The organism is Pseudoruegeria aquimaris (assembly GCF_900172235.1).
Taxonomy (GTDB): domain Bacteria; phylum Pseudomonadota; class Alphaproteobacteria; order Rhodobacterales; family Rhodobacteraceae; genus Pseudoruegeria; species Pseudoruegeria aquimaris.
In genome coordinates this window covers 109,321-216,974 of the sequence record NZ_FWFQ01000003.1, presented here as the reverse complement: position 1 = coordinate 216,974, position 107,654 = coordinate 109,321, and the positions used below count along the sequence as shown (strand labels likewise).

The following is a 107,654-nucleotide window of genomic DNA, read 5'->3' as shown; positions in this document are numbered from 1 at the left end:
AACGTCCGCGTGGTCAGGACCGTCGACCGAGACCTCTACCGCGAACGCAACAAGGTCGAACGGTTCTTCAATCGTCTCAAACACTTCCGCGGCATCGCAACGCGATACTTCAAAACCGCAGCAAACTTCCTCGCCGCACTTCACCTCGCTTGCTCAAGGCTCTGGATCAGACATTATGAGTCCACGACCTAGAGCTTGCGGGCAAGACGAAAGGAAGACCCATGTTCGGAATCGAGATCATCGACGCCGCCCTCCTGCCGGCCATGTTCGTGGCGCTGCTGGCGGGGCTTCTGTCTTTCCTGTCGCCCTGCGTCCTGCCCATCGTGCCGCCCTATCTCGCCTACATGAGCGGGATGACGCTGGGCGAAATGACGAGCAGCGAGCAGGGGCGCAACAGGGCGATCCTGCCGGCGCTCTTCTTCGTGCTGGGGCTGTCCACCGTCTTCCTGATTCTCGGCTTCACCGCCTCGGCCTTCGGGGCGTTTTTCCTTCGAAATCAGGTGCTTTTCGCGCAGATCTCAGGTGTCGTCGTCATCCTGTTCGGGCTGCATTTCCTCTCGATCCTGCGCATTCCCTTCCTCGATCGCGAAGCACGGCTGGATGCGGGCGATCGCGGCGGCTCCGCTTTCGGGGCCTACGTGCTGGGGCTGGCCTTCGCCTTCGGCTGGACGCCCTGCATCGGCCCGCAGCTGGGGGCGATCCTGTCGCTGGCCGCCTCCGAGGCTTCCGTGGCGCGCGGCACCGTGCTGCTGGCCGTCTATGCCGCCGGGCTGGGCATCCCTTTCCTGCTGGTGGCGCTCTTCATCCAGCAGGCCACCGGGGTGATGAACCGGATCAAGCCCTACATGGGGGTGATCGAGAAGAGCATGGGCGTGCTTCTGATCCTCGTGGGGCTGGCGCTGGTGACGGGGGCGTTCAGCCGCTTCTCGTGGTGGCTTCTGGAGACTTTCCCCGGCCTTGCGCTGCTCGGCTGACGGGCGCGAAATTGGCTTAATTTCGCCCGCTTCGCCGCCTATGCTTGCGGCCATGAAGCAGACAGGCACAGCAGACCCCGAGGAAACCATGCAACGGCGCGTGCGCCGCCGGCGCGTGTTCTACATTCCCGGCTACGATCCCTTCCACCCGCGCCGCTACCGCGAGCTCTACCGCAGCGAAAGCCGCGCGCAGGCGGCGATTTCCGGCTACGAGATCGCCCAGACTCCCAAGAAGGGCGAAGGCCCCTACGGCTGGCACGTGGAGGCCACCATCGACGGCGCCGAGGTGCAGTCGGACGTGGAGGTGCTCTACTGGTCCGACATCGTGCGCGAGTCGATGAACATCTCCGTGGCGCAGGCCTACTGGCTGCTGATCCGCACGGCCTGGGTCTACATTTCCTCCGGTTCGCTGTGGCGGCTGATGCGGCTGCGCAAGGGCCCCCTGATCGCGGCCTTCTACCCGGTGGGGATGCTGCTTCTGCAACTGGCGATCGCGCTCTTTGCCGGCAGCCTCGCCTACGCGATCGTCGCGGTCTTCGCGCATCCGATCGTAGGCGTGATCGCGAGCTGGCCGGTGATCGCGGGCATCCTGCGCTGGTTCAAGCGCAACGACAACAGGTTCTACGCCTACTACCTGATGCATGACTACGCCTATTCCTCGGCCACGAAGGGCGCCAACCCGCCAGAGCTGGAGGCCCGCATCCGCAGTTTCGGCGACGAGGTGGCCAAGGCCCTGACCGACGACGTAGACGAGGTGCTCGTGGTGGGCCACAGCTACGGCGCCCATATCGGCGTGTCGATCCTCGCGGATCTGCTGCGCGAGGGGCGGGTGCCGGCCAACGGGCCCACGCTCTCCCTGCTGACGCTCGGCCACGTGATCCCCATGGTCTCCTTCCTGCCCGAAGCCAAGCGCCTGCGCGCCGATCTGCGGTTCCTGTCGGAACGCGACGACATCACATGGGTGGATGTCACCGCGCCCGGCGACGGCTGCGCCTTCGCGCTCTGCGATCCGGTGGCGGTGAGCGGCGTGGCCACGGAGAAACAGCGCTGGCCGCTGGTGTTCTCGGCGGCCTTCACCCAATCTCTGAAACCGGAAACCTGGAAGGCCAAGCGCTGGCATTTCTTCCAGCTGCATTTCCAGTATCTCTGCGCTTTCGATGCGCCGAAGGATTACGACTACTTCCAGATCACCGCCGGCCCGCTCACGCTGGGAGACCGATACGCGGGGCGCGCCTCGTCGAAATCGCTGAAAAGGGCGCCGCAATCGCCCCATACCTCCATGGCGGCCTGAGCCGTGGCGCCCCAGCCGCCCATGCCCCCGAAGCCGCCGGTGCGGGCCGAGAAGGTCTCGCTCCTGCGCTACATGCGGCTGTTTCGGCGCGACATCCTCTCGGCCCAGCCGGAAAAGCTCTACCGGGCGTGGATGGCGGAGTTCAAAACCCCCTTCTTCCGCTCCTATCTGGCCAACGATCCGGCGCTGGTGGAACTGGTCCTGAAGGAGCGGCCAGACGATTTCCCGAAATCCGGGCGCATCAGCGAGGGGCTGCGCCCGCTGCTGGGCGAATCCGTCTTTCTCACCAACGGCGAGGCGTGGAAGCGCCAGCGCCGCATCATCGATCCCGCCTTCGAGGGCGGGCGGCTGCGCGATACCTTCCCGGCCATGAAGGCCGCCGGCGAGGCGGCTGTGGCGCGGCTCGCGGGGCAGGGCGGTTTCGTCGAGTTCGAGGAGGAGGCCAGCCACGCGGCGGCCGACGTGATCTTCCGCACGCTGTTCTCGATCCCGATCACGCACGACGTGGCGGCGCGCGTGTTCTCGGAGTTCCGGGCCTACCAGCGCACGCAGCCGATCCTAAATTTGGGCGCCTTCCTGCCGCTGCCGCGCTGGATGCCCCGGCTGCACCGGCGGCGCACGAAAGAGACCGCCCGCAGCATCCGCGCCCTCATCACCGGGCTCACGCAGGCCCGCATGGCCGAGATCGAGGCCGGCACAGCGCCCGACGATCTGGCCACCAAGATCATGACGACGGAGGATCCGCTGCACGGCGGCCGTTTCACGACGGAAGAGATGGTGGACCAGGTGGCCATCTTCTTCCTCGCGGGCCATGAAACCAGCGCCTCGGCGCTTGGCTGGGCGCTCTACCTGCTGGCCACCCACCCCGAGGCTCAGGCGCGCGCGGCGGCGGAAGCAGGGGCGGCCTTCGCGGCGGGAGAGGATTTCTCGGTGGTGAGCCGGCTGAAATTCACCCGCGACGTGTTCCGGGAGGCGCTCCGGCTCTATCCGCCGGTGCCGATGATGGTGCGCGAGACGACCTGCCCGGAGACCTTCCGCAAGCGGCCGGTGAAACCCGGTGCGCAGGTGGTGATCTCCCCCTGGCACCTGCACCGCCACCAGCGGCTGTGGGAGGCGCCGGATGCGTTCGATCCGGATCGCTACGCCGGCGAGAACGGCCGCACCTGCCTGCGCTCGGCCTTCATCCCGTTTTCCGCCGGGCCGCGCGTCTGCACGGGGGCGGGCTTTGCCATGGTGGAGGGGCCGCTCCTGCTGGCGCAGCTGCTCAGGGCCTACCGTTTCGAGGCGGATCCGGCCCGCGTGCCGCGCCCCGTGGCGCATCTGACGGTGCGCGCGGAGGACGGGATCTGGCTGAAGGCAGTGCCCCGCTAGGAGGCCTGGCGCATTTCGAGTTGCTGCTGGAGGTGGCGCAGCACGTAGAGCCGGATCGAGGAGGCCAGCCCGCTGTCCACGTCGCGGCTTTCGTCGATCTCGACCGCCAGCGCGTTGATGGGCATGTTCCGTTCGGCGGCGATCATCCGGAAGGCCTCCCAGAATTCATCTTCCAGCGAGACGCTGGTTCGGTGGCCTTTCAGGGTCAGCGAATGTTTCTGGGGGCGCGTATTCATGCCGTCTCAACTCCTGCAACTTCCATTCGGCGCGACGGGGAGGGCGGCCCTGGATGCCCCGCGCGGCGCCTTTGCCTGAACCCACAGGCTTCCGCGGTGACGAGGAACACGCCGCGAAAGCCTGCACCGTTTACTCAACACGAGGCCCGTGCTGCGCCCGGCATGCCGGGCCGTCGCCAGACCTCCACGCGCATCGACTTAGAACGCAGGAGGTTCAAGAACAGTGAAAAAGTGCCGCCGGCCGCGATCATGCGCCCTCGGGCGTGTCTTTTGCGTCGGTGCGGTGCTGGTCGAGGGCGGTTTCGGCGCGCTGCTTCTCCGCTTTCAGTGCGGCTTTCTGCGCCTTGGTGAGGCCGTGGCGCAAGGCGTTGGCATCCGCCGCCTTGCGCTTTTCGTCCCGCGCGCGGGCCTTGCGCGCGCGGTTCAGGTTGATGATGTCGGCGGGTTTTCCGCCCATCAGTCCTTGGGGCCGATCATCTGCTCGGGCCGGACGACGGCGTCAAACGTGGCCTCGTCCACGAAGCCGAGGCGCACGGCCTCTTCCTTCAGGGTGGTGCCGTTCTTGTGCGCCGTCTTGGCCACGGTGGTGGCGTTGTCGTAGCCGATGGTGGGGGCCAGCGCGGTGACGAGCATCAGGCTTTCCTTCATCAGCTTCTCGATGCGCGCCTCGTTGGCCTTGATGCCCTTCAGCATGCGCTCGGTGAAGCTGTCGGCCACGTCGCCCAGAAGCTGCATGGATTGCAGCAGGTTGTAGCTCATCATCGGGTTGTAGACGTTCAGCTCGAAATGGCCCTGCGAGCCGGCGAACTTGATCGCGGCGTCGTTGCCCATCACATGGGCGGCGACCTGCGTCATGGCTTCGGCCTGCGTCGGGTTCACCTTGCCGGGCATGATCGAGGAGCCGGGCTCGTTTTCCGGCAGGATCAGCTCGCCGAGGCCCGAACGGGGGCCGGAGCCGAGGAAGCGGATGTCGTTGGCGATCTTGTACATCGCACCGGCGACCGTGGCGAGCGCGCCGGACATGAAGACCATCGCGTCATGGGCGGCGAGCGCTTCGAACTTGTTGGGCGCGGTGACGAAGGGCAGGCCGGTGATCTCGGCCATGTTGGCGGCCACGGCCTCGCCCCAGCCCTTGCGGGTGTTCAGGCCGGTGCCCACGGCGGTGCCGCCCTGCGCCAGCTCGTAGATGCCCGGCAGCGCCAGCTCGATGCGCTTGATGCCGTTGCGGATCTGCATGGCGTAGCCCGAGAACTCCTGCCCCAGCGTGAGCGGGGTGGCGTCCTGCGTGTGGGTGCGGCCGATCTTGATGATGTCCTTGAACTCCTCGGCCTTCGCCTCCAGCCCTTCGGCCAGCTTGGTGAGGCCCGGCAGCAGCACGTCGCGCGTCATCATGGCGGCGGCGATGTGCATGGCGGTGGGGAAGGTGTCGTTGGAGGACTGCCCCATGTTGCAGTGATCGTTGGGGTGCACCGGATCCTTGGAGCCGATCACGCCGCCGAGGATCTCGATCGCGCGGTTGGCGATGACCTCGTTGGCGTTCATGTTGGACTGCGTGCCCGAACCCGTCTGCCAGACGACAAGGGGGAAGTTGTCGTCGAACTTGCCGGCCACCACTTCGCTGGCGGCCTGGATGATGGCGTCGGCCAGCCTGGGATCGAGCGCGCCGCTCTCCTTGTTGGCCATGGCGCAGGCCTGCTTGATCACGCCGAGCGCGCGCACGATGGCGACGGGCTGCTTCTCCCAGCCGATGGGGAAATTCATGATCGAGCGCTGCGTCTGCGCGCCCCAGTATTTGTCAGAAGGAACTTCCAGCGGGCCAAAGCTGTCGGTTTCGGTGCGGGTTTGAGCCATCGTGACCTCCTGTAATCCGAGTCAGCCGTTTCATAGCGAAACCGGGGCGAAGTGCAATGCTGTATACCATGGGATACCGCTAACAGGCGGCGAAAACGCGCAGGCCGGCGGCCGCCGGCGGCGATTGACCGGAGCGGGTGCTTCGGAGGAACATGTGCCTGCGCCACTGGCGGCGGGGCAACAAAAGGGGGGCAGGGAAATGAGCCGACCGGCGGAGGCGATGCGCGATGCGCTGCGGTTCACGATCTGCGTGTTCGGCACCTATGCGATCGCGGAACTCCTGGATCTGCCGCTGGCCTACATGACGCCTGTGTTCCTTGCCGCGCTTCTGCAACTGCCGCAGCCGCTGCCGCTGCGGTTCAGCCTGCTGCTTCTGGGCTTCTCCTTCGTTGCCTTCTTCGGGGGCGCCTACCTGTTCATCGCGTTGCAGGGCGATCCGGCGCTCTCGCTGGCGGTGCAGGCCGGCTGCCTCGGGGTTGCCTTCTGGTACGGGGCGCGGGGCGGCAACGGGTTGTTCGTGCTCGTGGCGCTGATCGCGCTGCTCCTGATGCCGCTCCTCGTGCAGGCCAGCGGTGCGGGCGGGGCCCGGCTGGCGCTGGTGGTGATCGCGCATCTGGCCGCCGCGCTGCTCATCGGCGCGGTGGCATGGCGCCTTCTGCCCACGGCCCGCAAGCCGAAGCCCATGCCCGCGCCCCGGCTTCCGGCGCATCGGCTGGGCCGGGTCGTGGCGCTGGTCGTGGCGGTTCTGCCCCTGCTTCTGTGGCTGCAGCAGGGCCGGGCCGACTACCCGCTGCTGGCCGTCTTCGTGGCGGTTCTGCTCCAGAAGCTCACCGCGATTTCCACCGAGGACGCGGGGCGCCGGGTGTTCTACCGCCACATCCTGCGCAAGGGCGCAGAACTGGCGGCGGCCAATGCGCTCGGCGGGCTTGCCGCGCTGCTGACCTACCGCATCCTGACGCTCGCCCCGAGCTGGACGCTGCTGCTGGCGCTGGCGGCGGCCGTCATCGCCACCTGCGCGGCGCTGATCTGGTCGGGGCGCAGCTGGGGCGCCTTTGCCGGTTCGGCCTGCACTGCCTACGTCATCCTGATCGGCGGGGCGCTGGCAGGGCTGGAAAGCAACGTGGACGCGCAATTGGCCAACCGCTTCCAGCAGCTCGGCTACGCCGTGGTCTACGTCTTCGTGGCGGTGGCCATCGTTGTGAGGATCGCCCTGGCGCTGCAGGCGTGGCGCGACTCGCGCAGCGGATCGAATGGCTGAAGGGCCGGGGGCTTGCCGGAATTCGCCACGGCTGGCCGGAGTCTGCCGATCCTGGCCTGGTTCGGCGGGCGCGTGCGGGGCTACTTGCGGAAGCTGTCGAGGCTGACGACCTCGGCGTCGCGCTGGGGGTTGCTCTCTTCTTCGAGCAGCTCCGACATCGGCGCTTCGTCAAGCTCTTCGGCGAAGGCTTCGCCGTCCTCGTCGTCACCCTCGTGGCTCTGCGTCTCGAAGCGCAGGCCGAATTCCACCGACGGATCCACGAAGGTGACGATGGCGTCATAGGGGATGTAGAGCGGTTCCGGGTGATCGCCGAAGTTCAGCGTCACCGAGAAGCCGTCTTCCCCGACTTCGAGGTTGTCGTACCAGTGCTGCATGACGACGGTCATCTCGCCGGGGTAGCGGTCCGACAGCCAGTCGGCCAGCTCCACGTCAGGGTGCAACGTGTCGAAGGTGATGAAGAAATGGTGCTGGCCGGGCAGGCCGTTCGCGGCGACGTCGCTCAGGACGGTGCGGATCAGACCGCGCATCGCCGTGTGCATCAGGTTTCCATAATCAATGGTCCGAGACATGCGGGCACCTTCAATTTCAACGGGCCCACTGTAGAAGCAGCGCGGGCGGATGAAAAGGGAGCAAGGGGGTAAAAATTTTCACCCCGCCACGGCCAGCGCCCCGGCGCCGGCCAGCGCCATGAGCGGAAGCGCCGCCAGCAGGCTCATCCGCAGGCCCGCAAGAAGCAGCGCCGCAAGGGCGGTGAGCGCCAGGGCGAGGCCGTCGAAGCTTCCGGCGGCGGGCCAGAGCAGCCGGGCGGGGCCGAATTGCAGCAGGGCCAGATCGGTGAAGTAGAGATGCAGCGCGAACCAGATCGACAGGTTCAGGATTACCCCGACGACGGCCGCGGTGATCGCCTTGAGCGCACCGGCAAGGGCGGGGCGTGCGGCGATCCACTCGATGTAGGGGGCGCCGGCGAAGATCCAGAGGAAGCAGGGCGTGAAGGTGACCCAGAGCACCATAAGCGCCGCCGCCAGTCCGAGCGCGACCCCGCCGGCGGCCGCGCCGGCCTGGTAGCCCACGAACTGGGTGACGAGGATGAGCGGGCCCGGCGTGGTTTCGGCCAGCCCCAGCCCGTCCATCATCTGCGCGGTGGTCAGCCATCCGTGGTCCACCACGACGGCCTGCGTCATGTAGGCGAGCACGGCGTAGGCGCCGCCGAAGGTGACGATGGCGAGCTTGGAGAAGAACAGGCCGATCTCGGTGAGCAGGGGCCAGCCGGCCAGCGCTGCGCAAGCGATCGGTGCGGCCCAGAGCGCTCCCCAGGTGGCGACCGTGCGCAGGGTCCGCGCGGGCGGCACGCCGGCGGGGGCCGCGTCGGCGTGCGAGGCGGCGCCTCGCGCGGAGAGGAAGCCGAAGCCCGCCGCAATCGCGATGATCGCGGGGAAAGGGGCGTTGAACAGGAAGATGGCGGCGAAGCTCAGCCCGGCCACCAGCCAATGCCCGGGGCCCTGAAGCGCCTTGCGCGCCACGTTCAGCAGAGCCTGCAGCACGATGACGACGACGGTGCACTTGATGCCGAGGAACAGCACCTCGGTGAGCGGCAACGTGCCGTAGAACCCGTAGAGCACGGAGAGCGCCAGCACGACGCAGGCGCCGGGCAGCACGAACAGCAGGCCGGCGATCAGCCCGCCGCGCAGGCCGCGCAGGCGCCAGCCGGCGTAGGTGGCCAGCTGCATCGCCTCGGGTCCTGGCAGCAGCATGCAGAAGGAGAGGGCGTTCAGGAACTGCGCCTCGTCGAGCCAGGGGCGTTCATCCACCAGTTCGCGATGCATCAGCGCGATCTGCGCCGCCGGCCCCCCGAAGGAGAGAAGGCCGATGCGGCCGAACACGCGGACCATCTCCGAAAGGCTGGGGGGTGTCATCGGGTCTCCTGCCTGCACGGTGCGGGGTGGCCAGCTTTGCCCGAGCCGTAGCGCCCGGCGCGGCGCCGATCAAGCGTCCCGATTTCCGGCGCCACGGAAAGGGCGCGGGCGGAGGGCCTTCGGGCACTTGCAGGGTGTCGGCCACATGGCGTGCATTGTGATCAGGGGGGGGAAGTGCAGGCTTCTGTTGCCAGGTGCCTGCGGACCCCGCCTGACGCGGCTAGGCGACAGGGCTTAAGATTTCGGTGTTTCGCACTGCATTAAGCAGCGAGAGCGACCGGAGCACGATTGTCGTTGGCAATTATGCTTAGCGAACCGATAACGGTAGTATCTCACCGGGACAAAGCTAACCCCTTTAGACGTTCGTCGATCCTGTTTCGACCCCATCTGCCCCCAACGAAGGATGTTTGGTGGAGTCGCCGGGTACCGCCCCCGGGTCCGATCCGCTTATTACGAGCGCGTTTATGTCCATAGTCGGCGAACCGACAGCTCATAATTAGGCGCTGTGCGGGGCGGATGCAAGCGGTCGGCGCGCGCAGGATGGGGTATTTTTTCACGGGGATCTCGCCTGCGAATCATCACGGAATCGGCGATCATGGTGAAATGGCGGAAATGTGGCGGCCGATTTCCTGACGGAGAACGATGACGGCGCGGAGCCTCCATTGTTCTCGCCCAACCGCCAATAAAACAGGCCCGCCACGAAAGCGGTGTCCAAATTTCGCCTTAATTCATATGAAATTAGCTGAGTTTGCTGTATAGATCGTTAAGGAAAAGTTGACGCTGCCGCGCCCCGTCGTCCCTACTCAGACGCAAGGTAAGGCAGATGGTGCGGCGGCTTTCGGTGTGCTCCGAGGGTCCGCGATTGGAGGTAAAGGTGGTTACGAACCCGTCCAACCCGAACAACGTGACTGACTCGGCAAATGGGATCATCGATGGGGGTGCCGTCGGCGACATCGACGTGACCCTGAACTCGACGCTGGCCTACCCGGCCACGGACGAGCAGGCCGAACTCAGCACGAGCGTGACGTTTACGGAAGTGACCGAAACGATCAACATCGCCCTGGTGATCGACACCTCCGGCTCCACCAGCAACAGTTCCGGCACGGATTTCACCGGCGACGGGAATAACGAGAACATCCTGCAGGCGGAACTCTTTGCCGCGCAGGAGTTGTTCGATGCCTACATCGCCGCAGGCTACACCGCCGACGAGGTGAACATCACGTTGATCGACTATTCGACCGATGCCTTCGAGCGGGGCACCTTCAACCTGTCGCAAGGCAGCGAATTCGCGGCGGCGTTGCAGGCCATCAACGACGACGGCCCGTCCGGCTGGACGAACTACCAGGCAGCCCTCGAAGAAGTGGACACGGCCTGGGCGGACAACGGTGTGAGCGACCAGGACACCAACATCGTGATCTTCGCCTCCGACGGCTTCCCGGTGCTGCCCGGCGGCGGTTCGCAGGATTTCGACACGCCGGCGCGGGCGCTGGAGAACGATTACGGCGCCGTCATCAAGGCGATCGGCCTCGGCGCGAACTCCTCGCTGGATGATCTCGAAACCGTCGCCACCGAGGTGAACGGGGTGCCGCTCGCGGAGCAGGTGACATCCGGCGCCGAGCTTCTCGATTTCATCGTCGAGCCGCTGGTGAACGTCGATTTCGCCGGCTTCGAGATCATCGTGGAGGGCGAGCTGTTCGAATTCGTGCCCGTTGATGACCCGAGGGTTCAAGCCACGCCTACTGGCTGGACGATCAACTGCATCATCCTCGACGGTTACAACCTGATGCCCGGCGACACGCTGGACGTGCAGGTGAACGCCCAGTTCGGCGTGGACCCCGACTTCCAGACCGTCACGAACAACCTCTCCATCGGCGTGGTGGTGTGCTTCGTGGAAGGCACCCATATCCTCACGCCCGACGGCCCGGTGCCGGTGGAAACGCTTTCGGTGGGTGATCGCGTGGTGACGCGCGATCACGGGGTGCAGAAGGTGCGTTGGATCGGCTCTTCTCCGGTTGAGCCCGAGATCATGGCGATCAAACCCGCGCTGAAGCCGATCTTCTTCGCCGCCGGAAGCCTCGGAAAGGGGCTGCCCGAGCGCGATCTGCGCGTTTCCCGCCAGCACCGTTTCCTCGTGCGCGACTGGCGTGCGGAGATGATGTTCGGCGAGCCGGACGGCGTGCTGACTCCGGCCTTCACGCTCTGCAACGACAGCACGATCCGGATGGATCACGGCAAGGAGCGCGTCGTCTACTACCATGTGGCCTTCGAGAACCACGAGGTGATCTATGCCGAAGGGGTGGAGACCGAAAGCTTCTTCCCCAACCGCAAGACGATCGAGGCGCTGCCCGAGGACATGCGCGAGGAGCTGCTGACGCTCTTCCCGCAGCTGCTGGAACAGGACGAGCCCGACAGCGTCTATACCTCGGCCCGCGATCAGCTGAAGCCGCGCGTGGGCGTGCTGCTGTCCTGAAACGGTTGAAACGATGTGCGAAGCGCCGCCTTCCGGGGCGGCGTTTTTCTTTTGCGGGCGCTTGATTTCCGCGCGCCGCTCGTGGAGCGTGGCGCAATGAAAACACTGGATCTGGATTTCGTGCGGGCGCAGTTTCCCGCCTTTGCGCAGCCCGAAATGGCCGGGCAGGCCTTCTTTGAAAACGCGGGCGGCTCCTACACCTGCCGGCAGGTGATCGACCGCCTGTTCCGCTTCTACACCAAGCGGAAGGTGCAGCCCTATGCGCCTTTCGAGGCCTCCCGCCTCGGCGGCGAGGAGATGGACGAAGCCCGCAGCCGGCTGGCCGCGCTTCTGGGGGTGGAGCCCGATGAGCTTTCCTTCGGCCCCTCGACGACGCAGAACACCTACGTTCTGGCGCAGGCCTTCGCCGAGCACCTCGCGCCGGGGGAGGCGATAATCGTCACCAACCAGGATCACGAGGCCAACAGCGGGCCGTGGCGCCGGCTGGCGGCGCGCGGCATCGAGATCCGGGAATGGCGGATGGATCCCGAGACGGGCCATCTCGATCCGGCGGATCTGGATGCGCTCTTCGACGAGAAGGCCCGGCTTCTGTGCTTTCCCCATTGCTCCAACGTGGTCGGGGAGATCAACCCGGTGGCGCGGATCTGCGCCAGGGCCCGCGATGCCGGCGTGCTGACCTGCGTGGACGGGGTGAGCTACGCGCCGCACGGTTTCCCCGATATTTCGGCCCTCGGTGCCGATATCTACCTGTTCTCCGCCTACAAGACATACGGCCCGCACCAGGGGCTGATGGTGATCCGCCGGGCTCTGGCCGAGGCGCTGCCCAACCAGGGGCATTACTTCAACGGCGGCTCCCTGTACAAACGCTTCACCCCTGCCGGCCCCGATCACGCGCAGGTGGCCGCCTGCGCCGGCATGGCCGATTACATCGACGCGCTGCACGCCCATCATTTCGGCGGCGGCGAAGGAACAGGGGCCGAGCCGGACCCTGCGCGTCGGTGCGCACAGGTCCATGACCTGATGCGCGCCAGCGAAACGGCGCTGATGCAGCCGCTGCTGGATTTCCTGTCGAGCCGGAATTCCCTGCGTTTGCTGGGGCCGAAGCGGGCCGAGGGGCGCGCGCCCACGATCGCTGTGCAGTTCGAAGGCGACGCGGTGGCGGCCTCGGAAGCCCTGGCGGCGCGGGGCGTGATGTGCGCGGCGAGCGACTTCTACGCCGTGCGCGCGCTTGAGGGGATGAATGTTGATCCAAGCCGGGGCGTGCTGCGTATGAGTTATACACATTATACCTCACGCGATGAGGTCAATAAGCTGATCGGAGCGCTCGACGAGATCCTCTGATCGGCACATAGCCGGGTAGGGGAACTCAATGAGCGAAACAGCACCTGTCATCATGTGGTTCAGGCGGGATTTCCGGCTGGCCGACAACCCCGCGCTGGCCGCTGCGCTGAAGGGCGGCGGGCCCGTGATCTGCCTCGTGATCCGCGATGCGCGCATCGATGCCCTCGGCGCGGCGCCGGCTTTCCGCTACGAGGCCGCCGTGGCGAAATTCGCCGAAACCCTCGAAGCGCTCGGCCAGAAGCTGATCCTGCGCAGTGGCCCGTCGCGGGAGGTGCTGCTCGATCTCGCGCGCGAGACGGGCGCAGGCGCGGTGCATTGGAACCGCCTTTACGACGGGCTTTCCCGCGAGATCGACGAGGACGTGAAGAGCAGCCTGAAAGCTTCTGGTATCACTGCGGAAAGCCACGGTGGGCATCTTCTGTTCGAGCCGTGGTCGGTGCAGACGGGCTCCGGCGGGTTCTACCGGGTCTACTCGCCGTTCTGGCGGGCGGTGAAGGATCTGGAGGTTGCCCCGGCGATTGCGGCACCCGCTGCGATCGCGGCGCCGGAAGCATTTCCGGCGAGCGAGGCGCTGGCGGATTGGGCGCTCGGCGCGGCGATGAACCGGGGCGCGGAAGTTCTGGCGCCGCACATGTGCGTGGGCGAAGAGGCCGCGGCGGCGCGGTTGGACGCATTCATCGCCGCGAAGGCCGACGGCTACAAGGCCCGGCGGGACTACCCGGCGGAACCCGCCACGTCCGGGCTCAGCGAAAACCTTGCCTACGGCGAGATCGCGCCGCATCGCATCTGGCGGGCCGGGCAGCGGGCGCAGGCGTCCGGAGCCAAGGGGGCGGAGCACTTTCTGAAGGAGCTCGTCTGGCGCGAGTTCGCCTATCACCTGATCTACCACACCCCGCATATCGAAACCGAAAGCTGGCGCCCGGAATGGGCGAGCTTCCCCTGGCGGGATGACAGCCCCCAGGTGCTGGCGTGGAAACAGGGGCGCACCGGCGTGCCCTTCGTCGATGCCGCCATGCGCCAGCTCTACGTGAGCGGCACCATGCACAACCGCGCGCGCATGATCGTGGCCTCATACCTCACGAAGCACATGGGCGTGCACTGGCGCGTGGGCCAGAAGTGGTTCGAAGAGTGCTTGATCGACTGGGATCCCGCCAGCAACGCGATGGGCTGGCAATGGGTCGCGGGCTCCGGGCCCGACGCCGCGCCCTATTTCCGGGTGTTCAACCCCCAGACGCAGCAGGAAAAATTCGACGCCGACGGCGCCTACGTGCGGCGCTGGCTGGCGGAGGCGTCGCGCAATCCGGGGCAGGAAGCGCTGGCCTTTTTCGAGGCCGTGCCGCGCAGCTGGGGGCTTTCGCCCGGCCAGCCCTATCCGGCGAAGCCTGTCGTCGATCTGGCGCGGGGCCGTGCGCGCGCGCTGGAAGCCTACGAACAACACAAGCAACAACAGGAAGAAAACGTTGAATAACAGCGGTGTATCTGCTCAAGTGGCAGTAGGAGCAAACGAGGGATTGATGCAGGCAGCGAAGACGGGCGAGGCGCGTGCGCCATTGCCACGCTACTTTCCGCAGATATTGGACAGGCTCAAGGCCGTTCCTGCCGGGCGGTTGGACGTGCGTCTGCCCGATGGGCGCATGTTCCGCGTCGAAGGGGAGGCGCCCGGCCCGGTGGCCGAAATCTCGCTCCACGATCCCGAGATCTTCACGCGGCTGATCCGCGAAGGCGATCTGGGCTTCTTCGAATCCTACATGGAGGGCGGCTGGAGCACGCCTGACCTGATGGCCTTCATGGACTACGTGCACCTCGCCAAGGACAGCCTCGTGCACGGGTTTTCCGGCAACGCCCTGCTGCGCGGCTACGAGCGCCTGCGCTTCTGGCTGAAATCCAACAGCAAGGCCCAGGCGCGGCGCAACATCTCCTACCACTACGACCTCGGAAACGAGTTCTACGGCCTCTGGCTGGACGACACCATGACCTACTCAAGCGCGCTCTACGAGACCGGGCAGGAGGATCTGGAGAAGGCCCAGAAGCAGAAATACGCGGCGATGGTGGATTCCATCGGTGCGCAGCCGGGCGATCACCTTCTGGAGATCGGCTGCGGCTGGGGCGGTTTCGCCGAATACGCGGCGGCGGAGCGCGGGATGCGCGTGACGGGGCTCACGATCTCGCGCGAGCAGTACGATTTCGCCGTCGCCCGGATGGAGCGGCTGGGGCTTTCGGACCGGGTGACGATCAAGCTGCAGGACTACCGCGACGAAACCGGCACCTATGACGGCATCGCCTCCATCGAGATGTTCGAGGCCGTGGGCGAGCGCTACTGGCCGGTCTATTTCGAGTGTGTCCGCGAGCGGCTCAAGCCGGGGGCGCAGGCCACTCTGCAGGTCATCACCGTGCCCGACGAGAACTTCAAGAAGTATCGCAAGAAGGTTGATTTCATACAGAAATACATCTTCCCTGGTGGGATGCTTCCGAGCCCGTCCGTGCTGCGCCGAGAGGTGGAGCGGGCGGGGATGAAGGTGCGCGGCTCCATCGAGTTCGGCGAAAGCTACTCGCTCACGATGCGCCGCTGGCACGAAAGCTTCAATGCCCAATGGGACAAGATCCGCGCGCTTGGCTTCGACACACGTTTCAGGCGTATGTGGAACCTCTACCTCACCTCTTGCGCTGCAACCTTTCATAGCGGAAACTGCGACGTGACCCAGATCACGATCACGAGGCCGAGCTAGACACCCATGCCCACCGCCGCCAAACTCGTCGCGAGCATCGCCTTCGCCCTGCTTGCCTATTTCACGAGCGAGTTGGTCAAGCCCCTGCTGGACGAGGGCACCCCCACCAAGTGGTTCAGCGAGGGCAACACGCTGATCGGGCTGATCTGCGGCTGGAAGATCATGGGGCCGCGCGGCGGTGAAGGCACGCGCGCGGCGATCGGCGTGGGGCTGACGACATCGGCGGCGATGACGGCCGTGGCGATCTTCCTGCACGCCAGCATCGAGATGGTGAAGCTTTCGATGCGCAAGTCCTACGACGGGCCGGTCGAGGCCGTGGCGGCGGTTTTTGAAATTTCATTTGAACACGCGCTGTTGATCGCCAATCCGACGATCCTCGGCACCTTGGCGATAGGCGGTATTTTCTGTGGTTTCATCAGTAACTGGGCCGGGCGAAACTGGCGGTAGCGCTTCCACCGGGAGCCTGTTTTTCTACGGCACGCTGAGGTTCATCCCTCTTCTGGAGCTGGTCCTGGGCCGCAAGTTGCCCGAGGGCCAGCTCGTCGAGACCCGGCTGCCGGACCACCGCGCCTACGCGGTCTCGGGCGAGATCTTCCCGATGATCGTCCAATCGCCCGGCGGGGCGGCCGAGGGGCTGCTGTGCCGGGGGGTGGACGCCGCCGACATTGAGCGGCTGCGCTTCTACGAGGGCGGGTTCGATTTCGACCTGCGCCCCTGCCGGTTGGAGAACGGCGAGGAGGCCTTGGTGTTCTTCCCGGACTCCGCGCAATGGGTTCCGGGCGCGCCCTGGGATCTGGAGGCCTGGGCGCAGGCCCACGGCGAGGTGACGCTGCTGGCGGCGCGCGAGGTGATGGGATACTACGGCCGCTTCACCCCGCAGGAGGTGGCGCGGCGCTTCCCGATGATCCGAAACCGCGCCTGGAGCCGCATCCTTGCGCGTGGCAAGGCGCCGGTGAAGATCGGCAGCGGCAAGGGTTTGGATGACGTTGAAATCCTTTCCAGTGAAAGGGTTTACAGCTCGTTCTTCGCGTTGGATGAGATCGCCCTCCGGTTTCGCAAGTTTTCCGGCGCGCAGAGCAGGCCGATCACGCGCGAGGTCTTCGTGGGCACGGATGCCATCATCGTGCTGCCATACGATCCGAAGCGGGACCGGGTGCTGGTGGTGGAGCAGATCCGCATGGGTCCCTTCGTGCGCGGGGCCGAAGTGCTGTGGATGCTGGAGCCGGTGGCCGGGCTGATCGACCTCGGCGAAAGCCCGGAAGCGGCGGCGCGGCGCGAGACGCTGGAGGAAACCGGGATCGCCCTGGGCCAACTGCATCTCGTCTCGCGCGCCTATCCCTCGCCCGGGGCGACGACGGAATTCTACCATACCTACGTCGGCCTCGCCGATCTTCCCGATGATGCCGGCGGCGTGGCCGGGCTGGCCAGCGAAGAAGAGGATATCCGGTCGCATATCCTCGGCTTTGACGCGCTGATGGAGGTGGTGGAAAGCGGCGAGGCGCAGACCGGCCCGCTCGTGATGGCCGCGCTCTGGCTCGCACGGAACCGTGACGCCCTGCGCGCGGGCGCTTGAAGTCCTTCTGGTGGGGGCCTACACAGGGTGAAACCGGAATTTCGACCTGGGCCAGAAAACATGCGTGTGTGCAAAGACCTGCCGGATCTCATCGGCAATACCCCCCTCATTCGGCTCAAAGCGGCCAGCGAAGCCACCGGCTGCGAGATCCTCGGCAAGGCCGAGTTCCTCAACCCGGGCCAGTCGGTGAAGGATCGTCCGGCGCTCAAGATCATCCAGGACGCGGTTGCGCGCGGGGCGCTGCGCCCCGGCGGTACCATCGTGGAAGGCACCGCGGGCAACACCGGCATCGGCCTTGCGCTGGTGGGGGCGGCCATGGGCTTCAAGACGGTGATCGTGATCCCCGAGACCCAGTCCGAGGAAAAGAAGGACATGCTGCGGCTGGCCGGCGCGGAGCTGGTGCAGGTGCCGGCGGTGCCCTACCGCAACCCCAACAACTACGTGCGCTACTCCGAGCGGCTGGCGGCGGAACTGGCCAAGACGGAGCCCAACGGCGCGGTCTGGGCCAACCAGTTCGACAACGTGGCCAACCGTCAGGCGCATTACGAAACCACCGCGCCCGAGATCTGGGAGCAGACCCAGGGCAAGGTGGACGGCTTCATCTGCGCCGTCGGCTCCGGTGGCACGCTGGCCGGCGTGGCTGCGGGGCTGCGGGAGCGTTCGAAGGACGTGAAGATCGGCCTTGCCGATCCCGACGGCGCGGCGCTCTACAGTTTCTACACCACCGGCGAACTGAAGAGCGAAGGCGGCTCCATCACGGAAGGAATCGGGCAGGGGCGGATCACGGCCAACCTCGAAGGGCTCACCGTGGACCACGCCTACAACATCCCCGATTCCGAGGCGCTGCCGATCGTCTTCGATCTGCTCCAGCACGAGGGCCTCTGCCTCGGCGGCTCCTCCGGCATCAACGTGGCCGGCGCGATCCGGCTCGCCAGGGAGCTGGGGCCGGGCCACACCATCGTGACGATCCTCTGCGACTACGGCACCCGGTATCAATCCAAGCTGTTCAACCCCGATTTCCTGCGCTCCAAGGGCCTGCCCGTGCCGGGCTGGCTTGATGCAGGGCCGCGCTCGATTCCGGGCGTCTTCGTGGATTGATGCGCATCCGCCTCCAGGCGCTCTGCCTTGCCCTGCTGGTGGCGCTCGCCGCGCCGCTCGGGGCGCAGCAGGAAGCGCGCGACCCCACGCTTGAGCCGGCGGGCGATGGCGCGGTGGCCGAAGCGGGGGCCGCGGTGGCCGATACGATCGGCCTCGAAGCGATCACCGCCGAGGCCGATGCGGCCGCCGCGACGGCGGAGCGCCGCGACAGGCTCACCACCGAGGAGGGGCTGCCGGACTACGCGGCCTGGCAGGCGACCGTCGAGCGGGCGCAGGAGGCGATCGAGAACGACCGCGCCTCCGATTCCGCGATGGAAGAGCTGCGCCGCCAGATCGTGCAGTGGCGCGAGGTCTTCGAGGATGCCACGGGCGTCAATGCCGCGCGCATCCGCACGCTCCAGGCCCAGATCGATGCGCTGGGGCCGCTGCCCGAAAGCGGCGAAGAACCCGCCAACATCGCCGCCCGCCGCGCCGAGCTGAACGAACGCATGGCCGCGCTGCGCGAGCCGGTGATCGAGGCCGAAGAGGCCTTCCTGCTGGCCGACGGCATCATCCGCGAGATCGACAGCCTTCTGCGCGACAGGCAGTCCGAACGGTTCTTCGAGCGCGGGCCGAGCCCGCTGAACCCGACCAGCTGGAAGGCCGGTGTCGATGCGGTCCACCGCATGTTCGGGCCGGTCTGGACGGAGATCCAGGCGGCATGGGCGGTGGAGACGCAGGCCAACCAGATCCGCCGTCACCTGCCGGAAACGCTGTTCTTCCTGGCGATGGGCCTGTTGCTGATGGTGCGCGGCCGCAGGCTGATGGTGCGGGTGGCGCTCCGGGTGCAGGGCGAAGATCCGACGCCGGCGCGCTGGATCCTCGCCTTCCTCGTATCGCTCGGCCAGGTGCTGGTGCCGACCTTCGGCATCGGCCTCCTGGTGCAGGCGGCCTATACCACGCAGCTCGTGGGGCTGCACACCGATGCCGCGCTGTCCTCCGTGGCCAGCATGGGCTTCGCCTTCTACGTGGCCACCTGGCTCGGCGCCAACATCTTCCCCAAGCGCGGGGCGGGCGCGCGGTTCCTGATCCTGACGCCGGCGCAATGCGCGCAGGGGCGCTGGTTCGCCTCCGCGCTCGGGCTGACCTTCGGGTTCTACTCGCTGATCGTCGGCATGATCCAGTTCCAGGACATCCCGGCGGCCTCCAAGTCGGGCATCGCTTTCCCGCTGATCGTCTTCGCCGCGGTGCTTCTGCTGCGGGTGGCGCAGCTCATGGTCGTCCATGCGCGCAACGTCGGGGCCGAAGGCGAGAACATGACCGTCTTCAACAACCCGAGCTACCTCTTCGGGCGGGCCACCATGGGGCTGGCCGCGGCGGGGCCGGTGCTGGCGGCCCTGGGCTACTACAACGCGGCCGTCTCGATCATCTTCCCCACGATCGCGTCCCTGGCGCTGATCGGCTTCATCGCCCTGATCCAGCGCCTGTTCCGCGAGGCCTTCGCGCTGGCCACCGGCGACAAGGACCGCGTGCAGAACGCGCTCGGCCCGGTCATCGTCAACATCTTCATCATCCTTCTCAGCCTGCCCGTCTTCGCGCTGACCTGGGGCGCGCGCTGGTCCGACATCACGGAGCTGTGGAAGAAGTTCCAGGACGGCTACGCCTTCGGCGGGGTGAAGATCTCGCCCACCGAGCTGATCCTCTTCTTCGTCGTCTTCGCCATCGGCTACACCGTCACCCGGCTGGTGCAAAGCGCGCTGCGCACCACGGTGCTGCCGCGCACGAAGATGGACGTGGGCGGGCAGCACGCCGTGGTGTCGGCCGTGGGCTACGTCGGGCTTGCGCTGTCGGCGGTGGTGGCGGTGACGAGCGCGGGCATCGATCTCTCCGCCTTCGCTCTCGTGGCCGGTGCGCTCTCGGTGGGGATCGGCTTCGGCCTGCAGACCATCGTGTCCAACTTCGTCTCGGGCCTGATCCTGCTGGCGGAGCGGCCGATCTCGGAGGGCGACTGGATCGAGGTGAACGGCCAGATGGGCTACGTGCGCGACATCTCGGTGCGCGCCACACGGATCGAGACCTTCGACAAGACCGACGTGATCGTGCCCAACGCCGATCTCGTGTCGGGGGTCGTCACCAACTGGACTCGGGGCAATCTCACCGGCCGCCTGATCCTGCCGGTGGGCGTGGCCTACGGCAGCGATACCAAGCGGGTGGAGAAAGTCCTGCTGGAGATCGCGAACGCGCATCCGATGGTGATCGCCAACCCCGCGCCCTCGGTGCTGTTCCGCAACTTCGGGGCCGACGCACTGGAGTTCGAGATCCGCTGTTTCCTGCGCGACGTGAACTGGAAGCTCTCGGTCCAGTCCGACATGAACCACGAGATCGCGCGCCGCTTCGCGGAGGAGGGATTCGAGATTCCCTTCGCGCAGCGCGACGTCTGGCTGCGCAATCCCGAAACCCTGCCGGGCGCCGCCCGGCCCGCGGCGCCGGCCGGCGGGCAGGGCGGCGGGCAGGGCGTTTCAGCGCAGCCCTATCCGCCGACGATGCAGCCTTCCGACGTCCTGCGGGAGACGCCCGATCTGTCCAAATCCGTTGATGAGAGCGAGCCGGATGCCGGCTCAGGGGAGGAGAGCAGCTGACATGCCAGCCACGCGCGCGCTGTTTCGAGAAGACGCCTACATGAACAACGTCACCGGCCGGGTGATCGGCCATACGCCCGAGGGCGGGGTGGTGCTGGACGCCAGCGTCTTCTACCCCACCGGGGGCGGGCAGCCGGGCGACAGCGGCCGCTTGCAATGGGACGGGCGCTCTCTGGACATCGCCACCACCGTGAAGGGCGAAGAGGGGGCCATCGTGCTGGTGCCCGGCGAGCCGAGCCCGCTGCCCCCGCTCGGGGCGGAGGTGCTGCAACGGCTCGACTGGGAGCGCCGCCACCGCCACATGCGGATCCACACCGCGCTGCACCTGCTCTCCGTGGTGATTCCGCTGCCCGTGTCCGGCGGTGCCATCACTGCCGAGAAGGGGCGGCTGGATTTCGACATGCCGGAGGCACCCGAAGACAAGGAGGCCATCGCCGCAGCGCTCAACGCGCTGATCGCGCGGGATCTTCCCGTGAGCGAGACCTGGATCACCGATTCCGAACTCGCCGCGAATCCGGGCCTGGTCAAAACCATGTCGGTGATGCCGCCGATGGGGGCAGGGCAGGTGCGCCTCGTGCGGATCGGCGCCGGGGACGGGCAGGTGGACCTGCAACCCTGCGGTGGAACCCACGTTGCCTCGACGGCCGAAATCGGCCCGGTGCGGCTGGGAAAGATCGAGAAAAAAGGCCGTCAGAACCGCCGCGTGAACCTGTTTCTCGACAGCTGACCCAGACGTTGCCTTCCGGCACGGAACCCACGCAAAAAAATGGTGTTTCCCCTCTTGCATCCCGGTTCGGATTGAGGGTAAACCCCGCCCCAACGGAGAGGTGGCCGAGTGGTCGAAGGCGCACGCCTGGAAAGTGTGTAGGCGGGAAACCGTCTCCAGGGTTCGAATCCCTGTCTCTCCGCCACTTGCCTTTCTGAAATCGCTCTCCCCATACGGACGCAGCCGGATTTTTCCGTTGTATTCGAGGGTTATGCGGGAGGGGCTGTTCACCTTGCCCGGCGCGAGACAGCCGAAATTGGTCTCTCAGAGCCGATATTCTCTGCACCTGTTGACTGCGCCGATCTGGTGAATTTCTCGCAAGCCACTGATTGAGCGTGAAAAATCTGTAACGCAACCTGAACACTTCGATGCCGGTCGCGCCACGGAGAAACGACCGGGGTCGGACGTTCGCCAGCCATGCCAAAGCCAGGCATCGTTCCCTGCCCGGTTCGCCCGGTGCGCGAAGCCCTGCCGTTTCAGCCTGGTTGTGTCCCGGCGCTGCAACACACCTTGGCGAGCGGGCGTTCAGCGGGCATATATGGCTCATGTCATTGATCAAGTCGAAAAAACGGGTCGCGGACCACGGCGAGGTATTCACGCCCGAATGGCTGGTGGACGCCATGCTCGATCTCGTCAAGGATGAAGCCGAGCGTATCGACTCGCGCGTCCTGGAGCCCGCCTGCGGGAGCGGAAACTTCCTTGTCCGGGTGCTGCAGCGCAAGCTTGCGACCGTCGAGCTGAAGTTCGGCAAGTCAGAATTTGAGCGCCGGCACTATGCCCTGCTGGGGCTGATGTGCTGCTACGGGATCGAGCTTCTGGCCGACAACATCGCCGAGTGCCAGACGAACATGCTGGGCGTCTTCGCCGACTATCTGGGCCTTGACGAGGCAGCTGACCTTCATCGCGCCGCCGCTTACGTCCTGTCTCAGAATCTCGTTCATGGGGATGCCCTGACGATGAAAACCCAGGCCGGCCAGCCCATCAACTTCGCCGAGTGGGGCTATCTGGGCCGGGGCAAGTTTCAGCGGCGCGATTTCCGGCTGGATGTTCTGACCGGCGCGTCCTCGTTCAGCGCCGAGGACTCGCTCTTCGCGCATCTGGGCAAGCACGAGCTTTTCACCCCGCTCAAGACCTGGCCGCCGATGACCGTGCGCGACCTCGCCGCCCAGCTTGGCACCGAACCAAAGGAGGTGGCATGAGCCTTCAGGCCTCGTTCGCCCTGCGGGGGCGAAACCCGGATGTGCTGACCTGCATCGCCAACCTCTCCAACGACGAGGTGTTCACGCCGCCCGAGTTCGCGAACCGCATGCTCGACACGCTGGCCGAGGCCTGGGCGGCGGATAATGGCGGCGCCAACCTCTGGGCCGACAGCAGCGTCAGGTTTCTTGACCCCTGCACCAAGTCCGGCGTGTTCCTGCGCGAGATCACCCGCCGGCTGGTGAAGGGGTTGGAGGACGAGATCCCCGACCTGCAGCAAAGGGTGGATCACATCCTCACGAAACAGGTTTTCGGCATCGGCATCACCCGGCTGACGGCGATGCTGGCGCGGCGCAGCGTCTATTGCTCGAAACACGCGACGGGGCCGCATTCGATCGCGCGCGGCTTCGAAAGCGACGACGGCAACATCTGGTTCGAGCGCACCGAACACACATGGGTGGGCGGCAGGTGCAATTTTTGCGGGGCGAGCGAGACGACGTTAGAGCGTGGAGAAGGGCTTGAAACCCATGCCTACGCATTCATCCACACGGATGACACCAAGGCCCGAATGGCCGAGCTGTTTGGAGGCGACATGCATTTTGACGTGATCATTGGAAACCCGCCATATCAGCTTGACGATGGCGGTCATGGGACAAGCGCGGCCCCCATCTACCAAAAGTTCGTCGAGCAGGCGAAAAGGCTGGCCCCCCGCTATTTGACGATGGTCATTCCGTCACGCTGGTTTGCGGGCGGCAAGGGGCTTGATGATTTCCGCGAGGCCATGCTCTCTGACAAGAGCCTGCGCTCCATCGACGATTTCCTCAGCGCGGCGGATGTGTTTCCCGGCGTCGGGCTCAAGGGAGGGGTCTGCTACTTCTTGTGGGATCGCGACCATCCGGGCCTGTGCCGTGTCTCGACCCATTTCAAGGACTGGCCCGTGTCCACCGCGGTCCGCCCGTTGCGCGAGGAAGGCACAGACATCTTCATCCGTTTCAACGAAGGGGTGTCCATCCTGCGCAAGGTCATCGCGCGCGAAACCGGACAGGATAGGGTGCTGGCCCTGCCCGAAGAGCGGCGGTTCGTTCGCTTGGTGAGTTCACGCAAACCCTTCGGGCTGGAAACAAAATTCAAGGGCCGGGCGGCAAGAAGAACCGACCGTGACCTCTTGGTGTATCAGAACGGCGGGACAGGTTTCGTTACGCGCGAGGAAATAGGCGCGGGGCTTGAACTGATTGACAAGTGGAAACTTTTTGTTGGTTGAGCCGCGCCCGGAACCGGAAACCGCGACACCTATCCGCATCGGATCATCAGCACGCCCTTTGTTGCAGGTCCGGGGACGATCTCATCCGAGACCTATTTGTGCATCGGCCCGTTCGATACCCGCGAAGAAGCCGAAAGCGCGCTGTCCTACCTCAATTGTCGGCTGACGCGCTTCCTGATCCTGCTACACAAGCCTTCGCAGGACGCTACCCGCAAGGTTTACACCTTCGTTCCTGCGCAAACATGGGACAGGCTCTGGACCGACGCCGATCTGTATGAGCGCTACGGCTTGACGAAGGACGAAATCGCCTTCGTCGAAAAGATCGTTCGACCCATGGGCGGGGACGATGAATAAACGCACCATCGACGAAATCCTCACGCCAAAACCCCAAGCCCGCCCGCGCATCTATGCCTACAGCATCGATGACGCGGCCCATGCGGGCTTGTTGAAGATCGGGCAGACGACGCGCGATGTGCGCGCCCGGGTGGCCGAGCAGTTGCGCACCGCCGCCATCAACAACTACCGCATCGAATTGGATGAGCCGGCCGAGCGCGAGGATGGCACCACCTTCACCGACCACGAGGTGCGCGCGGCGCTGGAGCGCAAGGGGTTCGAGCGGGTGCAGGGCGAATGGGTGCGCTGCACGCTGGCCGATCTGCGCACCGTCCTGACAGAGCTGCGCACCGGCCAGCGGCTTTCGGGCACGCATCACCAGACCTTCCCGATGCGCCGCGAGCAGGCCGAGGCAGTGCGGCTGACGCACGAATACTACCTCTCCCGCTGGGCCGAGGACATGCACGCCGTTCCGCGCTTTCTGTGGAACGCCAAGATGCGCTTCGGCAAGACCTTTGCCACCTATCAGCTGGCGAAGCGGATGGGCGCCAAGCGCGTGCTCGTCGTCACCTTCAAGCCCGCCGTGGCCGACGCCTGGCAGAGCGATCTGGAAAACCATGCCGATTTCCACGGCTGGCAGTTCCTGTCGCGCGCCACCGGCGGCGATCCGACCCAGATCGACCCGAAGAAGCCGGTGGTCTATTTCGGATCGTTTCAGGATCTGCTGGGCAAGGACAGGCTTGGGAACATCAAGCCCAGGAACGAATGGATTCACCTCGTCAACTGGGATCTCGTCGTCTTCGACGAGTATCATTTCGGCGCGTGGCGCGACACCGCGAAGGAACTGTTCGAAGGCGAGGACGAAGCCGTCATCAAGAAGGAAGAGAAGCTCGAATATGCCAGCGAGCTGGATGTCGTGAACGAGGATCTGAACGTCCTGTCGCAGCCGGAAACCGAATTCCTGCCGATCACGACCAAGGCCTACCTGTATCTGTCGGGCACGCCCTTTCGGGCATTGGCCACCGGCGAGTTCATCGAAGAGCAGATCTTCAACTGGACCTATACCGACGAACAGCGGGCCAAGGCCGAGTTCGCGCGCGACCATCCCGGCGAGTGGAACCCCTACGCGGCTTTGCCCGAGATGCGGCTTCTGACCTACCAGATGCCCGACGAACTGCTCGCGGTTGCCAGCGCCGGAGAGTTCGACGAGTTCGATCTCAACGAGTTCTTCGCGGCAACCGGCCGGGGAGCGCGCGCCCAGTTCAAGCACAAGGACGAGGTGCAGAAGTGGCTGGATATCATCCGCGGCCAGTATCTGCCCAAGGCAACCGAAGCGCTGAAAACCGGAACCAAGCCGCCGTTCCCCTATTCTGACGTTCGGTTGCTCCCCTATCTGCAGCACTCGTTCTGGTTTCTGCCGAACGTGGCGTCGTGCCACGCGATGGCAAACCTGTTGGCCGAGCGGCAAAACACCTTCTGGCACGCTTACAAGGTGATTGTCGCGGCGGGCGCGGAAGCCGGGATCGGACTCGAGGCGTTGCAACCGGTGCGCAAGGCAATCGGCAGCGGGTTCGATACCAAGACGATCACGCTGTCATGCGGAAAGCTTACGACCGGCGTGACAGTGCCGCAGTGGTCGTCCATCCTGATGCTGCGCAACCTGAAGTCGCCCGAGACCTACTTCCAGGCGGCGTTCCGTGTTCAGTCGCCGTGGTCGATCAAGAACCCGAACGGCGACGACCCCAACCAGGAGGAGATCCTGAAGCCGGTCTGCTTCGTGTTCGATTTTGCCCCGACCCGAGCGCTGCGGCAGGTTTCTGAATACGGCATTGGTCTTTCGCCAAACGAAGGCAATCCGGAACATGCCGTGAGGGATCTGGTGGCTTTCCTTCCGGTGCTCGCCTACGACGGCGCCAACATGACCCAAGTGGATGCCGGCGGCATTCTCGATATCGCCATGGCCGGCACATCAGCAACGTTGCTCGCCCGCAAGTGGGAAAGCGCGCTGCTCGTCAATGTCGACAACGACACGCTTCGGCGGATCATGGACAACCCCGAAGCGATGGCCGCAGTCCAGCGGATCGAAGGCTGGCGTGCGCTCGGCGACAACGTCATCGAGACGATCATCAACAAGAGCGAGAAGGTCAAAGAGCTGAAGAAAAAGGCGAGAGATGGCGATCTGACGGAGCACGAGAAGAAGGAGCTTTCCGACGAGGAGAAGGAGTACAAGTCCAAGCGGAAGCAAATTCAGGAAAAGCTGATCAAGTTCGCCACGCGCATTCCCGCGTTCATGTATCTGACGGATTTTCGAGAGAACACGCTTCAGGACGTCATCACGAGGCTGGAGCCTGATCTTTTCCTCGCCGTAACCGGACTCACGGTCCAGGACTTTCACCTGCTTGTGCGGCTGAGGGTCTTCAACACTGAGCAGATGAACCAGGCAGTATTCGCCTTCCGCCGCTACGAGGACGCCTCGCTGCGGTATACGGGTATCGAAAGCCATGAGGGCTTGCGGCACTATGGGCTTTACGACACCGTCGTAGCGAAGGAGTGATCAATTACATGGTCCTTGGCCGGCTCGGGAATTGATGTCGTGGATTGTTCCTTGTCCCTCCCACTCCACCGGAAACCCCTCCAGCAACCGTCCCAGCGTCACCTCCGGCCCCTGCTTCCCATCCAGGATCGCCTCGACGATGTCGGGCGCAAGCAGCGTGAGGCGCAGCACGCGGGTCATGTAGGACGGCGCGATGCCCTCGCGCTCGGCCAGTTCGGAAATAGACGCGAACTCGCCCGATTCCAGCATGCGCTTCCAGCGGAAGGCGCGGGCGAGCGCCTTGATGAGGGTGTTGTCGGTTCGGCGCTGAACCGGCGCGCCGTCGGGAAGCTGCACCTCCTTGCGACCGCCGCGCTTCACAACGCAGAACGGGACGTGGATCGTGACGAAGTCGGGGGTGGCGGTCGGTTTCATGCGACTTGTTCCCTATTGCCCGCCATCATCTCACGCGCGAGCCCGTGGAGCCCGTCCACCCGCAACCGGATGTCGAGCCCCTCGGTGCCGATATCGATATGTTCCACCAGTAGGGCCACGATGCGGGCCTGCTCGGCGGGGAAGAGTTCGTCCCACAGCGGGTCAAGCTGCTGCAGCGCGGTGCGGGCGTCGACTTCGGTGATGTCGTCGGCGTGAGCGCGTGCCGCCTTCCATGTCCCTACAACGACCTCGGGCTGGCGGAACACGGCGCGGAGTTGGTCAATGACGGCGGCTTCGATCTGACCCGCCGGAATGCGGCCGATGGGGCAAGACCCGGCGCCATGCTTCAATACCGTCTGGCTGACGTAGTAGCGGTAGAGCTTGCCGCCCTTGCGGGTGTGGCTCGGCGAGAACGCCGCGCCATCCGGCCCGAAGATTAGCCCCTTCAGCAGCGCCGGCGTCTCGGCGCGGGTGCGCGCGGCGCGCTTGCGGGCGCTTTCCTGCAAAATGGCGTGGACGCGGTCCCACGTTTCGCGGTCGATGATGGCGTCGTGCTCGCCGGGATAGCTCTGCCCCTTGTGCACCGCCTCGCCTATGTAGGCGCGGTTGTTCAGCATCCGGTACAGGTATTTCTTGTCGATCCGGTTGCCGCGCGGGGTTCGGATGCCGCGCTTCGCGACCTCGCGCGCCAGTTCCGTGCCCGAGCCGATCTCGAGGAAGCGCGCGAAGATCCAGCGGACATGCTCGCCACGCTCATCGTCGACGACCAGCTTCCGATTCTCGACGCGGTATCCGTAGGGCGGCACGCCGCCCATCCACATCCCCTTCTTCCGACTGGCGGCGACCTTGTCGCGGATGCGCTCGGCGGTGACCTCGCGCTCGAACTGGGCGAAGCTGAGCAGGATGTTCAGCGTCAGCCGGCCCATTGAGGTGGTGGTGTTGAAGGACTGCGTCACAGAGACGAAGGTCACGCCGTTGCGGTCGAACACCTCGACCAGCTTGGCGAAGTCCGCGAGCGACCGGCTGAGCCGGTCGATCTTATAGACCACGACGACGTCGACCAGCCCGTCCTCGATATCGGCGATGAGCCGATGCAGGCCGGGCCGGTCCAGCGTCCCGCCGGAGATGCCGCCGTCATCGTAGCGGTCGCGCACGAGCACCCAGCCTTCGGAGCGCTGGCTGGCGATATAGGCCTCGCAGGCCTCCCTCTGCGCATCAAGCGAGTTGAACTCCTGCTCCAGCCCTTCTTCCGAGGATTTCCGGGTGTAGACGGCGCAGCGGCGTTTGATCTTCATGTCCGTCATGCACGTCTCCGCGATTTCAACCCGAAGAACACCCAGCCATTCCAGCGCGTGCCGGTGATGGCGCGCGCGATCGCCGAGAGCGACTTGTAGGGCCGCCCCTGCCATTCGAAGCCATCGGCGGTGACGGTGACGACATGCTCGACGCCCTGCCATTCGCGGATCAGGCGCGTGCCGGCGATGGGCATGGTGTCCGCCCGAACGCGGCTCTTCTTTCGGTCGCCGCCGTCGAGTTCCTCGCCGAGCCGCTCCAGCCGCTTGACCGTCTCGGGCTTCAACCCGCCATAGGCGAGTTCCTGGATGCGATAGGCGAGCCGGCTTTCCAGGTAGCGCCGGTTGAAGGGCGGCGGCTCGCTGTCGAACAACTCGCGCCACTGGGCCTTCAGTTCCGGGGTCTTCATGGTCTTCAGCGCGGCCAGGCGCGCGGGAATGGGATCGTGTGTGTTCATGCGGTCCTCCGGTTGGTTGGACCCGCACTACCGCTCCGGTCGCGTGAGTTGTGTAGCGGAAATTCTCCTTCTCTCTCGATATGTTGCCCGTTCTCCCGCATCCGCAGCCTGACCAGCCCGGCGGCCAGCAGGCGACAGAGTTCCGCCCGGCGTTCGACCGGGGTCATTAATGGGGGCGACAGGGGATTGGGGCGTTTCATGGGATCACGGTGTGCCTTCCTGGGAGATTCCCATGAGAAAAGCCATCCGCGGCGCCGGAATGGGACGGGTGCCACGCCAAACAGAACGTAATGCGAACATTTTTGCTTGTGCTTCCGACAGCGCGCCACAATTATCTGAGGTTGAGTCGCTGTCGAGCAGCTATTGGTTGAGGTGAGTTCATGCCCCGCGCCGATTACCCGGAACGATCAGATTGTCAGGCTATCGTCACGCTTGCCCCCCACGTCTCGTCTGGGCGCGGCTCCGTGCACAATTTGAACGATCGCGACAATGATCCCAGGACAATGCGAGCGACCCCCGCGTTTTGCGGGCGAGTTCTTGCGCGTTCGCATGGTCGCTATTTCCACTTCCCGGAGACTTGAATGGTACGAACCCCGACCAAGTCCTGCCCGAATCTCTCCCGCCTGTTTGCGGAGGCAGAACCCGCGCTCCTGGCCTCGTTTCTTGAGAGCAGGGCCTTCGACAGGCTCAACTGGCTCGCGAAATACAGATTTGGTTCGGAGGACACGGACGGTCCCTCGACCGCCAGCGAAATGCTGAACCGCGAGAATATGGAGCGGTTACGGCCGCTGGACGATGAGGCTGCGCGCGTCGTGACGATCGCCAGCGACCGGGGAGATTTCGTGCTCGAAGGACTTGCCGAGTCGAAGCTTGAACCGGAACGCGCCAGGAGACTCCTGAACCAGCGGGACGCCCTGGCGCGAAGTCTCTGGGCCTATACGAATGAACTGGCGCTGTTCGAAGCGGCCGAAAACAGTCTGCATTTGCGGCTCTACCGGCGCTACGACAAGCATTACCAGACCTTCATGGCTGAGCCTTCGCTCGACGGGGCTCCGGAACCGGATGACGCGCGGCTTCAAGGTCTGCTGGACGAGATCAAGGAAGCCCTCGATCGGGGCGACGGCTACAATATCGAAAAGTATGAGCTTCCCGAAGAGGGCGACGAGCCCGCGGCCGAGATGTTTCTGCTCTATCATCCCGATCGCCCGGCCAGCGTTAGGGAAATCGACGAGGAAGGCAACCGTTCGAAGCTCTATTTCCGGCCGCCCGGCGAGGCGATGATCGTCTACACGCCGTCGACTGGGCGCGTCCATGTGCGCGCGGGAAACAGGAAGCTGCGCCACCTTATTGCCGAACGCTTCATCGAAACGGCGCTGTCCCAGAACTACTCCAACCAGCCCGTCGATTTTCAGGCCTACGACATCTCCCGGTTCCGCAACGGCTTCGAACTCGATCTGCCGGAAATGGACGATGCGGTCGTTCTCCGCGCTCGGGTCATTCGCGCCGATATCAGCATCGGCAATCTCGCAAATCGCTTGTCGCTTTCCACGACGATTGACCAGGACATTTCCGAGATCATCGAAACGCAGCCGGGGTTGTCGCGGATATTCGGTCGGGCGGTGGCGATACGCTTCATCGAGATCGCGGTCCGGTATCGCCGCCCGGGGAGAACAGAGTCTCAGACGCTCGATTTCACGCTTACGGACCGGAACACGACCAGTCTGCTCAGCGTCGACGATCCTTTTGAAAGGGTTCTTGGGCACCGTCTGCTGCGCCATTGGGGCATCCTGCGCGAAGGTCGCGCGCCGACACCTGCCGAGACAATGGCCGCAATTCCGGCCTTGCTGGCTCTGTGGGACATGGGCTTCGACAGGGTCAGCGGCGCGTGGCTCCTCGACCGCAATGTCGATGCGACGCTTCTGACCGAACTCGGCTTTCTCGTTCCGGCTGGATGGGAAGGCGATGACCTGATCGACGACGAGGACGAAGTCGGTCCGGCCACCGCCGAGGTCGTCGCGACCCCTGGAAAGGTGGACCTCAAGGTGAGCGAAGGACAGGCGGCTCCGGGCGGCAACCCCGAACGTTACAGAATCTACCGGGTGCGTGACGGTTGGGTCGCAGAACACCTCCGCGCGCGGCTCGTGGAGGTGCTCGATACCCCGGCCGCCGAGGAACTGTCGCGCCACCTTTGGTATCTCGGAACTTTGGCGACCGACGGCGGTGAAGCGCCGGTATATCTCGCGCGCTCGCTGGACCAGGAAAAGGTTCGCTCGGCGGTCGATACCCAGCTTCGTAGCCGGAGCCATCTCGGCATCGGGTTGGTTCTGCAGGCCGGCAACGCGCCCGGTCCGTGCATTGGGGCTAATGTACTCACACCACTGGCCGAACACATCGATGGCCACGCCACCGAGATCAATCTGATCGCCGACAAGCTGCGGGCAGTCTTGCGCCGTGATCGCGTTCTGGCCCAAGGCGGGCAATCCGTTCGGCTGGAAACGACTGGCGAGAACTCGGGAACGCTATTTGTTCCTGGCAAGGGTTCGATCGACATCATTGGAAATCATCGACTGCTGGTCATCCAACGTCTTGTTGATGCGCACAACAACGGACCGGCGCCAATCAAGACAGAAGATCTGGTCAAAGGCATCGAAGGCCAATCCCTCTCGAATATCTTTGGCGCGCCTTTGTGGAACAAGCTCAAGGCCGGCTTTGTTCGGAGCGTTGGCAAGGGGAAGTGGGAGATCGCTCTCTGACGGCCAACTCCGATCCGGCTCCTGTTCGGGGTTCTGACAAACTCCGATTCTGACGTTCATGAGGAGTGCTCACTCAGCAAGAGGAGCATTTCCATGCCGACTCCCCACTTTCAGCGCGGACACGCGCACCCGACCGGCCAGGCGCGCCGCGCGGCCGGCAATCCCGATCACTCCCACACTGAATGGCGCTGCACGCGCTGCGACAAGCTGCTCGGCATCCGCCGGGGCGGCCAGCTGCACCTGCGCTTTGCCCGGGGCCACGAATATTTCGTGAGCCTGCCCGCCGTCGCCACCTGCCGTGGCTGTGGCACGCTGAACAAGGCGCCGTCGCCCGCGCTCTGACGCGGGCGCCCCCTCTCATCCCCGCAATCGAAGAGACGCGCGACGTCCTGACCTGGCCACGAGAAGGCGCCCGACGCCTGGCCGAAAGGCAGACGTCCGATGTCCTTCGAATGGCACGAGATCCACGACAGCCTCGTGATGACGACCAATACCCTGAGTTTCCAGAAATCTTTCGAGACCCTGCGGCACCGCGATCCCGCGCTCGGGCGCTTTACCGACCCGGCGGCGCTTCTCGACATGCTGCACGCGCGCGCGGGCTGCGCCGAGCGGAAAAACCGCATCCTCTGGGCCCTGGTGGCCGCGGCGCAAGGCGATGACCTCACTTCCGACGGCGCGGTGACGCTCGCGCTGCTTGCGCTCTGGCCGGGGCTCGACGCGGTGCGTCGGCGGCTCTCGTGGCGCAAGTCCGGTCGCCCCGACGAGGTATCCTCCGAAGTCCTCGCGCGCGCCACCGAGACCCTGCGTGGACTCGATCTCGATCGGGTCAGCCGGATCGCGGCGACGGTCTTGCGCAATGTCGAGCGCGACGCCCTGCGCGCGCATTGCCGCGAGGCCGCCCGGGCGCTGGTCGCCGCCAACGTCGAGGCGGAGGAATTGGCCGCGTCGACTCCAGGTGCCGCAGCCATCTTCCTGCGCCGAGATCTCGGACGGCTCGTCGGTCGCGACGCCGATCTCGTCCTGCGGGTAGCGGTCGAGGGTTTCACCCAGCGCGAGGTGGCCGGAACGCTTGGTCTGTCCGAGGCCGCCGCGCGCAAGCGCTATCAGCGGGCCACGCGGCGGCTGCGGGAGGCATTCGATGAATTTGTCTGAGCGCATGTCCCGTTTGGCGGGTCCGGATGGCTTTTCCCTCTCGAACGGTCCGCGACGGTCGCGGGCCCAATCGAGGAACGACCCGATGAAGGATCGCCATCGCCCACCTGCCGGAGAACTCATCCGCATCCCGGGGCTCTACCGCCGCTGGGAACTGCCCGAGGTGCTCCGCGGGCACCGCACCTATCGCATCGAGAAGGCAGGCGCACACGAGGACGGAACGCCGCTTGTCGCGCTCTACACCGATGCCCCGGGCCCCGCCGGGACGTCTGCCGGAAGCGATGCGTAGAGGCAGGACATGGGAGTGACCGTCATGCCCCACACCGCCTTCATCACTGTTCGCGCCGCGCGCCCGCTCACGGATATCGAGTTCTGCGCCTGGGTGGGCCAGGCCGCACCCGGCGACCGGCTGGAATACCACCAGGGTTTTCTCGGGATCGACACGATGGCGGGCATGTCGACCCTGCCCGACAGGGATCGCCAGCGCCTCGCGGCGCTCGCCTCGGCCGCCTTCCGCGCCTGCGAGGCGGGGCTCGTGCATCTCGTGCAGGAGCGCCTCGGCCCCGACCGCTTCGCCTATCTCGCCATCGCCCGGCCGAAGCCGCGCGCAACGTCCGTGCCGCTCGAGCGCCTGCTCGCCGAGCCGGAGGCCGCCTGATGCACGACTTTCTCGATCACTTCGCCAATCATGGAGACCCGTTCATGCCTTTCCCTGACAATGCGCCCAAGCCCGACGATCTGCCCGGGCTCGACCCCAACGAGATCGCTCAGATGCCCGTCGATCTTCTCGCCATCCTGCAGCACGAGGTGGACGAGCGCCTGAAGCAGTCAAAGGCCGCCAAGGCCCGTCTCGATGGGGCGCTGACCATCCGCTACGCCACCCGCGCCGAGGAAGCCCGCCGCACGGCCGGCAAGGACACCGGCACCGTCAGGCTGGACGACGGCGACTTCACCGTGGTCGCCGACCTGCCCAAGCGCGTCGACTGGGACCAGGAACAGCTCGCCGCCATGGTCGAGCGCATTCGCGCCGCGGGCGACGATCCCAGCCAGTACATCGACGTCACCTACAAGGTGCCCGAGCGCAAATACGCGGCATGGCCCGAGGCGATCCGCCAGGGCTTCGAGCCGGCGCGGACCGTGAAGACCGGCGCGCTGAAGGTCGCGATCCTGCCGCGGGAGGGTGCGCAATGACCGCGATCGCCCCGATTTCCTCCGAGGCCCAGGACCTTCCCAGCCTGATCGATCGCGCCGCCAGCACGCTGGCGGGGGCCAAGACCGCCGCCGAGGTTCTCGAGGCGCGCGACATGGCGGGCCTTGCCTACGACGTGGCCAAACGCGCCGCCCGGTTGCAGCGGGCCAAGAGCGCCCATGACGATCTCGTCGCGGCCGCCCATCGCGCGCAGGCTCACGCGCTCGAGATCGAGGCACGTGCCAAGCGTCGGCTTGCCGACGAATACGATGCCGCGCAGGCCCGCGGTGACGTGGCCTCCGGTCGACCCAAAAGTGTTGAGAACGGTAACACTTTTCAGGCAACGGCATCCGATCTCGGCCTGCGCCGCGACCAGATCCACGAGGCCCGCCAGATCCGTGACGCCGAGGCAGCCGAGCCCGGCATCGTCCGACGCGTTCTGAACGAGCGCCTCGAGCAGGGCGAGGAGCCGACGCGCGCCGCTCTGCGCAAGATGGTGCTTGACGCAGCCAGGCGGGGGATGCGCCCGCAGCGCCCCGCCGGCCGCCGCAATCCCCTCCATGTTCCACCGACGCCCGAGCGCGCCGCCTGGCAGCATGTGACCGGCACGTTTCGGGCATTTGCCGAATGGGCTTCGGACGAGAACCTCGCTCTCGCCCGGCAGGGCATGCGCGAGGCGCGGGACGACCCGTTCCACCATCTCGACGCCCGGGCCATCCACCGCGGCGCTGCCGTTTTCACGAAAATCAAGGAGTGGCTCGATGCTGAATAGTCAATCGGCGGCCTTTGCCGCCGCCGTCTGGGAGGTTGCTACCCGCGTTGGCAACAACGCGCCCAGGATCGCCGACGAGATCATGGAGGCGGCCTTTCCGCTGACCTGTTCGCAGGCGCGCGAGGAAGGCGCGTTGCGCATGCTGCGCACCGGCATCGTCTCGGAGGTCAAGCGCATCCTGCGCAATCGCGACGACGGGTCGGGTCAGGCGGATTTCTCGGAGATCTGCGCGGCCTTCGCGCCCCTGGTGAAGGACCTGCGCTCGAAATCCTATTTCGTCGAAAGCGCCGCGGAATACGTCGCCATCCCGGACCTCATCGCGGACCCCGAACTGCTCGACGACGCGCGGCGCTTCATGCGGCGCAAGGGCATCGAGTGTCTGGCCGAAGCGGATCGACTGGACGCGCTCTACGCCGCCGTGACCAGCAGTGATCCCGTTGCAACGTGCAAGCCGCAGGAGGTGCCGGCATGACCCTTCCCATCATCACCGCAGATGAGCGGCTGGCCGAGATGCGTGGCGTGAAGGCCGCGATCTTCGGAGCCAGCGGCGCGGGAAAGACCACGCTGTTGCGAACCCTCAAGGCAAGCACGACGCTGTTCTTCGATCTCGAGGCCGGCGATCTCGCCATCGAGGGGCTGGCAATCGACACGATCCGCCCGCGGACATGGCGGGAATGCCGCGACTTCGCGGTGTTCATCGGCGGCCCCAACCCGGCGCTGCGGAAGGACCAGCCCTACAGCCGGGCGCACTATGACGCGGTCTGCGTGAAGTTCGGCGATCCGGCCGCGCTCGACAGGTACGACACGATCTTCGTCGACTCGATCACCGTCGCCGGTCGGGTCTGCTTCCAGTGGTGCAAGGGCCAGCCGGAGGCACATTCGGACAAGACCGGCAAGCCCGACGTGCGCGGCGCCTACGGGCTGCACGGGCGCGAGATGATCGGCTGGCTCACGCATCTCCAACATACCCGGGCGAAGAACGTGATCTTCGTCGGCATCCTCGACGAGAAGCTCGACGACTTCAATCGCAAGGTCTTCGTGCCGCAGATCGAGGGCTCCAAGACCGGGCTGGAACTGCCGGGCATCGTCGACGAGGTGCTGACGCTGACTTCGTTGCCCGACCAACAGGGCGAGCCGCGGCGGGTCTTCGTCTGCCAGACCCAGAACCCCTGGGGTTATCCGGCCAAGGACCGCTCCGGTCGTCTCGACCTGCTCGAGCCGCCGCATCTCGGCCGGCTCATCGAGAAGATCCGCCAGCCGCTGCCGATCGATGCGCGCCCGCTCGTCACCGATGCGCCGCGCATCCCGGCGCCCGCCGCGACCCCTCAATCCGATCCCACCAACTGAAAGGACCCCACGCCATGACCGGTCTCTGGAACGATTTCAATGACGCGCAATCCAACGCCAACCTCATCCCCAAGGGCACCCTCGCCAAGGTGCGGCTCACCATCCGCCCCGGCGGCTTCGACGATCCCTCGCAGGGCTGGACCGGGGGCTATGCGACCCGCGGCTCCACCGGTGCGGTGTATCTCAACGGCGAGTTCACCGTGCTCGAGGGCCCCTATGCCCGGCGCAAGATCTTCACGCTGATCGGGCTGTACAGCCCCAAGGGGCCGGACTGGGCCAACATGGGCCGCAGCCTCGTCCGCGGCATGCTGAACTCGGCGCGTGGGATTTCCGACAAGGACACCTCGCCCGAGGCGCAGGCGGCGCGCCGGATCAACGGCTTCGCCGATCTCGACGGGCTGGAGTTCGTCGCGCGCATCGACATCGGCACCGACGCGATGGGCGAGGAGAAGAACGAGATCCGCGCGGCGGTCACGCCCGACCATCGCGACTATGCGCAGGTCATGGGCACGGCGGGCCACGGCTACCAGCCGCCATCGCCGCCCGCGCCGCAGCCGGCGGCGGCACCGCAGCAGCAGACTGCTCCGGCAGTGCCGGGCCGTCCGGCCTGGGCTGAGTAGAGGGGCGTCCGATGCGGCTTCGTCCCCGCCAGAAAGTCTTCGTGGAGCGCAGCCTCGCTGCGCTCTCGAAGCACGGCAACACGCTCGGCGTCGCGCCCACGGGATGCCATGCCCCGGGCACGTTGATCCTCATGCATGACGGTTCCGTCAGGCCAGTGGAAGACATCGCGGTCGGCGATGTCCTCATGGGACCGGGCAGCACGCCTCGGCATGTTCTCGAACTGCATCGTGGCCGGGACCAGATGTTCGAGGTTCGGCCGCTGAAGGGCGATCCCTTCGTGGTCAATCTCGGTCACATCCTGACGCTCGTGCGCACGAATGAAGGGCACAACAAACGCGGGACCAACCGCGAAGGTCAGCTTGTCGATATCAGCATCGCCGATTGGCTCGCAGCGTCTGACCATTTCCGGCATCTGCACAAGCTCTTGCGCATGCCCGTGGATTTCCCCGAGAGGGAAACACCCGACCTGGACCCGTACATGCTTGGCGTGATCCTCGGCGACGGCAGCATCATCCGCAATGTGTCGATCACCACGCCGGACGTGGAAATCGTCGATGCACTCTACAAGTTCGCCGCCGGACAGAGCCTGAGGCTCAGATGCGAGCAACTGCCCGACAACGCGGCCAATACCTATTTTTTCGTCGATGACCGCGATCATCACAACGCGCTGATCGACCAACTGCGCAAGCTCGGACTTTACGGAAGGACCACCGGCGAGAAGTTTCTGCCCGACGCCTATCGCCTGGGATCGCGGGACGTTCGCCATGCGATCCTTGCGGGCCTGCTCGACACGGATGGGCACCTGGTGAACGGACGCTGTTTCGAGTTCGTCAGCAAATCTTCCCGACTGGCCCGGGACGTGGTCTTTGTCGCACGCAGCCTCGGGTTTCTCGCAACCTCTGCCGAGAAGGAGGTTCGTGGCAACATTTACACCCGTGTTCACATTTCGGGCGACCTCGACCTGATCCCGACGCGGGTGCTGCGCAAGCAGGCGCCGCCACGCAAGCAGAAGAAGAACGTCCTGCGCTGCGGGTTCACCGTGCATCCGGTCGGCGAAGGCGAATACCACGGATTCACGGTCGATGGCGATCATCGCTACCTGATGGGGGATTTCACCCTCACGCACAATTCCGGCAAGACCATCATGTTGTCCGCCGTTGCGGGTGAAATGGTCGCGGGCGGCGCAAAGGCCTGCGTTCTGGCCCATCGCGACGAGCTGACAGCCCAGAACCGGGAGAAGTTCGGCCGGGTCAATCCCAGCATCACCACCTCGGTGGTCGATGCCGCCACGAAGGACTGGTCGGGCCAGGTCACCTTCGCCATGGCGCCGACGCTGTCGCGGGCTTCCAATCTCGCCACGATGCCGAAGCTCGACCTGCTGGTGATCGACGAGGCGCATCACGCGGTGGCCGACAGCTATCGCCGTATCGTCGACCGCGTCCGCGACACCAACCCGGAGGCCCGCATCTTCGGCGTCACGGCGACGCCCAATCGCGGCGACCGGAAAGGGCTGCGCGAGGTCTTCGACAACGTGGCCGACCAGGTCCGGCTGGGTGAGCTGATCGCCTCGGGCCACCTGGTGCCGCCGCGCAGCTTCGTGATCGACGTGGGCGTGCAGGAGCAGCTGCAAAAGGTCCGCAAGACCGCCCTCGATTTTGACATGAACGAGGTCGCCGACATCATGGACCGCGCGCCGGTCACCGACGAGGTGATCCGCCACTGGCGAGAGAAAGCCGCCGGTCGCCCCACCATCGTCTTCTGCTCGACCGTTGCCCATGCGGCCCATGTTGCCGAGGCCTTTAACGCGGCGGGCATCCCGGCGGGGTTGATCCATGGCGAGCTTTCCGCCGACGAGCGCCGCAACATCCTCGCTGCCTATGCCTCGGGCGAGATCGCCGTGCTGGTCAACGTCTCGGTGCTCACTGAGGGCTTCGACCACCCGCCGACCTCCTGCGTGGTGCTGCTGCGCCCCTCATCCTGCAAATCCACCATGATCCAGATGGTCGGGCGAGGCCTGCGCACGGTCGACCCCGAGGAACATCCCGGCATCGTCAAGACCGACTGCGTGGTGCTGGATTTCGGAACGTCGAGCCTGACCCACGGCACGCTGGAGCAGGACGTCGATCTCGACGGCCGCGATCCGACACCGTGCGTCGCGCCGACGAAGACCTGCCCGGAATGCGAGGCGACGGTCCCGCTCGCAGCCCGCCAATGCCCGATCTGTGGATACGAGTTCCTGAGCGACGGGGCGCCGCCGCTCGAAAGCGTGGTCATGACCGAAATCGACCTGTTGAAGCGGTCGAGCTTCCAATGGGTCGATCTCTTCGGAGACGAGGCGGCGCTGATGGCCACGGGCTTCACGGCCTGGGGCGGCATCTTCTGGCTGGACGGGCTCTGGTATGCGGTCGGCGGCCGGCGGGGCGCGCAGCCCCGGCTTCTCGGGATAGGCGAGCGGGCGGTCTGCCTTGCGCAGGCCGATGACTGGCTGAACGCGCACGAGAGCGACGAGAGCGCCTTCAAGACCCGCGCCTGGCTGCGGCAGGCGCCCACCGAGAAGCAGCTGCAATACCTCTCGCCCGAGCAGCGGCAGGATTACGGGCTCACCCGCTACCACGCCTCGGCGCTGATCTCCTTCCGGTTCAACAAGCGCGCGATCCGACAGCTTGTCAAGGCCGCCGCCACGCCGGAACGGAGGGCGGCGTGAGCCATGTCGCGCAAGTCTCATCCCCGCCCGCAGAGGCTGCGGATCGACCGGGCTTTGATCGCCTCTGGCATCCGCGCCCGGTCCTCTGCGCCGTCTGCACATCCCGCACGCGTGGCTTCGGCTGGTTCGATCCCCACCGGCCGCGCCCAACCCGCACCCAAACCCGCCGCTGGTTCTGCTCCATGGGCTGCCAGGCGGCCTTCACCCGCAAAGCGAAGAAAGGACTGAGCATGGTCGATTTCACCGAGGAGGAAACCCAGGCGCTGCCCGCCGTGATGCGCGTACTCGCGCCCGAGATGGAGCGGATCGGCTGGGATCGGCCGCTGGGCCAGCTGACCCAGAACGACATGCATCGGCTGATCGTCACCACCGTCGAGGCGTTCCGCGCCGAGATGGCCGAGATCGCGAGCCAGTCGGAGATCCCGTTCTGATGCTGGACTTCAACAAGCGGCCCTCGATGGGCGAGCGAATCAACGCCGCCGTGGATGCCGCGCTCAAGGCCGAGAGCGCAGCGACGCCGCCGCGCGACTATCTCGGCGCGTCACGGCTCGGCCATGCCTGCGAGCGCGCGCTGCAGTTCGAGTTCGCGGGCGCGCCGAAGGATGAGGGCCAGGACTTCTCCGGCCGGTCGCTCCGGATCTTCGCGATCGGGCATGAGCTCGAGGATCTCGCCATCCGCTGGCTGCGGGCGGCGGGGCTCGATCTAGTCACCCAGAAGCGGGACGGCGGCCAGTTCGGCTTCTCCGTCGCGGGCGGGCGCATCCGCGGCCATGTCGACGGGATCATCTCCGAGGCGCCGGCGGCGCTGGGGCTGCGCACACCCTCGCTCTGGGAATGCAAGACCATGAACGCGAAGAACTGGCGCGAGACGGTGGCCAAGGGCGTGACCGTCGCCAAGCCCGTCTATGCCGCCCAGATCGCGCTCTACCAGGCCTACATGGAAGCGAGCGTGCCGGGCATCTCGGCCAATCCGGCGCTCTTCACCGCGATCAACAAGGACACCGCCGAGCTGCACCACGAGCTGGTGCCCTTCGACGCCGAGCTCGCGCAGCGCATGTCGGATCGCGCGGTGCGGATCCTGCGGGCCACCGACACGGGCGAGTTGCTGCCGCGCGTGGCCCGGAACCGCGACTTCTTCGAATGCCGCTTCTGCCCCTGGGCCGAACGTTGCTGGGGACTGCCCGGATGAGCAAGGACACCACCGACCCGCCCGAACCACCCGAGGACACCGACATGCGTGACGACAGCACGACCGACCACCCCGAGGCCAACCTCGTTCATTTCAACCCCTGGCGCGACTTCAACGACGCGGCACCGCAAATCGACCCGTTCGGAGACGAGCCGGATCCTGCGCAGATCGCTTCCTTCATGGAGGTGGTGTTTGGCTACTGCGACGGGCTGATCCCGGTGCGCAGCTTCATCGACAAGGGCCAGGGGATCGACGGGCGGCCGCACAACATCTGGATCGCGGCCGACGAGACGGCGCCCCAGAAGATGGCGACCTTCGCGAACTGGGCCGCGCGCGAAGGCGCGGCCGTCTACGTCATTCCCGGCACGGTGACCGAGACCGGCCGGGCCAAGGCTACGGACGTGGCGCAGATGCAGGCCGTGGTCGTGGATATCGACAGCGGCGACATCGCCGCCAAGCGCGCGCATCTCGAGCGCCATCTCGGCCCGCCCACCATGGTGGTGGAAAGCGGCGGCGTCACCCCGGAGGGCCGGCACAAGGCCCACGTCTGGTGGAAGCTCACCGAACCCATCGAGGGCGAAGACATTGCCCGCCTCTGCCGGTTGCGCGGCGACATCGCCGCCAAGGTCGGCGGCGACATGCATTTCCGCTCGGCGCACCAGCCGATCCGGGTAGCGGGCTCGGTCTATTACAAGAACGGCCTGAAGACGCTGGTGCGGATCGTGGAGTTGAACGCGGGTCTCGAGCGCGATCTCGACGAGTTCGCCGAGGCCGTGGCCGACATGCCACCCGCGCCGGGCGTCAACCTGACGCCGGACTTCGCGACGCCTGACAAGCCTGCCGTGGATGACGTTCTGGTCACCCCGGTGCGCGAGGGCGGCATCGACGACTGGTCGCGCTTCGAGGGCGCCTCCGCCGCCATCGGCTATTTCATCCGGCTGGTCCACGAGGGCCGCTTGTCCAAGAGCGAGGGCTGGGAGGCAATCTGCGGCTACAACGCCGCCATGCTGCGCCCCCAATGGCCGGTGGAACGGCTCAAGCGCGAATCCGAACGCCTCTGGGCGCGCCATGTCGAACGCCACGGGCCGCCGCTCATCCGGCTCGACAGCGCCGCCCCCGTGCCCGACGAGCTGCCCAGCTTCACGCTGGGGCAGCTGCTCGACGACAAGAGCCCCATGCCCGCCGACCTGATCGGCCCGCGCGTGCTGACGCCGGGCGGGCTCCTGGTGCTCGGCGGCGCGCCCAAGGTGGGCAAGAGCGATCTCCTGATCGCCTGGCTCGTGCACATGGCCGCCGGGGTGCCGTTTCTCGGCTTCACCCCGCCGCGACCGCTGCGGATCTTCTATCTGCAGGCCGAAATCCAGTACCACTACCTGCGCGAGCGCATGCAGCAGGTCGGCCTGCCGCCCGAGCTGATCGCCGCGGCGCGCGACAACCTGATCGTCACGCCAAAGCTGAAGATGCTGCTCGACGCCGAGGGCAGCGCCCGCGTGGCCGCGGCGATCCGGGCGGCGTTCCCCGACGAACCGCTCGACATCCTCTGCATCGACCCGATCCGGAACCTCTTCGACGGTGGGCCGGATGGCGGCGGCGAGAACGACAACGCCGCGATGATGTTCTTCCTCAAGGACCGGGTCGAGGTGCTGCGCGACCACGTCAATCCCGACTGCGGCGTCATCCTCGTCCACCACACCAAGAAGCTCTCGAAGCACCAGGTGAAGGAGGATCCCTTCCTCGCCCTTTCCGGCGCCAGCGCGCTCCGCGGCTTCTACACGGGCTCATCCTGCACCGGCCCGACGAGGACGCATCGGAACGGAAGCTGGAGATCGAGCTCAGGAACGGACCCGCGCTGAAGCCCAAGCTCGTCGACAAGGTCAATGGCGAGTGGGTCGAGATCAACCCGATGAACGAACGCCTGGTGCGCGCCGAGCAGGGCGCGAAGTTCGATGCCGAACGGGATCGCAAGGGCGAGGTCATCGTCGACATTCTCCACCGAGAGGCGCGCTCGGGGCGCATGTACACCATGACCCTCTTTGCCGAGGCCTTCGAGAACAAGAGCGGCCTCAGCGGCCAGACCAGCATTCGCGAGAGGCTGAACGTCCTGACCACCAAGGGGATCGTCAAGTTCGTCAAGGGGGACGCCGCAAGCGATCTCGGCCTCGCCTCGGATCGCAGCAAGTATGGCTATCTCTGCGTCGAGCACATGGAGCTGGCGACCGGCGAGGAGGCTGTGGATCCGGAGACCGGCGAGGTCACGCGGGTGCATGCCCGCGTGTTTCCGAGCCACTACAAATGCCCCCAAACCGGGGCCGTTCTGCCGGTCGAAAACCCCGCGGTCTGGGTCTATCCGGAAGGGGGTGAGGCATGAAATTCACCGCCCCGGACGCAGCCGAAATCTGGACCCCGAAATCCGAAATCTGGCCAGATTTCGCGAAATCTGAAATCTGCGCGCAATCTGGAATCTGGGTTTTCTGTTGGTTTTTCAATGGGTTGATGCGCCCATTCCAGATTTCGGGCGGGCTGATCCGAAATCTGACCCGCAATCTGGATTTCCTCAATGAAATCATAGGGTTTTGCCAGATTCCAGATTTCGGAAAAGGCACCCCTAAAGGGGTGGGTGGACTCCCCCCGTCAGGTGGGGAGGTCCACCACCCACCCCTGGGCGATTTTGTCCACCGCGATCCTGTCCATCCCTTCATCGTGCAGCCGGAAAAAAGGAGCCTCAAAATGGCCGCACCATCAACCTTTCCATCATCCACCATCCTCGCGCTCGATCTCGGCACCACGACCGGCTGGGCCTTGCGCGGCCATGACGGGCTCATCACCACCGGCACGGTCTGCTTTCGGCCCGGGCGCTTCGACGGTGGCGGCATGCGTTACCTGCGTTTCACGAACTGGCTGACCGAGATCGACCGGCTGTCCGGGCCGGTGGAGGCGATCTGGTTCGAAGAAGTCCGCCGCCACGCGGGCACCGACGCCGCGCATGTCTACGGCGGGCTCATGGCCACGTTGACCGCCTGGGCCGAACTGCGCGGCGTGCCCTACGAGGGCGTCCCTGTCGGCACGATCAAGCGTTTCGCGACCGGCAAGGGAAACGCCAACAAGGACGCCATGATCGCGGCCGCCCGGGCGCGCGGCTTTAGCCCCGCGGACGACAACGAGGCCGACGCCATCGCGATCCTCATGTGGGCGATCGAGACAAAGGGAGGGCTGGCATGAAGGCGATGAAGTTCACCCCGCCGGGCTATGGCGGTCGGCGACGCGATCCCGATGAGGTCAAGCGTGACGGCTGGCGGGAGCAAGGCCTGCTGGCGGTGTCGGTTGACGATGACCGCCTGACCTGGCCCGAGCGGGAACTGGTGCGGCAACTGGGTGAGAAGCTTTATGGCAAAAGGCAGAAGCGACATGGCTGACTGGACGATGTCACGGGTGCAGGACCGGCTGGAACTGGCGGCCGACGTCTTCGCGCAGATGCCAACCGTGAAGCCGCAGGGCTATTTCAACGCCTGGCCGGAGTATTTCCACAGCTTCGCCGATCAGGTCGGCCAGGAGCCGCGCATGCGCCGGCCGCGCCCGAGCCCGCGCCAGATCACCCAAGCCGAGGAAGCAATGCTCTGGCTGCGCTGGCTTGAGAAGGACGACGCGCGCATCGTCTGGCTGAGGGCCAACCGCAAACCGTGGAAGCCGATCTGCTGGGAGGTGGGGCTGAGCCGCCCCGCCGCCAACCGCCACTGGCAATACGGGATCGCGCTCATCACCTGGCGGCTCAACGGGCGCGTGCCGCCCGCGAAGCGATCGAAGCGCTTCGTGATCGAGAACGCCGACCGGCTGTCAAGAAAAATCGTCCTGTGAGGGAATTTTCGGAGAGACATCGGGAAGGGTTCACCGAACCCGGGCCAAGGGATACAAACCGGATATGCTCGGGAGAGGCGCGCGCGGGATGACCGCAAGCCGCTGGCCCCCGAGAGTCCACCAAGGGGACCAGCGGGGGCCAATCCGCTAACCCTTTGAATTCAATGGTTCCTTCTGGGCCGAGATCGTATGCTGGCGGGCTTGGCGCGCAATATCGCCAGCGTCAGGGCCGGTTTTTTGGGAAGCCACCCGGAATCCGGATCCATCCGAACCCCGCGCAAAATCCAATAAACACTGGCCTTCTGGCTGGATACCCCGAACGCCGCTGGACCCCGCGAGGAGTCCAGCGCGGCATCCGGAATCCACCCGGCCGGAGCCCACCACCATCACGGAACACCGCCCATGACGCTGAGCTTCGCCCCCGAGCGGATCGAGACGGGGCCGCTGGCCAGGCTCCAGCCCTACGTGAAGAACGCGAAGGTGCATGGGGACGACCAGATCGCGAAGATCGCCGCCAGCATGGCCGAGTTCGGCTGGACCGTGCCCTGCCTTGTGGGCGAGGACGGCGAACTGATCGCAGGCCACGGCCGGGTGCTGGCCGCGACGCAGCTCGGGCTGACCGAAGCGCCGGTGATCGTGCTCGGGCATCTGACCGAGGCGCAGCGCCGGGCCTATCGGATTGCGGACAACAAGCTGACAGAGCTTGCCGACTGGAACGAAGCCGTTCTTTCGGCGGAACTGCAGGATCTGCTGGCCGAGGACTTCGACCTGTCGTTGGTCGGCTTCTCGGACGGTGAGCTCGACAAGCTGCTGGCCTTCGTGCCGGCGGGGGTGGTGAAGAAGAAGAAGGCCCGGGGGCTCCGTGCCTCCGATGAACGTCCCCGAGCCGCCGCGCAACCCGGTGTCGCGCACGGGCGACCTGTGGCTCCTCGGCGATCACCGGCTGCTCTGCGGGGACAGCACGAACCATGAGGACGTCCGCCGCCTGATGAACGGCGAGCGCGCCGTGCTGTTCGCGACCGATCCGCCATACCTCGTCGATTACGCCGGTCGGCAGCGGTACCACTTTCCTGCAGGCGAAGACGGCGAACGAAGTGCTGAAGGCGCAGGAGCGGCGCATCCGGCTGCAAAAGCTGAAGGGCGAATTGATCGACCGGGCCCGAGCAGAGACGCTCGTGTTCCGGCTGGCGCGCGAGGAGCGCGACGTCTGGGTCAACTGGCCCGCGCGCGCGGTGGCGCTGATGGCGGCCGATTTGGGGGTGGAGCCTGCAGCCATGCAGAAAGTCCTGGAGAAACATGTCCGTGCCCAGCTCAAGGAACTTGCCGAGGTCAAACCCGATCTCCGGTGATGCGCACGCCTCAAGTAGCGAAGCGGTAGGCGAACGGATTGGAGATTTCGATGGCGCGGTGGAAGTGCTGCGCGCCTGGGGCGAAGGCCTCAAACCGGATCCGGACTTGACCGTGTCGGTATGGGTGGATCGGCACCGGATGCTCTCGGGCCGCGCCTCGGCCGAACCGGGGCGATATCGCACCGCCCGCAAGCCCTGCATGGGCGAGATCATGGACCGGCTGTCGCCCGGCGATCCGACGCAGCGGATCGTGTTCATGAAGGCCGCGCAGCTACGGCCTGCGCCTTGCTTGCCTGCCTCTGGATCGCTGTGATCTCAGCCCACGCGGTGACCATGCGACCAGACCGCGCGCACAACAGGCAGGTCGCCGAGCCGGTGAACGCGAACGAGATCGGCCCTCAGGCCGGGGGCCATGCGACCGCGATCATCAAGACCAGCGGCCCGCGCCGGCGTGTCGGTGACCGTGGCAATGGCCCGTGGCAGGTCCCCCCAGAGATCGGCCAGCTGGAAGGCGGCCGTCATGAGGGAAGAGGGCACGTAGTCCGATGAAAGGATGTCGAGCAGGCCTTCGCGGGCAAGCGCGTGGGCAGCCACATTGCCCGAATGCGACCCGCCGCGGATCAGGTTGGGCGCGCCCATGATCACCTTGATCCCGTGTTCATGGCAGGCGCGCGCGGCCTCGAGCGTGGTTGGAAATTCGGCCAGCCGGATCCCGCGCTCGGCCGATTGCGCGACATGTTCGGCGGTGGTGTCATCGTGGCTGGCCAGTACCGCCCCAAGTGTTGCGGCCGCCTCGACCGCCGCGCGCTCATGACGCTCGCCATGTCTTGCGCGCAGTTCCTTGAGGTATGTCACATGGGCTTCGAATTCGGCATCGGTGAAGCTGCGTTTCTTTTGCAGATAGGTGCGCAGATAGCTCAGATCGCGAAACTGCCTCTGCCCGGGCGTATGATCCATGAGCGAAATGAGCCCGACGCGGTCTTCGGGCGTGAAGGTCGCGAGTTCTTCGGCCAGTGTCTCGGATGAAACTTCGGCGCGCAGATGCACGAAATGGCTGATCCGCAAGGCACCCTGGGCGCGCAGCTCGGCGATTTCGCTGGCAAGGGCGCGGGCATAGGGCCTGTAAGAGGCCTTGCCCGAAGTCAGGGATCCGACGCGCAGGGCGTCGAAGAGCGTGGTCACGCCGACAGAGGCAAACTCGCCATCATGGGCGAGGATGGCCGCGCGATGGGGCCATTCGACGGATGGGCGCGGCTCGATATGGCGCTCGAGGTTGTCCGTATGCAGCTCGACAAGGCCGGGGATGATCAGATCGCCTTCGCAGTCGATGGCATCGGCTACGCGGCTTGGGCCATGATCGATGGCAGCAATCCGGCCATCCCTGATGACAAGGCTGCCGTGAATGATCTCCCGTTCGAGCACGAGACGGGCGTTGGTCAGCGTGATGGGTTTCATCGGTTGCTCCGGTCTGGCGCTTGCTTGTTTGTCGCGGTTGCGTCACAGAACCGTGACACAGACCTCCTAATGGTGAGGGCATGAAAGATTTTCTTCGCTATGCCATCTATTTCGCGCCGCAAGATGGCGCTCTGGCCGAGTTCGCAGCCCGTTGGCTGGGGTGGGATTCTGCAACCGGGAGGCGGATCAAACACCCCACCATCGCGGGGCTTCCCCGGCCAGTGGAGGAGCTGACCGCGACGCCCCGCAAATACGGGTTTCATGCCACGATCAAGCCGCCCTTTCGTCTGGCGCCGGGTTCCAGCCGCGCCCGGCTCGAAGCGGATCTGGCCGGGCTTGCCAACCGTCTTGCGCCGGCGCGCTGCAAGGCGTTGCGTCTGGCCCGGCTCGGCCGGTTCCTTGCGCTGGTGCCCGAGGGCGATGCGCGCGCGATCTCCGCCCTCGCGGCCGAGACGGTCGCAGCGCTCGATCATCACCGCGCGCCCCCGAGCGAGGCCGAGCTGGCGCGCCGCCGGGCCGCCGGGCTGAGCCCCGCGCAGGAGGCGATGCTCCAGCGCTGGGGTTATCCGTATGTGATGGACGAATTTCGCTTTCACATGACCCTCACCGGCCGGCTGCAGCCGGGCGAGGCCGAGGCGGTGGAGGCGGCCCTCGCACCGCTGCTGGCGCCGCTCTTGCCTGCGCCCTTCGTCATCGGCGATCTCTGCCTGTTCGGCGAAGATGATACGGGGTTCTTTCATCAGCTCGAACGCTTCTCGCTTTCGGGCTGAAGCGCGGCGACGAGCGCCTCGACAGCCGCTTCAAGCGCGCCGGAGTTGTCGATCTCGATGGCCTCGATTCCCGCCGGCAGGCCGATCTCGGCCCGTGCCAGCCGGGCGGCGATGTCCTCGGTGCTTTCGCGTCCGCGCGCAGCAAGCCTCGCGGCCAGCACCTCCGGGCGCGCGGTCACATGGATCACGCGCAGCGCCGGGAACTGCGCCCTTGCCTCTGCCAGCATCGCGCGCGAGCCGTTGAAGATCGCCTGGCGGCCTTCGCCAAGCACCTCGCGCACCTGGGCGGGGATGCCATAGCGGAGCCCGTGCGCCTGCCAGTGCAATACGAATTCCCCCGCCGCCAGCCTGCGCGCGAACTCGGCCTCACTCACGCCCTCGAAGTCTTCACCGCCCGCCGCGCTCGGCCGGGTGATGACCCGCCGCACCAGATGCAGCGCGGGCAGGCGCTGCGCGGCCGCGCGCATGAGAGTGTCCTTGCCCGCGCCCGAGGGGCCGACAATGGCGAAGAGCGCGCCGGGCATCTCACGCGGCCGCCGGGGCAAAGGCCGAGACATCGATTTCGCGGTCGGCCACACGGGCACGCGCCTCGGCGTCGTGGAAGATGCCGATGATCGCCGCGCCGCGCGCCTTGGCCTCTTCGATCAGCTTCAGCACCACCTCGCGGTTGGTCGGATCGAGGCTGGCCGTGGGCTCGTCGAGCAGGAGCGCGGGCCAGTCCCGGACGAAACCGCGCGCGATGTTGACCCGCTGCTGTTCGCCGCCCGAGAAGGTGGTGGGCGAAAGCTCCCACAGGCGCTCGGGAATATTGAGCCGGGCGAGTAATGCTTCGGCGCGCGCCAGCGCCTCGCCCCTCTCGCGGCCCAGGGCAAGGAGCGGCTCGGCCACGACCTCGCGGGTCGGCACCCGGGGCACCACGCGCAGGAACTGGCTGACATAGCCCAGCACCTCGCGCCTGAGTTTCAGGATCTCGCGCGGCTCGGCGCCGACCACATCGACCCCGCCGATGCGGATATGCCCGACCTCGGCGAGATAATTGCCATAGATCATGCGCATGAGCGTGGACTTGCCGGCGCCGGAATTGCCGATCAGCGCCACGCATTCGCCGGGCGCCACGGTGAGGCCTGCACCCTGCATCACCTCGAGCACCGCGCCGCCCTGATTGTGGAGCGTGAAGGATTTGGAAAGGTTTTCTATCTCGATCATTGGTTCAGACCTGAAGCACCGAGCTGACCAGCAGCTGGGTATATGCATGTTGCGGATCATCGAGCACCTGGTCGGTCAGCCCCGCCTCGACCACCCGGCCCGATTTCATCACCATCAGCCGGTCGGCCAGCAGCCGCACCACGGCAAGGTCGTGGGTCACGACGATCGCCGAGAGCCCCATGTCGCGCACCAGCCCGCGCAAGAGATCGAGCAGCCGCGCCTGCACGCTCACATCGAGCCCGCCGGTGGGTTCGTCCATGAACACCAGCCGCGGGCCGGTGACGAGGTTGCGGGCGATCTGGAGGCGCTGCTGCATGCCGCCCGAGAAGGCCTGCGGGCGATCATCGATGCGGGCGGGGTCGATCTCGACCCGGCCCAGCCAGTCGGTGGCGGTGGCGCGGATATTGCCATAATGGCGCGCCCCCACCGCCATCAGCCGCTCGCCGACATTGCCGCCGGCCGAGACGTTCATGCGCAGCCCGTCGCGCGGGTTCTGGTGCACGAAGGCCCAGTCGGTGCGCGCCAGCATGCGCCGTTCGGGCTCCGACATGGTGACCGTGTCGCGCGGGCCCTCGGCGCGGGTATCGAAGATCACCTCGCCCCGATCCGGCGCCAGATGGCCGGCAAGCGCCCCCAGCAGGGTTGACTTGCCCGAGCCGGATTCGCCGACCACACCGAGCACCTCGCCGGGCCACAGATCGAAGGAGATGTCGGCGCAACCGATACGCCCGCCATAGGTCTTGGTCAGGCCGCGCACGCGCAAGAGCGGGGTTTGGGCGTCATCCTTCATCATGCCACCTCCGGGCTCAGCCGGCCGCGGTGGCCCTGGGCCTGGCGGCTGGCGCAATAGTCGCTGTCGGAACAGACGAACATGCGGTTGCCCGCATCGTCGATGATGACCTCGTCGAGATAGCTGTCCTCGGCCCCGCACAGATCGCAGGGATGATCGGCCTTGCTGGCCTCGAAGGGGTGATCCTCGAAATCGAGGCTGACCACCCTGGTATATGGCGGGATCGCGTAGATGCGCTGTTCGCGCCCGGCGCCGAAGAGCTGGATCGCCGGCGAGCGGTCCAGCTTGGGGTTGTCGAATTTCGGGATCGGCGACGGGTCCATCACGTAGCGCCCCTCGACACGCACCGGGTAGGCGTAGGAGGTGGCGATATGGCCGTGGCGGCTGATGTCCTCGTAGAGCTTGACATGCATCAGCCCGTATTCCTCGAGGCTGTGCATCTTGCGGGTCTCGCTCTCGCGGGGCTCCAGAAAGCGCAAGGGCTCCGGGATCGGCACCTGAAAGACCAGGATCTGATCCTCGGTGAGCGGTGTTTCGGGGATGCGGTGGCGGGTCTGGATGACCGTGGCCTCACCCGTGTGCTCGGTGGTGGCGACGCCTGCCGTCCGCTCGAAGAACTTTCTGATCGAGACCGCGTTGGTGGTGTCATCGGCGCCCTGGTCGATCACCTTGAAGGTGTCGCCGGGGGTGAGGATCGCCGCCGAAACCTGCACGCCGCCGGTGCCCCAGCCATAGGGCATGGGCATCTCGCGGCTGGCAAAGGGCACCTGGTAGCCGGGGATCGCCAGACCCTTGAGGATCGCGCGGCGGATCATCCGCTTGGTCTGTTCGTCGAGATAGGCGAAATTGTAGTCGTTCATTCCGCGGCCTCCCTTGCAGGGTTCGCGTCCGTCACCTCGGACCGCATCTTGCGCACCAGCTCCAGCTCGGCCTGGAAATCCACGTAATGGGGCAGCTTGATGTGCTCGAGAAAGCCGGTCGCCTGAATGTTGTCGGCGTGGTAGAGGACGAATTCGGCGTCCTGCGCGGGGGCGCCGATGAAGTCCTCGCCCAGCTCCTCCCAGCGCAGCGCCCGGTCCACCAGCGCCATCGAGATCGCCTTGCGCTCGGACTGGCCGAAGACAAGGCCGTAGCCGCGGGTGAACTGGGGCGGTTCGGTCTTCGATCCCTTGAACTGGTTCACGGTTTCGCATTCGGTCAGCGTCAGCTCGCCGATCTCGATGGCAAAGCCCAGCTCGGGGATATCCATCTCCACCGCCACGGTGCCGATGCGCAGCTCGCCCACAAAAGCGTGGTTGCGCGCGTAGCCGCGCTGGGTGGAATAGGCCAGGCCCAGCGTGAAGCCCTCGTCGGCGCGTGCCAGCGCCTGCAGACGCAGCGCGCGGCCTGCCGGAATCTCGAGCGGCTCGCGGGTCAGGTCAGGCGGGGTCGTGTCCTCGGCCGGCGCTTCCTCGATCAGCCCCTCGCGGTTCAGGAAACCGGTCACATGCGGCATTTCGGCAGGCTGCGCCTTGGCCGCGCGGGGCGCTTCCGGCACTTCACCGTCGGCGGCGAGCTTGAAATCGAGGAGCCGGTGCGTGTAATCGAAGGTCGGCCCCAGAACCTGCCCGCCCGGCAGATCCTTGAAGGTGGCCGAGATGCGGCGATCACAGGCCATGGCGCCCGTGCTCACCGGCCGTGAGGCACCGAAGCGGGGCAGGGTGGTGCGATAGGCCCGGATCAGGAAGATCGCCTCGATCAGATCGCCGCGGGCCTGCTTGATCGCGAGCGCGGCCAGGTCGGGATCATAAAGCGAGCCTTCGGCCATCACGCGATCAACGGCCAGTTTCAGCTGTTCGCGGATTTGCGCGATGCTCAGCTCCGCGATATCCCTGTCGCCCCGGCGTTCTTCGGCGAGCCAGGCGTGGGCATTCTCGATGGCGCGTTCGCCGCCTTTCACCGCCACATACATCAGCAAGCCTCCGGAGCGTGAATTCGGGTCGTGCGCGGCAGCGCCGCCAGCCGGCTGCCGCAGGTGAAGATGAAATCGAGCCCAAGCGGAAACAGGGCGTTGTTGGCCCTGAAGGCCGCCACCTCGGGAAGCGAGAGGGCGGCGCGCGCCTCGATTCCGGGTCCGCTCAGCTCGACGCCTTCCGCCGCCAGCTCGTCGCATTCCACGATCAGCGTGGCCGATCGGTCCGGGTATTCCGGCGTGCCCAACGGATAGGCCGAGAGCGGCTTGAGCGCTTCCCACCGGCCGAGGGCGAACATGCATTCCGAGGCCGCCGCCAGCGGCGCGCCGGTGTGAAAGGCAAGCCAGTCGCGGATGGCTTCGGTATCGTGCCCGCCGGCAAGATGGATTGGCGTGTCGCCATCGCACAGCGTCAGGAGAACGCTCCCCGCCGCTTGCGACAGGGGTACCGGCGGCTCGGCGCCGGAGATCTCGTGGATCGTGCCCGGCCGTGCCATCGCCTCCATCACCTTGCGGAAGGCTTGGGCCGACTGGATGGGCGGGTCGGCAAAACCGCCCGAGAGAGCCTCGCTGTGCATCAATCCTCTCCCCTCGCCATGGTGAAGAATTCCACCTTCGTGGCCGCCGCCTTTGCCGCGCGGGCGGCCTGGGCCGCTCTCGCTTCTGCCTCCAGCGGTTCCAGCACATGCCGGCGCACCGCGTCGGCCGCAGGCGACTGCATCAATGCATCGACCAGTGCGGCGGCCTCGGCGTCGGCCTTGCGGCGGCCCTGGACATAGGCATGGCCCACCTCGCCGCCGCAAAGCCGGAGCGCGCAGCGGGTCACCGTCATTTCGCCCAGATTGAACGGCTGCCCGGTTGCGCCGGCACGCCCGCGCACCATCACGCTGCCAATCTCGGGCGCCCGCAGCCATGTGAATTCCGGGCGCGCCATGGCCGCGTCCAGCAAGGCGGCAACACGGCCCGCGGGCGCCTTGGCCAGAAGGCTCATCCACGCCCGGCGCGGTTCATTTTCGTTGCTGCTGTCATCCATCTCGACAACTTCATGTTGATACTATACAACTAGACACATCATAGCAGATTCACCCCTGAATGACAGAGGAGATTTGTGAAATTTGCATGACAATTCGGGCAAGACACCCATATGGCGGGCCATCGCGGATGCGCTGCGCAGCGATCTGGCCGAGGGCAAATACGCGCCCGGGGACAAACTGCCTACAGAGGCGGCACTGGCCGAGCGTTTCGGCGTCAACCGGCATACGGTCCGCCGGGGCATCGCGGCCCTGGTCGAAGAGGGGCTGATCCGCACCCGTCGCGGCTCTGGCGCCTTTGTCGCGGCAACGCCGACGGACTATCCCATCGGGACGCGGGTGCGCTTCCACGAAAACCTGATCGCGGCAGGAAGGCGCCCCGAAAAGCGCGTGCTCCAGATCGAAGAGCGATCGGCAACCACGGGCGAGGCCCGGGCATTGCGGATTGCCCCGGGCGATCCGCTATGCGCCTATCACGGCCTTTCGCTCGCCGATGGTCAGCCGATTGCCGTTTTCGAAAGCCTGTTTCCCGCCGGGCGCCTGTCCGGCATCGCCCGGGCCTTCAGCCAGACCGGCAGCGTGACCGAGGCGCTGCGCATGGTCGGCGTCTGCGACTATACCCGCGCCTCGACCCGCCTGACCGCGGTGCGGGCCACGGCGACCCAAGCGCTCCACCTCCAGTTGCCCGAAGGCGCCCCGCTTCTGAAATCGTCAGCGGTCAATGTGGATGAAACCGGCGTGCCGGTCGAGTTCGGCCGCACCTGGTTTGCCGGCGACCGGGTGACGCTGACGCTGGAAAGCGGCTAGCCTTCGTATTTCTCGAGAAACGCCTCGGCCTTGAGCGACCGGAAATCCTCGAGCGCGGCGCGCAGGCGGGCGTGGTCCCAGTCCCACCAGGCGAGCGCCATCAGGCGCTCGGCGATCTGCGGGGGCTGGCGGTCGCGCAGCTTCTTCGCCGGCGTGCCCGCGACGATCGTGTAGGGGGCCACGTCGCGCGTCACCACCGCGCCGGCGGCGACCACCGCGCCATGGCCGAGCGTCACCTCGGGCTTGACCATCGCGCCTGCGCCGATCCAGGTGTCATGGCCGATACGGGCTATGCGCGCGCGGCGACGGGCAAAGAACGCCTCGTCGCGTTCGGCGTCGTCCCAGTAGTCGTGCGAGCGGTAGAGGAAATGGTGCAGCGAGGCGGTCTCGAGCGGGTGGTCCGTCGCCCCGATCCGCGAAAAGGCGGCGATGTTGGCGAACTTTCCGATCTCGGCATTGGCGATATCGGCGTAGCGGTCGCAATAGCTGTAATCGCCGATGCGGGAATGGGCGATGCGGCTGCCCCGGCCGATCTCGACAAAGGCACCGAAGCGGCTGTCGGTGATCTCGCAATCGGGGTGGATGAAGGGCGCCTCGGCCCGGAGGCGGGCCATCACGCCCGCCCTCCGATCAACTTTCCGCGCAGCCAGCCCGAGAGCCAGTCCATCAGCATGACCATCAGCACGATGAGGACAACGTAATAGGCGACCTCTTCCCAGTCCTTCTGGGTCTGGATCGCCTGTGTCAGCATCAGCCCGATGCCGCCCCCGGTGATCGCGCCGATGATGGTGGCCGAACGGGTGTTGGATTCCAGCCAGTAGAGCACCTGCGCCAGAAGGATCGGCATCACCTGCGGGATCACGCCGAAGCGGTAGGTCTGGACCGGCTTTGCGCCGGTCGAGGCGACGCCCTCGATCTGCTTGCCGTCCAGGTTCTCGAGCGCCTCCGAGAAGAGCTTGCCAAAGGTGCCGGTATCGGTGAGCAGGATCGCCAGCGATCCGGTCAGCGGCCCGGGCCCGAAGGCGCGCGACAGGACGACCGTCCAGATCAGCGCATCGACCCCGCGCAGGAAATCGAAGACCCGGCGCGTTGCCGCCCGCACGAGCATGAGCGGCGAAAAGCGGCGGGCGGCGAGGAAGGCCAGCGGCAGCGCCAGGATGGCGGCGCCGAAGGTGCCGAGGAAGGCCATGAGCACCGTTTCGCCAATCGCCCAGGCCACATCCTTGTGCCGCCACATGGGGTTGTTCCACCAATCCGACAGGGCGCCCGCGATGTTGCCGCGTTCGGGGTCGATCCGGTCGCCGAACAGGATCTCGCCGAGTGAATGCCCGTGATAGGGGCTGTCGAGCGTGAACCAGAACAGCTCCCAGCCGGTGAAGTAGCGGAACACCTCTGTCCGCGCCCCGGTGAGGGTGACGCGCGCGCCGGGCAGGGTGACGGCGATCCGCCGGTTCGAGGCCGAGATCCACTTGGGCAGTTCCTCGGGCAGGTTGCTGTCGAGGCTGCGGCCCTGTGCCGCCACCTCGATGGTCTGGAAGCCGGGGAGGACGATCTCGGTGCGCTTGCCGGGCAAGAGGCGCACCTTGCGCCCCTCGCCCAGATCGACCGTCAGCCCCTTGTCCTCGGAGCCCGATACCCACTCGGGCCGGCGGCCTTCGGGATAGGCGCCCTTGCGCTCTCCCTCGATGGCGAAAGCGATCTCGCCCGATCGGTTGTTGCGGGTCACATGGACCTTGTGCGACCAGATGTCCGAGGCCAGCGTCACCGCATTGCCCCAGTTCGCCCGCTGCACCAGGCCCGGCAGGTCGAAGGCGAAGAAGATATAGGTGAGGTAGGCCAGGATCACGGCCGGGATCCCGAAGGAGACGAGGCGCTTGCGCCGGAACAGCCGGTCTGCTTCCGCCTTGGCCGGATCGACGGTCATGTCGGTCATTGCCCCTCTCCCTCGGTCAATCGGTTGCGCATCCGGCTCGAGAGCTGGTCGAAGAATACGATCGTGCCGAACAGCAGAACGAAGATCGCGGCCGCCTCGGCAAACCGCCCCGGCCCCCAGGACATGGCGTTGCGCAGCTCGTAGCCGATGCCGCCGGCGCCGACGAAGCCGAGGATGGCCGAGGCGCGCACATTGATCTCGAAACGCAGGAGCCCATAGCTGATGTAGTTCGGCGCGACCTGCGACAGCACGCCCAGGATCATCTGCTGCGACCAGTTTGCCCCGGTCGAGGCCAGCCCTTCGACCGGCTTCAGATCGGCATTCTCGGCCACCTCGGAAAACAGCTTGCCGAGCGCCCCGGCGGTGTGGATCGCGATGGCGATCACCGCCGGCACCGGCCCGCCCCCCATCACGAAGATCAGCATCAGCGCGATCACGATCTCGGGAAGCGCCCGCATGATGTCCGACAGGCGCCGGAACAGGGGGATCAGCCGCGGCCAGCGCGCCAGCCGTCGCGTGCTCAGAAGTGAAAGCACCAGACCGCCCAGAACGCCAAGGAGCGTGGACACCGCCGCGATGTTGACGGTCTCGACCAGCGCCGGAAAATATTTCGCGATCAGGCCGGGGAGCTCGGCGCGCCGCTGCCAGGCTTCCGCCACGACCTCGCTCATGTAGTCGTCCAGCCGGTGCAGGCCGTCCCAGAACCCCCCGGCGCTGCGCTCGTCGACGATGACGAAACCGGCAACCATCAGCACGGTGAACAACAGCAGGGTCAGACCGCCATAGAGCCGTTTGCGTCTGACCTCCGCCATGTATGACGCCTGGATGCGTCCGATCTCGCCGTGCGCGTGCATGGTCGCGATGTCCATTAAGATCACCCCCGACATGGAAGGAGCGCCGCGGCCCGGGGACCGGGCCGCGGCGGCAGGTTTCCTGCGGCTCAGCCGCCCATCTTCGCCTTGCGGGCTTCGATGATGGATTCGTATGTCTTGTGGGTCACCGGCTGGAAGCCCAGCGTGTCGCCCGCCGCCACGCCATAGGCGCAGTCCGGGTCACGCTCGTGCAGCTTGTCCATGAGTTCGGTCATCGTGGCCTTCACGTCGTCGGGCAGCGCGCGGCGCAGCACGATCGGGCCTTCCGGGATCACATTCGATTTCCAGATCTGGACCAGCTCGTTCATGTCGACGAGCCCCGCATCCACGGCCTTGCGCAGCGCGCCGGAGTTGTAGCCGTCTTCCCAGTTGCCCTGGCCGTCGGCCCAGGTCACGCCGGCGTCGATGTCGCCGTTGTAGACGGCCACGATCGTCTGCTCATGGCCGCCGGTGAAAACGACGTCGGCGAAGTACTCGCCCGGCACCATGGTGATCTCGTCATTGATCTGCGGGATCTCGATCGACGGGATGAGGTAGCCCGAGGTGGAGTTCGGATCGCCAAAGCCGAACACCTTGCCCTTCATGTCGGGGTAGATGTTCGCGATGCCGCGGTCCTTGCGGGCGAAGCCGATGGAATGATAGCCGATGGAGCCGTCCACGTTGACCTTGATCAGGACGGGTTCGACCGCCTCCGGATCCTGCAGATAGGTCGCGGCATAGGACGAAGCGCCCAGCCAGGCCATATCGATCGTGCCGCCCAGGAGCCCCTGGATAACGCCGTTGTAATCGGCCGGGGCAAAGAGCTTGACCGGCACGCCAAGCGCCTCTTCGGTATAGTCCGCAAGGCACTGGTAGGAGTTGAGCCGGTCCTGGGCGTTCTCGCCGCCGAGAATGCCGATGCGGAACTCGGTGATTTCCTCGGCAAATGCGCCCGAGGCCAGGGCTGTGGTGGCGGCAAGCGCCAGGGCAAGGGTCTTTTTCATGTTTTCCTCCGTTGGATTTGTGAAAGGGGCCTGCGCGGGCCTCGCGCAGGATGCCGGTTCAGACACAGGCTTCGGCGAGGCGAATCTCCTCGGCACCGTCCAGTGTCTCGATCTCGGTCGAGGTGGCCGCTTCGGAGAAATCCTCTCCGGCGCCGTAGATCTCGCGCGCCGTGGCCGTGGTCAGCATTTCGGGCGCGCCGTCAAAGACCACGCGGCCGTCGCGCATCCCGATCACCCGATCGCAGTAGCGCCGGGCGGTGTCGAGCGTGTGCAGGTTGCAGATCACAAGCAGGCCGTCCTCCTCGTGAATCCGCCGCAGCGAGTCCATCACGATCTGCGCATTCATCGGGTCCAGCGAGGCGATGGGTTCGTCGGCGAGGATGAGCCGGGGGTTCTGCATCAGCGCCCGCGCGATCGCCACGCGCTGCTGCTGCCCGCCCGAGAGCGCCTCGGTGCGCTTCGCCGCCTGTTCGGCGATGCCGAGCCGGTCGAGGATCTCGATGGCGCGATGGATGTCCTCTTGCGGGTAGAGGTTGAACATCGTGGCCAGCGTCGAGCGGCGGTTCAGCGTGCCGTGCAGGACGTTCGAGACGACATCCATCCGCGGCACCAGGTTGAACTGCTGGAAAATCATCGCACAGCGCGATTGCCAGGCCCGCCTGGCCGCGCCCCGCAGGGCGGTGATGTCCTCGCCTTCGAAGATGATTGCCCCCTCGGTGGCGTCGGTGAGACGGTTGATCATGCGCAGCAGCGTCGATTTTCCGGCGCCCGATCGCCCGATGATCCCGATCATTGCCGGCTTGTCGACCGCAACGGTGACCCGATCGACCGCGATCTTGTCGCCGAACCTCTTGCTCAATCCATCTATCTTCAGCATGTCGCCCCCCCGGATTTCCCGCGCTGCATATGCCCGTTGGATGACATCTGAGTGACAGTTCGGATTCCGTACTGTAAAAGATCGGAGCCAAAGGAAGGTGTGTTCCAGTGTCTGACGTCAGCACCAATGGAACAGATTAGGCTGAATTGATACGAGAGGGTTTCTGGCTCATCGTAACCACCAGGGAGTGGAGATGAGACAGAAACCCGGAACCCGCAAGAGCCGTGGCGAGCAGGTCGTCAAGGGCATCCGCCGCGCGACCCGCAAACAGTATTCGGCGGAAGAGAAGATCAGGATCGTGCTGGACGGCCTGAGGGGCGAAGACAGCATTGCCGAGCCGTGTCGGGCGCGAGGGCTTTGCCCGGAGCCTGTATTACAGTTGGTCGAAGGAGTTCCTCGAAGCGGGGAAGAAGCGCCTGGCGGGCGACACGGCGCGTGCGGCGGCATCGACTGAAGTGCGCCTTCGTTTAACTGGCAGTTACCGCCCCGGGGGTAGGGGCGTCACATTGTTGCAGCAATTCTTTACATCGCGCTGTAACCTGGCTGCAAAGAAACGGTGACCTTGGCGGCTCAACTTCTGTTGGTGATTTCAACGCAATGGGAGCAATGAGATGCGCCTCAACTTCAAGACCTTCATCCTTGGCCTCGCCATGGCCACCGCCGCGCTCGGCACGGCCGCGGCCGAGACCTGGAAGCTTGCCGTGACCGATGTGCAGGGGCTTGAAACCCTGCAAACCGAATGGGGCCCGTTCAGGGATGCCCTCGAGGCGGCCACCGGTGAAGAGTTTGAGTTTCTGCCGGTGAACTCGCGCACCGCCGCCGCCGAGGCCCTGCGCAACAAGACGGTCGATTTCGTCGTGTCTGGCCTGGCTGAATACGTCGTCATCAACAAGCTGACCGACGCCACCCCGCTGATCGGCCTTGGCCGCCCGGATTACCATTGCGCCATCGTCGTGCGTGCCGATAGCGGCATCAACGCACCGGCGGACCTCAAGGGGCAGAAAGTCGCCTTCGGCGATATCGGCTCGACCTCGAGCATGCTCTGCCCGATGCAGCTTCTGGCCGATTACGGCGTCGATCCGGTCAATGATATCGAACCGATATTCACCTCGCGCAACATTGCCCATGAATCGCTGAAACGGGGTGACGTGGCGGCCATCGGCACCAATGCCAACAGCTGGATCCACAAGGCTCGCAACAAGGACAACTCTGTGCCTTACGGTTTCTTCAAGATCATTGCGCGCTCGGGCGATCTGCCCAATGACATGATCATGGTCGGCGCTCATGTGCCCGCGGACGTGGCCGCAAAGGTGCAAGAGGGCATTCTCGCACACAAGCAGGAGGTCATCGACGCGATCCTGACCAACGAGGAAAATGAAAAGTACCGCGGGATGGATCTGGTTGCGGTTGACGATGCCGATTACGACATCGTGCGCGCGATGTATCGCAATGCCGGTTATCCGCAGTTCGACAAGTTTCTTGGCGATTGATCCCATGGCGCTTGACAGCAAGGCCGGGGCCCGCGCGGCTCCGGTCATCACCATGCCGGACCTGAAGGTCGAGGGGCTTGCCAAGGCGTTTGGCGCGGCGCCAGCGATCTTCTCGGATGTCTCCTTCACGGTTTCTCGCGGCGAAGCGGTGGCGCTCGTCGGCTCCAACGGGGCAGGCAAGTCCACGCTTCTGCGCTGCGCCCTGGGGCTGATCGCCCCCAGTGCCGGGCGGATCGAACTGCTGGGCGCAGAGCTCACCGGTCTGGGTGGGCGCGACATGCGCGCGCTGCGGGCCCAGACCGGGCTGGTGGCGCAGAAACACAACCTCGTGCCGCGCCTTTCGGTCCTGTCCAACGTCATCCATGGGCTGCTCGGTCAACAATCCGGACCGCGCTACTGGCATCAGGCGCTGGCCCCACGCGCGGCGCGCGAAAAGGCGATGGCCGCGCTTGAAAAGGTCTCGATGGCCGATTTCGCGCAGCGCCGCGCCGACCGGCTCTCGGGCGGGCAATCGCAGCGGGTGGCCATTGCCCGCGCGCTGGTCGCCAGCCCGCGCCTGTTGATCGCCGATGAGCCCACGGCGAGCCTCGATCCGGCTGCCGGGGAAGAGGTGATGGCGCTCTTTTTCTCGCTGGTTCGGCGCGAAAACGTGACCGTCATCTTCACTTCGCACAACATGACCCACGCGCTCGAATATGGCGACCGGATTCTCGGCCTCGGGCGGGGGCGATTGCAACTCGATGCGCCGGTGGCCGATCTGTGCGCTGCCGAGCTGAGGAAAATCTATGACTGATCCAGGCAACACCGCCGCCAGGGCCACGCCCGCGCGCATCGAACGCCCCTCGGCGCTCGCTTTTCTTGGCTATGGCGCCGCGCTCCTTGTCATCCTGTGGTCGTTTCGGGGGGCGGGCTGGTCGGGCGAACGGCTGATGCACGCCCCACCGGCTCTGGCAGATTTCATGACCCGAAGTTGGCCACCCGCGACCGATGCGCTGGGACGGCTCGGGCTGAAAATGATCGAAACGCTTCAGATTGCCGTTGCCGGCGCGGCGCTCGGGGTGGTACTTTCGCTGCCGATTGCGCTGCTTGCGGCGCGCGGGTTGATCGCCGGGCGGGCAGTCAACACGGCTGTGCGGGTGATGCTGGGGGTGATGCGCGCGGTGCCCGATATCGCCTGGGCGCTGGTCTTCGTGGTCGCCGTCGGGCTCGGTCCCTTTGCGGGAATGCTGGCGATCGTGGTCGACACGATCGGCTTTTGCGGGCGCTTCTTTGCCGACGATATGGAGGCCGCCGACAAGGGCCCGGCCGAGGCGCTCACCGCAACTGGCGCGCGCCGCCTCGACATCGCCGCCTCGGCCACGATCCCCGCCTCGATTCCCGCATTCATCTCGACCTCGCTCTACGCGCTCGAAAAGGCGGTGCGCTCTTCGACGATCCTCGGGCTTGTCGGGGCTGGCGGGATCGGGATCGAGCTGAAGGTGGCGTTCGACCTGTTCGATTACCCGACCGCAATGACGGTGATCGGGATGATCGCGGTGGTGGTGATCGTGGTTGAACAACTGGGCATCTACGCGCGCAAGAAAATCATCGGAGTGGAAAGATGAAGGCAGACACGGCACATGAGCATTGGGATGCCGCCTGGGCCGGGATCGGGGCGGACAGCAAATGGCTGAAACCCGAACCAGACGTCTTGCGGTGGGCGGACGGGCTTGAACCCGGCGCGCGGGTGCTTGACCTTGGCGCCGGTGTGGGCCGTCACGCGCTGGCGCTGGCGCGGGCGGGTCTTGATGTCACCGCATATGACGCCGCGGCGCAGGGGATCGAGGCGCTGCGCCGCGCGGCGGCCGATAGCGGGCTCGATCTGCACACCGGGCTGGGCAAGATGGATGCGCTGCCGTATGAGGATGGGAGCTTCGATCACGTGCTTGCATGGAACGTGATCTATCATGGCGACGAGACAGTGCTGCTCGACACCATCGCCGGGATCCGCCGGGTGCTGCGGCCGGGCGGCACGTTCCTTTTGACCATGCTGTCCAAACGCCGGCTCTGGATCGACCGCCAGAAGCTGAAGGATCCGCGCGAGATCTCGCGCAACGCCTGGGTGTTTGACGAGGACGATTCCGACAAGCGCCATCCGCACTATTATTGCGATGCGCGCGAATTGCTGGCGCTGTTTCAGGGCTTCGAAGTGCTGTGGCTCGAAGACCGTGAGCATGACAAGCCCGGTTCATGGCACTGGCATTTGATCCTGGAGCGCCAGGCATGATCACCTTTGAGGGCGCAGAGGTTTACCTGCCCGGTGAGATAGCCGAGACCAACGTGACCATCGCCGAAGGCCGGATTGCCGAAATCGGCGGGCCGGCCCAGCGCGAGGTGATCGACGCGCGCGGGATGATCCTTGCCCCGGCGCTCGTTGATGTGCATGGCGATGCCTTCGAGCGCCAGCTGATGCCGCGCCCCGGCGTGTTCTTTCCGGTCGAGGCGGCGGTGCTGGAAACCGACCGCCAGCTGGCCGCCAACGGCATCGCCACCGCCTATCATTCGGTCACGCTGGGGTTCGAGCCGGGGCTGCGCGCGGCCTCGCACGGGCGTGAGGTGATCGAGGCGCTGATCGCCCTTGCCCCGCGCCTGACTGTCGAGAACCGGGTGCAGCTGAGGTGGGAGACCTTTGCCACCGAGGCGCTGGAGGTGTTGGAGTGGGCGATGAATGGGCCGATCGGCACATCGCTGGCCTTCAACGACCATCTGTCGATGGCGATGCGCGGGTTCGATATCGGGATTCAGGATCGGCTGTTCGAGCACAACCCCGATTTTGCCGTGGCCGATCTGGATGACCCGAGGATGGCGCAGCGCTGGTCGAAACAGGTGGCGCGTTCCGGTCTCGATGCGGAGGAATACATGGCGCTGGTGCGCAAGGTCTGGGCGCGCCGCCCCCAGGTGGTGGAGACGATCCGCGAGGTGGCGGGCAGGGCGCGCGCGCTCGGCGTGCCGATGCTCAGCCATGACGACACCCGGGCCGAGACCCGCGCCTTCTACCGCGCGCTCGGGGCCACGGCGAGCGAATTTCCGATGACGCTGGAGCCCGCCAAGGATGCCCGCGCACATGGCGATACGATCATCTTCGGCGCGCCCAACGCGGTGCGCGGCGGCAGCCATATCGACTCGCTCGGGGCTGGCGACATGGTCGAGGCGGGGCTGTGCGATGTGCTGGCGTCCGATTACTACTACCCCGCCATGCTGGCCGCGGTCGAGCGGCTGGACCGTGAAAAGCGCGCTGACCGGCTGACGCTGTGGGCGCTGGTCTCGGCCGGGCCTGCGCGGGCGATGAAGCTTGATGACCGGGGCGAGATCGCGCCGGGCAAGCGCGCCGATCTGGTGCTGGTCGATTGGCCCGAAGGCCACATGCCGGCGGTGCGCGGCACCTGGGTTGCGGGGCGCGCCGCCTATCGCGCGCAGCCGCTGGAAGCCGAGACCAGAGAGAAGAGCCATATATCCAGGAGTAACAGATGCCCCCCCTCAAGATCGGTGCATGCCTGACAGCTGGCGAAATCGAGACCCATCGTGAATGGCTGTTCGATGCCGAGCGCGACATCGAGTTGCAGGATTTTGGCAGCTACAAGGCGCTGACGGCGGAGTTCGAAGACCGTATCAGCGCCGCCCGCGCCGCGCTTGAAGGCCATACCGGGCGGCGCGGCATCCATGGCCCCTACGAGGGGCTCGACATGGACAACAAGGACCCGGAGCTTCGCCCGCTCATCACCGCGCGCTATCTCAAGGCGCTGGAGGCGGCCGACCGCATCGGCGCGCGCCAGATGGTTCTGCATTCGCCCTACAGGCGCTGGTATGCGATGAACCGTCTGGCCAAGCCGGGCTATGCGGAGAACCTGCTTGAGAGGGTGCACGCGATCATGGACCCGGTGGTGCAGGCGGCCGAGGACAAGGGGATCACGCTGGTGATCGAAAATATCCTCGACGTTGACCCAAGCCACCGGCGCGCAATGGTTGACAGCTTTGGCTCGAAAGCGATTGCGCTTTCCATCGACACGGGCCATGCGCATCTGGCGCGGCGGATGTCGGGCGCGCCGCCGGTGGATTATTTCGTGCGTGACGCGGGCAACCAGCTTGAGCATGTGCATTTGCAGGATCTCGACGGCCATGCCGACCGGCACTGGGCTCCGGGCGAGGGCGAGATCCATTGGCCGGAGGTATTCCGCGCACTTGGCGAATGCGAAAGCGAGCCGCATCTGGTGCTGGAGCTGCGCAACAAGGCGGATATTCCGAAAGGCTTTGCCTATCTCTCGGAGCTTGGGCTGGCCTGCTGATCCCGTAGCTGCCGGGCGATCCAGCCCAGAAGGCTGCCCGCCGTTGCAAGCAGTGTGATCACCCGCACCAGATGGTGGGTGGCGATATAGGCCACATCGGCCCCCATCGACAGCGCCACCAGGCTCATCTCGGTCAACCCGCCCGGCGCATAGGCAAGTAGCACCTGCTCGGCGCTCTGGCCCAGAACGCGGTGCAGCCCCAGTGCAAAGCCGAGCGCCACGGCCAGCATGATCAGCGTCGCCCCGAGGCTGAGCGCAAAGGCCCTGAGCACCTCGCGCGGTGCCACGCCGAGAAAACGGCAACCGATGATCGCACCCAGGATCACCTGCGCGCAGATCACCAGCCAGGAGGGCGGGCTGCCCTCCGTCAGCCCGGTCACATGCGCGGCGGCGCTCAGGATCATCGGGCCCAGAAAGGTCGGCGCGGGCAGGCCCAGGCGCAGGCCGAGAAACCCGCCCGCCACGCCGCATGCGAGCAGAATGGCGATGTCCAGCGCCCCGGTCTCGCCCCCGTTCAGCGGCGCCACGCCGCGCACTTCCAGCCCCAGCGCCACCCGGAACCAAAGCGCCACCAGCGCGATCACCAGCACGATGCGCGCCGCATGCGCCAGAACGATCTCGCGTTCGTCGGCACCATGCTGGCGGCCGATCTCCGTCATCTCGACAATGCCCCCCGGCATGGCGGAAAACAGCGCGGTTACAGGGTCCATCCGCCCAAACCGGATGAGGAAAAGCCAGACCGCGCCGGCCGAAATCGCGACACAGGCCAGCAGGCCGAGCAGGGAAAGCGTCCAATGCCCGAAATGGGCCAGGGTGTCACCGGAAAATCCCGCGCCAAGCATCACCCCGATCACGGCAACGGTGGCGCCACGCAGCCTGTCGGGCGCGGCCAGGGGCGCGCGGCGCATCGCCGCCAGCAATGTTGCCGTCATCGCGCCCAGCATCCAGGGCAGGGGCAGGCCCGCCCAGGCGAAGAAACCGCCCCCCGCGGCGGCCAGCGCCAGCGTCAATGCCGCGCGCAGCCAGGGCGGCAGATCGCGCGGGCCGGAGGCCGCCCGTGGGCTCATGCCGGGCCCCCGGGGCCGCGCCACCCTCACCGGTATTTCTCGATGAATTCATCAATGCTCAGGGCGCGGATGTCGGGCAGCGCGGCGGCGAGCGCTTCATGGCTCCAATCCCACCACGCGATGCGCTGGAGCGCCTCGCCCTGGGCCTCGGTGAAACGGCGCTTGATCTCTTTCGCCGCGACCCCGCCAACGATGGTATAGGGGGCGACGTCTTTCGAGACCACCGCGCCAGCCCCGACCACGGCGCCGTCGCCAATGGTCACGCCCGCAAGCACCGTCACGCCATGACCGATCCAGACATCGTTGCCAATCGTCACCCAGTGATCCTTGCGCCACTGGAAGAATTCGTGGTCATCCTCACCAAGACCGAACATCTCGGCGCGGTAGGTGAAATGATGCTGCGCGGCGCGCCAGGTGGCGTGGTTGCCCGGGTTGATCCGCGCGCCCTGGGCGATCGAGCAGAACTTTCCGATGGTGGACCACACCGCCGAGCCGTCGCGCACGATGTAGGAGTAATCGCCAAAATCCACTTCGCGCAGGCTCACGTTGTCATGCACCTCCGTGTAGCGGCCCAGCGTGCAGTCGATCACGGTGGCACCGGGATGCACGTTCGGGGCTTCGGTCAGACGTTTCTCGCTCATGTCAGTTTCCTCGCCCGGGGCTATTTCGCCCCGCTCCATTCCCCGATGATCTTCTTGCGGACCTTGGCCGACAGCCAGTCGATCACATAGACCATGGCGATGATCAGGAAGATGATCGTCCAGGCCTCGTTCCACTTGTAGGCAGCGATCCGGTCCGACAGCAGAAAGCCGATGCCGCCCGCGCCGACGATGCCAAGGATCGTGCCCGAACGCACGTTGCTTTCGAAGTTGTAAAGCAGGATCGACAGGATCACCGGGTTGACCTGCGGGCCGATGGCATAGCGGATCTGCTCAAGCCGCGATCCGCCCGAGGCCTTCACCCCTTCGACGGGTTTTTCCGACGTGTTTTCCAGCGCTTCCGAGAAAAGCTTGGAGAAGGTGCCGATCTCGCTCACCGCGATGGCAAGGATGCCCGGCAGCGGCCCGAGGCCGAAAGCGCGGATGAAGATCAGCGCGAGGATCAGCGTTTCAAACGCGCGGATCAGATCATAAAATCGGCGCGCCGGATAGCGAACCCACGGCCAGGGCATGATGTTTTTCGCACCGAGCAACGACAGGGGGAAGGCCACGAGCGCCCCTAGAAGCGTGCCGAGAAAGGCCATGGAAAGGGTCTCGCCCAGCCCCTTGAGAATCTCGGCCCATTCGGCCCATGTCTGCCAGATATGGGGGGGGAACATGAAGCCCGCGATCTGACCCAACCGGCCAAGCCCGGTCCAGATCCGTGCGGGTGAGAAATCGAAGGCCCACAGGCAATAGGCAAAGAGACCGATGATCAACGTCCTCAAAGCGATGCGGCGCAGGCGCACCGGCAGGGGCGCCTCGAAGGCAAGGGGCACGCGAGCGCGGGCGGCGGCGATCTCGGCCTCGGTGATGCGGGTGGTCATGCTCTTTCTCCCATGCCGATCATCTTGTGGCGCAGCTTTTCCGAGCCGTAGTCGATCACCGCCACGGTCAGGAAGATGATGATGAACAGCGCCGACAGGTCGGTGTATTCCTGAAACGACATCGCGGTGCGAAATTCCTGCCCCAGACCGCCGGCGCCGACATAGCCGATGATCGAGGACGAGCGCACGTTGATCTCGAAACGCAAGAGCGTGTAACTGATGATGTTGGGCAAGACCTGCGGCACCGCGCCATAGCGGATCTGGTCAAACCAGGTGCCACCGGAGGCTTTCACGCCTTCAAGCGGTGCCATGTTGATGTTTTCATTGACCTCGGAATAGAGCTTGCCCAGCGCCCCGGTGGCATGAACGGCAATCGCCAGCACCCCGGCCATCGGCCCCACGGAAAAGGCGAAGACGAAGATCAGCGCCCAGACCAGTTCGGGCACGGTGCGCGCCAGTTCCAGAAGGCGGCGGGTGATGAACAGCACCCACTTGTTGGGGGTGAGGTTGCGCGAGGCGGGAAAGCTGAGGAGAAAGCCGCCAATGACCCCGATCCCGGTAGCCATGAAGGCGATGAGGACGGTCTCGACGAGCAGTTTCAGCCAGATTTTCCAGCGCCAGAACCATTCGGCGAAATCCGCGCCCAGACTCTCCCAGCGCAGCACCGGCAGGGTTTTTTCAACGTATTCGCCAAGCCGCGGCAGGCCGGCACCGATGATCCAGCGCCAAGCGCGGGTGCCGTCCGGCAAGCTCACTTGGGTGATCTTGAAAAAGTCGCCGATCCAGGCCGAGGCGAAGAACAGCATGAAGAACAGCGCGCTGCCCAACGCCCAGTTGATCCGGGCCGACCGCCGGCGCGCGGCAAAATCACGCTCGAATTGGGTAAAGGCGCTCGGGCCCACATCGGGCACGGTCTCGGTCATTTCGGCAATGGCGCTCATGATATCCCCCGAAAGCAAGCAAGGGGCGGGCAATAGCCCGCCCCGCACAATTGGTAGCGTGTCAGCCGCCGCGGCGCTGCTTTTTCAGCCAGTCGCGCATGTCGATGATCCACTGGTAACGCTCGAGATTGACGCGCGAGAAGCCAACCTGCGGGTTGGGGTTGTCGGCGGTCCAACCGCTGTAGACCTTGAAGCCTTCCGGGTCTTCGGTCGGGAAGGCTTCGATGGCGTCGGTGATCTCGGCGATCATGTCTTCGGGCAGGTTGGCGCGGAAGGTCCAGGGGCCGGAGGTGATTTCCGGGCTCTCCCAGATCTTGCAAACCACGCCGGGCTCGATCATGCCCTTGCGCTCCATACGCTGGTAAACGCCGTCTTCGTCATTGCTCTGCCAGGTCGAGGCGGTGTCGAAGGTGCCGTTAAAGACGCCCTGCACGCCCGCCTCATGCGAGCCCGAGAAGGTAACCGTGCCGAAATGCTCTTCGGGCTTGAAGCCTTCGCGGGTGACCATGTTGAAATAGGGCACGGCGTAACCGGAGGTCGAATCCGGGTCGGCAAAGGCGTGCACCTTGCCCTTGGCATCTTCGAGGCTCTTGATGCCGCTGTCGCAGCGGGTCACCACGATCGAATGGTAGCCGGTGTTACCGTCGGCCTTGATCGTGGTCAGCGTCGGCACCACGCCGCCATCGGTGGCGGTGTAGGCGGCGGCGAAGGACGACGAGCCAAAGCGGGCAATCTCGATCTGGTCGGCGGCAATCGCCTGAATCACGCCGTCGTAATTGCCAGCGGTGAAGATCTCGACATCAACGCCGAGCTTTTTGGCCAGATAGGCGCGCAGCGGCTCGTTGCGCTGAAGGCGATCTTTTTCGTTTTCGCCGGAGAGAATGCCGAACTTGACGACCTGATAATCGTCGCGCCAGCCATCGGCGAGGGCGGGCACGGCGACAAGCATCGCCAGGGCGGTGGTAGCAAACAAACGCATGTTGGGGCTCCCTTTGTTGCGCTTCTTCGGGGATCAGGCCATCACCGCGACCTTCTGGGTCGAGGTGGCGGCTTCGTTGAACTCTTGCAGGCCTTCGGTGCCGTAAATGTCGCGCACCACGTCATTGGTGAGCTGGCAGGGGCTGCCGTCAAACATCACCCGCCCGTCGCGCATGGCGACGATCCGGTCGCAATAGGCGCGCGCGGTGTCGAGCGTGTGCAGGTTCACCAGAACGGTGATGCCGTCTTCGCGGTTGATCGCGCGCAAGCCATCCATCACCAGCGTGGCGTTGGCCGGATCGAGCGAGGCGATGGGCTCGTCGGCGAGCATGATCCTTGGCTGCTGCACCAGCGCCTTGGCAATCGCCACGCGCTGCTGCTGGCCACCCGAAAGCGTGCCGGCGCGCTGCAGCGTCTGCGGCACCAGATCAAGCCGGTCGAGGGCCTGAATGGCCATCGTGCGCTCTTCGTCGGTGAAACGCATCAGCATCGAGGAGACAAAGCCGCGCTCGGCCAGCCGCCCGATGAGCACATTGGTGAGCACGTCGAGCCGGTCAACAAGGTTGAACTGCTGGAAGATCATTGCGCAGTCGCGCCGCCAGTCACGCAGCGCCTTGCCCTTGAGCTGGGTCACCACCCGGTCACCGTAGCGAATCTCGCCCTCGGTCGGGTCGATCAGCCGGTTGATCAGGCGTAGCATGGTCGATTTGCCCGCGCCGGATCGGCCGATCACGCCGACAAACTGGCCCGGGGGGATATCAAGGGAGACATTGTCAACAGCTTTGGTATTGCCAAAGTGGCGCGAGACGTTGATCAGGTTCAGGCTGTCAGGCATGGCGACTCATCCGAATGAATATGCCGCCAATGTCCCCCACTATTCGTAACAGCGCTGTGCAGCGATTATGAAAGTTTGTTGACGGATCGGACTGGCCTCAGGCGACGGCAGGTACCGGCAGGTTTTCGAGGTGACCATTGGAATAGATCCTGCTTCCCTCACACAGCGTCGTGACCACCCGGTCGCGCCCGTCGACGATCACCAGATCGGCGCGCTTGCCGGGGGCGATCTCGCCTCGGTCGTCCAGCCCAAGCGCCCGGGCGGGGTTGGCCGTTGCAAGCCGCACCGCGCCGACAAGCCCGTCGGGGTCGGTCGCGGCAAGCGCGCGGATGGCGGGCAGGATGGCCGCCGGGTGATAGTCGGCGGCCAGAATGTGCAAAAGGCCGGCCGCATGGGCCTCGCGGGCCGAGAGATTTCCCGAATAGCTCTGCCCGCGCATGGCATTGGGCGCGCCCATGGCAATCATGAGGCCCCGCGCGGCGGCCGTTCGGGCGGCTTCGATCGTGACTGGAAATTCGCTGATGACGGCCCCGATATCTGCCATCAATTCCGTCTTTTCGACCGTGTCATCGTCATGGCTGGCCATCGCCACGCCGTAGGCTTTGCACAGGCGCGAAACCTCTTGCAGGTTGCGCAGCATCTGCTCGGTCGAAATGGCATTGTCCAACCGGTTTTGAATTTCGGACCGCGCCTGCTCTTCGCACTTGCCGCCTTTCATGCGGTAGGCGATCAGTTTTTCGATGTCGCGGTATTGGCCCTGGCCCGGCGTGTGATCCATGACCGACACCAGATCCACCGCGCCGGCGTCAAGCAACCCTTCGAGCGCTCCGATCGCATCGGTATAGGTCATGTCAAACCGCGCGTGGATACGATGATCGACGCGCAGCCCCGCCATGTTGTCCTTGAGCGCCCGAATGATGGCGCTGGTATGCTCGAAGGAGCGCCGTTCACCCTCAGCAGCGGTGCGCGAAAAGGATACCCCGGCATAGGCCGTTGTGACCCCGCTTGCGGCAAGGCGTGCGTCGAGATGGCTCACCGCCACCTCCATCGGAAAATCCACCCGTGGCCGCGGCTCGAGTTCAAGCTCGATCATGTCGCCGTGCATGTCGATGAAGCCGGGCATGATGGTCATCCCCGCGCCATGCAGCCCGCCCGGCACGGGGGCTTCGGCGATCTCGGCGATCCGGCCCGCTTCCAGCCGCAACGATCCGTGTTCGATCACGCGATCGGGCAGAACGAGAGTGAAATCAGACAGCCACATCTTCGCGGTCCTCTTCTGGCGCGGCATCGGGGGTGAGGTCGATCACCCGGTCGATCAGATCCGCCACATCGCCGGGGTGGTGGAACACGCCCAGCATGGCGGCTCCGTTTTCCTTCAGCTCGGCCAACCGCGCCACAAGCGCGGCGCGTGCGCCCGCGTCAAGCGAGGCGGTCGGCTCATCCAAGAGGATCAGCTTGCGCGGCAGGATCAGCGCGCGGGCGAGGTTGACCTTCTGTTGCTCGCCGCCCGAGAAGGTCGAGGGATAGGCCTGCCACAGTTCCTCCTTCACCCCGAATGTGGACAACCAGCCGCGCGCCGTGTGCAAGGCGGCGTCGGCACTTTCACCGGCAAGGCGCAGGGGTTCGGCCACCAGCGCCTCGGCACTGACGCGCGGGCGGGCGTTCAGGAACTGGGTGACGAAGCCGATCTCGGTGCGGCGCAGATGGGCGATATCGACATCCGCCGCGCGCGCCAGATCAATCGGCCCATGGGCGGAATGGAACACCACGGCCCCGCCGCGCGGCAGGTAACTGCGGTAGATCGTGCGCAGGAGGGTCGATTTGCCGGCCCCGTTTATGCCCTTGATCAGCACGAATTCGCCGGCATCGAGCGAGAAGCTGATCGCATCGAAGGCGGCAATGTCCTGCCCAAGATGGTGCAGCGAGAATCCCTTTGAAAGGGCCTGAATATCGAGAACGCGGGTCATAGCTTGGCGTGCACCAGTTGTTGCGTATAGGGATGTTGGGGGTCTTGGAATACCTGATCGGCCAGCCCGACCTCGACCACCTCGCCCCGTCGCATCACCATCACCCGGTCGGCAAGGGTGCGGATGACGCCAAGATCGTGGGAGACGATCACCATGGTGATCTTGCGCTCCTGCTGCAGGCGTTTGAGGGTGTCGAGCAACAGCGCCTGAACTGAGACGTCTAGCCCGGTGGTGGGTTCATCGAGCAGCAAGAGCGCGGGCTCCAGCGCGATTGCCTTGGCCAGTTGCACCCGTTGCTGCATACCGCCCGAAAGTTCGATCGGCGGCGCATCCAGCCGCTCGAGCGGAAATTCCGAAGCCGAAAGCGCCTCGCGCGCCTTTTCGCGCAGCACACCAAAGCGCCGCTCCCCGGCGATCAGCAGCCGCTCGGCCACGTTGCCGGAGCTTGAGTGCTTCATGAGCAGCCCCAGATGCGGGTTCTGGTAGACGATGCCGATCCTGGTGGCGCAGAGCATGCGCCGCGCAAACCGGTCAAGCTCGAACAGATCGCCCGGCGTGTCGGGCAGATCGAGGTGGTAACTGCCGCTGTCGGGCAGTTCCTCAAGGTTCATCATCCGCAGAAGCGTGGACTTGCCCGATCCGCTCTCGCCGACGATCCCCAGCACCTCGCCGGGATAGGCGGTGGCAGAGACCTTGTGCAGGGCGCGCACCTCGCCGTAAGAGCGCGAAACATCGCGGATTTCGAGCAAGGGCTTGGTGCGCACCAGCCGGGGCGGCTCCAGTGTCATCGTGGTCATGAGAATTTTCCGTTCTTGTACCATGTTTCGCCAAAGCGCACCGGATCGCCTTCGCGGTCGCGGATGGTTTTCACGCCATATTCGCTGTCGGAAAGCTCGTATTGCGACGTGCCGTCGTCTTGCGGGATCTCGTTCATGAAAAAGCCACGCGCGCCGGAGCGGTAGCAGCTCAGATCGGCGTGGTCCTCGACCTGAAAGGGCACATCGTCAAACACCAGAGGCTCGACCCTTGTAAAGGGCGGCACCGCGAACAGCCGCTTTTCGCGCCCGGCCGACAGGATCGTCAGGTGCTCGGCCATGTGCAGCTTGGGCACGTCCCAGCGCGGGATCGGCGAAGGTGTCATCACGTGGCGGCCATTGACCAGCGAAGGGTAGGAGGCGCCCTGCATCACCCTTCCCGAGCACACGATCTGCTCGTAAAGCTGGAGCCACATCCGGCTGTAATCGGCATCGGCATGCATCTGCCGCGCGATCGACATATTGGGCTGCACCGGGCGCAGCGGCTCGGGGTTGGGCACCTGCAGCACCAGCACTTGGTTGTCGGAAAGCTTTTCCTCCGGGATGCGGTGGCGCGATTGGATCAGGCTGGCGGTGAGGGTGTCGGTGGTGGTCATCGCCCCCGAGACGCGGGCCAGAAAGCGGCGGATCGAGGCGGCGTTCACGCTGTCATCCGCCCCCTGATCGATCACCTTGACCACGCTTTTGGGGTTGATGAGCGTGAGCGACACCTGCAAGCCCCCCGTGCCCCAGCCGCGCGCCATCGGCACCTCGCGGCTGGCATAAGGCATCTGGCAGCCGGGCACGGCGACGGCCTTGACCATCTTGCGGCGCAGCTCGCGCTTGGCTGAAGCGTCAAGGAAACCATAGCTCATGGCGGCCCAGGGTTTGGCAAGATCGGAAAGACTCATTGCGCCGGCTCCCCGGATTTGGCCGCCCGTTTCGCTTTTGCATCGCGCATGGCGTCGAGCGACGACTGGAAGGTCACGTAGTGGGGCAGCTTGAAATGGATGCAGAAGCCCGAGCTTTCGACGCCCTCGGTGTGATAGAGAAAGAACTCTTCTTCGGTGGGCGCGCCCTTCTCGGCGCCGGGGCTGTTGAGATCAAGCGTCGCGGCGGCGATGCATTTGATCTCGTTCCAGCCGAAGGTGGCGGCAAAGCCGAGCGAGAGTTTTTCGCCTTTCTTGTCAACGACCTCCGCTTCGCTGACCTTCACGCGCCCGGCCGAAAAGCGGCGCCCGTCGGGGTGGGTCACCACGATCTCGGCCTCCGCCAGACGCAGCTCGTTCACCGTCGGGTGGGCCTGGCCATAGCCGCGCATCGCGGCGTACCCCAGCGCCAGCACGCCGCCCGTTTCGGCCCGCGCGAGGCTTTGCAGGGTATGGGCGCGCCTGGACGGAAACAGCAGCGGCTCGCGCGTGAGGTCGGGGATGTCGCCGCCTTTGGCCGGGTCCGGTTCGGGCAGATCCACAAGCTCGTTTTCCGCCTGCCAGGTGCTCACCGAGGGCTGGTGCGCGGGCGCCGGCGCCTGGGCGGGCGTCACCGGGTCGGGCGTAAAAGCGTCGCCCTGCAACACCTCGGTGGCCAGCACCCGGTGCGAGTAATCCAGCGTCGGCCCAAGGATCTGCCCGCCCGGAATATCCTTGAACGCCGCCGAAATCCGCCGGTGGGTGAACAGCCCGTCCTGCTCGATCACCTCGGCGGTGGCCAGCCGCGGCTGGGTGGTGCGCCAGGCGCGCAGCAGCAAGACCGCCTCCGACAGCTCACCCCCCGTCTGCGCCAATGCCAGCGCGGCGAGGTCTTCATCGTAGAGCGAGGCTTCGCCCATCACCCGGTCGATCAGATAGGGCAGGGCGGCGCGCAGCTCGGCCACCCGGGCCTTTTCGATCCGCCCCATTTCGGCGCGAAACAATCGTTCGGCCTGTTCAATCGCGCGTTCGCCGCCGCGGGTTGCCACATAGGCCATCAGAGCACCTCCACCAATGTTGAGCGGGGCAGGGCGGCGAGGCGGTCGCCGTCGAGCAGGATCAGCTCAAACCCCATCGGGTAACGGATCAGATCGGCGCGCTTGTGCCACAGCCCATCGGGCAGGCCGCTCACCCTGAGGCTCATGGAACCATCGATGCCCGGCCCCTTGAGGCGCAGCGCCTGCCCCTCGCCAAGACGCGCACGCGCGATTACCGTCGCCCCCTCGTCGGGGTAGAGATCGCTGCCAAGGCGCAGTTGGTCGAGAACCGAGAGATCCCGCATTTCTCCCAGAAACAGGTGGTCGGCCCGGTCTGCCTCGGCGATCTCGGCGCCTGTGCGCAGCACCGCGGGCATCAACAGCGGATCGGCGCAGAACACCTTGCACTCGCGGTCGATCAACGCGGCGATCAGCCCGCTCTCGCCCGGCGCGGGCAGGGTGCGGATCTGGCCCGGGCGGCTCAGCGCCCAAAGGAGCGCCTCGAAGGCGGCATTGGCCTGCGCCTCGTCTTCGGTAAAGGCGGGAATGGCGGCAATCATCAAAATGTCTCCATCTTCACGCGGGTGGCCTCGACCTTGCGCAGCGTTTCGTCATCGGCCGCAGCCTGTAACTTTGCCTCGGCGGCAATGAACGCGCGGCAAGCCTCGGGTTCGACCTCCAGCGACAAGGCCAGATCGACCAGCGCCATCGCCATCGCTGCCTCAAGATCGCGCCCGCGCCGCATCCCGTAGCCATCGATGCCACGGGCGCGGATATGGGCCTCGCTCACAAGAACCTCACCAAGGTGAAATGCCGTGCCATGCGCCGTGTCGCGCATCGGCAGCATCACCAGCCCGGTGCGGCTCTGGATCACCTCGATGTCTCCCAGCGCTCCGATGAGGCGTTCTCCGAGCGCCTTGAGCGGCGCGGGGCGGGCCCGGGCGAGGGTATCGAGAGATGAGTCGGTTTCAGTCATCCTGCGTTCCTGTCATTGTGAATTTCACCCGTCCGGCGGCCCAGATCACCCGACTGGCCGACAAGGGCAGACCCTCAGGGTCGACATCGACCGCGTGCAGCTCAATCACCGGCAGGCTCGGATGCTGCTTGAGCATTTTCGTTTCATCCGGCCTGGCGGGGCGGGCATGGATCTCGGTTTCGTGGCGGAAATAGTCTTCTACCCCGTAGGAGCGGTAGGTTTCGGTTGTTGAGCCAAGCGCCTCGCGTCGCGTGGCGAAATCGCGAAAGCGCTCGGCCGGGTGCCAGGTCCAGCCAAAGGCCACGGGCACCGCGTCGGCCAGTGTCAGGCGATGGCTTTCCACCACCATGGCGCCTTGAGGCAGATCAAGCGCGCGGCGCACGGGGGCGGGGGCCTCGACGATTTCGCTGCTCAGAAGCTGGCCCGAGACCTCGCAGCCCTGCGGCAGCAGGTTGCGGCGCAGCCGGGTGCGTTTGCCGATCGCATATGTCAGCCGAGGCGCCTCTTCGACGAAGGTGCCGCGCCCCTGCTCAATGCTGACCTTGCCCAGCATCGCCAAGGCCTCGAGGGCGCGGCGCACGGAATGGCGCCCGGCCCCGAAACGCGCGGCAAGCTGCGGCTCGGTGGGCAGCTTGTCGCCGGGGCGCAGAACGCCTTCGGCAATCTCGTGAAGAAGCGCGTCGCGAATCATGGTCCAGTCTGTCCGGGGCACACGTGTATTCATTCGGATGAATTCATCTTGCTTGGTTTTCGTTACACCCTCTTGACACAGGCAGGCAAACAAGCAAGAATTTACGTCGTAGGGCGCTCGAACAGATCACAAGACAAGGGTTGGTGCCGTGCTCCGCCCGGAGCCCGCCCAGAGCCCGCATTTGTTCAGGCCGCCTGAATTGAGCCGCGCCAGCCGAAATTTTCCCGCAGCAGGGCCAGATGCCGGTAGGAAAATTTCGGTTTGAGCGGCGGTTTCGGTTTCGTCGGACAGAGCCACTGTCGCCGCCGTCGCCCCGAGAGCAGCGTGTGATCGCCAGAGCCGGCCGGGGCGGCAAGAAGGTCGGCGCCACCTGGACCGGCGCCTATGGGCGCCGGCTGCGGGTGCCAGCCCTGGCCAGTCTGAGCATCTCCCCCTCTGTCGGCTGTTTGCAGGAGCGGGGCAGGAGGCTGATCGCGGCGGTTCCTGGGGTGGTGCTGACCATCGTGGGGGATTTCAGCGGACCATGGTTGCCCTGTCCCAATCGGCGTAGTGGGGCGAGCCTTCTTCGCGGATCTCGCCCTGGTAGCCGAATTCGATCATGTGGACCATCGTGCCCTCCGGCGCGACAAGGATCACGCCATAGGATTGCGGCAGGTCGGAGGCAGCCAGCAAGCGCTCGGCCCCGAAATTGGGCCAGCCGGCATGGTTGGTGCCGCGCGGGGCGGAAAAGGGGATGCCGCGGAAATGGCCCGAGAGCGGAATGTGGCAATGGCCGTGGAAGATGTGCGCGATCTTGCCCTTGTGGCGGGCGATGGCATCGGCGAGCCTGTCGGCATCGAGCAGCATGATCTCGTCCATCGGTCCGATGCCGGTGGGCACCGGGTTGTGGTGCAGGAACAACCAGACCGGGCCGGGCAGTTCGGCCAGCCGATCGGCCAGCCAGCGGGCGCGGTCACGGCAAAAATGCCCGGCATGGCTTTCGGGGCCCCATGTATCGAGCAGCACGGCGTGACCGAGGCTGAGGGGAACGACCTTTTGCACATGGCCGTTTTCGTCGGCGGCCTCGGGGAAGGTGCCAAGGAACGTCTCGCGGTCGTCGTGATTGCCGATGCACAGATGCACGGGCAGGGGCAGGGCTTCGATGCGCTCGGCAAGGCGGCGGTAGTCGTCCGTTTCGCCCCAGTCGGAAAGATCGCCGGTGATGAATATGGCCTCGGCGTCAGGATGGTTTGCAAGGGCATGGTCGAGCGCGGCGTTGAAGTTTTGCCACGGATCGCGCCCGCCGATGGTCTGATCGGGGGCGGTAAGATGGATGTCGGTCATTTGCAGGAGTTTCATGGAGCAGAGCCCTTTGGGGAAATCCGCGCCCACCGAGGCGGGCGCGGCAGGATTGCATGGCGGCAGCCTTACTTCGGCAGGAGCGCCTGCACTTCGTCGTTCATTTCTTCCTGAACAGCGGCCATGTCATCGTATTCGCCGGTGACGATGCCTTCGAGGTAGTCATAGATGACCTGCGTCACGGCGAGGCCGTTCTTGCCCGGGTAGGCCTGCCACTCGCGCAAGAGCGGCAGTTGGCGTACGGCGGTCGCCTTGGTCGGGTTCTGAGCGTAGAAATCCTTGAGGATGATCTCGTTGGCGGCCTTGTTCGGCGGCATGTAGCCGGTGGTGCGGGCCACTTCGGCGGCACCTTCGCCGGAGGTGATGAATTTCAGCCATTTCCAGGCCGCATCGCGCACCGCCGGATCGTCGGAGGTGGACACGAACATCGCCGCGTTGCCGCCAGCAGGAAGGCCCTTCGGCCCCGAGGCTTCGAAGCCGGGGAATTCATGGGTGGCGAAGGCGAAATCGGCCTTGGTGCGCTCAACCGTGCCCACGGCCGAGGTCGACCAGTAGAACATCGCCACATCGCCGGCGGCAAAGCTGTTGATCGCGGTCTTCACGTCGTAGTTCGGCATGTCGCAGGCGCGAAACAGCTTGTGCATGGTCTCCAGCGATTTCAGGCCTTCGGGCGTGTCGATCTGGAAATCGTTGCCGATCACGGTGGGCTTGTCCTGGCTCCACATCAGGGCTTGCAGGAACCAGTTGCCGGTGATGTTCCAGCCCCAGAACATCGGCGTTTTCACCCCGGCATCGGAAAGTTTGCCGCACATTGCCGTGACCTCGTCCCAGGTCCTGGGCAGCTGGTCTTCGGAGGTGATCCCGGCCTTGGCCAACAGGTCCATGTTGTAATAGCCCACCGGCAGCGACACCGAGAAGGGCAGGCCATAGACGGTATCATCGAAGGTGCCCAGATCGAGCATCGCCTTGTGGTAGCCGTCCTTGGCAAAATCGGCTTCGGCGGCGATGAAGCCATCAAGCGGCTTGGCAATCCCCTTTTCCACCAGGATTGCTTGCCGGTTGAGGCCCTGCATGGTCACGTCGGGCAGGGTGCCGGCGGTGGCTTCGCGCAGGATCGTGTTGGTGCCGTCTTCATAGCTCTCATATGTGGCCCGCATCTTGATCTCGATGTCGGGGTATTGAGCGTAGAACTTCGGCAGAATCTTCTCGTAGGTGACATCGAAGAGGTGGCTGTAGGGATAGCCAAACTCGACGATCACCTTGTCGCCTGCCATGGCGGCGCCCGCGACAAGCGCGAAGGCGGTTGCGGCAAATGCGGTTTTCATGTTTTGTCCTCCAGGTTGCTGATGGGCCCGGTGTCGGCAAACGGCGGGCCCGGTTGATCCCGTGGCGGGATTGCGGTGACCGGGGCGCGGCCAGTGTGGGCGCGCCCCGCTTCATTTCATGCCCGAGAGCGTGATCCCCTCGATGAAGCGGCGTTGGGCGACAAGGAACGCGGCGATCAGCGGCGTGACGATCACCAGCGCCGAGGCCATCATCGGTCCGTAGTTGTTGCCATCGATATCGCCCTTGAATTCGCGCAGGCCCAAGGGCGGGGTGAACAGATCGCGCGCGCCTGTGATGACGATGCGCGGCCAGAAGTAATCGTTCCAATGCGCCACCACCGAAAAGATCGCAAAGGCCAGAAGCGCCGGAATCGCGGTGGGCAGCATTACCTTCCAGATGATCGAAAACTCGCTCATCCCGTCCATCCGGGCCGCATCGATCAGATCGTCGGGCACGGTCATGAAGAACTGGCGCATCAGGAAGATGCCGAACACCGATATCGTCCAGGGGATGATGAGCGCGGCGTAGGTATTGGTCAGCCCCAGCTTGGCCAGCATCACGTAGAGCGGCAGCGCAATGGCATGCACGGGGATCAGAAGGCCGAACAAGACGAGGCCAAACACCGCCTCGCGCCCCCAAAAGCGCAGCTTGGCCAGCGCATAGGCCGCGGGCATCGCGACGATGACCTGGATGAAAAAGATCGAAGCGGTCACGATCACGCCATTGAGCAGGTAGCGCAGGAGCGGGGCCTTGGTGAAGGCCTGGGTGAAATTGTAGGCGATCGGGTTCACCATGCAGGCGCTCTCGGGGTTGCCGAGCTTGACGCAGTAGTGATCGACGAAAGCAGCCTGCGTGCCAAAAAATCCGCCCGTCTGCTGCATGATCTCGGCCGGGCTTTTCATCGCGAAGCTGATCATCACGTAAAAGGGCAAGAGCACGATGATGGCCCCGAGCACGAGCACGACATGCTTGAGCGTTTCGGTTGCAGAGAACCGGAAGGCGGGGGCCGCCGCGGCGGCAAGAGACGTGTCAGCCATCAGTAGTGCACCCTGCGTTCGACCAGCCAGCGTTGCGCCAGGGTCAGGATCATCACGAAACCGAGAAAGACCATGGTCAGCGCCGCTCCGAGGCCCAGCAGGTTTTGCTGGATGCCTTTCTCGTAAATGGCGAACATCATCACATAGGCCGATTTCGACGGGCCGCCGCCGGTGGGGTAGAAAGCTTCGACCGTGTCAAAGACCTGAAACGAGCGGATCAGCGTGATCGTCACGACAAACACGGTTGTCGGCCCCAGCGCGGGCCATGTCACCAGCCGGAATCGCTCCCAGCTGCTCATCGCCCCATCCATCTCGGCGGCATGGTAGAGATCGCGCGGCACCGAGGTAAGTCCCGCCAGATAGAGCACCATGTTGAAGCCGAAAGCCTGCCAGACACCGATGAAAGCGACGGTCCAGATCGCATAGCGCTTGTCATTCAGCCAGAAGGGAAAACCATCGGTGCAGCCCTGCGCATACCATGGCCAAAGCTCGAGCGGCGAGCCGCAGCCGGTGGCGAGTAGCCGGTTGACCACGCCAAGCTCGGGATGCAGCGCCAGTTCCCAGACGATCGCCATGGCAATGAGCGCGGCCATCACGGGCAGGAAATAGATCGTCTTGTAAATCTCGCCGATCCGTCCGAGCGAATTGACCATCAGGGCCGCGCCAAGGCCGAGCGCCACACTCACCGGCGCCACCACCAGCACATAGCGGAAAGTAGCCCCGAACATCTTGGCGAAACTGCGCTTGTGGAAAATGGCGGTGTAATTGTCGAGCCCGACAAAATCGGTCTGGCCGTTGCCCAGCCCATAATCGGTAAACGACAGCCCGAAGGCGACCAGGATCGGCAGGACAAGGATGGCCAGCATCAACACCAGAGCCGGGCCGATGAACCAAAGGTGCGCGTAACGGCCGGGCATCAGGCGGTTTCCCGGACGGATGCGGGGGCCGGCGCAGGGGCCGGCGCGAGGGCGCGGCGTCGGCTGCCGTCGGGGTTAAAGACCAGCACGCGGGCCGGATCGATGCCGAACGTTGCCGATGCACCAAGGACCAGATCGTGAGCTTCATCGGGCGAGACCCGGGCGATCAGTGGTTCTTCCTGCTCGCTGACGCCCAGATGCACATGCACCTCCGAGCCGAGGTTTTCGAGATGCAGCACCTGCCCCTCGACCGGCCCTCCGGGTTCGGGATGCAGATGTTCGGGGCGCAGGCCGATCTGCACCGGCCCGGTTGGCCCCGGCAGGGCAAGCCCGAGCCGATGGCCCATAACCGTGACCGCACCGCCCGCGACGATTTCGCCGGCCATGAGGTTGATCCGCGGCGAGCCGATGAAACGCGCCACATCGAGAGTGTCGGGATCGCGGTAGATGTCGTCGGGCGTGCCCAGTTGCAGGATGCGCCCCTCCTTCATCACCGCCATCCGGTCCGACATGGTCAGCGCCTCGGTCTGGTCATGGGTGACATAGATGAAGGTGGTGCCGAGGCGGCGGTGCAACTGGCTGAGTTCGGCGCGCATATGCACCCTGAGCGCCGCGTCCAGGTTCGACAAGGGCTCGTCCATCAAGAAGGCCTTGGGCGCGCGCACCATTGCCCGCCCCAGCGCCACGCGCTGACGCTGCCCGCCTGAGAGCTGTCCGGGTTTGCGCCCGAGCAGATGTTCGATCTGCAGGGTTTCTGCGGCCTCATGCACGCGCGTGGCGATCTCGCGCCGTTTGCCGCGCGACAGGAGCGGTCCAATCACGGGCAAGCGTTCGCGGGCAGAAAGGTCGCGCAGGATCAGCGGCGTCATCATGTTCTGTGCCACAGTGAGGTGCGGATAAAGCGCGTAGGACTGGAAAACCATCGCAAGGTTGCGCCGTGCCGGGGGCACTGCGGTCATGTCCTGCCCGTCGATATGCACCGAGCCTTCATCGGGCTGTTCAAGCCCGGCAAGAATGCGCAAAAGGGTGGACTTTCCGCAACCCGACGGCCCGACCAGGGTCAGAAACTCGCCCGGTCTTATGTCGATCCCGATCCGGGGCAACACCAGGGTGTCGCCAAAGCTCTTGCTGATCTGCCGAAGTTCGATGCCGGCCATGTCGCGTACCCCCCAAGGTGACATGCCCCGCAATAGCGATTCGTTGTGTCGCCGCCGTGACGCAATATTAGTGTTACTTATGGCGCCTACAGAGGGGCAGGTCGCCATGCGCCACTAACGAACCGGGCTTTGATGGATCGCTATCACCGCTCTTTTCTGGCATTTGCACAGATCGTGCGAGAGGGCAGCTTTTCCGGCGCGGCCCGGGCGATGGGTATCAGCCAGTCCGCGGTAACCCAGCATGTGCACAAACTCGAGCGGGAGATCGGCGAAAAACTCCTGCGGCGGGGGCGCGGCGGGCCGGAGCTGACGGCGGCAGGGCGTGCTTTGCATGCGCTTGCGGATCAGTTGCTGGTCCTCGACCAGCGGATCGCCGAGAAGATCGAACGCCAACGCGATCTGGCCGCCGGGCGGCTGGAAATCGTCGCCAACGCGCCTTTGCCGGCCCTGCGCCTGATCGGGGCCTTCTCGACTGCCTTCCCGGAGGTTCAGTTCGATTTCACACTCAGGGACTGGACCAGTGCCATGCGGCTCGTGCGCGAACGCCGGGTGGATATCGGGGTGATCACCAACCCCGAAGGCGCGGGTGACTGGAACACCCATGTGCTCGAACGGCCCCGCTATGTTGCCTATTTGCAGCGCGGCGATCCGCTCGCCGATGAACCCGGTCTGGCCCTTGCCCGGATCCTCGAGCGGCGGTTGCTCTTGCCCGAACCCGGTTCACTCACCCGGCGCGTGGTATGTGCCAAGCTGGCCGAGCTTGGGCTGGATGTTGCCCGAAGCATGACCGTGAGCAGCTTTCCGCTGATGAAAGAGGCCGTCCTGCATGGGGTTGGCGTCGGCATCTTTCTCGAAGACAGCACGGTTTCGAGTGAAGGTCTGATCATGCGTCCGATCACCGACCTGACCGCGCGGTTTGAAACCGCTCTGGTGGTCCCGCGTGATCGCGCGGACCTGCGGCTGATCGAAACCTTCGTGCACATGGCGCTGGACAATTGCGATCGGCAAACCTGATGGGATTGGTCCGCGCACCGGCGCCGTCAGGTGGGAAATTCGACGGAGGTTCTTGCGGGACGGACAACCGCTACCCGGCTCCCGGCAGGAAATGGAGGAGGTTCGACCCTGGGCCCGTTCTCTCCGCCACAAACCATTCGCGAACCCGAGACGAGGCCCCAGCGTGGGCCTTTTTTCCTTTTGTTTCAAAGGGGTTTAGCGGGGCCATCCGACTTTTGGAGACTGGCCTCTGGCCCGAAATCGGTCTCTGTACGCCCGGCGTCTCTTTTCACCCGCCTTCACCCAGATCGAGGCGGATCAATAATTCTTCACCTTTTCAGGGGCTTGGCGAAAACGGATTGCGCCGCAGTTGAGGTGGGTTCAGCCGCCACCGAGGCGAACAGAGACACCCGAAGGCGGTGTGGTTGTGCGGGGTGGCGCGCATGTCAGCGGCAGATCTCATCGAGAACTTCCGGAAGTCGAAGTGGGCGGAAAGTGTGAATTCGCGGCCGTGCAGCGTGTAACAGATGAGATCGCAAAAGGGGACCTTCACTCCCGCGACCTGTGGTCCGTCCTGCCCAGAGATAATGCGTACAAGGCACACCCAGAAAGGCCTTCTCGGCTTTCAATCCCAAAGAGCCGATAAAGTCGTTCCCTGTGATTCCCCGACCTCGTCCTTCTGGGATGCAAGCGGTTGAACGGGCGTGTTCCAAGATGTGACGAACAAAAGTACTCCGACCACGGTCACGCAGGTCGCACCGGCGACTTGGGCAACGCTTTCAAAGCGTTGGTGGGTGGCTGCATTCGCACCGATCCGCTGCGCAACCTTCGCGCGCCCCCAGATGGCCGCGACGCCGATCAGAGACATGGAAATCGCCATGCCCAGCGAAATCGCGGCCACCATGGCGATCGCAGGCAATACAAGGTCATTTGCAAACCCGAACAGCATTACGATCAGCGCGCCGGTACAAGGCACAATGCCCACTGCAGTAGCAAGCCATCCGTCAGATCGGCTGGACGATTTTTCGGCAATTGCGCAGGCAGCGCAGCCGCTGAGGGTATTGTCGTCATGCGGGTGCCTGTGATGCGACCCGTGTTCATGGGTCGCCGAGGCCGTTCTTCGGAGGTCATGAATTGTCCGAAGGCTTTTCCAAAGCATCCAAAGGCCAATGGCAATGATCAGCGCATAGCTGCTCAGCCGGATGAGCCTGTAATCGGATGGTGCACCGCCGGTGGTTTGCCGGATCGCAAGGTCGAGCAGGAATACAGCCGCAACGGCCGAGAACACGTGTACGATGGCGATGCGAACCCCCATCCCGACACCGCGGCGCAGGCTACCCCCTTCACCGACGAAATAGGAAATCACGACGGCCTTGCCGTGCCCCGGCCCAAGCGTGTGCAGGACCCCATAAAGAAACGCGACAAGAAGAGCGAACGCTACCGTCGCCAGCGACTTGCCCTGATCCATCGACGTCATTGATGTCGTGAAGAGATTGCTGATCCAGGCCTGGGTTCGGGCCACGATATTGCCCTGAACAGGCGCAGCGGCAGACGCTTTGATTTCCCCAGGCACCCCCCAAACCTGTGCCTCTTTCAATGAGTAGGATGCCTCGACCATCCTCTGCCCGTCGACGAGGAACAGATTGCTGACAGACGGTTCATGTTCCAGAACGCCACGCAGCCGAATTGCGTGAAACGCTTCGTCTATTTCAATGCCTTCGGGTACATCGACACGAACCATCTGGTTGGGCGGCGGTGGCGGCGTGTGAATGCAGGCCCCCACCCACGGCACCAGCAGAAAACTGAATACGCGCCCGTTATCCCCGCGCAGCGGCAGGACGTATCCATCAAGCGAAACTTCGCGCCCGAGATACTGCCCGGTTACGCCGGTCGCCTCTTCGCGCCGTTTCTCCATCACCACAAGGCGCTGGGTCAAAAGCTCATCTGCGTCATAGCCTTGGTCGCGCAGCCGCACTCGTGCCTCCTGTGCCCGCTGGCCGAGTTCGGCATCATCCACGCGGCGCGCGGCATCCAGGATCGTTCGCAGGTCATCCTTCTGCTGGTAGGACATCTCGAGGAACGGATCGTCGTAAGGCGCCGTTGACGGCGCCAGATCATCCCAGACCACATGCGGGGGCTCATCGGCCAGCGCGGTCGAAGGGTGCAGCCCCAGCGCAAGCAACAGCAAAAGCACCATATACCCGAAAAAGGTGATGACTTGTTGCGCGTCCATAGCAGGCCTTTCCATGTCACACCGCGTTCTTGAAGTTGACGCTGTTCATCATGATCAGATCAATGTTTTCCCACGGGTTGGCGGCCAGTCTCAAATCCTCGAGAGGGTTGACGACAACCATGATCAGGTCTCCGTCGGTGACGAAACTGGTGACGTCGATCATCTCCGCGGACAACCCGTCAAGGACATTTGCGTGTATTATGATGATTGGACCGGGGGGCGTCCCGCGCCCCCGCGACCGAAGCCGCGAGGACGAAAGCAAAGGTAGTCAGCTTTCGGCCACGCATGACCGGTCACTCCATGTCGAACTTGTAGATGGTGCCGTCCTTCATGATCATGCCGAAGTTCGCCTTGGCATCGCTGATCAACTGCAGATCCTCCAGAGGATTACCGTTGACGAGGATCATGTCCGCATAGGCGCCTTCCTCGATCACGCCGAGCGGCCCGAGCGGATAGGGCGTGACCTTTTCCGACATCTTCAAGAGTTCGGCATTGTCGCAGGTCGCCATTTTCAGCGTTTCATACGGCGTGAACCAACGTTCCATCTTGGCCAAGACAGCACCTTGGCGCTTCGCAAGGTCCGCGCTGAACAGCGTATCGGTGCCGAAGGCGATCTTCAGGCCCAGTTCCTTGGCGGTCTTGTAGACGAAGTCGGTGCCGTCGGTGACAAACTTGTACTTGGCTTTCTGGAACTCGTTCAGAGCCGGCGCATCTTGGTCGTCAAGGAAGGGCTGCATGCTGAGCCAGACGCCCTTGTCTTTCATCATTTGCAGGGTCTCACGAGTGGCCATGTGGCCGTGCTCGACGCTGCGCGCGCCATTCTCGATCGAATGCCGGACCGCTTCATCATTGATCGCATGGGTCGTCACATAGGTGCCCCAGGCTTCGGTGGCTTCGACAGCGGCCTGGAATTCCTCGTCGGTGAACTGGATGACGTGGATCGGGTCATAAGACGAAGTCACGCCGCCACCCGCCATCAATTTGATATGGGTGGCCCCCTGCATCAGGTTTTCCCTGACGCGTTTCAGAACTGCCGGAACGCCATCCGCGAGATAGAACATGTTGCCCTCTTCAAAAGAGTGCAACTCACCCAGGGGAGTTGGCACGTCCCGCGTAATCCGGAAATCCTGGTGGCCGGCGGTGATTGACAAGGCTGGCCCAGAAGGGAACACCCGCGGCCCGTCGATCAGCCCCTCGTTCGTTGCGCGCGCGATGTCGAACATCGGTCCGGCCACGTCGCGCACTGTTGTGAACCCGCGCGACAGCGCGTTGTTCTGGGCCTTGGCGGCCAGAAGGTTCCAGTAGCCCTCGCCCGTCAGGGCCAGTTGCGCGATCGTCGCTTCGGCAAAGACCCCATGCCAATGCGCGTCGATCAGGCCGGGGATGAGAGTGTAGCCCTCGGCATCGATCTCGAAAGCGCCTTCGGGTGCCTCAAGATCGGAACCAATGGCGGAGATCAACTGACCGGAAACCAGAACGTCAACATCCGCGAGTTCTTCGTCGCATCCGTTGAAGACCTGTGCGCCCCTGATCAGGACATTGTCGAATTTCATCTTTACGTTGGTGGTTTCAATTTCACCGACGACACCGGCCGGGACGACCTCATGATTGGCCTCATGCGCCAGAACGCTGACCGGAGTCGCGGCGAGTGTCGTGCAGAGCAGATAGGTGAGCGTTCTGTTGGTCATGATATACATCCTCATTTTCAAGCGATGAATGAATTTGGTTTTGGTCGCGCAAAACTGTTTTTGGGTGCGCAGCCTGGGTTTTCAAAATCTGCGGATCGCGGTAAGTGGACCCGCTGGGCTTTCTTGTGCTCCCGCGGCACTGAAATCTTCAGTCACATGAGGGCGTGAGCAGACCCAAGAAGTCAACAGCGAATCGCCCCGCATCAGAAGTTCAGCACCTTGTATCCGACCTGGACAGACCACTCTGCCGGTCTGTCGCCACCGAACAGAATGCCAGGCTTGATGAACACTTGACCATCGCCGCCAAATGCCTTGCCCGTCAGCATGCCCGCGGTCACCTGCAGGCTGCCGAAGGTCTCGTCCGTTTCCCAATCGTGGATGATGGCCGGGTCGAAGGTCAGGTAAAAACGCGGATTTTTTAGCTTGGGAACATAGTAGAAGTCGATCGTGGTCGTGTTCACATTCTGACCTTGATCATTTCCGCCCTCCAGTCCGAATGTCTGAACCCAGGCCGGGGCGAAAATTGCTCCGTTGCTGAGAAACCACGCGTAGAAGGCCGAGGTTTCACCGGCAAATTGCCCATAGCCGGCGGCTTCGGTTTCTGCTGTGTCCAGGAACAGTTCAAAAGTGAAAGCGGCCCCGTTTTTCTCAGTAAGGTAAAAAACGTCAATGTAGGTAACGCTGATGTCGCCCAGCGTGAATTCAACCCCTGGCTTTCCGCCGAAGATGGGGTTTGCGTTGAACGGGCTGTCCGATCCGGGGACGGTGATCCGGAACGCCCGTTTCCCACCCTCACCAAAAGGCTGCGTATAGAAGGCCTCGAACAGACCGGTGTTCAGGTCGGAATTGATCTGGTTGAACTGATACTGAAGCCCAAACTGCGTCGTGAGCAGCGTTGGATTTGTTCCGTTGTTGATCTCGCTAAGGTCTTCCTGAGCTTTGGCAGGTGGTGCAATGGTGGCTGCAAAGAGAGCTGCCATTGCAGACAATCTGCGCAGCTTCGGCGCAAGCGATGTGCCCGAGGCTCGATACAAGGATTTGATTTCGACGGTGTCCACTCGGCTGTTCCCCATCTTGCGTTGGTTCCGATCTCGTCAGCCTTTCGACACGCGCTGACACTCCGGCATGAGGCAAGCCCAAAGCTCAAATTTCAACCTGCAATAATTTCCGTACTCTGATGAGGGATCATGAGGGATGATGTGCTACCCAACGCGTCCTCGACCGTTGACAGATTTTCTGCCGATCTGGCCGGAGGTTTCTGTTCCATTGGTCTATGCTGCCAGTTCGGCCACCATACTCAAATCCGTTTCGACGACCTTGGCTGTGATAATGGTCCTATTGATGGGTTTTAATTGGACACGGCTATCCAAAGCCGGCCTTCACCCATAGCCGGGCACCGGCGGAGTTATAGCTGAAAGTTGGTGATGGCCCTGAGGGGCGGCATATCATGGCGTTGTTCACGCGCCGCAATTCTCTGCTGAGAAAAGGATATGCCACATGTCAGAGACTACCATCACCCAGCTTCCTGATCCATCCGGGTTTTCGCCTGATCCGCTGACCGAGGTGCTTCGATCCGGAGCACGGCGGTTGATCGAGGAGGCTATTGAAGCCGAACTGAATACATTGCTTGCCGCCTATGCTGACGAGAAAGCCGAGGATGGACGGGCGCGCCTGGTGCGCCATGGCCATCTGCCGGAGCGCGAGGTGATGACCGGCATCGGCCCGGTGCCTGTGAAAGTGCCGCGGGAGCGGGACCGGGGTGAAACCGGCGAGAAGATCCGGTTCGCTTCCTCGATCCTGCCACCCTATCTGCGCAAGGCGAGATCGGTCGAGGAACTGCTGCCCTGGCTCTATCTTAAGGGCATTTCCACGGGCGACTTCCAGGAGGCCCTTGCGGCGCTGCTGGGCCCGAATGCGGCAGGGCTGTCATCGACCACCATCTCGCGGTTGAAAGCGGACTGGTCGACGGATTGCGAACGCTGGCAACGTCGCGATCTCAGCGCCCGGCGGTTTGTCTATGTCTGGGCCGATGGCGTCTACTTCCAGCCGCGCGTGGCTGAGGAAAAACAATGCGTTCTGGTGCTGATCGGGGCTGATGAATGGGGCCGCAAGGAGGTTCTGGGCCTCACCGACGGCTATCGGGAGAGCACCCAAAGCTGGCGCGAGTTGCTGCTCGACCTCAAACGGCGCGGCATGGCCCATGCGCCCGATCTTGCCATCGGCGATGGCGCCCTGGGGTTCTGGGCCGCCTTACGGGAGGTGTTCGGCAGCGCGCGTGAACAACGCTGCTGGGTCCACAAAACCGGCAATGTGCTGAACGCCATGCCCAAATCCGTGCAGGCCAAGGCCAAGGGCCACCTGCATGACATCTGGCAGGCCGAGACCAAGACCGAGGCAGAAGCAGCTTTCGACTTCTTCGTCGAAACCTACGGCGTGAAATACGACAAGGCGGTTGCCAAGCTGGTCAAGGACCGCGACGTCCTGCTCGCCTTCTACGACTTCCCGGCCGAGCATTGGAAGCATATCAGAACGAGCAACCCCATCGAGAGCACCTTTGCTAACGTCCGCCACCGCACCGGCAAGACCAAGGGCTGCCTGAGCCGGAAAACCGGACTCGCCATGGCGTTCAAGTTGATGATGTCAGCGCAGGCCAGATGGCGAAAGCTCGACGGTGCCAACCGCATGCCCGAAATCGTCCAAGGGGTTGAGTTCAAGGACGGGATCAAGCAACTTCACCAAGCCGCCTGATCAGACCGTCACCAACTTTCGGGCATAGCTCGGAATCCGATCATTCAGTGCATTCATTCCCTTGCGGATTTCAGATGGCGACTACCCACAAGAGCTATTCCAACGGGATTCACGTCGAAGAGCATGCACATGGACTTCTGGTCCGGCAGTATGGCGAAGCCTATGTCGCCCGGAACTGGCGGTTGACTCCGGCCGTCGATGAATTGATCAGCACGGCGCTCGCCTGTGGTCTTGACTGGATGATCCGCTCGGATCACCCGCTTCGCAAAGCCCGTTGGCCCAACCCACGCGGCGTCGTCTATCTCGGGTTTTCCCCCTCGCCGGATCTGCAGTGGTCCGTCGCGATCGATTCCTTCCGCCCCGCGCGCGGGGACTACGGGCAAGCCGTCTTCAACGGCAAATACCTTGCGCAGTTCGAAGCGAAAGGAATTCCGTTCGTCTTCGAACGGCGCAACCGGACGTCGGGCCACCTCGTGGTTGCAAGGGAGCGCGTGCTCCCCACGTTGACCGAAGTGGCGGGGTTCGACCACGGGGTGCTTGCCTTGAACCGCGCGCCGCGGCACGCCAAGGGTTTCACGACGGAATATGTCATCCAGCACACCCTGCTTTCGGGCTGGGCGCAGACGCCATGGGCTGACCGCTACCGTGATGTTCGGGACGAGTTTCCCGTAGACGGTGGGCATACGTCACGGCGGATCGACATTCTGGCGCGGGACCGGCATTCCGGTGATACGCTCGTCATTGAATTGAAGCGCGCAGAGGCCACGCCGGATGCCGTGAGACAGGTGGCTGGGTACCTGCGCGCCCTCGGCAGGCGGGATGACTTTGCCAATGGCGCCCTGTCGGGTGTCCTTGTTGCCGAAAGGATCTCCGAATCCGCGCGCGCTCTGGCGCGAGCCGAAGGGATCGAAGCCTATGAAATTGCGTGGCCGATGCAACTGACGCGCGTCGTCTGATCCCGATGGCGACAAAGGGGACGGTGCACCGAGGCGCCTTGCCCGAGTAAGGGTGGCGCCTCTGGCCGCGCGTCACCCCTTGATGGCGAGATCCTGCATCCAGCCGAGGGTGGCGTCGGTGTCGCCGCCGGGTTTGTATTCGGCCCCCAGCGGGGCGGTGTAGCCCATGGCGGCGATCTGCGCGAAGACGTGGCGGTAGTTCACTTCGCCTTCGTCGGGGCGGCCGCGCGCGGGCACGCCGGCGAACTGGATGTGGCCGATGATCGGTTTCAGCGCCGCCAGCCGGTGGGTCAGATCGCCCTCGGTGAGCTGGACGTGGTAGCAGTCGAACATCAGCTTCAGGTTGGCGAGGCCGAGATCGTCGATCAGCGCGGCGGCCTGCGTGGCGCTGTTCAGGAAGTATCCGGGCGCGTCATAGCCGTTGAGCGGCTCGATCAGGATGGTGACGCCGTGAGGCGCGGCCTGCGCGCAGGCGTAGGCGAGGGAGTCGCGAAAGGCGGCCTCGGCGGCCGGCCCGGCGGCGAATCCGGCCATGACGTGGATGTTGGGCACGCCGAGCCCCACGGCCCAGTCCAGCGCCTCGTCGATGGCGGCGCGGGCGTCGGGCGCGCGGCCGGGCAGGGCGGAAAGCCCGTTCTCGCCGCCGGCCACGTCGCCGCGCCGCGTGTTCAGCCCCAGCATCGGCAGGCCGGTATCCGCCAGCGCCGCGGCGATGGCGCCGCGGTCCTCGTCATAGGGCCAGTGGCACTCCACCGCCGCGAAGCCGGCGGCATGGGCGGCACGGATGGCTTCGGGCAGGGGGCGATCGGCCCAGAGGAAGCCGAGGTTGGCGGAGAAACGCGTCATGGCTTGCCTCCGTCGCCCTTGCCGGCGCCCGCCTTGCCCGCGTCCTCGCCGGGCAGGGTCAATCCGGCGTTGCGGGCATAGACCTTGGCCACGGCGGCGTCATCTTCGCCGCCGAGCCCCATGCCGGCGGCGGCCAGGAACTGCTGGAGCGCGGCCGCCGTGACGGGGGCGCTGAACCGAGCGCCGCGGGCGATGTCGAGCACGATGCCAAGATCCTTGGGCCAGATGTTCACCGCCGAATGGGGAGTGTAGTCGCCCGCCACGATATGGGGAGCGCGGTTTTCCAGCATCCAGCTGGTGCCGGCACATTGCGGGATCACCTCCATGAATGTCTCCGGGCTGACCCCTTGCGTCATGCCGAAGGTCAGCGCCTCGGCCATGGTGGCGATATGCACCCCGGCCAGAAGCTGGTTCACCGCCTTCATGGCGCTGCCCGCCCCCGCCGCATCGCCCAGCTCGAAGACGGTCTGCGCCATCGCGTCCAGCGCCGGGCGGGCGGCCGCGAAGGCCTCGGGCCGCCCCGAGGCCATGACCGAAAGCTGGCCCTGCGCCGCCTTCACCGCGCCACCGGAGATCGGGGCATCGAGGTAGAGCACGCCGGTCTCGGCGCAGCGCGCCTCGATCTCGCGGGCGAAGTCAGGGGGCACGGTCGCACAGGCGATGACCACGGCGCCGGGTTTCAGCGCGGGTACGATCCCGGCCTCGCCGAAGAGCACGCTCTCGGTCTGCGCCGCGTTGAGCACCACCACCACTACGGCGTCGAGCGTTCCGGCTGCCTCGGCCAGCGCTCCGGGCTGGCCGCCCTCGGCGCGAAACCTCTCGGCCTGCGCGGGGTTGATGTCGGCGCCCCACGTGCTGTGCCCCGCCGAAAGGATCGACTGCGCGATCCCGTAGCCCATCGAGCCCAGCCCGATCACCGCGATATTCCGTGCCATGTGGCCCTCCCTCCGCTTCCGCGCCGCCGCAGAGGGGGCGCTTTCACCGATACCCTAGCGGCTTGGGAGGGAAGGGCAATCGCAACCTGCCGGCCCGGCGCGCTTTGCCATTGCCCGGGGAGCCGCGCGCTGGTAGCGGTAACGGAGCCAACCCTTGCCGCTGCGGCAGGGTGCCTTCCCCAAGCCCAATGCCAGACCCCGAGGTGACCCATGCCAGACCTGCAGAGCCCCCATGTTGCCCCCGGCCCGGAGGCCTCCGACACGCCCTGGCGCGCGACGGAGTCGCACCGCGCCTTCCTTGCCGCCGACGCGCTGCGCCAGTTCGATTTCTTCCGGGCGAGCCTCGGAGAGGGGCCCGGTTTCCACGTGCTGGCGGCCGACGGCACGCCGCTGCCCACGGGCAAGCAGGAGCTGCACACCACCACGCGTCTGACCCATGTCTATGCGCTCGGCCACCTCGCGGGCGTCGCGCATGCGGAAGAGATCGTGGACCGCGGCATGGCCTACCTGTGGTCCCACCACCGGGACGCCGATCACGGCGGCTACCTCTGGGCGTTGGAGGGCGATGCGCCCGTCGATGCGCGCAAGCTGGCCTATGGCCATGTCTTCGTGCTGTTGGCCGCCGCGAGCGCGAAGGCCGCCGGCCACCCGGAGGCCGACAGGCTGCTGGCCGACGTGGACGGCATCCTCGACGCCCATTTCTGGGAAGAGGACAACGGCCTCTTCTGCGATGAATACAACCGGGATTTCACGCCCTTCTCCAGCTACCGCGGGATGAACGCGAACATGCACGGCGTCGAGGCGCTGCTCGCGGCCTTCGAGGCGACGGGGCGCGAGAAGTTCCTTGAGCGCGCCGGGCGCATCCTCGATTTCTTCATGCGCCGGATCGCACCCGAACACGACTGGCGCCTTCCCGAGCACTACGACGCCGACTGGCGGATCGACGCAGGCTACGCGGGGGATCCGATGTTCCGCCCCGCGGGCACGACGCCGGGGCATTCCTTCGAACTCGCGCGGCTGCTGCTGCAATACTGGGATCTGGCCGGGCGGCCCGAGGATGGCAGCCCCGAGATCGCCCGCAACGTGGCCTACCGCGCGGCGCAGGATGCCTGGGATGCCGAGAGCGGCGGGCTCTACTACACGCTGAAGCCCGGTGGCGCGCCCGACATCCGCGCCCGCTACTGGTGGCCGGTGACGGAGGCGATCGGCGCCATGGCCGCGCTTCAGAAGGCCACGCCCGGGGTGACGGAGGATGAAGAGTGGTATCGCCGCCTCTGGCGTTTCGCGAGCCTCGCGTTCATCGATCATGAACGCGGCGGCTGGTTCCCGGAAGTCGCGGAAGGCGGGATTGCGCCGCAGACGCAGTTCGCTGGAAAACCCGACATCTACCATGCCGTTCAGGCCGATATGCTGCCGTTGTTGCCGGGGCTGTCTGGCGCTTACGGCGAGGTCCGCGGCCTGCTGGCGTGATCCTCGGTGCAGGCGGCTCCGGGCCTTGCGATCCGGTCGCTCAGGACGTTCTTTACTTGCGACAGGCTCGAAGCTGAAAGTCCGCCGGCCAGAGGGCAGGGCGGGTGATCGGCTCTTGTGAAGGCTGGCAATATCTCCCAAGGCCTGGCCGTGGTCATCAAACGCAAAACGGGCGCACCCCTTGGGATGCGCCCGCTTGTGACTAAAGCTGATGCTCCCGCGGGAGCAGCCGCTTATGCGAGAACGATGTTGGAGGCGCTTTCGCGGCCGTCACGTCCGGTCTCGATGTCAAAGGTGATTTTCTGGTTGTCTTCCAGAGAAGTAAGGCCGGCGCGTTCCAGTGCGGAGATGTGCACGAACACGTCCTTGCTGCCGCCCTCGGGGGCGATAAAACCAAAACCTTTAGTCGAGTTGAACCACTTTACGGTGCCATTGGCCATCGTATTTCTCCTAATTGTGCTGCCCGCGGGATGCGGCAGTGCGGCTAGTCAGTGCAAGATCGTTTCACTGAGCCAAAAGGAGCAGGAATGTCGAAAAAGATAACTTAACACGCTCTACCTAGGCACTGGACGGCGCCGTTGCAAGCCCGTTGTTCAAAAAGGATGCAAAGAAGTCGGTTTCCATGCCGCCTTCTGTGAGGGCTGCTGTTCGGGGCGGTTTTTGATCATTGCAGCGACGAAAGGCCAGATGTGTCCATCCCTGCGACAGTATCGGAGGCGATCTTGTCAAAATCCTGCGATTTGTTCGCCTCTTCGTTGATCTCTGCGGCGAGCACCGCGCTGGAGGCCGCCGTCGAAACAGCGCGCACGTCTTCTTCGCTGGCGCCGCAGCCGGCAACAGCAAGAAGGAGGGCGAAGCCGGTTGCCGTGAGCCCAAAGCGGCGATCTTGTAAGATGCGGGAAATCATGCGCGAAACCTTTCCTGATAATACTTGGAAAAATGTATTGAGGACTCCGCGCGACTCAATAACCTTTCTTCGCCGCTACGTGAACTTCCGGCGTGTCCGGTTTGCGAAGGCCACCAGCGAAAGCATCACCGGCACTTCCACCAGAACGCCCACCACCGTTGCCAGCGCGGCACCGGAGTTGAGCCCGAAAAGGCTGATCGCCACGGCCACGGCCAGTTCGAAGAAGTTCGATGTGCCGATCAGGGCACAAGGTGCAGCGATGCGATGGGGCACCTTCAGGGCGTAGGCGGCGCCGTATGCCAGCGCGAAGATCCCGTAGGACTGGATCAGGATCGGCACCGCGATCAGCACGATCACCTGCGGACGATCCAGGATCACCTGCCCCTGAAGGCCGAAGAGGATCATCACGGTGGCGATCAGTCCGAGCACGGAATAGGGCTTCACCTGCCCCTGGAAAGCGGCGATGCGTTCAGGGCTGCCCAGCCGCTTGCGCGTCCAGACGCCGGCCGCAAGCGGCAGCGCTACAAAGAGGATCACCGAGAGCACGAGCGTCTCCCAGGGTACGGTGATGTCGGTCACGCCCAGCAGGAAGGCCACGATCGGGGCGAAGGCAAAGACCATCACCACGTCGTTCACCGACACCTGCAAGAGCGTGTAGCTTTCATCGCCGCGCGTGAGCTGGGACCAGACGAAGACCATCGCCGTGCAGGGGGCCGCGCCCAGCAGGATCAGCCCGGCGATATACTGCTGCGCATCCTGCGGGGCGATCAGATCGGCGAAGATGCCTTCGAAGAAGAGCACGGCGAGCGCGGCCATGGTGAAGGGCTTGATCAGCCAGTTCACCGCCAGAGTGATGGCAAGCCCGCGCGGCTGTTTCAGGGCGTCCCGAAGGCTCGACGGATCCACCCCGACCATCATCGGGTAGACCATGGCCCAGATCAGCACCCCCACCACGAGGTTGACGCTGGCCACCTCGGCGGCGGCGATGGCGGCGACCAGCCCCGGTGCGATGGCGCCCAGCGCGATGCCCGACAGCATGGCGGCGGCGACCCAGAGCGTGAGGTAGCGTTCGAAAATACCCATTTGTGTTCTTCTTTTTAAGTGTGATTCTGGTGTCGTTCAGTCTGCGGGGCGGGCTCGGGTGCAAGCCTCGCAACACAGAGCGTGGAGGCCATGACCATGACGCTCGCCGTGGCCAGCATCAACGCAAGCCCGCCGCCCTGGTAGGTGAGGCCCGAGAGCAGCGTGCCCGCGAGCCGCCCGCCGGCGTTGGCCATGTAGTAAAATCCCACGTCCATCGTCACGCGCTCATCCCGCGTGAAGGCGAGGATCAGGTAGGAGTGCAGCGAGGAGTTGACGGCGAAGATGGCGCCGAAGGCCAGCAGGCCCGCGATCAGCGCGGCCGTCAGCCAAGGGGCGGGTCCGTCGGCGGCAAGCGCGGCGGCGGTCAGCACGGCCGGCACGGCGGCAAGCCCCCAGGCCCAGCGCCGCGCGGCGTCGATCAGCTCGGCATCCCCGCGCGCGGCGGCCTTCAGCAGCCGGGGCGCGCCGGCCTGCACCGCGCCATAGAGGATCACCCAGAGCGCCATGAAGGTGCCGATGGTGAAGAAGGCCGCGCGGTTGCCCGCCTCGCTGCCGTCCGAGAGCACCGCGTAGAAGTAGATCGGGATGCCGACGACGAACCACACGTCGCGCGCGCCGAAGAGGAAGACCCGCGCCGCCGAGAGCCAGTTCACGTTGGCCGATTTCGAGAAGACCTCCGAGAACTTCGCCCCCTTGCGCCCCTTCGGCAGGCCCGGCGGCATCGCGAAGAGCACCGCCACGAGGATCGCCGCGAGGACGGCGGCCATCGCCAGCACGGCGGCCGTGAAGCCGAGCGTGGCGAGCAGGGCGGCGCCGAGCAGGAAGCCCAGCCCCTTCACCGCGTTCTTGGAGCCCGTCAGCAGCGCGACCCAGCGAAACAGCCCGCCGCCGTCGCGCGGCGCGAGCAGTTTGACGGCGGATTTGCTCGACATCTTGGCCAGATCCTTGGCCACGCCGCTCGCGCCCTGCAAGACCGTCACGTAGGCCACCGAGGCGCCCACCGCCCAGCCCGGATCGAGCCGCGACAGCGCCAGCAGCGCCAGCACCTGGAGCCCGAGCCCGGCGTAGAGCGTGCTGGTCAGCCCGAAGCGCGCCGCGATCCAGCCCGCCGACAGGTTGGTGACCATCCCCGCCACCTCGTAGAGCACGAAGAGATAGGCCAACTGCACCGGCGAGAAGCCCAGCGTGTGGAAATGCAGCAGCACCAGCATCCGCAGGGCGCCGTCGGTGAACATGAAGGCCCAGTAGGCGGCCGTCACCGCCACGTAGGCGGCAAAGCCTTCGGGCCTCTGGGGGGCGCTGGTCACAGGCTGGCCCCCACCATCAGAGCCACGTCCACCAGCCGGTGGGCATAGCCCATCTCGTTGTCATACCAGGCGTAGATCTTCACCTGCGTGCCGTTGACGACCATGGTGGAGGGGGCGTCCACGATGCTGGAGCGGGTGTCGTTGGTGTAGTCGGCCGAAACCAGCGGGCGTTCCTCGTAGCCGAGAATCCCCTTGAGCGGGCCCTCCGCGGCGGCCTTGAACAGGGCGTTGACCTCTTCGGCACTGGTGGCGCGCTCCACCTCGAACACGCAGTCGGTGAGCGAGGCGTTGAGCAGCGGCACCCGCACGGCGTGGCCGTTCAGCCGGCCCTTCAGCTCGGGGTAGATCAGGGTGATCGCGGTGGCCGAGCCCGTGGTGGTGGGGATCAGCGAGTTGAGCGCGGAGCGGGCGCGACGCAGATCCTTGGCGGGGCGGTCCACGATGGTCTGGGTATTGGTCACGTCGTGGATCGTGGTGATGGAGCCGTGGCGGATGCCGAGGTTCTCGTGGATCACCTTCACCACCGGCGCGAGGCAGTTGGTGGTGCAACTGGCCGCCGTCACGATGCGGTGGCGCTCCGGCGCATAGGTGGCCTCGTTGACGCCGTAGACGATGTTGGCCGTGTCGCCGTCCTTCACCGGGGCGGACACCACCACCTTCTTCACGCCGGCCGCGAAATAGGGGGCGAGCCTGGCTTCCGTCTTGAAGGCGCCGGTGCAGTCGATCACCACGTCCACGCCTTCGAGCGGCAGCGCGGCGGGATCCTTCGTGCCGATGAAAGGCAGGCGGGTGCCGTCGATGGTCACGCTGTCGGCGTCATGGGCGAACGCCGCCTGCCAGCGCCCGTGCACGGTGTCGAACTCCAGCAGGTGGGCGTGCATGGCGGCATCGCCGGTGGCATCGTTGATCCAGGCGATCTTCGCGCCGCGTTCCAGCAGCGGTTTCAGCGCCAGCTTGCCGATGCGCCCGAGGCCGTTGAGTGCGTAGGTCGTCATGTCGTCATCTCCCGGTGGCTTTGACCGATGTCATCGACCGCGCGTTGCAGCGCGATCCTGTCGAGGGTGGAAAGGGGCAGGGCGGCGAAGGCCTCGATGCGGGCGCGCAGGTGCCGGTAGGCCTCCTGGAAGGCGAGGCTCTTCTCGGCATCGCTGCCTTCGGCCTTCACCGGGTCCGGCAGGCCCCAGTGGGCGCTCACCGGCTGGCCGAGCCAGGCGGGGCAGTCCTCGTTGGCGGCCTGGTTGCAGACGGTGAAGACGAAATCGAATCTCGGGGCATCGGGCCGTTGGTATTCCGCGACGGATTTGGCGCGCAGGGTGGAGACGTCGTGCCCGTTGCGGCGCAGCACGGCGAGCGCGTGGGGGTTGAGCTCCGAGCGGGGCCGCGTGCCGGCGGAATGGGCCTCGAAACGCTCCCCGGCCAGATCGCGCAGCAGCGCCTCGGCGAAGACCGAGCGGGCGGTGTTTCCGGTGCAGAGGAAGAGGACCCTGAACCTGGGCTCGCCGTCGATGGGGGCGGCGAGGGGCGCGGCGAGGGAGGCGGTGCCGGGGCCTCCTGCCGTTACCGGGGCGCAGGCCTCCGGGCGGCCGCGGCAGCAATCCAGCAGCAGGTAGTCGAAGGTCTGGCGCACGGCGTCCATGTCGAGGCTGTAGCGCAGCGAGGTGCCGATGCGCTCCTGGGTGACGAGCCCTTCCTTCATCAGGCTGGAGAGATAGGCGGAAAGCGTGGGCCCCTTCAGCCCGAGCGCCTCCGCCAGCTCACCCGCCGGCACCCTGTCGGGGTAGCGGCGCATGAGCAGCCGGAACAGCGCAAGGCGCTGCGGGTGGCCGAGGGCGGAAAGCCGGGAGGGAATCGCTGTATTCATATTTCATGAATAAATGAAATAGGCGGGTCGCCCAACCGTAAAACGGCCCTGTCATCGAAGTTTCACAAGGCAGGGGGCAACTGGCCGGGTGTTGTTGCGGCAGACGCAGCGCACGGCCCCGTTCGCGGGCGGACCAAGTGATGGGAAGGGGGAAGTGGCGGAGAGACAGGGATTCGAACCCTGGGTGGACTTGCGCCCACAACGGTTTTCGAGACCGCCCCGTTCGACCACTCCGGCACCTCTCCGCGAAGTGGTGCGCGCGGTTTAGTCCGAGCGGGCAGCCGCTGCAACCGGTTTTTTCACTTCCGGCTGCGAGGAGGCGCTGCCGGCGCGCGGCCTGTGGCCAATTGGCCCGCACTGCGCCGCGAGCGCTTTCCTATCCGGCGGGCAGGGGCTAACATCTTCCGCAGGATCATTGCAGGAGGCACCATGTCCCGTCGCCTTTCCGTCGCCCTTGCCCTGGGCCTGTCCGCCACGGCCGCGCTGGCCTTTCCCGCCACGGCCGAGCCGGTGGACGATCTGCTGGAGGCGCTTCGGCTCGAGTCGGTTCTGGAGATCATGCGCGAGGAGGGGCTCGTCTATGCCGACGAACTGGAGGCGGAGCTGTTTCCCGCCGCCGGGGGCGAGAACTGGCGTGACAGCGTTGAGCGGCTCTATGCGCTGCCGGCGATGATGGAGAGCTTCCGGGCGAGCTTCGCGGCGGAGATGCCCGAATCCTCGATCGCACCGGCGCTCGCCTATTTCGAAAGCGAAGAAGGCCAGCGCATCATCGGGCTGGAAATCTCGGCCCGCATCGCCCAGATGGACGAAAGCATCGAGGCCGCCAGCCGCGAAACGCTGGAAACCATGCAGGAGCAGGGCGACCCCCGGCTGGATCTGCTGGAGGCCTTCTCCGAGGCCAACGACCTGGTGGAAGCCAACGTCGTCGGCTCGCTCAACGCCAACTACGCTTTCTACACGGGGCTGGTGGACGGCGGCGCCTTCGCCTTCGATCTCACCGAGGATCAGATCCTCGCCGATGTCTGGCAGCAGGAGCCCGAGATCCGCTCCGACACGCGCGACTGGCTGTTTTCCTACCTTGCGCTGGCCTACCAGCCGCTGAGCGACGAGGAGGTGCAGTCCTACATCGATTTCTCCGAAACCGAGGCGGGGCAGGATCTTAACCGCGCGCTCTTCGCCGGGTTCGACACCATGCTCGTCGGGATCTCGCGGGGGCTCGGGCTGGCGGCGGCCCGGTTCATGGGCGGGCAGGACATCTGATTGCCGGTTTCACCGCCTGCGCGGCCGGTGTATGAGGGCCACCAGACAGGTGGAAGGAAGCAAGCCATTGAAATCGGTCATTCTCATCCCGGCGCGGTATGCCTCGACCCGCTACCCCGGCAAGCCGCTGGCCGAACTGCGCGGCGCGACGGGCGAAAGCAAATCCCTGATCCGGCGCAGCTGGGAATGCGCCTGCGGCGTGGCCGGGGCCGATGCCGTCTACGTCGTCACCGACGATGAGCGCATCGCGCAGGCCGCCGAAGGCTTCGGCGCGCAGGTGCTGATGACGTCCTCGGCCTGCCGCAACGGCACCGAGCGCTGTGCCGAAGCGGTGGCGCTGCTGCCCGAGACGCCGGAGATCGTCGTGAACCTGCAGGGCGATGCCCCTCTGACGCCGCCGTGGTTCGTGGAGGCGCTGATCGCCTCGATGACGGCGGACCCGGGCGCCGATTGCGCCACGCCGGTTCTGCGCTCCACCGGCGCGCATCTGCGCCGCCTGAAAGAAGATCGCAAGGCCGATCGCGTGGGCGGCACCACCGCCGTCTTCGGGCGCGACAACGCCGCGCTCTATTTCTCCAAGGAAGTGCTGCCCTTCACGCCGGGCGACTACCCGGACGAGGCGCAGACGCCGGTGTTCCACCACGTCGGGGTCTATGCCTACACGCCGGCCGCTCTGGCGGCCTACGCGGCGCTGGCGCCGGGCAAGGCCGAGGAACTCGAAGGGCTGGAGCAGCTGCGCTTCCTCGAAAACGGCATGCGGGTGCGCTGCGTCGAAGTGGACGCCCGCGGCCGCGATTTCTGGGAACTCAACAACCCCTCCGACATCGACACCATCGAGGCCATCATGGCCCGGGAAGGCATTGCATGAGCGAGACCGCCCAAACCGTCACCCTCGGCGACGTGGCCATTTCCAACACATTGCCCTTCAGTCTGATCTCCGGGCCCTGCCAGCTGGAATCGCTGGAGCACGCGCGCATGCTCGCCGGCACGCTTTCCGAGCTCTGCGCCGCGCGCGGCATCCCCTACGTGTTCAAGGCCAGCTACGACAAGGCCAACCGCTCCAGCCTCTCGGGCAAGCGCGGCCTGGGCATGGAGGCCGGGCTCGACATCCTGGCCGCCATCCGCGAGGAATTCGGCTGCCCGGTCCTGACCGACGTGCACGAGCCGGGGCAATGCGCCCGCGCCGCCCAGGCGGTGGACATCCTTCAGATCCCCGCCTTTCTCTGCCGCCAGACCGATCTTCTGCTGGCGGCCGGTGAAACAGGTGCGGTCATCAACGTGAAGAAGGGCCAGTTCCTCGCCCCGTGGGACGTGCCCAACATCGTGGACAAGATCAAGAGCACCGGCAACGGGAAGATCCTGCTCACCGAGCGCGGCGCGAGCTTCGGCTACAACATGCTGGTGAGCGACATGCGCGCCCTGCCGATCATGGCGCAGACGGGCTGCCCGGTGATCTTCGACGCCACCCATTCGGTGCAGCTGCCCGGCGGGCTGGGCTCCTCCACGGGCGGGCAGCGCGAATTCGTGCCGCCACTGGCGCGCGCGGCGGTGGCCGTCGGCGTGGGCGGCGTGTTCATCGAAACCCACGAGGAGCCAGCCCGCAGCCCGAGCGACGGCCCCAACATGGTGCCGCTGGCCGAGATGGGCGCGCTGCTGGATCAGCTCAAGGCGCTGGACGACGTGGTGAAGGCATGAGCCGGGAACGCATCGTCATCTGCATGAAGTGGGGCGCGCTCTATCCGGGCGCCTACGTGAACGTGCTGTTCAACGCGGTGCGCAAACACCTGGCGCCGCCCTTCCGTTTCGTCTGCCTGACGAACGAGCCCGAAGGGCTGGACCCGGAGATCGAGCATTTCCCGCTGCCGGACCTCGATCTTCCGCCCGAGCGCTACGGCGCCGGGGCCTGGCCCAAGCTGGGCATGTTCAAGGAAGATCTCTACGGGCTGACGGGGCGGGCGCTGTTCATCGATCTGGATTCGGTCATCGTCGGCCGGCTCGAACCCTTCTTCGAGATGGAAGGGGAATTCATCTCCATCGCGGGCGGGCCGGACTGGCGGCGGGGCAAGGTCAACGCCGCACCACGGCTGGCCTCCGGCGTCTTCGCCTTCGATCTGGGCAGCCAGCCGCAGGTGCTTGAGAACTTCCTGAAGGACAAGGAAGCCGCCTACGCGCAGTTCCAGAACGAGCAGCAGGTGATCGAGCATTACGTGCGCGGCTGGAAGACATGGCCCGAGGAATGGGTCATCAGCTTCAAGCGTCACCTGCGCCAGCCGCCGATCCTCGATCGCTTCCTTCCGCCGCGTGCGCCGGATCCGGGCACGCTCATCGTGGCCTTCCACGGCGATCCGCGCCCGATCGACGTGATCGGACGCACCTCCAAGCCCTGGGGCAGGTTTCCGCATTACGGCCGCAAGCCGATCCCGTGGGTGCGCGACTACTGGCTGGAGAACGGTTTCCGCATGTGAGGCGGGGCCCGGCGCAGGGCGTGCCCTCGCGGCATGCCCGCGCGCCTGATCGGTGCGGCGTGTCTGGAGCGCCGTGGACGCCGCCGGCTCAGAGGCTGTCGTCGTAGCCGAGGAGCGCGAAGTCGGGCTTGTAGATCTCCCGCACGATCGCCTCGGTTTGCGGGGTGTAATAGTCCTGGTAGGGCTTCTTCTCGGATTTGCTCTTGGTCTTGTTGATGTGGCGCAGGCGGAACTCGGGAAGCGCCAGCTCCTCCGCGATGGCGGAGAGATCGGCCTCAAGCCGTTCGAACCGCGCCAGCCGCTTGACGAGGAGGGTGCCGGCGCCGTCGGTCAGGTAATGGCTCTGGTTGGGCAGGCGCGCGAAGATCGTGTCCTTGCCGCGCGGCGGCTGCCGGCGGTAGTCGAGGTACTCCTCGAAGCTCAGCTGGCCCACCTTCTCGGCGATGTCCTTGATGCGGAACTGCTTCATGTATTCGTAGTGCGAAACCGCGTGATCGAAGGGGTTGCGCACGACGGAGAAGCTCAGGAAGCGCTCGAACACCTCCGGCCCCAGCTTGCGCACGAAGGTGCTGGCCGGATCGTGGTAGCGGAAATGCGCCTTGGCGGGGCTTTCGCGGAAGGGCAGGCGGCGGCTGAAGGAGCGCAGCAGCGAGCGGCCCTGCGGACGCCCGTATTTCTGGAAGGCGTCGGTCACGCTCATCCCCGCCGTCTTGGGAATGTGGACGAAGATGAAGTTGTATTGCGTCGAAATGATCATCGCCGGGGCCTTCCGTTGCGGTTCGCGCCCCTTTACCCCGAGCCGGCGGCGCGGGGCAAGCGGCTGGGCCGGGCATTGATGCGCGGCGGGCTTTGGCGTAAGCGGAAGGCAAAACGGGCGCAAGCGTGCAGGAAGGCCGGGCGATGACAACCGACAGCGATCACGTCAAACAGGCGATCACCACAAACCGCGAGGGGATCGACGCGCTCATCGCCGCGCTCGCCACGCCGGCGCTGGAGCAGGTCACCCAATCCGCCATCGACCTGATCTTCGCCATGAAGGGCCGGCTGATCGTCACGGGCCTGGGCAAATCCGGCCATATCGGCAGCAAGCTCGCCGCCACCTTCGCCTCCACCGGCACGCCGTCGTTCTTCGTGCATCCTTCCGAGGCCAGCCACGGCGATCTGGGCATGATCCAGGGCGATGACGTGATCCTGATGCTCACCTGGTCCGGCGAGACGCGGGAGCTGTCCGACATCGCCGCCTACAGCCGCCGCTTCGGCGTGCCGCTGATCCTGCTCACCGGCAACGGCGAGAGCAGCCTCGCGAAGGCCGCCGACGTGGTGCTGGCGCTGCCCCGCGCGCGGGAGGCCTGCCCCCACAACCTCGCGCCGACGACCTCGACCATGATGCAGCTGGCGATGGGCGATGCGCTGGCCATCGCGCTTCTGCAGAAGAAGGGGTTCACCGAAACCAGCTTCCACCGCTTCCACCCGGGCGGCAAGCTGGGGGCCTCGCTCACCCGCATCGCCGACATCATGGTGCCGCCGGAGGATCTGCCGCTGGTGCGGCCGGACCAGCCTGTGATCGACGTGATAGCCGCGCTGTCGGACAAGAGCTTCGGCATCGTCGGCATCGTTGACGGCGCCGGCATGCTGCAGGGGGTGGTGACGGACGGCGACATCCGCCGCTACCTCGAACGCCAGTCCGATGCGCCGATGCAGAAGGCCATGCGCGAAACCTTCGCCGATGCGATCATGACGCGCGATCCGATCACGCTGGAGCCGGGGCGGCTGTCGGCGCGCGCCCTTCACACGATGCAGGAGCGCAAGATTTCGGCCGCCTTCGTGGTGGAGGCCGGAAAGCCCGTGGGCCTCGTGACCGTGCTGCAACTGCTCAACGTCGGGGCGGCCTGAGCCTTGGGCTGGATGCTCTCGGCCTACCTCGGCTTTGCCCGCGTTTCGGGCCCGCTGTGGCGGCGGGCGATGGCCGGGCGGGTGAAGAAGGGCAAGTTGGCGGCCGATCGGGTGGACGAACGCTTCGCGCGCAACCTGCCGGCGCGCCCGCAAGGCCCGCTCCTGTGGTTCCACGCCCTGAGCGTGGGCGAAAGCCTGGCGCTGCTGCCGCTGATCGAGCGGGCGGGGCAGGCGCTGCCCGAGGCCCACTTCCTGCTCACCACCACCACCCAGACCTCCGCCGACGCGCTGGCGCGCGTGGGCCTGCCGCCGCGCTGCCGCCACCAGTTCCTGCCCGTCGATACCCGCGCCGCGGTGACGCGGTTTCTGGATCACTGGCAGCCCGTGGTGGCGGTGTTCTCCGAGATGGATTTCTGGCCCGCCGTGATCGTCGAGGCCGACCGGCGCGGCATTCCGCTGGCGCTCATCAACAGCCGCTTCTACGCGCGCAGCGTGGAGAGCCGGGGAAAGCTGCGCGGGCTCTACGCGGACGTGCTGTCACGCTTCTCCACCTGTCTCGTGCAGGATGCGGAGTCCGCCCGCCATTTCGCCGATTTCGGCGTCGCGCCGGAGAGGATCTCCGTCACCGGCGCGCTGAAGGGCGCGGCGCGGCCGCTGGCGGCGGATCCAGACACATTGGCAGAGCTTCGGACGCGCATCGGTGCGCGGCCCGTCTGGCTGGCGGCGGCCACGGAAGCTGCCGAGGACGCGGCCATGCTCGCCGCCCACGCAGCGCTGCGCGAAAGCTTCCCGGATGCGCTGTTGATCATTGCACCGCGCAACATCGGCGTTGGGCCGGAGGTGGCCGCGCAGGCCCGCGCGCGTTTCGGTGCGGCGGGGCTGCGTTCGGCGGGGGAGCCGCCGGACGGCGCGATGGCCGTCTACGTGGCTGATACGCTGGGCGAGATGGGGCTCTGGTATCGACTTGCGCAGGTGGCCTTCATCGGGCATTCCTTGCCGGTGCGCGAGGTGCCCTACCTGGGCAAGAACCCTTTCGAGGCGGCGGCGCTCGGCTGCGTCATCCTGCATGGCCCGCAGGTGGAGGATTTCGCCGAGAGCTACGCACAGCTCGATGCCGCCGGCGCGGCCATCGCGGTGGCCGACGCGCAGGCGCTGCCGAAGGCGGTGATGGCCGGGCTCGACCCCGAGCGCCGCGCCGCGCTCACCACGGCCGCGCGGGGCGTCATCGAGGCCCGCGGCCGGGTGCTGGAAGAGACGTGGCAGGCCATCGCGGCGCTTGTGCCCGCCCGCTCGGAAAGCGGTGCACGCGGGGGTTGACAATCTTTCCATTCCCTCCGATAAGCGCGCTTCCTGCGGGCATGTGGCGCGCGGGCTATGGTGAATCACGCCCCGAGATGGGCGCGCCGTTCGCAGGCACCAAACGCCGAAACACCTGATTTCGGGGCCGAAGGACGCGGGATACGAAGGAAAAGCACATGTTTGCGGTTCTGAAGACCGGCGGCAAACAGTACAAGGTTCAGAGCGGTGACGTTCTGCGCGTTGAGAAACTGGCTGCAGATGCTGGCGAGAAAGTTCAATTCAACGAGATTCTGATGGTCGGCGCCAAGGTTGGCACGCCCACCGTCGAAGGTGCTGCCGTGCAGGCCGAAGTGATCGACCAGATCAAGGGTGAGAAAGTCATCCACTTCGTCAAGCGTCGCCGGAAGCACTCCTCCAAGCGCACCAAGGGCCACCGTCAGCAACTGACGCTGGTCCGCGTGACCGACATCCTGGAATCCGGCGCCGAGAAATCCGGCGTGAAAGCCGCCATCGGCGCGGGTTCCGTCTCCGCCGCTGCTGTCGAGGCTGCCGCTCCGGCACCCAAGAAAGCCGCGAAGAAAGCGGAAAAGAAGGCTGAAGCCCCCGCCGCCGCGGCCGGTGCCGATGACCTGAAGAAGCTCTCCGGCGTCGGACCGGCCCTGGAGAAAAAGCTGCACGCTGCCGGCGTGACGTCCTTCGCGCAGATCGCCGCCTGGACCGAAGCCGACGTTGCCGAGTTCGACGAGAAGCTCTCGTTCAAGGGCCGCATCGAGCGTGAAGGCTGGATCGAACAGGCCAAAGAACTGGCCAAAGGCTAAGGAGAGAACGCATGGCACACAAAAAAGCAGGCGGTTCATCCCGTAACGGTCGCGACTCCGCTGGTCGCCGCCTTGGTGTGAAGAAGTTCGGTGGCGAAGTCGTCATTCCGGGCAACATCATCGCGCGTCAGCGCGGCACCAAGTTCTGGCCGGGCCAGAACGTGGGCATGGGCAAGGATCACACCATCTTCGCGAAAGAAGAGGGCACGGTCACCTTCCACAAGGGCCTCAAGGGCCGCACCTTCATTTCGGTCCTCCCGGTGGCGGAGGCCGCTGAGTAAGCCGAAACCTTTTGAAGGTAGATATTCAGGGGATCGGCGGAAACGCCGGTCCCTTTTTTGATGTATTGCTGCCTTGCAGCCGATTGGAGTTCAGATGGGCGTCGCGACGGGATCCTTCCTGCTGTTTGCCGCGAGCCAGGTGGCGACGCCGGGCCCGGCCAACATGGCGCTGCTGACCACCGGTGCGCGCTACGGGCTGAGGGCGGCGATGCCCTTCGTGCTGGGCGTGGTCGCGGGCAAGCAGCTCATCATCTGGCCGATCGGCCTCGGCCTCATGGGGCTGGCCGAAACTGTGCCCTGGGTGTTCGAAGGCCTGAAATGGGTCTCCGCCGCCTACATCTGCTGGCTGGCTTGGCGCGTGGCGAACCTGCGCCTCGCGCCGGGCGAGGCCAGCGGCAAGGCCCCTGGCTTCTGGGCGGGGCTGCTCGTGCACCCGCTGAACCCCAAGGCCTGGGCCATGATCACCGCCGGGTTCACGGCCTTCGTGAGCCCCGGCACCCCCGCCTTGCAGGCGACGGCGACGATCGCCATCTGTCTGTGTATCTGCCAGCTCGTGTTTCACCCGATCTGGACCTGGGGCGGGGACCGCATCGCCGCACGTGTCGCTGGCACGCCGGCGGAAAGATATCTCATGGGGACATTGGCCGCCCTCACCGTGGCCAGCGTTCTCTTCGTGCTCTTCGGAGGAGGAACGGCATGAAAATCGA

113 protein-coding genes, 2 tRNA genes, 1 other RNA gene and 2 pseudogenes (1 of these 118 running past the window's edge) are annotated in these 107,654 nt (G+C 65.4%); 63 read left to right on the top strand and 55 right to left on the bottom strand.

Annotated elements, in window-relative coordinates; genetic code table 11:
• The 4 genes from PSA7680_RS03920 to PSA7680_RS03905 all read left to right on the top strand — a co-directional run.
• On the top strand, positions 1-192 hold a 192-nt coding region (locus PSA7680_RS03920), incomplete at its 5' end, for a transposase (RefSeq protein ID WP_217808310.1).
• A gap of 29 nt (positions 193-221) precedes the next feature.
• Positions 222-974 (top strand): cytochrome c biogenesis CcdA family protein, encoded by a 753-nt coding sequence (locus tag PSA7680_RS03915; protein ID WP_085867338.1) that lies wholly within the window; start codon positions 222-224, stop codon positions 972-974.
• Positions 975-1,026: 52 nt separating this feature from the next.
• Positions 1,027-2,265, top strand: coding sequence for a hypothetical protein (locus PSA7680_RS03910; RefSeq protein WP_085867358.1), 1,239 nt, complete (start codon positions 1,027-1,029; stop codon positions 2,263-2,265).
• 21 nt (positions 2,266-2,286) lie between these two features.
• On the top strand, positions 2,287-3,636 hold the full coding sequence (locus tag PSA7680_RS03905; protein ID WP_085867337.1) for a cytochrome P450: 1,350 nt from the start codon (positions 2,287-2,289) through the stop codon (positions 3,634-3,636).
• On the opposite strand, the gene PSA7680_RS03900 is transcribed toward PSA7680_RS03905, so the two are convergent.
• The 3 genes from PSA7680_RS03900 to fumC form a co-directional block, all read right to left on the bottom strand.
• Positions 3,633-3,872, bottom strand: a complete 240-nt coding sequence (locus PSA7680_RS03900) for a ribbon-helix-helix domain-containing protein (protein WP_085867336.1) — start codon at positions 3,870-3,872, stop codon at positions 3,633-3,635. The two genes, PSA7680_RS03905 and PSA7680_RS03900, sit on opposite strands and share 4 nt — an antisense overlap.
• 247 nt (positions 3,873-4,119) lie before the next feature.
• Positions 4,120-4,329 carry a DUF4169 family protein gene (locus PSA7680_RS03895; protein WP_085867335.1) on the bottom strand — a complete coding sequence of 70 codons (210 nt, stop codon included), beginning with the start codon at positions 4,327-4,329 and terminating at the stop codon, positions 4,120-4,122.
• Positions 4,329-5,723 carry a class II fumarate hydratase gene (gene fumC / locus PSA7680_RS03890; protein WP_085867334.1) on the bottom strand — a complete coding sequence of 465 codons (1,395 nt, stop codon included), beginning with the start codon at positions 5,721-5,723 and terminating at the stop codon, positions 4,329-4,331. The genes PSA7680_RS03895 and fumC overlap by 1 nt, the downstream gene beginning before the upstream one ends.
• Positions 5,724-5,922: 199 nt before the next feature.
• Here fumC and PSA7680_RS03885 point away from each other — a divergent pair, with 199 nt between their 5' ends.
• The gene (locus tag PSA7680_RS03885) at positions 5,923-6,981 is read left to right on the top strand and encodes a DUF2955 domain-containing protein (protein ID WP_085867333.1); all 1,059 of its coding nucleotides are present in this window, start codon (positions 5,923-5,925) and stop codon (positions 6,979-6,981) included.
• Positions 6,982-7,061: 80 nt separating this feature from the next.
• Here the strand turns inward: PSA7680_RS03885 and PSA7680_RS03880 are convergent, their stop codons facing one another.
• The 3 genes from PSA7680_RS03880 to ssrA form a co-directional block, all read right to left on the bottom strand.
• A complete protein-coding gene (locus PSA7680_RS03880; protein ID WP_085867332.1) occupies positions 7,062-7,550 on the bottom strand; it encodes an SspB family protein in 489 nt (162 codons plus the stop codon).
• Positions 7,551-7,628: 78 nt separating this feature from the next.
• Positions 7,629-8,894 carry a chromate efflux transporter gene (chrA, locus tag PSA7680_RS03875; RefSeq protein ID WP_085867331.1) on the bottom strand — a complete coding sequence of 422 codons (1,266 nt, stop codon included), beginning with the start codon at positions 8,892-8,894 and terminating at the stop codon, positions 7,629-7,631.
• A gap of 173 nt (positions 8,895-9,067) precedes the next feature.
• Positions 9,068-9,420: a transfer-messenger RNA gene (gene ssrA / locus PSA7680_RS03870) on the bottom strand.
• 348 nt (positions 9,421-9,768) lie between these two features.
• Between ssrA and PSA7680_RS03865 the strand changes: the two genes are divergently transcribed.
• From PSA7680_RS03865 to PSA7680_RS03805, 14 genes are all read left to right on the top strand, one after another.
• Positions 9,769-11,364, top strand: a complete 1,596-nt coding sequence (locus PSA7680_RS03865) for a Hint domain-containing protein (protein ID WP_176244075.1) — start codon at positions 9,769-9,771, stop codon at positions 11,362-11,364.
• Between the two features lie 96 nt (positions 11,365-11,460).
• Positions 11,461-12,705, top strand: coding sequence for an aminotransferase class V-fold PLP-dependent enzyme (locus tag PSA7680_RS03860; protein ID WP_085867357.1), 1,245 nt, complete (start codon positions 11,461-11,463; stop codon positions 12,703-12,705).
• Positions 12,706-12,733: 28 nt separating this feature from the next.
• Positions 12,734-14,173 (top strand): cryptochrome/photolyase family protein, encoded by a 1,440-nt coding sequence (locus PSA7680_RS03855; RefSeq protein ID WP_085867329.1) that lies wholly within the window; start codon positions 12,734-12,736, stop codon positions 14,171-14,173.
• A 46-nt stretch (positions 14,174-14,219) separates the two neighbouring features.
• Positions 14,220-15,431 carry an SAM-dependent methyltransferase gene (locus PSA7680_RS03850; RefSeq protein WP_085867328.1) on the top strand — a complete coding sequence of 404 codons (1,212 nt, stop codon included), beginning with the start codon at positions 14,220-14,222 and terminating at the stop codon, positions 15,429-15,431.
• Between the two features lie 6 nt (positions 15,432-15,437).
• Positions 15,438-15,878, top strand: coding sequence for a TrgA family protein (locus PSA7680_RS03845; protein WP_085867327.1), 441 nt, complete (start codon positions 15,438-15,440; stop codon positions 15,876-15,878).
• Positions 15,838-17,004 carry an NUDIX domain-containing protein gene (locus PSA7680_RS03840; RefSeq protein WP_275936514.1) on the top strand — a complete coding sequence of 389 codons (1,167 nt, stop codon included), beginning with the start codon at positions 15,838-15,840 and terminating at the stop codon, positions 17,002-17,004. The genes PSA7680_RS03845 and PSA7680_RS03840 overlap by 41 nt, the downstream gene beginning before the upstream one ends.
• Positions 17,005-17,064: 60 nt before the next feature.
• Entirely contained in the window at positions 17,065-18,102 is a 1,038-nt protein-coding gene (locus tag PSA7680_RS03835) for a cysteine synthase A (RefSeq protein WP_085867326.1), read from the top strand.
• Positions 18,102-20,720, top strand: coding sequence for a DUF3772 domain-containing protein (locus PSA7680_RS03830; RefSeq protein WP_085867325.1), 2,619 nt, complete (start codon positions 18,102-18,104; stop codon positions 20,718-20,720). The genes PSA7680_RS03835 and PSA7680_RS03830 overlap by 1 nt, the downstream gene beginning before the upstream one ends.
• Before the next feature lies 1 nt (position 20,721).
• Positions 20,722-21,447 (top strand): alanyl-tRNA editing protein, encoded by a 726-nt coding sequence (locus PSA7680_RS03825; RefSeq protein WP_085867324.1) that lies wholly within the window; start codon positions 20,722-20,724, stop codon positions 21,445-21,447.
• Between the two features lie 94 nt (positions 21,448-21,541).
• Positions 21,542-21,631: transfer RNA gene (locus PSA7680_RS03820), tRNA-Ser, on the top strand.
• A 406-nt stretch (positions 21,632-22,037) separates the two neighbouring features.
• Positions 22,038-22,685, top strand: a complete 648-nt coding sequence (locus PSA7680_RS03815) for an N-6 DNA methylase (protein ID WP_217808320.1) — start codon at positions 22,038-22,040, stop codon at positions 22,683-22,685.
• On the top strand, positions 22,682-23,944 hold the full coding sequence (locus PSA7680_RS03810) for an Eco57I restriction-modification methylase domain-containing protein (protein ID WP_217808319.1): 1,263 nt from the start codon (positions 22,682-22,684) through the stop codon (positions 23,942-23,944). Before PSA7680_RS03815 ends, PSA7680_RS03810 begins: the two co-directional genes overlap by 4 nt.
• A 96-nt stretch (positions 23,945-24,040) precedes the next feature.
• Entirely contained in the window at positions 24,041-24,298 is a 258-nt protein-coding gene (locus tag PSA7680_RS18820) for a hypothetical protein (RefSeq protein WP_217808318.1), read from the top strand.
• Positions 24,291-26,831 carry a GIY-YIG nuclease family protein gene (locus PSA7680_RS03805; RefSeq protein ID WP_085867322.1) on the top strand — a complete coding sequence of 847 codons (2,541 nt, stop codon included), beginning with the start codon at positions 24,291-24,293 and terminating at the stop codon, positions 26,829-26,831. Before PSA7680_RS18820 ends, PSA7680_RS03805 begins: the two co-directional genes overlap by 8 nt.
• Here the strand turns inward: PSA7680_RS03805 and PSA7680_RS03800 are convergent, their stop codons facing one another.
• Genes PSA7680_RS03800 through PSA7680_RS03790 form a run of 3 tightly spaced genes read right to left on the bottom strand, consistent with a single transcriptional unit; the run spans position 26,832 to position 28,995 of the window.
• Positions 26,832-27,245 (bottom strand): ParB/RepB/Spo0J family partition protein, encoded by a 414-nt coding sequence (locus PSA7680_RS03800; RefSeq protein ID WP_085867321.1) that lies wholly within the window; start codon positions 27,243-27,245, stop codon positions 26,832-26,834.
• Entirely contained in the window at positions 27,242-28,549 is a 1,308-nt protein-coding gene (locus PSA7680_RS03795) for a recombinase family protein (protein ID WP_085867320.1), read from the bottom strand. The genes PSA7680_RS03800 and PSA7680_RS03795 overlap by 4 nt, the downstream gene beginning before the upstream one ends.
• Positions 28,546-28,995 carry a DUF2924 domain-containing protein gene (locus PSA7680_RS03790; RefSeq protein WP_085867319.1) on the bottom strand — a complete coding sequence of 150 codons (450 nt, stop codon included), beginning with the start codon at positions 28,993-28,995 and terminating at the stop codon, positions 28,546-28,548. Before PSA7680_RS03790 ends, PSA7680_RS03795 begins: the two co-directional genes overlap by 4 nt.
• Positions 28,996-29,576: 581 nt before the next feature.
• On the opposite strand from PSA7680_RS03790, the gene PSA7680_RS03780 reads away from it, so the two are divergent.
• The 21 genes and pseudogenes from PSA7680_RS03780 to PSA7680_RS03685 all read left to right on the top strand — a co-directional run.
• A complete protein-coding gene (locus PSA7680_RS03780) occupies positions 29,577-31,748 on the top strand; it encodes a hypothetical protein (protein WP_085867317.1) in 2,172 nt (723 codons plus the stop codon).
• Between the two features lie 93 nt (positions 31,749-31,841).
• Positions 31,842-32,090, top strand: coding sequence for a hypothetical protein (locus PSA7680_RS03775; protein WP_085867316.1), 249 nt, complete (start codon positions 31,842-31,844; stop codon positions 32,088-32,090).
• A gap of 99 nt (positions 32,091-32,189) precedes the next feature.
• A complete protein-coding gene (locus PSA7680_RS03770; protein WP_085867315.1) occupies positions 32,190-32,900 on the top strand; it encodes an RNA polymerase sigma factor in 711 nt (236 codons plus the stop codon).
• An 85-nt stretch (positions 32,901-32,985) separates the two neighbouring features.
• Complete coding sequence (locus PSA7680_RS03765; RefSeq protein WP_085867314.1) at positions 32,986-33,189, top strand: hypothetical protein; 204 nt, start codon at positions 32,986-32,988, stop codon at positions 33,187-33,189.
• Positions 33,190-33,198: 9 nt separating this feature from the next.
• Positions 33,199-33,558, top strand: coding sequence for a hypothetical protein (locus PSA7680_RS03760; RefSeq protein ID WP_176244074.1), 360 nt, complete (start codon positions 33,199-33,201; stop codon positions 33,556-33,558).
• A 44-nt stretch (positions 33,559-33,602) separates the two neighbouring features.
• Complete coding sequence (locus PSA7680_RS03755; RefSeq protein ID WP_085867354.1) at positions 33,603-34,091, top strand: hypothetical protein; 489 nt, start codon at positions 33,603-33,605, stop codon at positions 34,089-34,091.
• Positions 34,088-34,861, top strand: a complete 774-nt coding sequence (locus tag PSA7680_RS03750; RefSeq protein WP_050475374.1) for a hypothetical protein — start codon at positions 34,088-34,090, stop codon at positions 34,859-34,861. Before PSA7680_RS03755 ends, PSA7680_RS03750 begins: the two co-directional genes overlap by 4 nt.
• Positions 34,851-35,333, top strand: coding sequence for a hypothetical protein (locus PSA7680_RS03745; protein WP_085867313.1), 483 nt, complete (start codon positions 34,851-34,853; stop codon positions 35,331-35,333). The genes PSA7680_RS03750 and PSA7680_RS03745 overlap by 11 nt, the downstream gene beginning before the upstream one ends.
• Positions 35,330-36,208: an ATP-binding protein gene (locus PSA7680_RS03740; RefSeq protein ID WP_085867312.1), complete on the top strand. Its 879-nt coding sequence runs from the start codon at positions 35,330-35,332 to the stop codon at positions 36,206-36,208. Before PSA7680_RS03745 ends, PSA7680_RS03740 begins: the two co-directional genes overlap by 4 nt.
• Before the next feature lie 14 nt (positions 36,209-36,222).
• A complete protein-coding gene (locus PSA7680_RS03735) occupies positions 36,223-36,828 on the top strand; it encodes a hypothetical protein (RefSeq protein WP_085867311.1) in 606 nt (201 codons plus the stop codon).
• Positions 36,829-36,839: 11 nt separating this feature from the next.
• On the top strand, positions 36,840-39,533 hold the full coding sequence (locus tag PSA7680_RS18915) for a Hint domain-containing homing endonuclease (RefSeq protein WP_085867310.1): 2,694 nt from the start codon (positions 36,840-36,842) through the stop codon (positions 39,531-39,533).
• Between the two features lie 230 nt (positions 39,534-39,763).
• A complete protein-coding gene (locus PSA7680_RS03725; protein WP_139838545.1) occupies positions 39,764-39,964 on the top strand; it encodes a DUF6511 domain-containing protein in 201 nt (66 codons plus the stop codon).
• Positions 39,964-40,722 (top strand): PD-(D/E)XK nuclease family protein, encoded by a 759-nt coding sequence (locus PSA7680_RS03720; protein ID WP_085867308.1) that lies wholly within the window; start codon positions 39,964-39,966, stop codon positions 40,720-40,722. The genes PSA7680_RS03725 and PSA7680_RS03720 overlap by 1 nt, the downstream gene beginning before the upstream one ends.
• Positions 40,719-42,575 carry an AAA family ATPase gene (locus PSA7680_RS03715; RefSeq protein WP_245824431.1) on the top strand — a complete coding sequence of 619 codons (1,857 nt, stop codon included), beginning with the start codon at positions 40,719-40,721 and terminating at the stop codon, positions 42,573-42,575. The genes PSA7680_RS03720 and PSA7680_RS03715 overlap by 4 nt, the downstream gene beginning before the upstream one ends.
• Before the next feature lie 50 nt (positions 42,576-42,625).
• Positions 42,626-43,090 carry a hypothetical protein gene (locus PSA7680_RS18910; protein WP_245824430.1) on the top strand — a complete coding sequence of 155 codons (465 nt, stop codon included), beginning with the start codon at positions 42,626-42,628 and terminating at the stop codon, positions 43,088-43,090.
• A complete protein-coding gene (locus tag PSA7680_RS19175; protein ID WP_442439562.1) occupies positions 43,087-43,941 on the top strand; it encodes a crossover junction endodeoxyribonuclease RuvC in 855 nt (284 codons plus the stop codon). The genes PSA7680_RS18910 and PSA7680_RS19175 overlap by 4 nt, the downstream gene beginning before the upstream one ends.
• Positions 43,938-44,135 (top strand): hypothetical protein, encoded by a 198-nt coding sequence (locus PSA7680_RS03705; protein WP_244274633.1) that lies wholly within the window; start codon positions 43,938-43,940, stop codon positions 44,133-44,135. Before PSA7680_RS19175 ends, PSA7680_RS03705 begins: the two co-directional genes overlap by 4 nt.
• Entirely contained in the window at positions 44,128-44,574 is a 447-nt protein-coding gene (locus PSA7680_RS03700) for a DUF6362 family protein (protein WP_050475367.1), read from the top strand. The genes PSA7680_RS03705 and PSA7680_RS03700 overlap by 8 nt, the downstream gene beginning before the upstream one ends.
• 402 nt (positions 44,575-44,976) lie before the next feature.
• Positions 44,977-45,546 (top strand): ParB/Srx family N-terminal domain-containing protein, encoded by a 570-nt coding sequence (locus tag PSA7680_RS03695; RefSeq protein WP_370738525.1) that lies wholly within the window; start codon positions 44,977-44,979, stop codon positions 45,544-45,546.
• 122 nt (positions 45,547-45,668) lie between these two features.
• Positions 45,669-45,923, top strand: a complete 255-nt coding sequence (locus tag PSA7680_RS03690; RefSeq protein WP_085867306.1) for a hypothetical protein — start codon at positions 45,669-45,671, stop codon at positions 45,921-45,923.
• A pseudogene (locus tag PSA7680_RS03685) lies at positions 45,871-46,197 on the top strand (phage terminase large subunit family protein); the annotation flags it as partial. The gene PSA7680_RS03690 and the pseudogene PSA7680_RS03685, both read left to right, overlap by 53 nt.
• 41 nt (positions 46,198-46,238) lie before the next feature.
• Here the strand turns inward: PSA7680_RS03685 and PSA7680_RS03680 are convergent.
• Entirely contained in the window at positions 46,239-47,378 is a 1,140-nt protein-coding gene (locus tag PSA7680_RS03680; protein ID WP_085867305.1) for an alpha-D-ribose 1-methylphosphonate 5-triphosphate diphosphatase, read from the bottom strand.
• Positions 47,379-47,458: 80 nt separating this feature from the next.
• Here PSA7680_RS03680 and PSA7680_RS03675 point away from each other — a divergent pair, with 80 nt between their 5' ends.
• Entirely contained in the window at positions 47,459-48,148 is a 690-nt protein-coding gene (locus tag PSA7680_RS03675) for a DUF1045 domain-containing protein (protein WP_085867304.1), read from the top strand.
• Here PSA7680_RS03675 and phnN read toward each other — a convergent pair.
• The 7 genes from phnN to phnG are packed head-to-tail and all read right to left on the bottom strand — an operon-like array spanning position 48,118 to position 53,128.
• Positions 48,118-48,672 (bottom strand): phosphonate metabolism protein/1,5-bisphosphokinase (PRPP-forming) PhnN, encoded by a 555-nt coding sequence (phnN, locus tag PSA7680_RS03670; protein WP_085867353.1) that lies wholly within the window; start codon positions 48,670-48,672, stop codon positions 48,118-48,120. The two genes, PSA7680_RS03675 and phnN, sit on opposite strands and share 31 nt — an antisense overlap.
• 1 nt (position 48,673) lies before the next feature.
• A complete protein-coding gene (gene phnL, locus PSA7680_RS03665) occupies positions 48,674-49,354 on the bottom strand; it encodes a phosphonate C-P lyase system protein PhnL (protein ID WP_085867303.1) in 681 nt (226 codons plus the stop codon).
• A 4-nt stretch (positions 49,355-49,358) separates the two neighbouring features.
• Positions 49,359-50,144, bottom strand: a complete 786-nt coding sequence (phnK, locus tag PSA7680_RS03660) for a phosphonate C-P lyase system protein PhnK (RefSeq protein WP_085867352.1) — start codon at positions 50,142-50,144, stop codon at positions 49,359-49,361.
• A complete protein-coding gene (locus PSA7680_RS03655; RefSeq protein ID WP_085867302.1) occupies positions 50,144-51,004 on the bottom strand; it encodes an alpha-D-ribose 1-methylphosphonate 5-phosphate C-P-lyase PhnJ in 861 nt (286 codons plus the stop codon). The genes phnK and PSA7680_RS03655 overlap by 1 nt, the downstream gene beginning before the upstream one ends.
• Positions 51,001-52,095, bottom strand: coding sequence for a carbon-phosphorus lyase complex subunit (locus PSA7680_RS03650; RefSeq protein WP_085867301.1), 1,095 nt, complete (start codon positions 52,093-52,095; stop codon positions 51,001-51,003). The genes PSA7680_RS03655 and PSA7680_RS03650 overlap by 4 nt, the downstream gene beginning before the upstream one ends.
• A complete protein-coding gene (phnH, locus tag PSA7680_RS03645) occupies positions 52,095-52,673 on the bottom strand; it encodes a phosphonate C-P lyase system protein PhnH (protein WP_085867300.1) in 579 nt (192 codons plus the stop codon). Before phnH (PSA7680_RS03645) ends, PSA7680_RS03650 begins: the two co-directional genes overlap by 1 nt.
• Positions 52,673-53,128: a phosphonate C-P lyase system protein PhnG gene (phnG, locus tag PSA7680_RS03640; RefSeq protein WP_085867299.1), complete on the bottom strand. Its 456-nt coding sequence runs from the start codon at positions 53,126-53,128 to the stop codon at positions 52,673-52,675. Before phnG ends, phnH (PSA7680_RS03645) begins: the two co-directional genes overlap by 1 nt.
• An 82-nt stretch (positions 53,129-53,210) precedes the next feature.
• On the opposite strand from phnG, the gene phnF (PSA7680_RS03635) reads away from it, so the two are divergent.
• On the top strand, positions 53,211-53,933 hold the full coding sequence (gene phnF / locus PSA7680_RS03635) for a phosphonate metabolism transcriptional regulator PhnF (RefSeq protein ID WP_085867298.1): 723 nt from the start codon (positions 53,211-53,213) through the stop codon (positions 53,931-53,933).
• Here phnF (PSA7680_RS03635) and PSA7680_RS03630 read toward each other — a convergent pair.
• From PSA7680_RS03630 to phnC (PSA7680_RS03610), 5 genes are all read right to left on the bottom strand, one after another.
• Positions 53,930-54,547, bottom strand: a complete 618-nt coding sequence (locus PSA7680_RS03630; RefSeq protein WP_085867297.1) for a DapH/DapD/GlmU-related protein — start codon at positions 54,545-54,547, stop codon at positions 53,930-53,932. The two genes, phnF (PSA7680_RS03635) and PSA7680_RS03630, sit on opposite strands and share 4 nt — an antisense overlap.
• Positions 54,547-55,866 carry a phosphonate ABC transporter, permease protein PhnE gene (gene phnE, locus PSA7680_RS03625; RefSeq protein ID WP_085867296.1) on the bottom strand — a complete coding sequence of 440 codons (1,320 nt, stop codon included), beginning with the start codon at positions 55,864-55,866 and terminating at the stop codon, positions 54,547-54,549. The genes PSA7680_RS03630 and phnE (PSA7680_RS03625) overlap by 1 nt, the downstream gene beginning before the upstream one ends.
• Positions 55,863-56,735 (bottom strand): phosphonate ABC transporter, permease protein PhnE, encoded by an 873-nt coding sequence (gene phnE, locus PSA7680_RS03620; protein WP_085867295.1) that lies wholly within the window; start codon positions 56,733-56,735, stop codon positions 55,863-55,865. The genes phnE (PSA7680_RS03625) and phnE (PSA7680_RS03620) overlap by 4 nt, the downstream gene beginning before the upstream one ends.
• A 71-nt stretch (positions 56,736-56,806) precedes the next feature.
• Positions 56,807-57,721, bottom strand: coding sequence for a phosphonate ABC transporter substrate-binding protein (gene phnD / locus PSA7680_RS03615; RefSeq protein WP_085867294.1), 915 nt, complete (start codon positions 57,719-57,721; stop codon positions 56,807-56,809).
• A gap of 58 nt (positions 57,722-57,779) precedes the next feature.
• A complete protein-coding gene (gene phnC / locus PSA7680_RS03610) occupies positions 57,780-58,598 on the bottom strand; it encodes a phosphonate ABC transporter ATP-binding protein (RefSeq protein WP_085867293.1) in 819 nt (272 codons plus the stop codon).
• A 193-nt stretch (positions 58,599-58,791) separates the two neighbouring features.
• Here phnC (PSA7680_RS03610) and PSA7680_RS03605 point away from each other — a divergent pair.
• The 7 genes and pseudogenes from PSA7680_RS03605 to PSA7680_RS03575 all read left to right on the top strand — a co-directional run.
• Positions 58,792-59,059 (top strand): annotated as a pseudogene (locus PSA7680_RS03605) (transposase); the annotation flags it as partial.
• A gap of 150 nt (positions 59,060-59,209) precedes the next feature.
• Complete coding sequence (locus PSA7680_RS03600) at positions 59,210-60,088, top strand: phosphate/phosphite/phosphonate ABC transporter substrate-binding protein (RefSeq protein WP_085867292.1); 879 nt, start codon at positions 59,210-59,212, stop codon at positions 60,086-60,088.
• On the top strand, positions 60,048-60,881 hold the full coding sequence (locus PSA7680_RS03595; RefSeq protein WP_245824429.1) for a phosphonate ABC transporter ATP-binding protein: 834 nt from the start codon (positions 60,048-60,050) through the stop codon (positions 60,879-60,881). The genes PSA7680_RS03600 and PSA7680_RS03595 overlap by 41 nt, the downstream gene beginning before the upstream one ends.
• A complete protein-coding gene (gene phnE, locus PSA7680_RS03590; RefSeq protein ID WP_085867291.1) occupies positions 60,874-61,692 on the top strand; it encodes a phosphonate ABC transporter, permease protein PhnE in 819 nt (272 codons plus the stop codon). The genes PSA7680_RS03595 and phnE (PSA7680_RS03590) overlap by 8 nt, the downstream gene beginning before the upstream one ends.
• Complete coding sequence (locus tag PSA7680_RS03585) at positions 61,689-62,354, top strand: class I SAM-dependent methyltransferase (protein WP_085867290.1); 666 nt, start codon at positions 61,689-61,691, stop codon at positions 62,352-62,354. The genes phnE (PSA7680_RS03590) and PSA7680_RS03585 overlap by 4 nt, the downstream gene beginning before the upstream one ends.
• A complete protein-coding gene (locus PSA7680_RS03580) occupies positions 62,351-63,625 on the top strand; it encodes an alpha-D-ribose 1-methylphosphonate 5-triphosphate diphosphatase (protein ID WP_085867289.1) in 1,275 nt (424 codons plus the stop codon). The genes PSA7680_RS03585 and PSA7680_RS03580 overlap by 4 nt, the downstream gene beginning before the upstream one ends.
• The gene (locus tag PSA7680_RS03575) at positions 63,595-64,410 is read left to right on the top strand and encodes a sugar phosphate isomerase/epimerase family protein (protein WP_085867288.1); all 816 of its coding nucleotides are present in this window, start codon (positions 63,595-63,597) and stop codon (positions 64,408-64,410) included. The genes PSA7680_RS03580 and PSA7680_RS03575 overlap by 31 nt, the downstream gene beginning before the upstream one ends.
• Here the strand turns inward: PSA7680_RS03575 and PSA7680_RS03570 are convergent.
• The 19 genes from PSA7680_RS03570 to PSA7680_RS03480 all read right to left on the bottom strand — a co-directional run bounded on the left by PSA7680_RS03570 (position 64,380) and on the right by PSA7680_RS03480 (position 81,904).
• Positions 64,380-65,477: an AbrB family transcriptional regulator gene (locus PSA7680_RS03570; RefSeq protein ID WP_085867287.1), complete on the bottom strand. Its 1,098-nt coding sequence runs from the start codon at positions 65,475-65,477 to the stop codon at positions 64,380-64,382. The genes PSA7680_RS03575 and PSA7680_RS03570 overlap by 31 nt on opposite strands.
• A 26-nt stretch (positions 65,478-65,503) precedes the next feature.
• The gene (locus PSA7680_RS03565; RefSeq protein WP_085867286.1) at positions 65,504-66,118 is read right to left on the bottom strand and encodes a DapH/DapD/GlmU-related protein; all 615 of its coding nucleotides are present in this window, start codon (positions 66,116-66,118) and stop codon (positions 65,504-65,506) included.
• Between the two features lie 20 nt (positions 66,119-66,138).
• On the bottom strand, positions 66,139-67,002 hold the full coding sequence (gene phnE / locus PSA7680_RS03560) for a phosphonate ABC transporter, permease protein PhnE (protein ID WP_085867285.1): 864 nt from the start codon (positions 67,000-67,002) through the stop codon (positions 66,139-66,141).
• Positions 66,999-67,943, bottom strand: a complete 945-nt coding sequence (gene phnE / locus PSA7680_RS03555; protein WP_085867284.1) for a phosphonate ABC transporter, permease protein PhnE — start codon at positions 67,941-67,943, stop codon at positions 66,999-67,001. The genes phnE (PSA7680_RS03560) and phnE (PSA7680_RS03555) overlap by 4 nt, the downstream gene beginning before the upstream one ends.
• Positions 67,944-68,004: 61 nt before the next feature.
• Complete coding sequence (gene phnD / locus PSA7680_RS03550) at positions 68,005-68,922, bottom strand: phosphonate ABC transporter substrate-binding protein (RefSeq protein WP_085867283.1); 918 nt, start codon at positions 68,920-68,922, stop codon at positions 68,005-68,007.
• A gap of 33 nt (positions 68,923-68,955) precedes the next feature.
• Positions 68,956-69,756 carry a phosphonate ABC transporter ATP-binding protein gene (gene phnC, locus PSA7680_RS03545; protein WP_085867282.1) on the bottom strand — a complete coding sequence of 267 codons (801 nt, stop codon included), beginning with the start codon at positions 69,754-69,756 and terminating at the stop codon, positions 68,956-68,958.
• Between the two features lie 97 nt (positions 69,757-69,853).
• A complete protein-coding gene (locus PSA7680_RS03540; protein ID WP_085867281.1) occupies positions 69,854-71,017 on the bottom strand; it encodes an alpha-D-ribose 1-methylphosphonate 5-triphosphate diphosphatase in 1,164 nt (387 codons plus the stop codon).
• Entirely contained in the window at positions 71,004-71,723 is a 720-nt protein-coding gene (locus PSA7680_RS03535) for a phosphonate C-P lyase system protein PhnL (RefSeq protein WP_085867280.1), read from the bottom strand. The genes PSA7680_RS03540 and PSA7680_RS03535 overlap by 14 nt, the downstream gene beginning before the upstream one ends.
• A complete protein-coding gene (locus PSA7680_RS03530) occupies positions 71,720-72,520 on the bottom strand; it encodes an ATP-binding cassette domain-containing protein (protein ID WP_139838543.1) in 801 nt (266 codons plus the stop codon). The genes PSA7680_RS03535 and PSA7680_RS03530 overlap by 4 nt, the downstream gene beginning before the upstream one ends.
• The gene (locus tag PSA7680_RS03525; RefSeq protein ID WP_085867278.1) at positions 72,517-73,428 is read right to left on the bottom strand and encodes an alpha-D-ribose 1-methylphosphonate 5-phosphate C-P-lyase PhnJ; all 912 of its coding nucleotides are present in this window, start codon (positions 73,426-73,428) and stop codon (positions 72,517-72,519) included. Before PSA7680_RS03525 ends, PSA7680_RS03530 begins: the two co-directional genes overlap by 4 nt.
• The gene (locus PSA7680_RS03520) at positions 73,425-74,483 is read right to left on the bottom strand and encodes a carbon-phosphorus lyase complex subunit PhnI (protein ID WP_085867277.1); all 1,059 of its coding nucleotides are present in this window, start codon (positions 74,481-74,483) and stop codon (positions 73,425-73,427) included. The genes PSA7680_RS03525 and PSA7680_RS03520 overlap by 4 nt, the downstream gene beginning before the upstream one ends.
• Positions 74,483-75,022, bottom strand: a complete 540-nt coding sequence (gene phnH, locus PSA7680_RS03515) for a phosphonate C-P lyase system protein PhnH (protein ID WP_085867276.1) — start codon at positions 75,020-75,022, stop codon at positions 74,483-74,485. The genes PSA7680_RS03520 and phnH (PSA7680_RS03515) overlap by 1 nt, the downstream gene beginning before the upstream one ends.
• Positions 75,022-75,438 (bottom strand): phosphonate C-P lyase system protein PhnG, encoded by a 417-nt coding sequence (locus PSA7680_RS03510; RefSeq protein ID WP_085867275.1) that lies wholly within the window; start codon positions 75,436-75,438, stop codon positions 75,022-75,024. The genes phnH (PSA7680_RS03515) and PSA7680_RS03510 overlap by 1 nt, the downstream gene beginning before the upstream one ends.
• The gene (gene phnF / locus PSA7680_RS03505) at positions 75,431-76,222 is read right to left on the bottom strand and encodes a phosphonate metabolism transcriptional regulator PhnF (RefSeq protein ID WP_245824428.1); all 792 of its coding nucleotides are present in this window, start codon (positions 76,220-76,222) and stop codon (positions 75,431-75,433) included. The genes PSA7680_RS03510 and phnF (PSA7680_RS03505) overlap by 8 nt, the downstream gene beginning before the upstream one ends.
• Before the next feature lie 420 nt (positions 76,223-76,642).
• On the bottom strand, positions 76,643-77,467 hold the full coding sequence (locus tag PSA7680_RS03500) for a phosphodiesterase (protein ID WP_085867350.1): 825 nt from the start codon (positions 77,465-77,467) through the stop codon (positions 76,643-76,645).
• Between the two features lie 68 nt (positions 77,468-77,535).
• Positions 77,536-78,792, bottom strand: a complete 1,257-nt coding sequence (locus tag PSA7680_RS03495) for an extracellular solute-binding protein (protein WP_085867273.1) — start codon at positions 78,790-78,792, stop codon at positions 77,536-77,538.
• A gap of 111 nt (positions 78,793-78,903) precedes the next feature.
• Entirely contained in the window at positions 78,904-79,830 is a 927-nt protein-coding gene (locus tag PSA7680_RS03490) for a carbohydrate ABC transporter permease (RefSeq protein WP_085867272.1), read from the bottom strand.
• Positions 79,830-80,747: a carbohydrate ABC transporter permease gene (locus PSA7680_RS03485; protein WP_085867271.1), complete on the bottom strand. Its 918-nt coding sequence runs from the start codon at positions 80,745-80,747 to the stop codon at positions 79,830-79,832. Before PSA7680_RS03485 ends, PSA7680_RS03490 begins: the two co-directional genes overlap by 1 nt.
• A complete protein-coding gene (locus PSA7680_RS03480; RefSeq protein WP_139838542.1) occupies positions 80,747-81,904 on the bottom strand; it encodes an ABC transporter ATP-binding protein in 1,158 nt (385 codons plus the stop codon). Before PSA7680_RS03480 ends, PSA7680_RS03485 begins: the two co-directional genes overlap by 1 nt.
• 132 nt (positions 81,905-82,036) lie before the next feature.
• Here PSA7680_RS03480 and PSA7680_RS03475 point away from each other — a divergent pair, with 132 nt between their 5' ends.
• A complete protein-coding gene (locus PSA7680_RS03475; protein WP_085867269.1) occupies positions 82,037-82,918 on the top strand; it encodes a LysR substrate-binding domain-containing protein in 882 nt (293 codons plus the stop codon).
• Positions 82,919-83,522: 604 nt separating this feature from the next.
• Here PSA7680_RS03475 and PSA7680_RS03470 read toward each other — a convergent pair.
• From PSA7680_RS03470 to PSA7680_RS03460, 4 genes are all read right to left on the bottom strand, one after another.
• Entirely contained in the window at positions 83,523-85,130 is a 1,608-nt protein-coding gene (locus PSA7680_RS03470) for a HoxN/HupN/NixA family nickel/cobalt transporter (RefSeq protein WP_176244073.1), read from the bottom strand.
• 16 nt (positions 85,131-85,146) lie between these two features.
• Entirely contained in the window at positions 85,147-85,293 is a 147-nt protein-coding gene (locus tag PSA7680_RS18690; protein ID WP_176244072.1) for a hypothetical protein, read from the bottom strand.
• A 130-nt stretch (positions 85,294-85,423) separates the two neighbouring features.
• Positions 85,424-86,818, bottom strand: a complete 1,395-nt coding sequence (locus PSA7680_RS03465; RefSeq protein WP_217808317.1) for a metal-dependent hydrolase family protein — start codon at positions 86,816-86,818, stop codon at positions 85,424-85,426.
• A 203-nt stretch (positions 86,819-87,021) separates the two neighbouring features.
• Positions 87,022-87,876, bottom strand: coding sequence for a hypothetical protein (locus tag PSA7680_RS03460; protein WP_139838541.1), 855 nt, complete (start codon positions 87,874-87,876; stop codon positions 87,022-87,024).
• A gap of 439 nt (positions 87,877-88,315) precedes the next feature.
• Between PSA7680_RS03460 and PSA7680_RS03455 the strand changes: the two genes are divergently transcribed.
• A complete protein-coding gene (locus tag PSA7680_RS03455) occupies positions 88,316-89,566 on the top strand; it encodes an IS256 family transposase (protein WP_085867266.1) in 1,251 nt (416 codons plus the stop codon).
• Between the two features lie 74 nt (positions 89,567-89,640).
• Entirely contained in the window at positions 89,641-90,522 is an 882-nt protein-coding gene (locus tag PSA7680_RS03450) for an endonuclease NucS domain-containing protein (protein WP_085867265.1), read from the top strand.
• Positions 90,523-90,594: 72 nt separating this feature from the next.
• Here the strand turns inward: PSA7680_RS03450 and PSA7680_RS03445 are convergent, their stop codons facing one another.
• A complete protein-coding gene (locus PSA7680_RS03445; protein WP_085867264.1) occupies positions 90,595-91,368 on the bottom strand; it encodes a hydroxypyruvate isomerase family protein in 774 nt (257 codons plus the stop codon).
• On the bottom strand, positions 91,365-92,303 hold the full coding sequence (gene ltnD, locus PSA7680_RS03440) for an L-threonate dehydrogenase (RefSeq protein ID WP_085867263.1): 939 nt from the start codon (positions 92,301-92,303) through the stop codon (positions 91,365-91,367). The genes PSA7680_RS03445 and ltnD overlap by 4 nt, the downstream gene beginning before the upstream one ends.
• 210 nt (positions 92,304-92,513) lie before the next feature.
• On the opposite strand from ltnD, the gene PSA7680_RS03435 reads away from it, so the two are divergent.
• A complete protein-coding gene (locus PSA7680_RS03435) occupies positions 92,514-93,773 on the top strand; it encodes an AGE family epimerase/isomerase (protein ID WP_085867262.1) in 1,260 nt (419 codons plus the stop codon).
• 233 nt (positions 93,774-94,006) lie between these two features.
• On the opposite strand, the gene PSA7680_RS03430 is transcribed toward PSA7680_RS03435, so the two are convergent.
• From PSA7680_RS03430 to PSA7680_RS03400, 7 genes are all read right to left on the bottom strand, one after another.
• Positions 94,007-94,213: a cold-shock protein gene (locus PSA7680_RS03430; RefSeq protein ID WP_085867261.1), complete on the bottom strand. Its 207-nt coding sequence runs from the start codon at positions 94,211-94,213 to the stop codon at positions 94,007-94,009.
• 224 nt (positions 94,214-94,437) lie between these two features.
• Complete coding sequence (locus PSA7680_RS03425; RefSeq protein ID WP_085867260.1) at positions 94,438-94,680, bottom strand: hypothetical protein; 243 nt, start codon at positions 94,678-94,680, stop codon at positions 94,438-94,440.
• A 75-nt stretch (positions 94,681-94,755) separates the two neighbouring features.
• Positions 94,756-95,763 (bottom strand): ACR3 family arsenite efflux transporter, encoded by a 1,008-nt coding sequence (arsB, locus tag PSA7680_RS03420; protein WP_085867259.1) that lies wholly within the window; start codon positions 95,761-95,763, stop codon positions 94,756-94,758.
• Positions 95,764-95,777: 14 nt separating this feature from the next.
• Positions 95,778-97,070 (bottom strand): organoarsenical effux MFS transporter ArsJ, encoded by a 1,293-nt coding sequence (gene arsJ / locus PSA7680_RS03415; RefSeq protein ID WP_085867258.1) that lies wholly within the window; start codon positions 97,068-97,070, stop codon positions 95,778-95,780.
• Complete coding sequence (locus tag PSA7680_RS03410) at positions 97,067-98,065, bottom strand: ArsJ-associated glyceraldehyde-3-phosphate dehydrogenase (RefSeq protein ID WP_085867257.1); 999 nt, start codon at positions 98,063-98,065, stop codon at positions 97,067-97,069. Before PSA7680_RS03410 ends, arsJ begins: the two co-directional genes overlap by 4 nt.
• Entirely contained in the window at positions 98,062-98,931 is an 870-nt protein-coding gene (locus tag PSA7680_RS03405; protein ID WP_085867256.1) for an arsenate reductase/protein-tyrosine-phosphatase family protein, read from the bottom strand. The genes PSA7680_RS03410 and PSA7680_RS03405 overlap by 4 nt, the downstream gene beginning before the upstream one ends.
• A 155-nt stretch (positions 98,932-99,086) precedes the next feature.
• A tRNA-Ser gene (locus PSA7680_RS03400) sits at positions 99,087-99,176 on the bottom strand.
• 184 nt (positions 99,177-99,360) lie between these two features.
• Between PSA7680_RS03400 and PSA7680_RS03395 the strand changes: the two genes are divergently transcribed.
• From PSA7680_RS03395 to PSA7680_RS03380, 4 genes are all read left to right on the top strand, one after another.
• Positions 99,361-100,191, top strand: coding sequence for a hypothetical protein (locus PSA7680_RS03395; protein WP_085867255.1), 831 nt, complete (start codon positions 99,361-99,363; stop codon positions 100,189-100,191).
• A 67-nt stretch (positions 100,192-100,258) separates the two neighbouring features.
• Positions 100,259-101,059: a 3-deoxy-manno-octulosonate cytidylyltransferase family protein gene (locus PSA7680_RS03390; protein WP_139838540.1), complete on the top strand. Its 801-nt coding sequence runs from the start codon at positions 100,259-100,261 to the stop codon at positions 101,057-101,059.
• Entirely contained in the window at positions 101,056-101,886 is an 831-nt protein-coding gene (gene kdsA / locus PSA7680_RS03385; protein ID WP_085867253.1) for a 3-deoxy-8-phosphooctulonate synthase, read from the top strand. Before PSA7680_RS03390 ends, kdsA begins: the two co-directional genes overlap by 4 nt.
• Positions 101,883-102,656, top strand: a complete 774-nt coding sequence (locus PSA7680_RS03380; protein ID WP_085867252.1) for a hypothetical protein — start codon at positions 101,883-101,885, stop codon at positions 102,654-102,656. Before kdsA ends, PSA7680_RS03380 begins: the two co-directional genes overlap by 4 nt.
• An 88-nt stretch (positions 102,657-102,744) precedes the next feature.
• On the opposite strand, the gene PSA7680_RS03375 is transcribed toward PSA7680_RS03380, so the two are convergent.
• Complete coding sequence (locus PSA7680_RS03375) at positions 102,745-103,413, bottom strand: sulfotransferase family 2 domain-containing protein (protein WP_085867251.1); 669 nt, start codon at positions 103,411-103,413, stop codon at positions 102,745-102,747.
• Positions 103,414-103,556: 143 nt separating this feature from the next.
• Here PSA7680_RS03375 and PSA7680_RS03370 point away from each other — a divergent pair, with 143 nt between their 5' ends.
• The 6 genes from PSA7680_RS03370 to PSA7680_RS03345 form a co-directional block, all read left to right on the top strand.
• Complete coding sequence (locus PSA7680_RS03370; RefSeq protein ID WP_085867250.1) at positions 103,557-104,549, top strand: KpsF/GutQ family sugar-phosphate isomerase; 993 nt, start codon at positions 103,557-103,559, stop codon at positions 104,547-104,549.
• A 12-nt stretch (positions 104,550-104,561) separates the two neighbouring features.
• Positions 104,562-105,866 (top strand): 3-deoxy-D-manno-octulosonic acid transferase, encoded by a 1,305-nt coding sequence (locus PSA7680_RS03365; protein WP_245824434.1) that lies wholly within the window; start codon positions 104,562-104,564, stop codon positions 105,864-105,866.
• Between the two features lie 158 nt (positions 105,867-106,024).
• The gene (locus PSA7680_RS03360) at positions 106,025-106,666 is read left to right on the top strand and encodes a 50S ribosomal protein L21 (protein ID WP_085867248.1); all 642 of its coding nucleotides are present in this window, start codon (positions 106,025-106,027) and stop codon (positions 106,664-106,666) included.
• 11 nt (positions 106,667-106,677) lie between these two features.
• A complete protein-coding gene (gene rpmA, locus PSA7680_RS03355; RefSeq protein WP_085867247.1) occupies positions 106,678-106,947 on the top strand; it encodes a 50S ribosomal protein L27 in 270 nt (89 codons plus the stop codon).
• Between the two features lie 94 nt (positions 106,948-107,041).
• Complete coding sequence (locus PSA7680_RS03350; RefSeq protein ID WP_085867246.1) at positions 107,042-107,647, top strand: LysE family translocator; 606 nt, start codon at positions 107,042-107,044, stop codon at positions 107,645-107,647.
• Positions 107,644-107,654, top strand: partial view of a GNAT family N-acetyltransferase gene (locus PSA7680_RS03345; RefSeq protein ID WP_085867245.1) — the beginning only. It continues 529 nt past the right edge of the window; the window shows 11 of its 540 coding nt (coding positions 1-11); the start codon lies at positions 107,644-107,646; the stop codon falls past the right edge of the window. The genes PSA7680_RS03350 and PSA7680_RS03345 overlap by 4 nt, the downstream gene beginning before the upstream one ends.

What these genes read in the sequence shown, in the direction of transcription:
- phnC (WP_085867282.1), bottom strand. Translation starts at nt 69,756, where the DNA reads ATGCCTGACAGCCTGAACCTGATCAACGTCTCGCGCCACTTTGGCAAT.
- PSA7680_RS03525 (WP_085867278.1), bottom strand. Translation starts at nt 73,428, where the DNA reads ATGAGTCTTTCCGATCTTGCCAAACCCTGGGCCGCCATGAGCTATGGT.
- PSA7680_RS03900 (WP_085867336.1), bottom strand. Translation starts at nt 3,872, where the DNA reads ATGAATACGCGCCCCCAGAAACATTCGCTGACCCTGAAAGGCCACCGA.
- PSA7680_RS03735 (WP_085867311.1), top strand. Translation starts at nt 36,223, where the DNA reads ATGACCGGTCTCTGGAACGATTTCAATGACGCGCAATCCAACGCCAAC.
- phnK (WP_085867352.1), bottom strand. Translation starts at nt 50,144, where the DNA reads ATGAAGGATGACGCCCAAACCCCGCTCTTGCGCGTGCGCGGCCTGACC.
- PSA7680_RS18910 (WP_245824430.1), top strand. Translation starts at nt 42,626, where the DNA reads ATGAACGAACGCCTGGTGCGCGCCGAGCAGGGCGCGAAGTTCGATGCC.
- PSA7680_RS03430 (WP_085867261.1), bottom strand. Translation starts at nt 94,213, where the DNA reads ATGGCCAATGGCACCGTAAAGTGGTTCAACTCGACTAAAGGTTTTGGT.
- phnD (WP_085867283.1), bottom strand. Translation starts at nt 68,922, where the DNA reads ATGCGTTTGTTTGCTACCACCGCCCTGGCGATGCTTGTCGCCGTGCCC.
- phnG (WP_085867299.1), bottom strand. Translation starts at nt 53,128, where the DNA reads ATGGATGACAGCAGCAACGAAAATGAACCGCGCCGGGCGTGGATGAGC.
- rpmA (WP_085867247.1), top strand. Translation starts at nt 106,678, where the DNA reads ATGGCACACAAAAAAGCAGGCGGTTCATCCCGTAACGGTCGCGACTCC.
- PSA7680_RS03405 (WP_085867256.1), bottom strand. Translation starts at nt 98,931, where the DNA reads ATGAATACAGCGATTCCCTCCCGGCTTTCCGCCCTCGGCCACCCGCAG.
- PSA7680_RS03750 (WP_050475374.1), top strand. Translation starts at nt 34,088, where the DNA reads ATGACCGCGATCGCCCCGATTTCCTCCGAGGCCCAGGACCTTCCCAGC.
- PSA7680_RS03455 (WP_085867266.1), top strand. Translation starts at nt 88,316, where the DNA reads ATGTCAGAGACTACCATCACCCAGCTTCCTGATCCATCCGGGTTTTCG.
- PSA7680_RS03850 (WP_085867328.1), top strand. Translation starts at nt 14,220, where the DNA reads ATGCAGGCAGCGAAGACGGGCGAGGCGCGTGCGCCATTGCCACGCTAC.
- PSA7680_RS03510 (WP_085867275.1), bottom strand. Translation starts at nt 75,438, where the DNA reads ATGACTGAAACCGACTCATCTCTCGATACCCTCGCCCGGGCCCGCCCC.
- PSA7680_RS03795 (WP_085867320.1), bottom strand. Translation starts at nt 28,549, where the DNA reads ATGACGGACATGAAGATCAAACGCCGCTGCGCCGTCTACACCCGGAAA.
- PSA7680_RS03530 (WP_139838543.1), bottom strand. Translation starts at nt 72,520, where the DNA reads ATGACCACGATGACACTGGAGCCGCCCCGGCTGGTGCGCACCAAGCCC.
- PSA7680_RS03395 (WP_085867255.1), top strand. Translation starts at nt 99,361, where the DNA reads ATGTCCCGTCGCCTTTCCGTCGCCCTTGCCCTGGGCCTGTCCGCCACG.
- PSA7680_RS03650 (WP_085867301.1), bottom strand. Translation starts at nt 52,095, where the DNA reads ATGTATGTGGCGGTGAAAGGCGGCGAACGCGCCATCGAGAATGCCCAC.
- PSA7680_RS03480 (WP_139838542.1), bottom strand. Translation starts at nt 81,904, where the DNA reads ATGGCCGGCATCGAACTTCGGCAGATCAGCAAGAGCTTTGGCGACACC.
- phnC (WP_085867293.1), bottom strand. Translation starts at nt 58,598, where the DNA reads ATGCTGAAGATAGATGGATTGAGCAAGAGGTTCGGCGACAAGATCGCG.
- phnE (WP_085867296.1), bottom strand. Translation starts at nt 55,866, where the DNA reads ATGACCGACATGACCGTCGATCCGGCCAAGGCGGAAGCAGACCGGCTG.
- PSA7680_RS03835 (WP_085867326.1), top strand. Translation starts at nt 17,065, where the DNA reads ATGCGTGTGTGCAAAGACCTGCCGGATCTCATCGGCAATACCCCCCTC.
- PSA7680_RS03915 (WP_085867338.1), top strand. Translation starts at nt 222, where the DNA reads ATGTTCGGAATCGAGATCATCGACGCCGCCCTCCTGCCGGCCATGTTC.
- PSA7680_RS03885 (WP_085867333.1), top strand. Translation starts at nt 5,923, where the DNA reads ATGAGCCGACCGGCGGAGGCGATGCGCGATGCGCTGCGGTTCACGATC.
- PSA7680_RS03465 (WP_217808317.1), bottom strand. Translation starts at nt 86,818, where the DNA reads ATGACCAACAGAACGCTCACCTATCTGCTCTGCACGACACTCGCCGCG.
- PSA7680_RS03760 (WP_176244074.1), top strand. Translation starts at nt 33,199, where the DNA reads ATGGGAGTGACCGTCATGCCCCACACCGCCTTCATCACTGTTCGCGCC.
- PSA7680_RS03475 (WP_085867269.1), top strand. Translation starts at nt 82,037, where the DNA reads ATGGATCGCTATCACCGCTCTTTTCTGGCATTTGCACAGATCGTGCGA.
- PSA7680_RS03740 (WP_085867312.1), top strand. Translation starts at nt 35,330, where the DNA reads ATGACCCTTCCCATCATCACCGCAGATGAGCGGCTGGCCGAGATGCGT.
- PSA7680_RS03775 (WP_085867316.1), top strand. Translation starts at nt 31,842, where the DNA reads ATGCCGACTCCCCACTTTCAGCGCGGACACGCGCACCCGACCGGCCAG.
- PSA7680_RS03880 (WP_085867332.1), bottom strand. Translation starts at nt 7,550, where the DNA reads ATGTCTCGGACCATTGATTATGGAAACCTGATGCACACGGCGATGCGC.
- PSA7680_RS03675 (WP_085867304.1), top strand. Translation starts at nt 47,459, where the DNA reads ATGAAAGATTTTCTTCGCTATGCCATCTATTTCGCGCCGCAAGATGGC.
- PSA7680_RS03585 (WP_085867290.1), top strand. Translation starts at nt 61,689, where the DNA reads ATGAAGGCAGACACGGCACATGAGCATTGGGATGCCGCCTGGGCCGGG.
- phnE (WP_085867291.1), top strand. Translation starts at nt 60,874, where the DNA reads ATGACTGATCCAGGCAACACCGCCGCCAGGGCCACGCCCGCGCGCATC.
- PSA7680_RS03580 (WP_085867289.1), top strand. Translation starts at nt 62,351, where the DNA reads ATGATCACCTTTGAGGGCGCAGAGGTTTACCTGCCCGGTGAGATAGCC.
- PSA7680_RS03375 (WP_085867251.1), bottom strand. Translation starts at nt 103,413, where the DNA reads ATGATCATTTCGACGCAATACAACTTCATCTTCGTCCACATTCCCAAG.
- ltnD (WP_085867263.1), bottom strand. Translation starts at nt 92,303, where the DNA reads ATGGCACGGAATATCGCGGTGATCGGGCTGGGCTCGATGGGCTACGGG.
- PSA7680_RS03470 (WP_176244073.1), bottom strand. Translation starts at nt 85,130, where the DNA reads ATGGACGCGCAACAAGTCATCACCTTTTTCGGGTATATGGTGCTTTTG.
- PSA7680_RS03380 (WP_085867252.1), top strand. Translation starts at nt 101,883, where the DNA reads ATGAGCCGGGAACGCATCGTCATCTGCATGAAGTGGGGCGCGCTCTAT.
- PSA7680_RS03825 (WP_085867324.1), top strand. Translation starts at nt 20,722, where the DNA reads ATGCCAGCCACGCGCGCGCTGTTTCGAGAAGACGCCTACATGAACAAC.
- PSA7680_RS03445 (WP_085867264.1), bottom strand. Translation starts at nt 91,368, where the DNA reads ATGACGCGTTTCTCCGCCAACCTCGGCTTCCTCTGGGCCGATCGCCCC.
- PSA7680_RS03895 (WP_085867335.1), bottom strand. Translation starts at nt 4,329, where the DNA reads ATGGGCGGAAAACCCGCCGACATCATCAACCTGAACCGCGCGCGCAAG.
- PSA7680_RS03425 (WP_085867260.1), bottom strand. Translation starts at nt 94,680, where the DNA reads ATGATTTCCCGCATCTTACAAGATCGCCGCTTTGGGCTCACGGCAACC.
- PSA7680_RS03725 (WP_139838545.1), top strand. Translation starts at nt 39,764, where the DNA reads ATGGTCGATTTCACCGAGGAGGAAACCCAGGCGCTGCCCGCCGTGATG.
- phnL (WP_085867303.1), bottom strand. Translation starts at nt 49,354, where the DNA reads ATGATCGAGATAGAAAACCTTTCCAAATCCTTCACGCTCCACAATCAG.
- PSA7680_RS03855 (WP_085867329.1), top strand. Translation starts at nt 12,734, where the DNA reads ATGAGCGAAACAGCACCTGTCATCATGTGGTTCAGGCGGGATTTCCGG.
- PSA7680_RS03600 (WP_085867292.1), top strand. Translation starts at nt 59,210, where the DNA reads ATGCGCCTCAACTTCAAGACCTTCATCCTTGGCCTCGCCATGGCCACC.
- phnE (WP_085867285.1), bottom strand. Translation starts at nt 67,002, where the DNA reads ATGACCACCCGCATCACCGAGGCCGAGATCGCCGCCGCCCGCGCTCGC.
- phnH (WP_085867276.1), bottom strand. Translation starts at nt 75,022, where the DNA reads ATGATTGCCGCCATTCCCGCCTTTACCGAAGACGAGGCGCAGGCCAAT.
- PSA7680_RS03575 (WP_085867288.1), top strand. Translation starts at nt 63,595, where the DNA reads ATGCCCCCCCTCAAGATCGGTGCATGCCTGACAGCTGGCGAAATCGAG.
- PSA7680_RS03830 (WP_085867325.1), top strand. Translation starts at nt 18,102, where the DNA reads ATGCGCATCCGCCTCCAGGCGCTCTGCCTTGCCCTGCTGGTGGCGCTC.
- PSA7680_RS03910 (WP_085867358.1), top strand. Translation starts at nt 1,027, where the DNA reads ATGAAGCAGACAGGCACAGCAGACCCCGAGGAAACCATGCAACGGCGC.
- PSA7680_RS03905 (WP_085867337.1), top strand. Translation starts at nt 2,287, where the DNA reads ATGCCCCCGAAGCCGCCGGTGCGGGCCGAGAAGGTCTCGCTCCTGCGC.
- fumC (WP_085867334.1), bottom strand. Translation starts at nt 5,723, where the DNA reads ATGGCTCAAACCCGCACCGAAACCGACAGCTTTGGCCCGCTGGAAGTT.
- PSA7680_RS03490 (WP_085867272.1), bottom strand. Translation starts at nt 79,830, where the DNA reads ATGGCTGACACGTCTCTTGCCGCCGCGGCGGCCCCCGCCTTCCGGTTC.
- PSA7680_RS03450 (WP_085867265.1), top strand. Translation starts at nt 89,641, where the DNA reads ATGGCGACTACCCACAAGAGCTATTCCAACGGGATTCACGTCGAAGAG.
- PSA7680_RS03485 (WP_085867271.1), bottom strand. Translation starts at nt 80,747, where the DNA reads ATGCCCGGCCGTTACGCGCACCTTTGGTTCATCGGCCCGGCTCTGGTG.
- PSA7680_RS03845 (WP_085867327.1), top strand. Translation starts at nt 15,438, where the DNA reads ATGCCCACCGCCGCCAAACTCGTCGCGAGCATCGCCTTCGCCCTGCTT.
- PSA7680_RS03720 (WP_085867308.1), top strand. Translation starts at nt 39,964, where the DNA reads ATGCTGGACTTCAACAAGCGGCCCTCGATGGGCGAGCGAATCAACGCC.
- PSA7680_RS03755 (WP_085867354.1), top strand. Translation starts at nt 33,603, where the DNA reads ATGCCTTTCCCTGACAATGCGCCCAAGCCCGACGATCTGCCCGGGCTC.
- PSA7680_RS03810 (WP_217808319.1), top strand. Translation starts at nt 22,682, where the DNA reads ATGAGCCTTCAGGCCTCGTTCGCCCTGCGGGGGCGAAACCCGGATGTG.
- PSA7680_RS03540 (WP_085867281.1), bottom strand. Translation starts at nt 71,017, where the DNA reads ATGTGGCTGTCTGATTTCACTCTCGTTCTGCCCGATCGCGTGATCGAA.
- PSA7680_RS03655 (WP_085867302.1), bottom strand. Translation starts at nt 51,004, where the DNA reads ATGAACGACTACAATTTCGCCTATCTCGACGAACAGACCAAGCGGATG.
- PSA7680_RS03360 (WP_085867248.1), top strand. Translation starts at nt 106,025, where the DNA reads ATGTTTGCGGTTCTGAAGACCGGCGGCAAACAGTACAAGGTTCAGAGC.
- PSA7680_RS03805 (WP_085867322.1), top strand. Translation starts at nt 24,291, where the DNA reads ATGAATAAACGCACCATCGACGAAATCCTCACGCCAAAACCCCAAGCC.
- PSA7680_RS19175 (WP_442439562.1), top strand. Translation starts at nt 43,087, where the DNA reads ATGAAATTCACCGCCCCGGACGCAGCCGAAATCTGGACCCCGAAATCC.
- PSA7680_RS03495 (WP_085867273.1), bottom strand. Translation starts at nt 78,792, where the DNA reads ATGAAAACCGCATTTGCCGCAACCGCCTTCGCGCTTGTCGCGGGCGCC.
- PSA7680_RS03780 (WP_085867317.1), top strand. Translation starts at nt 29,577, where the DNA reads ATGGTACGAACCCCGACCAAGTCCTGCCCGAATCTCTCCCGCCTGTTT.
- phnE (WP_085867295.1), bottom strand. Translation starts at nt 56,735, where the DNA reads ATGGACATCGCGACCATGCACGCGCACGGCGAGATCGGACGCATCCAG.
- PSA7680_RS03800 (WP_085867321.1), bottom strand. Translation starts at nt 27,245, where the DNA reads ATGAAACCGACCGCCACCCCCGACTTCGTCACGATCCACGTCCCGTTC.
- PSA7680_RS03770 (WP_085867315.1), top strand. Translation starts at nt 32,190, where the DNA reads ATGTCCTTCGAATGGCACGAGATCCACGACAGCCTCGTGATGACGACC.
- PSA7680_RS03860 (WP_085867357.1), top strand. Translation starts at nt 11,461, where the DNA reads ATGAAAACACTGGATCTGGATTTCGTGCGGGCGCAGTTTCCCGCCTTT.
- PSA7680_RS03745 (WP_085867313.1), top strand. Translation starts at nt 34,851, where the DNA reads ATGCTGAATAGTCAATCGGCGGCCTTTGCCGCCGCCGTCTGGGAGGTT.
- PSA7680_RS03790 (WP_085867319.1), bottom strand. Translation starts at nt 28,995, where the DNA reads ATGAACACACACGATCCCATTCCCGCGCGCCTGGCCGCGCTGAAGACC.
- PSA7680_RS03765 (WP_085867314.1), top strand. Translation starts at nt 32,986, where the DNA reads ATGAAGGATCGCCATCGCCCACCTGCCGGAGAACTCATCCGCATCCCG.
- PSA7680_RS03365 (WP_245824434.1), top strand. Translation starts at nt 104,562, where the DNA reads ATGCTCTCGGCCTACCTCGGCTTTGCCCGCGTTTCGGGCCCGCTGTGG.
- PSA7680_RS18915 (WP_085867310.1), top strand. Translation starts at nt 36,840, where the DNA reads ATGCGGCTTCGTCCCCGCCAGAAAGTCTTCGTGGAGCGCAGCCTCGCT.
- kdsA (WP_085867253.1), top strand. Translation starts at nt 101,056, where the DNA reads ATGAGCGAGACCGCCCAAACCGTCACCCTCGGCGACGTGGCCATTTCC.
- phnD (WP_085867294.1), bottom strand. Translation starts at nt 57,721, where the DNA reads ATGAAAAAGACCCTTGCCCTGGCGCTTGCCGCCACCACAGCCCTGGCC.
- PSA7680_RS03570 (WP_085867287.1), bottom strand. Translation starts at nt 65,477, where the DNA reads ATGAGCCCACGGGCGGCCTCCGGCCCGCGCGATCTGCCGCCCTGGCTG.
- PSA7680_RS03410 (WP_085867257.1), bottom strand. Translation starts at nt 98,065, where the DNA reads ATGACGACCTACGCACTCAACGGCCTCGGGCGCATCGGCAAGCTGGCG.
- PSA7680_RS03350 (WP_085867246.1), top strand. Translation starts at nt 107,042, where the DNA reads ATGGGCGTCGCGACGGGATCCTTCCTGCTGTTTGCCGCGAGCCAGGTG.
- PSA7680_RS03535 (WP_085867280.1), bottom strand. Translation starts at nt 71,723, where the DNA reads ATGACCCGCGTTCTCGATATTCAGGCCCTTTCAAAGGGATTCTCGCTG.
- PSA7680_RS03370 (WP_085867250.1), top strand. Translation starts at nt 103,557, where the DNA reads ATGACAACCGACAGCGATCACGTCAAACAGGCGATCACCACAAACCGC.
- arsB (WP_085867259.1), bottom strand. Translation starts at nt 95,763, where the DNA reads ATGGGTATTTTCGAACGCTACCTCACGCTCTGGGTCGCCGCCGCCATG.
- PSA7680_RS03700 (WP_050475367.1), top strand. Translation starts at nt 44,128, where the DNA reads ATGGCTGACTGGACGATGTCACGGGTGCAGGACCGGCTGGAACTGGCG.
- chrA (WP_085867331.1), bottom strand. Translation starts at nt 8,894, where the DNA reads ATGACACCCCCCAGCCTTTCGGAGATGGTCCGCGTGTTCGGCCGCATC.
- PSA7680_RS03715 (WP_245824431.1), top strand. Translation starts at nt 40,719, where the DNA reads ATGAGCAAGGACACCACCGACCCGCCCGAACCACCCGAGGACACCGAC.
- PSA7680_RS03520 (WP_085867277.1), bottom strand. Translation starts at nt 74,483, where the DNA reads ATGGCCTATGTGGCAACCCGCGGCGGCGAACGCGCGATTGAACAGGCC.
- PSA7680_RS18690 (WP_176244072.1), bottom strand. Translation starts at nt 85,293, where the DNA reads ATGATCGACGTCACCAGTTTCGTCACCGACGGAGACCTGATCATGGTT.
- PSA7680_RS03500 (WP_085867350.1), bottom strand. Translation starts at nt 77,467, where the DNA reads ATGAAACTCCTGCAAATGACCGACATCCATCTTACCGCCCCCGATCAG.
- phnH (WP_085867300.1), bottom strand. Translation starts at nt 52,673, where the DNA reads ATGCACAGCGAGGCTCTCTCGGGCGGTTTTGCCGACCCGCCCATCCAG.
- phnE (WP_085867284.1), bottom strand. Translation starts at nt 67,943, where the DNA reads ATGAGCGCCATTGCCGAAATGACCGAGACCGTGCCCGATGTGGGCCCG.
- phnN (WP_085867353.1), bottom strand. Translation starts at nt 48,672, where the DNA reads ATGCCCGGCGCGCTCTTCGCCATTGTCGGCCCCTCGGGCGCGGGCAAG.
- PSA7680_RS03435 (WP_085867262.1), top strand. Translation starts at nt 92,514, where the DNA reads ATGCCAGACCTGCAGAGCCCCCATGTTGCCCCCGGCCCGGAGGCCTCC.
- PSA7680_RS03595 (WP_245824429.1), top strand. Translation starts at nt 60,048, where the DNA reads ATGCCGGTTATCCGCAGTTCGACAAGTTTCTTGGCGATTGATCCCATG.
- PSA7680_RS03630 (WP_085867297.1), bottom strand. Translation starts at nt 54,547, where the DNA reads ATGGCCCGCCTCCGGGCCGAGGCGCCCTTCATCCACCCCGATTGCGAG.
- PSA7680_RS03705 (WP_244274633.1), top strand. Translation starts at nt 43,938, where the DNA reads ATGAAGGCGATGAAGTTCACCCCGCCGGGCTATGGCGGTCGGCGACGC.
- PSA7680_RS03695 (WP_370738525.1), top strand. Translation starts at nt 44,977, where the DNA reads ATGACGCTGAGCTTCGCCCCCGAGCGGATCGAGACGGGGCCGCTGGCC.
- PSA7680_RS03680 (WP_085867305.1), bottom strand. Translation starts at nt 47,378, where the DNA reads ATGAAACCCATCACGCTGACCAACGCCCGTCTCGTGCTCGAACGGGAG.
- PSA7680_RS03565 (WP_085867286.1), bottom strand. Translation starts at nt 66,118, where the DNA reads ATGAGCGAGAAACGTCTGACCGAAGCCCCGAACGTGCATCCCGGTGCC.